This window comes from Pseudomonas putida, assembly GCF_028682175.1.
Taxonomy (GTDB): Bacteria; Pseudomonadota; Gammaproteobacteria; order Pseudomonadales; family Pseudomonadaceae; genus Aquipseudomonas; species Aquipseudomonas putida_AD.
The window spans coordinates 1-89,546 of the sequence record NZ_JANHKS010000023.1 but is presented as its reverse complement, the minus strand read 5'-3'; the positions used below and the strand labels follow the sequence as shown (position 1 = coordinate 89,546).

Annotated in this window: 99 protein-coding genes; 75 read left to right on the top strand and 24 right to left on the bottom strand. The window is 60.5% G+C overall.

The window, feature by feature from the left end:
- Positions 1 to 121: 121 nt before the first annotated feature.
- Positions 122 to 937 (top strand): tRNA cyclic N6-threonylcarbamoyladenosine(37) synthase TcdA, encoded by an 816-nt coding sequence (gene tcdA / locus NPS29_RS17015; RefSeq protein ID WP_274133901.1) that lies wholly within the window; start codon positions 122 to 124, stop codon positions 935 to 937.
- A gap of 145 nt (positions 938 to 1,082) precedes the next feature.
- Here tcdA and NPS29_RS17010 read toward each other — a convergent pair whose 3' ends face one another.
- The 4 genes from NPS29_RS17010 to NPS29_RS16995 all read right to left on the bottom strand — a co-directional run bounded on the left by NPS29_RS17010 (position 1,083) and on the right by NPS29_RS16995 (position 4,182).
- Positions 1,083 to 1,487 carry a SufE family protein gene (locus NPS29_RS17010; protein WP_274133900.1) on the bottom strand — a complete coding sequence of 135 codons (405 nt, stop codon included), beginning with the start codon at positions 1,485 to 1,487 and terminating at the stop codon, positions 1,083 to 1,085.
- Complete coding sequence (locus NPS29_RS17005) at positions 1,484 to 2,689, bottom strand: aminotransferase class V-fold PLP-dependent enzyme (protein WP_274133899.1); 1,206 nt, start codon at positions 2,687 to 2,689, stop codon at positions 1,484 to 1,486. The genes NPS29_RS17010 and NPS29_RS17005 overlap by 4 nt, the downstream gene beginning before the upstream one ends.
- 62 nt (positions 2,690 to 2,751) lie before the next feature.
- Positions 2,752 to 3,786 carry a 2,3,4,5-tetrahydropyridine-2,6-dicarboxylate N-succinyltransferase gene (dapD, locus tag NPS29_RS17000; RefSeq protein WP_274133898.1) on the bottom strand — a complete coding sequence of 345 codons (1,035 nt, stop codon included), beginning with the start codon at positions 3,784 to 3,786 and terminating at the stop codon, positions 2,752 to 2,754.
- Positions 3,787 to 3,822: 36 nt separating this feature from the next.
- Positions 3,823 to 4,182, bottom strand: coding sequence for an ArsC family reductase (locus tag NPS29_RS16995; RefSeq protein WP_274133897.1), 360 nt, complete (start codon positions 4,180 to 4,182; stop codon positions 3,823 to 3,825).
- 228 nt (positions 4,183 to 4,410) lie between these two features.
- On the opposite strand from NPS29_RS16995, the gene NPS29_RS16990 reads away from it, so the two are divergent.
- A complete protein-coding gene (locus tag NPS29_RS16990) occupies positions 4,411 to 6,069 on the top strand; it encodes a Na+/H+ antiporter (protein ID WP_274133896.1) in 1,659 nt (552 codons plus the stop codon).
- Here NPS29_RS16990 and NPS29_RS16985 read toward each other — a convergent pair.
- The 4 genes from NPS29_RS16985 to map form a co-directional block, all read right to left on the bottom strand.
- Positions 6,066 to 6,920 (bottom strand): M12 family metallopeptidase, encoded by an 855-nt coding sequence (locus NPS29_RS16985; RefSeq protein WP_274133895.1) that lies wholly within the window; start codon positions 6,918 to 6,920, stop codon positions 6,066 to 6,068. The genes NPS29_RS16990 and NPS29_RS16985 overlap by 4 nt on opposite strands.
- A 169-nt stretch (positions 6,921 to 7,089) precedes the next feature.
- The gene (dapC, locus tag NPS29_RS16980; RefSeq protein WP_274133894.1) at positions 7,090 to 8,286 is read right to left on the bottom strand and encodes a succinyldiaminopimelate transaminase; all 1,197 of its coding nucleotides are present in this window, start codon (positions 8,284 to 8,286) and stop codon (positions 7,090 to 7,092) included.
- A 72-nt stretch (positions 8,287 to 8,358) separates the two neighbouring features.
- Positions 8,359 to 11,058, bottom strand: a complete 2,700-nt coding sequence (locus tag NPS29_RS16975; protein ID WP_274133893.1) for a [protein-PII] uridylyltransferase — start codon at positions 11,056 to 11,058, stop codon at positions 8,359 to 8,361.
- A 45-nt stretch (positions 11,059 to 11,103) separates the two neighbouring features.
- Complete coding sequence (gene map, locus NPS29_RS16970; RefSeq protein WP_274133892.1) at positions 11,104 to 11,886, bottom strand: type I methionyl aminopeptidase; 783 nt, start codon at positions 11,884 to 11,886, stop codon at positions 11,104 to 11,106.
- A gap of 338 nt (positions 11,887 to 12,224) precedes the next feature.
- On the opposite strand from map, the gene rpsB reads away from it, so the two are divergent.
- The 23 genes from rpsB (at position 12,225) to ispD (ending at position 38,374) form a co-directional block, all read left to right on the top strand.
- Positions 12,225 to 12,962, top strand: coding sequence for a 30S ribosomal protein S2 (gene rpsB, locus NPS29_RS16965; protein ID WP_274133891.1), 738 nt, complete (start codon positions 12,225 to 12,227; stop codon positions 12,960 to 12,962).
- A 184-nt stretch (positions 12,963 to 13,146) separates the two neighbouring features.
- Positions 13,147 to 14,010: a translation elongation factor Ts gene (gene tsf, locus NPS29_RS16960; protein WP_274133890.1), complete on the top strand. Its 864-nt coding sequence runs from the start codon at positions 13,147 to 13,149 to the stop codon at positions 14,008 to 14,010.
- A gap of 193 nt (positions 14,011 to 14,203) precedes the next feature.
- On the top strand, positions 14,204 to 14,947 hold the full coding sequence (gene pyrH, locus NPS29_RS16955) for a UMP kinase (protein WP_274133889.1): 744 nt from the start codon (positions 14,204 to 14,206) through the stop codon (positions 14,945 to 14,947).
- Entirely contained in the window at positions 14,944 to 15,501 is a 558-nt protein-coding gene (gene frr / locus NPS29_RS16950; protein WP_274133888.1) for a ribosome recycling factor, read from the top strand. Before pyrH ends, frr begins: the two co-directional genes overlap by 4 nt.
- A 15-nt stretch (positions 15,502 to 15,516) precedes the next feature.
- Entirely contained in the window at positions 15,517 to 16,272 is a 756-nt protein-coding gene (gene uppS, locus NPS29_RS16945) for a polyprenyl diphosphate synthase (RefSeq protein ID WP_274133887.1), read from the top strand.
- Positions 16,272 to 17,090: a phosphatidate cytidylyltransferase gene (locus tag NPS29_RS16940; protein ID WP_274133886.1), complete on the top strand. Its 819-nt coding sequence runs from the start codon at positions 16,272 to 16,274 to the stop codon at positions 17,088 to 17,090. The genes uppS and NPS29_RS16940 overlap by 1 nt, the downstream gene beginning before the upstream one ends.
- Positions 17,087 to 18,277 (top strand): 1-deoxy-D-xylulose-5-phosphate reductoisomerase, encoded by a 1,191-nt coding sequence (ispC, locus tag NPS29_RS16935; protein WP_274133885.1) that lies wholly within the window; start codon positions 17,087 to 17,089, stop codon positions 18,275 to 18,277. Before NPS29_RS16940 ends, ispC begins: the two co-directional genes overlap by 4 nt.
- Before the next feature lie 93 nt (positions 18,278 to 18,370).
- Positions 18,371 to 19,723, top strand: a complete 1,353-nt coding sequence (gene rseP / locus NPS29_RS16930) for a sigma E protease regulator RseP (RefSeq protein WP_274133884.1) — start codon at positions 18,371 to 18,373, stop codon at positions 19,721 to 19,723.
- 75 nt (positions 19,724 to 19,798) lie between these two features.
- Positions 19,799 to 22,189, top strand: coding sequence for an outer membrane protein assembly factor BamA (bamA, locus tag NPS29_RS16925; protein WP_274133883.1), 2,391 nt, complete (start codon positions 19,799 to 19,801; stop codon positions 22,187 to 22,189).
- Between the two features lie 46 nt (positions 22,190 to 22,235).
- Complete coding sequence (locus tag NPS29_RS16920; protein ID WP_166593536.1) at positions 22,236 to 22,739, top strand: OmpH family outer membrane protein; 504 nt, start codon at positions 22,236 to 22,238, stop codon at positions 22,737 to 22,739.
- 4 nt (positions 22,740 to 22,743) lie between these two features.
- The gene (lpxD, locus tag NPS29_RS16915) at positions 22,744 to 23,799 is read left to right on the top strand and encodes a UDP-3-O-(3-hydroxymyristoyl)glucosamine N-acyltransferase (protein WP_274133882.1); all 1,056 of its coding nucleotides are present in this window, start codon (positions 22,744 to 22,746) and stop codon (positions 23,797 to 23,799) included.
- 112 nt (positions 23,800 to 23,911) lie between these two features.
- Positions 23,912 to 24,352 (top strand): 3-hydroxyacyl-ACP dehydratase FabZ, encoded by a 441-nt coding sequence (gene fabZ, locus NPS29_RS16910; protein WP_274133881.1) that lies wholly within the window; start codon positions 23,912 to 23,914, stop codon positions 24,350 to 24,352.
- The gene (gene lpxA / locus NPS29_RS16905) at positions 24,349 to 25,125 is read left to right on the top strand and encodes an acyl-ACP--UDP-N-acetylglucosamine O-acyltransferase (RefSeq protein ID WP_274133880.1); all 777 of its coding nucleotides are present in this window, start codon (positions 24,349 to 24,351) and stop codon (positions 25,123 to 25,125) included. Before fabZ ends, lpxA begins: the two co-directional genes overlap by 4 nt.
- A 2-nt stretch (positions 25,126 to 25,127) precedes the next feature.
- Positions 25,128 to 26,264, top strand: coding sequence for a lipid-A-disaccharide synthase (gene lpxB, locus NPS29_RS16900; protein ID WP_274133879.1), 1,137 nt, complete (start codon positions 25,128 to 25,130; stop codon positions 26,262 to 26,264).
- Positions 26,265 to 26,275: 11 nt separating this feature from the next.
- On the top strand, positions 26,276 to 26,917 hold the full coding sequence (gene rnhB / locus NPS29_RS16895; protein WP_274133878.1) for a ribonuclease HII: 642 nt from the start codon (positions 26,276 to 26,278) through the stop codon (positions 26,915 to 26,917).
- Between the two features lie 77 nt (positions 26,918 to 26,994).
- Positions 26,995 to 30,516: a DNA polymerase III subunit alpha gene (dnaE, locus tag NPS29_RS16890; protein ID WP_274133877.1), complete on the top strand. Its 3,522-nt coding sequence runs from the start codon at positions 26,995 to 26,997 to the stop codon at positions 30,514 to 30,516.
- Positions 30,517 to 30,659: 143 nt separating this feature from the next.
- Positions 30,660 to 31,607, top strand: a complete 948-nt coding sequence (locus NPS29_RS16885) for an acetyl-CoA carboxylase carboxyltransferase subunit alpha (RefSeq protein WP_274133876.1) — start codon at positions 30,660 to 30,662, stop codon at positions 31,605 to 31,607.
- 42 nt (positions 31,608 to 31,649) lie between these two features.
- Entirely contained in the window at positions 31,650 to 32,987 is a 1,338-nt protein-coding gene (gene tilS, locus NPS29_RS16880; protein WP_274133875.1) for a tRNA lysidine(34) synthetase TilS, read from the top strand.
- A 268-nt stretch (positions 32,988 to 33,255) separates the two neighbouring features.
- Positions 33,256 to 34,887 carry a CTP synthase gene (locus NPS29_RS16875; protein ID WP_274133874.1) on the top strand — a complete coding sequence of 544 codons (1,632 nt, stop codon included), beginning with the start codon at positions 33,256 to 33,258 and terminating at the stop codon, positions 34,885 to 34,887.
- Between the two features lie 16 nt (positions 34,888 to 34,903).
- Positions 34,904 to 35,761: a 3-deoxy-8-phosphooctulonate synthase gene (gene kdsA / locus NPS29_RS16870; RefSeq protein WP_274133873.1), complete on the top strand. Its 858-nt coding sequence runs from the start codon at positions 34,904 to 34,906 to the stop codon at positions 35,759 to 35,761.
- 169 nt (positions 35,762 to 35,930) lie between these two features.
- Positions 35,931 to 37,217: a phosphopyruvate hydratase gene (gene eno, locus NPS29_RS16865; protein ID WP_274133872.1), complete on the top strand. Its 1,287-nt coding sequence runs from the start codon at positions 35,931 to 35,933 to the stop codon at positions 37,215 to 37,217.
- A gap of 157 nt (positions 37,218 to 37,374) precedes the next feature.
- The gene (gene ftsB / locus NPS29_RS16860; protein ID WP_274133871.1) at positions 37,375 to 37,653 is read left to right on the top strand and encodes a cell division protein FtsB; all 279 of its coding nucleotides are present in this window, start codon (positions 37,375 to 37,377) and stop codon (positions 37,651 to 37,653) included.
- 10 nt (positions 37,654 to 37,663) lie between these two features.
- Entirely contained in the window at positions 37,664 to 38,374 is a 711-nt protein-coding gene (gene ispD, locus NPS29_RS16855) for a 2-C-methyl-D-erythritol 4-phosphate cytidylyltransferase (protein ID WP_274133870.1), read from the top strand.
- An 852-nt stretch (positions 38,375 to 39,226) separates the two neighbouring features.
- Here ispD and NPS29_RS16850 read toward each other — a convergent pair.
- The gene (locus NPS29_RS16850) at positions 39,227 to 40,120 is read right to left on the bottom strand and encodes a LysR substrate-binding domain-containing protein (protein WP_274133869.1); all 894 of its coding nucleotides are present in this window, start codon (positions 40,118 to 40,120) and stop codon (positions 39,227 to 39,229) included.
- A 113-nt stretch (positions 40,121 to 40,233) separates the two neighbouring features.
- Here NPS29_RS16850 and NPS29_RS16845 point away from each other — a divergent pair, with 113 nt between their 5' ends.
- The 8 genes from NPS29_RS16845 (at position 40,234) to rpoS (ending at position 47,636) form a co-directional block, all read left to right on the top strand.
- Positions 40,234 to 41,346, top strand: coding sequence for an S-(hydroxymethyl)glutathione dehydrogenase/class III alcohol dehydrogenase (locus NPS29_RS16845; RefSeq protein ID WP_274133868.1), 1,113 nt, complete (start codon positions 40,234 to 40,236; stop codon positions 41,344 to 41,346).
- A 96-nt stretch (positions 41,347 to 41,442) separates the two neighbouring features.
- Positions 41,443 to 42,288: an S-formylglutathione hydrolase gene (gene fghA, locus NPS29_RS16840; protein ID WP_274133867.1), complete on the top strand. Its 846-nt coding sequence runs from the start codon at positions 41,443 to 41,445 to the stop codon at positions 42,286 to 42,288.
- 208 nt (positions 42,289 to 42,496) lie between these two features.
- Complete coding sequence (gene ispF, locus NPS29_RS16835; RefSeq protein WP_274133866.1) at positions 42,497 to 42,970, top strand: 2-C-methyl-D-erythritol 2,4-cyclodiphosphate synthase; 474 nt, start codon at positions 42,497 to 42,499, stop codon at positions 42,968 to 42,970.
- Entirely contained in the window at positions 42,967 to 44,025 is a 1,059-nt protein-coding gene (gene truD / locus NPS29_RS16830; RefSeq protein WP_274133865.1) for a tRNA pseudouridine(13) synthase TruD, read from the top strand. The genes ispF and truD overlap by 4 nt, the downstream gene beginning before the upstream one ends.
- Entirely contained in the window at positions 44,013 to 44,762 is a 750-nt protein-coding gene (gene surE, locus NPS29_RS16825; RefSeq protein WP_274133864.1) for a 5'/3'-nucleotidase SurE, read from the top strand. Before truD ends, surE begins: the two co-directional genes overlap by 13 nt.
- Positions 44,762 to 45,439 carry a protein-L-isoaspartate(D-aspartate) O-methyltransferase gene (locus NPS29_RS16820; RefSeq protein ID WP_274133863.1) on the top strand — a complete coding sequence of 226 codons (678 nt, stop codon included), beginning with the start codon at positions 44,762 to 44,764 and terminating at the stop codon, positions 45,437 to 45,439. Before surE ends, NPS29_RS16820 begins: the two co-directional genes overlap by 1 nt.
- Positions 45,440 to 45,630: 191 nt before the next feature.
- On the top strand, positions 45,631 to 46,527 hold the full coding sequence (locus NPS29_RS16815) for a peptidoglycan DD-metalloendopeptidase family protein (RefSeq protein WP_274133862.1): 897 nt from the start codon (positions 45,631 to 45,633) through the stop codon (positions 46,525 to 46,527).
- 104 nt (positions 46,528 to 46,631) lie between these two features.
- The gene (gene rpoS, locus NPS29_RS16810; RefSeq protein ID WP_081565880.1) at positions 46,632 to 47,636 is read left to right on the top strand and encodes an RNA polymerase sigma factor RpoS; all 1,005 of its coding nucleotides are present in this window, start codon (positions 46,632 to 46,634) and stop codon (positions 47,634 to 47,636) included.
- 596 nt (positions 47,637 to 48,232) lie between these two features.
- Here rpoS and fdxA read toward each other — a convergent pair.
- From fdxA to NPS29_RS16785, 5 genes are all read right to left on the bottom strand, one after another.
- Positions 48,233 to 48,556 (bottom strand): ferredoxin FdxA, encoded by a 324-nt coding sequence (fdxA, locus tag NPS29_RS16805; protein ID WP_274133861.1) that lies wholly within the window; start codon positions 48,554 to 48,556, stop codon positions 48,233 to 48,235.
- Between the two features lie 232 nt (positions 48,557 to 48,788).
- Positions 48,789 to 51,329, bottom strand: coding sequence for a DNA mismatch repair protein MutS (gene mutS / locus NPS29_RS16800; protein WP_274133906.1), 2,541 nt, complete (start codon positions 51,327 to 51,329; stop codon positions 48,789 to 48,791).
- 77 nt (positions 51,330 to 51,406) lie between these two features.
- Positions 51,407 to 52,384, bottom strand: coding sequence for a tyrosine-type recombinase/integrase (locus NPS29_RS16795; protein ID WP_274133905.1), 978 nt, complete (start codon positions 52,382 to 52,384; stop codon positions 51,407 to 51,409).
- Positions 52,385 to 52,394: 10 nt separating this feature from the next.
- On the bottom strand, positions 52,395 to 52,589 hold the full coding sequence (locus tag NPS29_RS16790; RefSeq protein ID WP_274133860.1) for a DUF4224 domain-containing protein: 195 nt from the start codon (positions 52,587 to 52,589) through the stop codon (positions 52,395 to 52,397).
- Positions 52,590 to 52,603: 14 nt separating this feature from the next.
- Positions 52,604 to 53,104, bottom strand: a complete 501-nt coding sequence (locus tag NPS29_RS16785) for a hypothetical protein (RefSeq protein ID WP_274133859.1) — start codon at positions 53,102 to 53,104, stop codon at positions 52,604 to 52,606.
- Between the two features lie 483 nt (positions 53,105 to 53,587).
- On the opposite strand from NPS29_RS16785, the gene NPS29_RS16780 reads away from it, so the two are divergent.
- Positions 53,588 to 53,905 carry a hypothetical protein gene (locus NPS29_RS16780; protein ID WP_274133858.1) on the top strand — a complete coding sequence of 106 codons (318 nt, stop codon included), beginning with the start codon at positions 53,588 to 53,590 and terminating at the stop codon, positions 53,903 to 53,905.
- On the top strand, positions 53,902 to 54,036 hold the full coding sequence (locus NPS29_RS16775) for a hypothetical protein (RefSeq protein ID WP_274133857.1): 135 nt from the start codon (positions 53,902 to 53,904) through the stop codon (positions 54,034 to 54,036). The genes NPS29_RS16780 and NPS29_RS16775 overlap by 4 nt, the downstream gene beginning before the upstream one ends.
- 114 nt (positions 54,037 to 54,150) lie before the next feature.
- Here the strand turns inward: NPS29_RS16775 and NPS29_RS16770 are convergent, their stop codons facing one another.
- A complete protein-coding gene (locus NPS29_RS16770; RefSeq protein ID WP_274133856.1) occupies positions 54,151 to 55,116 on the bottom strand; it encodes a hypothetical protein in 966 nt (321 codons plus the stop codon).
- Positions 55,113 to 55,658 carry a DUF4406 domain-containing protein gene (locus NPS29_RS16765; protein WP_274133855.1) on the bottom strand — a complete coding sequence of 182 codons (546 nt, stop codon included), beginning with the start codon at positions 55,656 to 55,658 and terminating at the stop codon, positions 55,113 to 55,115. Before NPS29_RS16765 ends, NPS29_RS16770 begins: the two co-directional genes overlap by 4 nt.
- 212 nt (positions 55,659 to 55,870) lie before the next feature.
- On the opposite strand from NPS29_RS16765, the gene NPS29_RS16760 reads away from it, so the two are divergent.
- Positions 55,871 to 56,542, top strand: a complete 672-nt coding sequence (locus tag NPS29_RS16760) for a hypothetical protein (RefSeq protein WP_274133854.1) — start codon at positions 55,871 to 55,873, stop codon at positions 56,540 to 56,542.
- Positions 56,543 to 56,823: 281 nt separating this feature from the next.
- Positions 56,824 to 57,024 (top strand): hypothetical protein, encoded by a 201-nt coding sequence (locus NPS29_RS16755; RefSeq protein WP_274133853.1) that lies wholly within the window; start codon positions 56,824 to 56,826, stop codon positions 57,022 to 57,024.
- A gap of 376 nt (positions 57,025 to 57,400) precedes the next feature.
- Here the strand turns inward: NPS29_RS16755 and NPS29_RS16750 are convergent, their stop codons facing one another.
- Entirely contained in the window at positions 57,401 to 58,162 is a 762-nt protein-coding gene (locus tag NPS29_RS16750; RefSeq protein ID WP_274133852.1) for a hypothetical protein, read from the bottom strand.
- Here NPS29_RS16750 and NPS29_RS16745 point away from each other — a divergent pair.
- The gene (locus NPS29_RS16745) at positions 58,161 to 58,532 is read left to right on the top strand and encodes a hypothetical protein (RefSeq protein ID WP_274133851.1); all 372 of its coding nucleotides are present in this window, start codon (positions 58,161 to 58,163) and stop codon (positions 58,530 to 58,532) included. The two genes, NPS29_RS16750 and NPS29_RS16745, sit on opposite strands and share 2 nt — an antisense overlap.
- A gap of 26 nt (positions 58,533 to 58,558) precedes the next feature.
- On the opposite strand, the gene NPS29_RS16740 is transcribed toward NPS29_RS16745, so the two are convergent.
- The 4 genes from NPS29_RS16740 to NPS29_RS16725 all read right to left on the bottom strand — a co-directional run bounded on the left by NPS29_RS16740 (position 58,559) and on the right by NPS29_RS16725 (position 60,421).
- Positions 58,559 to 58,885 carry a hypothetical protein gene (locus NPS29_RS16740; protein ID WP_274133850.1) on the bottom strand — a complete coding sequence of 109 codons (327 nt, stop codon included), beginning with the start codon at positions 58,883 to 58,885 and terminating at the stop codon, positions 58,559 to 58,561.
- A 68-nt stretch (positions 58,886 to 58,953) separates the two neighbouring features.
- Positions 58,954 to 59,148 (bottom strand): hypothetical protein, encoded by a 195-nt coding sequence (locus NPS29_RS16735; protein WP_274133849.1) that lies wholly within the window; start codon positions 59,146 to 59,148, stop codon positions 58,954 to 58,956.
- Positions 59,145 to 59,480 carry a hypothetical protein gene (locus tag NPS29_RS16730; RefSeq protein WP_274133848.1) on the bottom strand — a complete coding sequence of 112 codons (336 nt, stop codon included), beginning with the start codon at positions 59,478 to 59,480 and terminating at the stop codon, positions 59,145 to 59,147. The genes NPS29_RS16735 and NPS29_RS16730 overlap by 4 nt, the downstream gene beginning before the upstream one ends.
- Positions 59,481 to 60,148: 668 nt before the next feature.
- The gene (locus NPS29_RS16725; protein ID WP_274133847.1) at positions 60,149 to 60,421 is read right to left on the bottom strand and encodes a hypothetical protein; all 273 of its coding nucleotides are present in this window, start codon (positions 60,419 to 60,421) and stop codon (positions 60,149 to 60,151) included.
- Between the two features lie 700 nt (positions 60,422 to 61,121).
- On the opposite strand from NPS29_RS16725, the gene NPS29_RS16720 reads away from it, so the two are divergent.
- Positions 61,122 to 61,439 carry a DUF1654 domain-containing protein gene (locus NPS29_RS16720; RefSeq protein WP_274133846.1) on the top strand — a complete coding sequence of 106 codons (318 nt, stop codon included), beginning with the start codon at positions 61,122 to 61,124 and terminating at the stop codon, positions 61,437 to 61,439.
- 51 nt (positions 61,440 to 61,490) lie between these two features.
- On the opposite strand, the gene NPS29_RS16715 is transcribed toward NPS29_RS16720, so the two are convergent.
- Positions 61,491 to 62,357 carry a LexA family transcriptional regulator gene (locus NPS29_RS16715; RefSeq protein WP_274133904.1) on the bottom strand — a complete coding sequence of 289 codons (867 nt, stop codon included), beginning with the start codon at positions 62,355 to 62,357 and terminating at the stop codon, positions 61,491 to 61,493.
- Between the two features lie 107 nt (positions 62,358 to 62,464).
- Between NPS29_RS16715 and NPS29_RS16710 the strand changes: the two genes are divergently transcribed.
- The 11 genes from NPS29_RS16710 (at position 62,465) to gvpU (ending at position 68,775) form a co-directional block, all read left to right on the top strand.
- Positions 62,465 to 62,905 carry a hypothetical protein gene (locus tag NPS29_RS16710; protein WP_274133845.1) on the top strand — a complete coding sequence of 147 codons (441 nt, stop codon included), beginning with the start codon at positions 62,465 to 62,467 and terminating at the stop codon, positions 62,903 to 62,905.
- Positions 62,906 to 62,975: 70 nt separating this feature from the next.
- Positions 62,976 to 63,173: a hypothetical protein gene (locus NPS29_RS16705; RefSeq protein WP_274133844.1), complete on the top strand. Its 198-nt coding sequence runs from the start codon at positions 62,976 to 62,978 to the stop codon at positions 63,171 to 63,173.
- A 153-nt stretch (positions 63,174 to 63,326) separates the two neighbouring features.
- Positions 63,327 to 63,986: a phage regulatory protein/antirepressor Ant gene (locus tag NPS29_RS16700; protein WP_274133843.1), complete on the top strand. Its 660-nt coding sequence runs from the start codon at positions 63,327 to 63,329 to the stop codon at positions 63,984 to 63,986.
- Positions 63,987 to 63,997: 11 nt separating this feature from the next.
- The gene (locus tag NPS29_RS16695; RefSeq protein WP_274133842.1) at positions 63,998 to 64,768 is read left to right on the top strand and encodes a helix-turn-helix domain-containing protein; all 771 of its coding nucleotides are present in this window, start codon (positions 63,998 to 64,000) and stop codon (positions 64,766 to 64,768) included.
- A complete protein-coding gene (locus tag NPS29_RS16690) occupies positions 64,768 to 65,427 on the top strand; it encodes a replication protein P (protein ID WP_274133841.1) in 660 nt (219 codons plus the stop codon). Before NPS29_RS16695 ends, NPS29_RS16690 begins: the two co-directional genes overlap by 1 nt.
- Positions 65,420 to 65,620 carry a hypothetical protein gene (locus NPS29_RS16685; RefSeq protein ID WP_274133840.1) on the top strand — a complete coding sequence of 67 codons (201 nt, stop codon included), beginning with the start codon at positions 65,420 to 65,422 and terminating at the stop codon, positions 65,618 to 65,620. The genes NPS29_RS16690 and NPS29_RS16685 overlap by 8 nt, the downstream gene beginning before the upstream one ends.
- 106 nt (positions 65,621 to 65,726) lie before the next feature.
- On the top strand, positions 65,727 to 66,158 hold the full coding sequence (locus NPS29_RS16680) for a VRR-NUC domain-containing protein (protein ID WP_274133839.1): 432 nt from the start codon (positions 65,727 to 65,729) through the stop codon (positions 66,156 to 66,158).
- Complete coding sequence (locus NPS29_RS16675; protein WP_274133838.1) at positions 66,155 to 67,456, top strand: tyrosine-type recombinase/integrase; 1,302 nt, start codon at positions 66,155 to 66,157, stop codon at positions 67,454 to 67,456. The genes NPS29_RS16680 and NPS29_RS16675 overlap by 4 nt, the downstream gene beginning before the upstream one ends.
- Complete coding sequence (locus NPS29_RS16670; protein ID WP_274133837.1) at positions 67,453 to 67,767, top strand: hypothetical protein; 315 nt, start codon at positions 67,453 to 67,455, stop codon at positions 67,765 to 67,767. The genes NPS29_RS16675 and NPS29_RS16670 overlap by 4 nt, the downstream gene beginning before the upstream one ends.
- Positions 67,768 to 67,769: 2 nt before the next feature.
- On the top strand, positions 67,770 to 68,153 hold the full coding sequence (locus tag NPS29_RS16665; RefSeq protein ID WP_274133836.1) for an antiterminator Q family protein: 384 nt from the start codon (positions 67,770 to 67,772) through the stop codon (positions 68,151 to 68,153).
- Between the two features lie 154 nt (positions 68,154 to 68,307).
- The gene (gvpU, locus tag NPS29_RS16660; protein ID WP_274133835.1) at positions 68,308 to 68,775 is read left to right on the top strand and encodes a gas vesicle accessory protein GvpU; all 468 of its coding nucleotides are present in this window, start codon (positions 68,308 to 68,310) and stop codon (positions 68,773 to 68,775) included.
- Between the two features lie 140 nt (positions 68,776 to 68,915).
- Here gvpU and NPS29_RS16655 read toward each other — a convergent pair whose 3' ends face one another.
- Both NPS29_RS16655 and NPS29_RS16650 read right to left on the bottom strand, forming a co-directional pair.
- Positions 68,916 to 69,341, bottom strand: a complete 426-nt coding sequence (locus NPS29_RS16655) for a type II toxin-antitoxin system HicB family antitoxin (protein WP_274133834.1) — start codon at positions 69,339 to 69,341, stop codon at positions 68,916 to 68,918.
- 54 nt (positions 69,342 to 69,395) lie between these two features.
- Complete coding sequence (locus NPS29_RS16650; protein ID WP_274133833.1) at positions 69,396 to 69,587, bottom strand: type II toxin-antitoxin system HicA family toxin; 192 nt, start codon at positions 69,585 to 69,587, stop codon at positions 69,396 to 69,398.
- A gap of 300 nt (positions 69,588 to 69,887) precedes the next feature.
- On the opposite strand from NPS29_RS16650, the gene NPS29_RS16645 reads away from it, so the two are divergent.
- From NPS29_RS16645 to NPS29_RS16525, 25 genes are all read left to right on the top strand, one after another.
- On the top strand, positions 69,888 to 70,214 hold the full coding sequence (locus NPS29_RS16645; RefSeq protein WP_274133832.1) for a phage holin, lambda family: 327 nt from the start codon (positions 69,888 to 69,890) through the stop codon (positions 70,212 to 70,214).
- Between the two features lie 41 nt (positions 70,215 to 70,255).
- Entirely contained in the window at positions 70,256 to 70,639 is a 384-nt protein-coding gene (locus tag NPS29_RS16640) for a hypothetical protein (protein WP_274133903.1), read from the top strand.
- Positions 70,545 to 70,787, top strand: coding sequence for an Rz1-like lysis system protein LysC (gene lysC / locus NPS29_RS16635; RefSeq protein WP_274133902.1), 243 nt, complete (start codon positions 70,545 to 70,547; stop codon positions 70,785 to 70,787). Before NPS29_RS16640 ends, lysC begins: the two co-directional genes overlap by 95 nt.
- Positions 70,788 to 70,898: 111 nt before the next feature.
- The gene (locus NPS29_RS16630) at positions 70,899 to 71,237 is read left to right on the top strand and encodes an HNH endonuclease (RefSeq protein WP_274133831.1); all 339 of its coding nucleotides are present in this window, start codon (positions 70,899 to 70,901) and stop codon (positions 71,235 to 71,237) included.
- Between the two features lie 160 nt (positions 71,238 to 71,397).
- Entirely contained in the window at positions 71,398 to 71,892 is a 495-nt protein-coding gene (locus NPS29_RS16625; protein ID WP_274133830.1) for a terminase small subunit, read from the top strand.
- On the top strand, positions 71,892 to 73,574 hold the full coding sequence (locus NPS29_RS16620; RefSeq protein ID WP_274133829.1) for a terminase large subunit: 1,683 nt from the start codon (positions 71,892 to 71,894) through the stop codon (positions 73,572 to 73,574). The genes NPS29_RS16625 and NPS29_RS16620 overlap by 1 nt, the downstream gene beginning before the upstream one ends.
- 2 nt (positions 73,575 to 73,576) lie before the next feature.
- Positions 73,577 to 74,794: a phage portal protein gene (locus NPS29_RS16615; RefSeq protein WP_274133828.1), complete on the top strand. Its 1,218-nt coding sequence runs from the start codon at positions 73,577 to 73,579 to the stop codon at positions 74,792 to 74,794.
- Complete coding sequence (locus NPS29_RS16610; RefSeq protein WP_274133827.1) at positions 74,778 to 75,422, top strand: HK97 family phage prohead protease; 645 nt, start codon at positions 74,778 to 74,780, stop codon at positions 75,420 to 75,422. Before NPS29_RS16615 ends, NPS29_RS16610 begins: the two co-directional genes overlap by 17 nt.
- Entirely contained in the window at positions 75,419 to 76,615 is a 1,197-nt protein-coding gene (locus tag NPS29_RS16605) for a phage major capsid protein (protein ID WP_274133826.1), read from the top strand. The genes NPS29_RS16610 and NPS29_RS16605 overlap by 4 nt, the downstream gene beginning before the upstream one ends.
- A gap of 63 nt (positions 76,616 to 76,678) precedes the next feature.
- Entirely contained in the window at positions 76,679 to 76,897 is a 219-nt protein-coding gene (locus tag NPS29_RS16600; protein WP_274133825.1) for a hypothetical protein, read from the top strand.
- Positions 76,897 to 77,187 (top strand): head-tail connector protein, encoded by a 291-nt coding sequence (locus NPS29_RS16595; RefSeq protein ID WP_274133824.1) that lies wholly within the window; start codon positions 76,897 to 76,899, stop codon positions 77,185 to 77,187. Before NPS29_RS16600 ends, NPS29_RS16595 begins: the two co-directional genes overlap by 1 nt.
- A complete protein-coding gene (locus NPS29_RS16590) occupies positions 77,187 to 77,519 on the top strand; it encodes a phage head closure protein (RefSeq protein WP_274133823.1) in 333 nt (110 codons plus the stop codon). The genes NPS29_RS16595 and NPS29_RS16590 overlap by 1 nt, the downstream gene beginning before the upstream one ends.
- Positions 77,512 to 77,955 (top strand): HK97-gp10 family putative phage morphogenesis protein, encoded by a 444-nt coding sequence (locus NPS29_RS16585; protein WP_274133822.1) that lies wholly within the window; start codon positions 77,512 to 77,514, stop codon positions 77,953 to 77,955. Before NPS29_RS16590 ends, NPS29_RS16585 begins: the two co-directional genes overlap by 8 nt.
- A complete protein-coding gene (locus tag NPS29_RS16580; protein WP_274133821.1) occupies positions 77,955 to 78,320 on the top strand; it encodes a DUF3168 domain-containing protein in 366 nt (121 codons plus the stop codon). Before NPS29_RS16585 ends, NPS29_RS16580 begins: the two co-directional genes overlap by 1 nt.
- Before the next feature lie 87 nt (positions 78,321 to 78,407).
- Positions 78,408 to 79,136, top strand: coding sequence for a phage tail tube protein (locus tag NPS29_RS16575; RefSeq protein ID WP_274133820.1), 729 nt, complete (start codon positions 78,408 to 78,410; stop codon positions 79,134 to 79,136).
- A gap of 9 nt (positions 79,137 to 79,145) precedes the next feature.
- Complete coding sequence (locus NPS29_RS16570; protein ID WP_274133819.1) at positions 79,146 to 79,586, top strand: phage tail assembly chaperone family protein, TAC; 441 nt, start codon at positions 79,146 to 79,148, stop codon at positions 79,584 to 79,586.
- Positions 79,502 to 79,813 (top strand): phage tail assembly protein T, encoded by a 312-nt coding sequence (locus tag NPS29_RS28920; RefSeq protein ID WP_425312522.1) that lies wholly within the window; start codon positions 79,502 to 79,504, stop codon positions 79,811 to 79,813. The genes NPS29_RS16570 and NPS29_RS28920 overlap by 85 nt, the downstream gene beginning before the upstream one ends.
- Positions 79,814 to 79,816: 3 nt before the next feature.
- Positions 79,817 to 82,708, top strand: coding sequence for a phage tail tape measure protein (locus NPS29_RS16560; RefSeq protein ID WP_274133817.1), 2,892 nt, complete (start codon positions 79,817 to 79,819; stop codon positions 82,706 to 82,708).
- The gene (locus NPS29_RS16555) at positions 82,698 to 83,036 is read left to right on the top strand and encodes a phage tail protein (RefSeq protein ID WP_274133816.1); all 339 of its coding nucleotides are present in this window, start codon (positions 82,698 to 82,700) and stop codon (positions 83,034 to 83,036) included. Before NPS29_RS16560 ends, NPS29_RS16555 begins: the two co-directional genes overlap by 11 nt.
- Positions 83,037 to 83,044: 8 nt before the next feature.
- Positions 83,045 to 83,794, top strand: a complete 750-nt coding sequence (locus tag NPS29_RS16550; RefSeq protein WP_274133815.1) for a phage minor tail protein L — start codon at positions 83,045 to 83,047, stop codon at positions 83,792 to 83,794.
- A 2-nt stretch (positions 83,795 to 83,796) separates the two neighbouring features.
- Positions 83,797 to 84,552 carry a C40 family peptidase gene (locus NPS29_RS16545; protein ID WP_274133814.1) on the top strand — a complete coding sequence of 252 codons (756 nt, stop codon included), beginning with the start codon at positions 83,797 to 83,799 and terminating at the stop codon, positions 84,550 to 84,552.
- 32 nt (positions 84,553 to 84,584) lie between these two features.
- Positions 84,585 to 84,932, top strand: coding sequence for a hypothetical protein (locus NPS29_RS16540; RefSeq protein WP_274133813.1), 348 nt, complete (start codon positions 84,585 to 84,587; stop codon positions 84,930 to 84,932).
- 58 nt (positions 84,933 to 84,990) lie between these two features.
- On the top strand, positions 84,991 to 85,608 hold the full coding sequence (locus NPS29_RS16535) for a tail assembly protein (RefSeq protein ID WP_274133812.1): 618 nt from the start codon (positions 84,991 to 84,993) through the stop codon (positions 85,606 to 85,608).
- Between the two features lie 56 nt (positions 85,609 to 85,664).
- Positions 85,665 to 89,231: a host specificity protein J gene (locus NPS29_RS16530; protein WP_274133811.1), complete on the top strand. Its 3,567-nt coding sequence runs from the start codon at positions 85,665 to 85,667 to the stop codon at positions 89,229 to 89,231.
- Positions 89,232 to 89,234: 3 nt separating this feature from the next.
- Positions 89,235 to 89,546, top strand: a 312-nt coding sequence (locus tag NPS29_RS16525; RefSeq protein WP_274133810.1) for a hypothetical protein, incomplete at its 3' end; no start/stop codon positions are given.

Here is an 89,546-nt window from a genome sequence, read left to right as displayed (position 1 = left end):
GCCGTGCTGCTACGTCATGAGTTTCATATGCTGGTTTTTCAGACCAAACACCCGCAATCAACTGCTGTCCCAATCCCGAGCAGGGCCTATAATGCGCGCCGGTTTTTTGGGGGTATTGGTCATGAGCACAGAAGATCCACGTTTCGCCGGCGTCGCCCGCCTGTACGGCATCGAAGGCCTCGAGCGCCTGCGCGCGGCCCATGTCGCGGTGGTGGGCATCGGTGGCGTGGGTTCCTGGGCGGCGGAAGCCATGGCGCGTTGCGGCGTGGGCGAGATTTCGCTGTTCGATCTGGACGACGTCTGCGTCAGCAACAGCAACCGCCAGTTGCACGCCCTGACCAGCACCGTCGGCAAACCCAAGGTCGAAGTGATGGCCGAGCGCCTGCGTGAGATCAATCCGGACTGCGTGGTGCACGCCGTGGCGGATTTCGTCACCCGCGACACCATGGCCGAGTACATCACCCCCGAGATCGACTGCGTGCTCGACTGCATCGACAGCGTCAACGCCAAGGCCGCGCTGATCGCCTGGTGCAAGCGCCGCAAGATCCAGATCATCACCACCGGCGGCGCGGGCGGGCAGATCGACCCGACGCTGATTCAGGTGTGCGACCTGAACCGCACCTTCAACGACCCGCTGGCGTCGAAAGTGCGCTCGACCCTGCGCCGCGATTACGGTTTTTCCCGCACCCTCACCCGCCACTACAGCGTGCCCTGTGTGTTTTCCACCGAGCAACTGCGCTATCCCAAGCCGGACGGCAGCATCTGTTTGCAGAAAAGCTTTGTCGGCGATGGCGTGAAGCTCGACTGCGCGGGCGGGTTCGGCGCGGTGATGATGGTCACGGCCACCTTCGGCATGGTGGCGGCGACCAAGGCGGTGGAGAAGATCGTGGCCGGCGCGCGGCGCCCGTCGGAGCGGGTCAAGGCCAAGACTGACTGACACAACCCGTTCCCGACACACTACGATTCCTGTGGGAGCGAGCTTGCTCGCGAAAGCGTCCTCCCTGACACCACCCTGTTGGAGCAACCACCGAATTCGCGGGCAAGCCCGCTCCCACAGTGATTTAGTAATAGTTACCGGCGAGTCAACCTGCCATTTGCCGCATCTTCTGCAGCACTGCGTTCAAGCCATTGCTACGCGAAGGGGAGAGCTGGCGGCTCAGGCCCAGTTGCTGGAACCAGTCATTCAGATCCACCTGCTGTAGCTCAGGCGCCGACAGCCCGTTGACCCGCGCCAGCAGCAACGCCACCAGACCACGAATCAGCCGTGCATCGCTCGCCGCACGAAACTGCCAGTGATCATCGATCACGCTACCCAACAGCCAGACCTTGCTTTCGCAGCCATCCACCAGGTTCGCGTCGGTCGTTTCGTCGTCGGCCAGCACCGGCAAGCGTTCACCCCATTGCATCAACAGCCGCGCCCGTTGCTCCCAGCCCAGGGAAGCATTGAAGGTGTCCAGTGCGTCCTGCGCGTCCTTCGGCAAATTCATCGCAACAGCTCCAGTGCCTGATCCAGCGCGTTGAAGAATCGCTCCAGATCTTCGGAGTCGTTGTACAGCCCCAGGGACACCCGGATCGCACCGGTCAACCCGAGGCTGCCGATCAGCGGAATTGCACAGTGATGGCCCGCGCGCACGGCAATGCCTTGCTCGGTCAGCAGGTGCGCCAGATCAGCGTTGTGCACGCCTTCAACGACAAAGCTGGCCAGCGCCGTCTGCGGATTGCCCACCAGCCGCACCCCCTTGTGCAGCAACAAGCCTGCGCACAGCAACTCGTGCAGTCGCGCCTCGTGCTCGGCGGCGGCAACCGGGTTCACGTCGTTGAGGTAGTCCAGCGTCGCGCCCAGGCCGATCACCCCGGACACCGGTGGTGTACCGGCCTCGAAACCCAGCGGCGCAGGGCGGAAGGTGGCGTCGTGGTAGCTGGCCTGCAGTACCATCTCGCCGCCGAACTGCCAGTGCTTCAGTTGTGCCAGCGCCTGATGCCGGCCGAACAGCACGCCGACGCCGTCCGGGCCGTACAGCTTGTGGCTGGAGAACACATAAAAGTCGCAGCCCAGCGCCTGCACGTCGTGACGACCGTGGACCACGCCCTGGGCGCCGTCGATCACCGCCAGCGCGCCTTGGGCCCTGGCCAGTTCCACCAGACGCGCAACCGGCTGCCAGGTCCCGAGCACATTGGACAACTGGCTCACCGACAGTAACCGGGTGCGTGAGGTGATAAGGCTGGCAGCGGCGTCGATGTCGATCACACCATCGACGGTCAGCGGCAGCACGACCAGCTTCAGACCGCGACGGGTTGCCAGTTGCTGCCAGGGCAACAGGTTGGCGTGGTGTTCGAGGGCGCTGACGACGATCTCGTCGCCCGGCGCGAACAGGTGCTCCAGGCCGTACGCCAGCAGATTGAACGCCGACGTCGCGCCATGGGTGAAGACGATCTGGCCCGAGGTGCCGGTGTTGAGCCATCCGGCGACCTTGTGGCGGGTGTCTTCGAATGCCTGAGTCGCCATCGCCCCAGGCAAATGCTGGGCGCGGTGCACGTTGGCTGCGCCGTTGGCGTAGTAGTGCGCCAGGGCGTCGATCAGGGCTTGGGGTTTTTGTGCGGTGGCGGCGCTGTCCAGATAGGTCTGGCCTTGCCGTTCGAGGGCATCGAGTGCAGGGAAATCAGCGCGCCAGGGCGAAATGAGGGACATGACATTCAGGCTCTGTAATGAGACAGGAGCCCCAAAGGGCTCCGGTCCTTGCAGCGCAGCGATCAGTTGTGAGCGTGCAGCGCTTCGTTCAGCTCGATGGCCGACTTGTGGGATTTGCATTCCACGGCGCCGGTCTGCGAGTTGCGACGGAACAGCAGGTCAGGCTGACCGGCCAGGTCGCGGGCCTTGAGGACCTTGACCAGTTCGTTCTTCTCATCGAGCAGTGCGACCTTGGTCCCTGCGGTGATGTAGAGGCCGGCTTCGACGGTGTTACGGTCACCCAGCGGAATACCGATACCGGCGTTCGCGCCGATCAGGCAGCCTTCGCCGACCTTGATCACGATGTTGCCGCCACCCGACAGGGTACCCATGGTCGAGCAGCCGCCGCCCAGGTCAGAACCCTTGCCGACGAACACGCCAGCCGAGACACGACCTTCGATCATGCCCGGGCCTTCGGTGCCGCCGTTGAAGTTGACGAAACCTTCGTGCATCACGGTGGTGCCTTCGCCGATGTAGGCGCCCAGGCGCACGCGCGCAGCGTCGGCGATACGCACGCCAGCCGGCACCACGTAGTCGGTCATTTTCGGGAATTTATCGACGGAGAACACTTCCAGCAGTTCGCCTTTGAGGCGCGCTTCGAGCTGGCGCTCGGCCAGTTCGGTCAGGTCGATGGCGCCGTGGCTGGTCCAGGCGACGTTCGGCAGCAGCGGGAACACGCCCGCCAGGCTCAGGCCGTGGGGCTTGACCAGGCGATGGGACAGCAGGTGCAGCTTGAGGTAGGCCTCAGGCGTGGAAGTCAGGGCGGCGTCTTCGGCCAGCACGGTGGCGACCAGCGGCTTGTGGCTTTCGGCCAGGCGGGTCAGCAGCGCGGCCTGGGTAGCGTCGACCGATTTCAGCGCATCAGCCAGTTTCGAGGCCAGGTCGGTATTGAACGCGATGGCCTGGTTGCCACCGGTGTAGCCCAGGATCGGTGCGACTGCGGCGACGATTTCAGCCGACGGATTGAGCAGTGGCTGGGCGTAGAAGACTTCCAGCCAGGCGCCTTGACGGTTTTGTGTGCCAACGCCGAAGGCCAGGCTGAACAGGGAAGTGGACATGCGAATACCTCTTTAACTTTTTAATAGCTATCTCAATCAGGCGATAGCTGCTGCGTACAGTTCGGGTTTGAAGCCAATCAGGGTCTTGTCGCCGAGATCGAGCACAGGGCGCTTGATCATCGACGGCTGGGCGAGCATCAGTTCGATTGCCTTGTCCTGGTCGATATCGGCTTTCTGCGAATCGTCCAGTTTGCGAAAGGTCGTACCTGCGCGATTCAACACTGTCTGCCAGCCGTGCTCGTTGCACCACTGGGTCAGGTGTTCGCGGTCGATGCCCTGGGTTTTGTAATCGTGGAAATCGTAGCTCACCGGTTTTTCATCGAGCCAGGTGCGCGCCTTCTTCATCGTGTCGCACGCCTTGATGCCGAAAAGGTGCAACTTTTTGGATTCTGCCATGAGCTTGCCCCCTTTGAGACGGTTGAAAAACGGTGACGGATTATGCCACGTACGAGCCCCTTGGGTGCGCCCTGGCGTAGCTTTGTCTTTGACAGCGGGTATTTTTGTGCGAGTTAAGACTTATGTATGAACTCGGGCTGACAGACTAACCCGTTAATATGGCACTTCGACGCTGCGCCCACGGCTGCCGGGGCGCAGCGACACGTCGCTCGTTTGGGGATACACGCAATGCAGACTGCCTATACCGTCCTGATCCTGTTGACGCTGGTAGGTGTCTCGCGTTTGCTGGCCCGGGTCATCCCGCTGCCGGTGCCGCTGCTGCAGATTGCGGCGGGCGCATTGCTGGCCTGGCCGACCCTGGGCCTGCATGTGGCGCTGGACCCTGAATTGTTTCTCTTCCTGTTTCTGCCGCCGCTGTTGTTCTCCGATGGCTGGCGGATGCCCAAGCGGGATTTCTGGCGCTTTCGCGGGCCAATCCTGACCATGGCCGTGGGCCTGGTGATTTTCACGGTGGTGGGCGCCGGTTACTTCATTCACTGGTTGCTGCCTTCCGTACCGCTTGCGGTGGCATTCGCACTGGCCGCGGTGCTCTCTCCTACCGACGCCGTTGCCGTTTCTGCCATCGCCCAAGACCGTTTGCCTGCACCGATCATGCGTCTGTTGCAGGGTGAGGCCCTGATGAACGACGCCACGGGCCTGGTGACCTTCAAGTTCGCCCTGGCCGCGGCCATCACCGGGGTGTTTTCCCTGACCGATGCCAGCCTGACCTTTGTGCTGGTGGCCTGTGGCGGGCTGGCGGTAGGTGTCGGGCTGAGCTGGCTGGTGGGGCGCTTTCGCAGCTGGATGATCGCCCGGGGCTGGGATGATCCGGCGACTCACGTGGTGTTCATGTTGCTGCTGCCGTTTGCCGCCTATGTCCTGGCCGAGCGGCTTGAGGTGTCGGGCATCTTGTCGGCGGTGGCGGCGGGGATGATGCAGAGCTGGGTTGACCTGTTGCCGCGCCAGACCAGCACCCGGCTGCTCAATCGAAGCGTGTGGACGCTGCTGGAATTCGCGTTCAACGGGCTGATCTTTTTGCTGCTCGGCCTGCAGTTGCCGGAGATCGTCAGCGCCGTCACTCACCACGAGGTCACGGTCTGGCCGCCGCTGCTCTGGCGTTGCCTGGATGTGCTGGCGATCTTCGTCGTGCTGGCGCTGCTGCGCTACGTGTGGGTGCGAAGCGTGTGGCGCCTGATGGTGCTGGTTCGCCGCTGGCGTGGGCGCGGGGACGGTTCGCTGGAGTTGTCGATGCGCTCCTCGTTGTTGCTGACAGTGGGCGGAGTGCGAGGTGCGGTGACGCTGGCGGGTACCTTGTCGGTGCCGATGCTGATCGCCGCCGGTGTCGATTTCCCCGAACGGGACCTGCTGATCTTCATCGCTGCCGGGGTGATTCTGCTGTCCCTGATCGTGGCCTGTGTCTGCCTGCCACTGCTGTTGCGCGGGCTGGTCAGCGAGCCGGACTTGCGCCTCAAACGCGAGGTGCGCGATGCCTGGAAGCGCACCACCCCGGCGGCGATCAAGGCGCTGGAGAGCGAAGAATTGCCGGACGCGACCCACTCCACCGACGCTGCAATGGCGGTGATGGCGACCGAAGTGAAGTCGCGGATCATGTCCGAGTATCGCCACCGCCTGGAAATCTTCGACGACACGGCCGAAGCCCAGGCGCTGGCGTTCCAGATGGATCAACTGGAGAAACGCATGCGCCTGAACGCCCTGCGCGCCCAGCGCCTTGAGCTCTACAGCCTGCATCGCCACCGGCAGATCGGCGACGATGTGCTGCGCGTGATACTGGCCGAACTGGACCTCAACGAGGCCAACCTCGGCGTGTTCAAGCAGGAGCGTGGTTAGGCCAGAGGGCCGCGATCATTCTGGCGGTCGCCGTAGATGAAGTTCATGAACTCCTTGTCCTTGGTGCTCAGCCCCTTGCCGGTATTGTCGATCTGGAAGTCTCCGCGCGTGTGCTTCTGAAGCACGTTGTAGTGCATGACTGACTCAGGGTCATAGCCGGAATAGGAAAAGTCTGCGGCTTCATATTTGTTCAGGACGTTCTGGCGAATGAACGCTTCGTTCACGCCCTTGGTGATGAAGTCCTGGATGACTTTTTCTTCGTCCCAGGGAATGTTCGCGTCGGGGTGCTGGTGTTCGTGTTCGGCGCCCAGCGCATGGCCGAATTCGTGCAGCACGGTGCGTTCGAAGTCTGCGCTCAGGTAGTTGCGGATATCGAATGCGTCCATCGACTTGCCCTGCATACCCATGAGCTTGCTGGTGTCGATCAGGCGGGTCAGGTCGAAGTGCATGGTCGGCACGTCCTGCCTGTGAAAGCCCAGCAAAGCGTCGGTGCCGACGGCGCTCAGGTGCAGGTCACTGTCGAGGATGATGCGGATCTCGGCATCGCCCGAGTCAACCAGCTTGAACTTGAGGTTGACGTGGGGCAGCCATTTGCACGCCGTTTCGAAAAATACCTGCTGCAGAGCGGGAGGGATGGTGCCGAGGAAGCGGATTCGCAACGTGCGCCCGCGCGCCCAGTACTTGGTGAATGACGTCACGATGCGTGAGTCACGATCCGTGGCCTGTTCGCCGTCGGTCAGGTAACTGGGGGTAATGGCAGCGTTGAAAGGGTTTTCCCGAAGCGCCGCTTCAGAAGCAGCCTGCAGGTCCGGGTGATGATGGGTGTGGCAGTGGTAAAGCGGTGTATTCACCGTGGCTATCCTTTCCAGTGATGGCGTCATCGAGAATCGATGCGGCCTGAACATCACGGAAGGTTAAGCGGCTACGGCGGGGGCCGGGTCATACATATATATAGCGCACAGGCACCGCGGCCGGCGCGCCTGAAAACCCTTCAGTCAGGGCCTCAGGCGCACCCGACGATCAGCGGGACTTCAAGAACTCGCGAATCCGCTGCGCCGCTTCGACGCACTCGGCCAGTGGCGCGACCAGTGCCATGCGCACTCGGCCAGCACCGGGGTTGAAGCCTTCGACGTCCCGCGACAGGTACGAGCCCGGCACCACGGTGACGTGCTCGGCTTCGAACAGGTCGCGGCAGAAGGCTGCGTCATCGCTGCCCACGTTCGGCCACAGGTAGAAGCTGCCGTCGGGGCGTTGCACGTCCATCACCGGCGAGAGGATTTCCAGCACGGCGTCGAATTTCTCACGGTACAGGTCGCGGTTGGCCAGCACGTGGGCTTCGTCGTTCCATGCGGCGATGCTTGCCAGTTGTGTCTGAACCGGCATCGCGCAACCGTGGTAGGTGCGGTACAGCAGGAACGCCTTGAGGATGTCGGCATCTCCCGCGACGAAGCCCGAGCGCAGGCCCGGCAGGTTGGAGCGCTTGGACAGGCTGTGGAACACCACGCAGCGCTTGAAATCCTGGCGGCCCAGTTCTGCGCAGGCGGTCAGCAGGCCTGGCGGCGGGGTGGCTTCGTCGAAGTACAGCTCGCTGTAGCATTCGTCGGCGGCGATCACGAAGTCGTGTTCATCGGCCAGGGCGATGAGCTTTTTCAGGGTCTCGACCGGGATCAGCGCGCCTGTCGGGTTGCCAGGCGAGCACAGAAACAGGATCTGGCAGCGCTTCCAGACATCGACCGAAACCGCATCGAAATCCGGGTTGAAGCCGTGCTCGGGCAGGCACGGCAGGTAGTGCGGCCTGGCGCCGGCCAGGAACGCCGCGCCTTCGTAGATCTGGTAGAACGGGTTGGGGCTGACCACCAGGCCGTCATCGCTGCGATTGACCACGGTCTGGGTGAAGGCGAACAGCGCCTCGCGGGTGCCGTTGACCGGCAGCACGTGTTTTGCCGGATCCAGCCAGCCCGCTGGCACGCTGAAACGACGCTCGCACCATTTGGCGATGGCTTCGCGCAAGGCGGGGATGCCGGCGGTGGTCGGGTACACGGCCATCTGGTCGAGGCTGTCGGCCAGGGCCTTGGCGACGAATTCCGGCGACTTGTGCTTGGGCTCGCCGATGGACAGCGCGATCGGGCGCTTGTCCGGGTTGGGCGTAACGCTGCCGAGCAGGGCGCGAAGCTTTTCGAACGGGTAGGGCTGAAGCTGTTGCAGAGCGTTGTTCATGGGCAATCGTTCTCAAGGAGCTGGGCGCCTGGTCTTGGGGGCAGGCGCCGTTGAATCGAATCTACAGGGCGTTCAAATGCTGATCCGCAGTTCCGTCCCGGGCTCTGCATTGACGCTGAGCTGCTCGACGATGGCGTCTTGCAGGCGGCGGCACAGTTGCGGGTCGGACAGCGGCTGGTTGTTTTCATCGGTGAGGAAGAATACGTCCTCCACGCGCTCGCCGAGGGTGGCGATCTTGGCGTTCTGCAGCGACAGGTCGAACTCCAGGAATATCTTGCCCACCCGGGCCAGCAGCCCAGGGCGATCCGGGGCGCTCAGTTCGAGCACGGTGACCGGGCGCTGGGCGTCGTTGGAGATGGTCACCACCGGGGCGAAGGCAAAGTGCTTGAGCTGACGGGGCACCCGGCGCTTGATGATGGTCGGGTAATCGTCAGGGTTGCGCAGCGCTTCGGTCAGGCCCTGGCGGATGGCCTTGATGCGTTCCGGGTTGTCGCCGATCGAGCCGCCGTCGTTGTCGAGCACGATGTAGGTGTCGAGGGTGAACTGGCTGGTGGACGTGATGACCCGGGCGTCATGAATGTTCAGGTTCAACTGGTCCATGGCGGCCACGGTCACGGCGAAGAAATCGTGCTGGTCCGGTGCGTAGATGAAGATCTGCGTGCCGCCCTCGAATTCGCGCTGGGTGGTTTCCTTGATCAGCACCAGCGGCCCGCCATCTGCAGGTTGCTGCAGGATTGCATCGCTGTGCCAGGCGACGTCGCCGGCCGTATGGCGCAGGAAGTAATCATCCCCCAGTTGCGACCACAGCTGCTCGACGTCGTCGGGGTCGGTGCCACTGCGCACCAGGATATCCAGTGCAGCGCTCTGGGTGCGCCGGATCTGCTCTTCGCGGTCCACCGGGTTCTCCAGGCCGCGCTTGAGGGCGCGCTTGGTCTCGGTGTACAGCTGGCGCAACAGGCTGGCGCGCCAGGAGTTCCACAGCGTCGGGTTGGTGGCGTTGATGTCGGCGATGGTCAGCACGTAGAGGTAATCCAGGTGCACCTCGTCGCCAACGAATTGCGCGAAATCGTGGATCACCTGCGGATCGGACAGGTCCTTGCGCTGGGCAGTGGTGGACATCACCAGGTGGTTCTGCACCAGCCAGACGATCAGTCGGGTGTCCCAGTCGGGCAGATGATGGCGGATGCCGAAGGCTTCGGCGTCCACCGCGCCGAGTTCCGAGTGGTCGCCGCCACGGCCCTTGCCGATGTCATGGTACAGGCCGGCCAGGTAGATCAGCTCGGGCTTGGGCAGCTTGGCCATGAGCTTGCTGGCCAGCGGGAATTTCTCCGACACCTGGGTGTACTGCAGTTTGCGCAGGTGCTTGATGAGGTTCAGCGTGTGGGCATCGACGGTGTAGATGTGGAACAGGTCGTGCTGCATCTGCCCCACGATGTGGCCGAACTCGGGCAGGTACAGGCCCAGGATGCCGTAGCGGTTCATCCGGCGCAGGTTGCGGTGGATGCCGATCTCGCACTTGAACAGCTCGATGAACAGGCTGGTGTTGCGAATGTCGTTACGGAAATCGTCGTTGATCAGGTGCCGGTGTTCGCGCAGCAAACGGATGGTATCGGCACGCACGCCCTTGATTTCCGGGCGTTGGGCCATCAGCACGAAAATCTCCAGCATCGCGAAGGGCGTACGCTTGAAGACGTTAGGGTTGCTGGCTTCGATGTAGCCGTCATGCAGTTGGAAGCGCGAGTTGATGGCCTCGGTCGCGGTGTTCTGGTCGTCCGAGAGAATGACTTCCTCGAAGTGCTGGATGATCAGGTCGCTCAACTGGGCGATGCTCATGACCACTCGGTAGTACTTCTGCATGAAGCGTTCGATGGCCAGCTTCGCGTCGCTGTCCTGGTAGCCCAGCAGGCGCGCGATGTTGGTCTGGTAGTCGAACAGCAGACGGTCTTCGGAGCGCCCGGCCAGCATGTGCAGCGCATAGCGGACTTTCCACAGGAACTCCTGGGAAGAGGCGAGCAGGGCGTTTTCGCTTTCCAGCAGAAAGCCCTCGTCGGCCAGTGCGTGCAGGTTCAGCGTGCCGTACTGGCGCCGTGCGACCCAGAGGATGGTCTGGATGTCCCGCAGCCCGCCGGGCGAGCCCTTGACGTTGGGTTCCAGGTTGTACTCGGTGTCGAAGTACTTGTGGTGCCGGGCTTTCTGTTCGGCACGCTTGGCCAGGAAGAATTCCTTGCTCGGCCACATGTGCTGCGTGCTGGTGACGTCCAGCATGCGTTGGCGCAAGTGCTCGGGGCCGGCAATGGTGCGGCTTTCCATGAGGTTGGTGACCACCGTGAGGTCTGCCTGGGCCTCGATGGCGCACTCCTCGACCGAGCGAACGCTCTGACCGACTTCCAGGCCGATGTCCCACAGCAGGGTCAGAAAGCGCTCGATGGAATCGCGAAACAGCTCGTGATCGGCACTGTCCAGCAGGATCAGCAGGTCGATGTCCGAATAGGGGTGCAACTCGCCACGGCCGTAGCCGCCGACCGCCAGCAAGGCGATATCGGCGTCATCGCTCCAGTCGAACTGCTCCCAGGCCTGTTGCAGGATGTTATCGACGAACCAGGCGCGGTCCTCGATCAGGCGCCGAATCTCGCGGCCGGACTTGAAACGCTCGTCCAGAACCTCGCGGGCCTGACGGATGGCTTTCTTGAAGGCAGCGATGGGGCTGGCCTTCAACGCCAGTTCGGCCTTGAACTGGCCGCGATCGAACAAATCTGGGTCCACCTGCGGCATCGAACTGCTTTCCTTCTATCTATGCATGCTGTCTGGACGTGAGTGTCAGGCGGAGGTGCGGGCGATGGTGTCGTCGCTGCGCAGGGTGAAGATCTCGTAGCCTGTGGCGGTGACCAGAATGGTGTGTTCCCACTGTGCCGACAGCTTGCGGTCCTTGGTGATGGCTGTCCAGCCGTCGCCCAGCAGACGGGTGTCGGCCTTGCCCTGGTTGATCATCGGCTCGATGGTGAAGGTCATGCCTTCCTTGAGCTCCATGCCTTCGCCAGCCTTGCCGTAGTGCAGCACTTGCGGTTCTTCGTGGAAGACCTTGCCGATGCCGTGGCCGCAGTATTCACGCACCACCGAGAAACCATTCTTTTCGGCGTGTTTCTGGATCACTTCGCCGATGTCGCCCAGGTGAGCGCCGGGCTTGACCAGCTCGATGCCCTTGTACATGCATTCCTGGGTGATTTTCGACAGGCGCTCGGCCCACTCTGGCACTTTGCCAACATGGAACATCTTGCTGGTGTCGCCGTGGTAGCCGTCCTTGATGACGGTCACGTCGATGTTCAGCACGTCGCCTTCCTTGAGCGGCTTCTCGTTCGGGATGCCGTGGCAGACCACGTGGTTGATCGAGGTGCAGATGGACTTGGGAAAACCCTTGTAGTTGAGCGGCGCCGGAATGGCCTTCTGCTCATTGACGATGTAGTCGTGGCAGATGCGGTCCAGTTCGTCGGTGGTCACGCCAGGCTTGACGTAGGCCCCGATCATTTCCAGGACTTCGGCGGCCAGACGGCCGGCAATGCGCATCTTTTCGATGTCTTCAGGGGTTTTGAGGGTAACGGACATACAAGGCTCTCTCGGCGCGGCCAGGCCGCAGCTAAACACGGAAAACCGCGATTCTACCAGACCGTCGCCAAGCGGGTTATCATCGCTTCCTTATATAGAGGCGGCGAGGGTGTGCGGCATGGCATCCCCGGGCCGGCAAAAGCCTCGGCAAAACAGGATCTTATTTCAGGTTCCGTTATCCAGACTTTTGTGATATAAAATGCGCCGCTTTACGGGGTATGCCCCGAAAGCACAAACCCACACACGTGTCGACACGATGACCTGGGTGCCCTCGGCTCGAGCCGCTGGTTGGTCATTGGGATACGTGGAGGCCTAACCCGACTTATCAAGGAACTATCATGTCCCAAGTCAATATGCGCGATATGCTGAAGGCCGGTGTGCACTTCGGCCACCAGACCCGTTACTGGAACCCGAAAATGGGCAAGTTCATTTTCGGCGCGCGCAACAAGATTCACATCATCAACCTTGAAAAAACCCTGCCAATGTTCAACGACGCTCTGACGTTCGTAGAGCGCCTGGCCCAGGGCAAGAACAAGATCCTGTTCGTCGGCACCAAGCGTTCCGCTGGCAAGATCGTTGCTGAAGAAGCAGCACGTTGCGGTTCGCCGTACGTCGACCACCGCTGGTTGGGCGGCATGCTGACCAACTTCAAAACCATCCGTGCCTCCATCAAGCGTCTGCGCGAGCTGGAAGTTCAGGCTGAAGACGGTACTTTCGCCAAGCTGACCAAGAAAGAGGCGCTGATGCGCACTCGCGATCTGGAAAAGCTGGATCGTAGCCTGGGTGGTATCAAGGACATGGGCGGTCTGCCAGACGCACTGTTCGTCATCGACGTTGACCACGAGCGCATCGCGATCACCGAAGCCAACAAGCTGGGCATCCCGGTCATCGGCGTAGTCGATACCAACAGCAGCCCTGAAGGTGTTGACTACATCATCCCAGGTAACGATGACGCCATCCGCGCCATTCAGCTGTACATGGGTTCGATGGCTGACGCCGTTATCCGTGGTCGCAACAACGTTGCTGGCGGCACCGAAGTTTACGCTGAAGAAGCGGCTGTACCTGCTGCCGAGTAAGTGACGCTTTAGCGCCGCTTGGCACGCAAAAAGGGGGCTTGGCCCCCTTTTTGCCACCTCGAAAACCATCTGGCGTTGCCATCGATCTGATGTCATGTGCAGCGGTCATCATGGATTTTCAAGCGAATTTGAACGCCCGCCCGGCGGGTGGAATGGTTGAAGACCTATCCAAGAGGATTTTGAAATGGCAGAGATTACTGCAGCGTTGGTCAAAGAACTGCGCGAGCGTACTGGCGAAGGCATGATGGACTGCAAGAAGGCCCTGACCAAGGCCGGCGGCGACATCGAGAAAGCCATCGACGATATGCGTGCTTCGGGCGCCATCAAGGCCGCCAAGAAAGCAGGCAACGTTGCTGCTGAAGGCGCAATCGCCATCAAGGCAGACGGCAAAGTCGCTGTCCTGCTCGAAGTCAACTCCCAGACCGACTTCCTGGCTCTGCAGGACGACTTCAAGAACTTCGTCGCTGCAAGCGTCGACAAGGCATTCGCCGAGAAACTGACCGACGCAGCTCCGCTGATCGCCGCTCAGGAAGAAGCACGTACTGCCCTGGTTGCCAAAGTAGGCGAGAACGTCAACATCCGTCGTCTGGTACGCGTTGAAGGCGACGTTGTCGGCTCCTACCTGCACGGCAACAAGATCGGCGTAGCCGTTGTCCTGAAAGGCGGTGACGTCGAGCTGGCCAAAGACATCGCGATGCACGTTGCTGCAAGCAACCCTGAGTTCCTGCTGCCGTCGGACGTTTCTGCCGAAGCGATCGAGCGCGAGAAGAACGTCTTCCTGCAGCTGAACGAAGACAAGATCAAAGGCAAGCCTGCCGAGATCGCTGACAAGATGGTTCAGGGCCGCATCACCAAGTTCCTGGCTGAAGCCAGCCTGGTCGAGCAGGCGTTCGTCAAGAACCCTGAAATCAAGGTCGGTGAACTGGCCAAGAAAGCCGGCGCTGAAATCGTTTCCTTCACCTACTTCAAAGTAGGCGACGGCATCGAGAAGCCAGTCGACAACTTCGCTGAAGAAGTCGCTGCTCAAGTAGCTGCCAGCAAGCAATAAGACGGTTCTCCGACTGTCGACCCAAGAGGCTGCCCGCTCACGCGCGCAGCCTCTTTGTCAAAACGGCAGCAGGATTTTGTTTTTCCGGTACATGGCTCACAAGGCCACAACCGGCGCAGTAGCCTAGAGTTAGCGCAGGCGCAACGGCCGGCAACTCTGACATTTTTTTTATACGCCGCAGGAGAGATTCGCAATGGCTCAGCAGGGCAGTGGATATCAAGCTCGCTATAAACGCATTCTACTCAAGCTTAGCGGCGAGGCCCTGATGGGGTCCGAAGAGTTTGGCATCGATCCGAAAGTGCTGGATCGCATGGCGCTTGAAGTGGGTCAACTGGTAGGAATCGGTGTTCAGGTCGGCCTGGTCATCGGTGGTGGCAACCTGTTCCGTGGCGCGGCATTGAGCGCTGCCGGCATGGACCGCGTCACTGGCGACCACATGGGCATGCTGGCCACCGTGATGAACGGTCTGGCCATGCGCGACGCCCTTGAGCGTGCCAATATTTCCGCCATCGTGATGTCCGCCATCTCCATGGTGGGTGTGACCGATCACTACGATCGTCGCAAGGCGATGCGCCACCTGAATTCCAAGGAAGTGGTGATTTTCGCTGCCGGTACCGGCAACCCGTTCTTCACCACCGATTCGGCAGCCTGCCTGCGGGCCATCGAAATCGATGCCGACGTCGTGTTGAAGGCAACCAAGGTCGATGGTGTGTACACTGCCGATCCATTCAAGGACCCGCATGCCGAGAAGTTCGATCATCTGACTTACGATGAAGTACTGGATCGCAAGCTGGGCGTAATGGATCTGACGGCCATCTGCCTGTGCCGTGACCACAAGATGCCGCTGCGTGTCTTTAATATGAACAAACCCGGCGCCCTGCTGAACATCGTGCATGGCGGCGCGGAAGGAACCTTGATCGAGGAAGGCGTACAATGATCAACGAAATCAAGAAAGACGCTCAAGAGCGCATGAAGAAGTCCCTGGAGTCCCTGCACCACGCGTTCGGCCAGATCCGTACCGGCAAGGCTCACCCAAGCGTGCTGGGTTCGGTGATGGTTCCTTACTACGGCGTGGACACTCCGCTGACCGGCGTCGCCAACGTTACCGTGAAAGACTCCCGTACCCTGCAGGTCGTGCCGTTCGAGCGCAACATGCTGGGCGCCGTCGACAAGGCCATCGGCAGTGCAGGTCTTAACCTGAACCCGACCAACCTGGGCGAACTGCTGCTGATCTCCATGCCGCCGCTGACCGAAGAAACCCGCAAGGGCTTCACCAAGCAGGCCCGCAGCGCTGCCGAAGACGCTCGGGTTGCCGTGCGCAACATCCGTCGCGATGCCATGGGCGACCTGAAGAAACTGGTCAAGGACAAGGAAATCAGCGAAGACGAAGAGCGTCGTGCCAGCGCTGATATCGACAAACTGATCAAGGACTTCGAAGGCCAGATCACCAAGGCCACGGATGACAAAGAAGCGGACCTGATGGCCGTATAAGGTCGGGAAGCTTTCATGGAAAAGACAAAGCTGGCTGTGCCGTCGTCGGTACCGCGTCATGTCGCGATCATCATGGATGGGAACAATCGCTGGGCCAAGAAGCGCCTGTTGCCAGGCGTGGCGGGTCACAAGGCGGGCGTTGACGCCGTTCGGGCGGTCATCGAGGTGTGTGCCGAGGCCAAGGTCGAGGTGCTGACCCTGTTCGCGTTCTCCAGCGAGAACTGGCAGCGCCCGGCCGAAGAGGTCGGCGCGCTGATGGAGCTGTTCTTCACGGCCTTGCGTCGCGAGACCAAGCGCCTGAACGAGAACGGCATCAGCCTGCGCATCATCGGCGATCGCTCGCGTTTTCACCCTGAGCTGCAGGCCGCCATTCGCGAAGCCGAAGCCAGCACTGCCGGTAACAGCCGCTTTGTCTTGCAGATCGCCGCCAACTACGGCGGTCAGTGGGACATCGCCCAGGCTGCGCAGCGCCTGGCGCGTGAGGTTCAGGCCGGCCATCTGCGCCCCGAAGACATCACCCCGCAGTTGCTGCAGACCTGCCTGGCCACGGGCGACCTTCCGCTGCCCGACCTGTGCATCCGCACCGGGGGCGAGCATCGCATCAGCAACTTCCTGCTGTGGCAGCTGGCCTACGCCGAACTGTACTTCTCCGACCTGTTCTGGCCGGACTTCAAACACGATGCCATGCGCCATGCGCTGGCCGATTTCGCTTCGCGCCAACGCCGCTTCGGGAAAACCAGCGAGCAGGTAGAAGCTGGAGCCCGCGCTTAATGCTCAAACAACGAATCATCACAGCGTTGATCCTCGCGCCGCTGGCCCTGTGCGGCTTTTTTCTGCTCGAGGGTGGCAGCTTTGCGCTGTTCATCGCTGCAGTGGTGGTGCTGGGTGCCTGGGAATGGGCGCGTCTTGCCGGTTTCGAGGCGCAGTCGGCCCGCGTGCTGTTCGCAGCGGTGGTCGGCGTGCTGCTGTTCCTTCTGTATCTGCTGCCCGGCCTTGCGCCGTGGATCCTGGTCGCTGCGCTGTTGTGGTGGCTGGCGGCAACCTGGCTGGTGCTGACGTACCCGGAGTCCAGCGAACACTGGTCCAGCGTGATCTACAAGCTGGCCATCGGCCTTTTGATTCTGCTGCCGGCCTGGCAAGGGCTGGTGCTGATCAAGCTCGAACCGATGGGCAACTGGCTGATTCTCGCTGTCATGATCCTGGTGTGGGGTGCCGACATTGGTGCCTACTTCTCCGGCAAGGCCTTCGGCAAGCGCAAGCTGGCGCCGAAAGTCAGCCCCGGCAAGAGCTGGGAAGGCCTCTACGGCGGCCTGGCGACCTGCCTGGTGATTACTGCCGTGGTGGGCGTTGTTCGCGGCTGGGGCGTTGGGGAAATCCTGTTCGCCCTGGTATGCGCCGCCATCGTGGTGCTGATTTCCGTGGTCGGCGACCTGACCGAGAGCATGTTCAAGCGCAAGTCGGGGATCAAGGACAGCAGTAACCTGTTGCCTGGCCACGGCGGCGTGCTGGATCGCATCGACAGCCTGACCGCGGCGATCCCGGTGTTTGCCCTGCTGCTCTGGGCCGCCAAAGACTGGGGCCTGATGTGAGCAAGCCGCAACTGATCACGGTCCTGGGGGCTACCGGCTCCGTCGGGCTGAGCACGCTGGACGTCATCGCCCGCCATCCTTCGCGCTATCAGGTGTTTGCCCTCACGGGCTTCACCCGTATTGCCGAGTTGCTGGCGCTGTGCGTTCGCCACACTCCGCAGTTCGCCGTGGTGCCGACTACGGCCGCCGCCCGGCAGTTGCAGGATGACTTGCGCGCCGCCGGCCTGGACACCCGGGTGCTGGTGGGGGAGGGCGGCCTGTGCGAGGTGTCTGCCCATCCTCAGGTGGATACCGTGCTGGCGGCCATCGTCGGCGCGGCAGGGTTGCGTCCTACGCTGGCCGCTGTCGAGGCAGGCAAAAAGGTCTTGCTGGCGAACAAGGAGGCCCTGGTCACCTCGGGCGCCCTGTTCATGCAGGCCGTGCGCCGCAGTGGCACCATCCTGTTGCCGCTGGACAGCGAGCACAACGCCATTTTCCAGTGCCTGCCGGGCAACTACTCCAACGGCCTGGATCAGGTGGGCGTTCGCCGCATTCTGCTGACCGCCTCGGGCGGACCGTTTCGCGAAACGCCTCTGGCCGACATCGAGCATGTCACGCCGGATCAGGCCTGTGCGCACCCGAACTGGTCCATGGGGCGCAAGATCTCCGTGGATTCGGCCAGCATGATGAACAAGGGCCTTGAGCTGATCGAGGCCTGCTGGCTGTTCGACACGGCCCCTGCGAATATCGAAGTGGTGATTCACCCGCAAAGCGTGATTCATTCGATGGTCGATTACGTGGATGGCTCGGTGCTGGCGCAGTTGGGCAACCCCGACATGCGCACGCCGATCGCCCACGCACTGGCTTGGCCCGAGCGGATCGATTCGGGTGTGTCGCCGCTGGATCTGTTCAGCATTGCCCGGCTTGATTTCCAGGCTCCGGACGAATTGCGCTTCCCTTGCCTGCGTCTGGCGCGGCAAGCTGCGCAGACCGGCGACAGCGCCCCGGCAGTATTGAATGCCGCCAACGAGGTCGCCGTGGCGGCGTTTCTGGATCGGCGCATTCGCTTCCCTGAAATCGCGAGTATGATCGACGAAGTCCTGAACATAGAGCCTGTGGTGGCCCTGAACGAGCTGGAGACGGTCTTCGAGGTCGACGCCAGGGCGCGAACGCTGGCTGAGCAGTGGCTCAGCCGGAACGGGCGGTAAGCGACAAATGCCCACAGGCACAGGCCTGGCAAGGCGCGCGAGCAGCTTGACGCTGTCCGTAGCCCTCGCCATGCCGGTACCCGGAGAACAGCGATGAGCGCGCTTTACATGATTGTCGGCACCCTGATTGCGTTGGGTGTACTGGTGACGTTTCACGAGTTCGGCCACTTCTGGGTGGCGCGGCGCTGTGGCGTCAAGGTTTTGCGGTTCTCCGTTGGCTTCGGCATGCCGCTGTTGCGCTGGCACGACCGTCGCGGCACCGAGTTCGTGGTGGCCGCCATTCCCCTGGGCGGCTACGTCAAGATGCTCGACGAGCGCGAAGGCGAAGTACCTGCCGAGCTGGTGGACCAGTCCTTCAATCGCAAGTCCGTGTATCAGCGCATCGCCATCGTCATCGCCGGCCCGGTTGCCAACTTCCTGCTGGCCATCGTGTTTTTCTGGGTGCTGGCCATGCTGGGCAGCCAGCAGGTGCGCCCGGTCATCGGTGGCGTCGAGGCAGGCAGCATTGCCGAGAAGGCGGGTCTGGTTTCGGGCCAGGAAATTGTTTCCGTTGATGGCGAAGCCACCAGCGGCTGGGCGGCTGTGAACCTGCAACTGGTACGTCGCCTGGGCGAGAGCGGCAGCATTGCGCTGAAAGTCCGCGAGAAGGGCTCGGATGTCGATACCCCGCGCACCCTGGCACTGGATAACTGGCTCAAGGGCGTGGATGAGCCCGATCCGATCCGCTCGCTGGGCATTCGTCCGTGGCGTCCGGCGCTGCCTCCGGTGCTGGCCGAGCTCGATCCCAAGGGCCCGGCCCAGGCTGCAGGCCTGAAGACCGGTGACCGCCTGCTGGCCCTCGACGGCCAGCCGCTGGGTGAGTGGCAAGAGGTCGTGGATCGGGTTCGTGTCCGTCCTGATACCCGAATTTCACTGAGTGTCGAGCGCGATGGTGCGACAATCGACGTGCCTGTCACCCTGGCCGCGCGCGGTGAAGGCAAGGCGGCAACCGGGTATCTGGGTGCCGGGGTCAAAGGTGTCGACTGGCCACCGGAAATGCTCCGAGAGGTCAGTTATGGCCCTGTAGCTGCCGTGGCAGAGGGCGCGCGCCGTACCTGGACGATGAGCGTACTGACCTTCGATTCACTGAAGAAAATGTTGTTCGGCGAGCTCTCGGTAAAAAACTTGAGCGGACCGATAACCATTGCTAAAGTGGCGGGCGCTTCGGCCCAGTCAGGTGTAGGTGACTTCTTGAATTTCCTTGCTTATCTGAGCATAAGCCTGGGGGTTCTCAATTTGCTGCCCATTCCAGTGTTGGACGGGGGGCACTTGCTTTTTTATCTGATCGAGTGGGCGCGTGGTCGTCCGCTGTCGGAAAAGGTTCAGGGCTGGGGGGTCCAGATCGGTATAAGCCTGGTGGTCGGAGTCATGTTGCTCGCACTGGTCAACGATCTGGGACGACTGTAAAAGCTACGCCGAATTGTGAATCTGCCGCATTTTGCGGCAGTTTGTTTATTGCCAGTTGGAATAAGAAAGGACTTCATGAAACGTCTGCTGCTAACTGCGGTTCTTTCCGCACTGATGATCGCCGAAGTTCACGCCGAGTCCTTCACTATCTCCGATATCCGTGTCAACGGCCTGCAGCGGGTATCCGCCGGCAGCGTCTTTGGCGCGCTGCCGTTGAACGTGGGTGAGACCGCCGATGATGCGCATCTGGTCGATGCCACCCGCGCTCTGTTCAAAACCGGATTCTTCCAGGACATCCAGCTGGGCCGTGACGGCAACGTGCTGGTCATCACCGTGGTCGAGCGTCCGTCCGTTTCGAGCATCGAGATCGAAGGCAACAAGGCGATCACCACCGAAGACCTGATGAAAGGTCTGAAGCAGTCGGGTCTGGCCGAAGGCGAGATCTTCCAGCGGGCAACCCTGGAAGGCGTGCGTAACGAACTGCAGCGCCAGTACGTGGCCCAGGGTCGTTACTCGGCAGAAGTCGCCACCGAAGTCGTTCCTCAGCCGCGCAACCGCGTGGGCCTGAAAATCAACATCAACGAAGGCGCGGTCGCAGCCATCCAGCACATCAACGTGGTGGGCAACTCGGTATTCAAGGAAGAAGACCTGACCGACCTGTTCGAACTGAAGACCACCAACTGGCTGTCCTTCTTCAAGAACGACGACAAGTACGCCCGTGAAAAGCTGTCCGGCGACCTGGAACGCCTGCGTTCGTACTACCTGGACCGCGGCTATATCAACATGGATATCGCTTCGACCCAGGTGTCCATCACGCCTGACAAGAAGAGCGTGTACATCACCGTCAACATCCATGAAGGCGAGAAGTACAGCGTCAAGTCGGTCAAGCTCAGCGGTGACCTCAAGGTCCCTGAGGATCAGGTCAAGTCGCTGTTGCTGGTCAAGCCTGGCCAGGTGTTCTCGCGCAAGGTCATGACCACCACGTCCGAGCTGATCACCCGCCGCCTGGGTAACGAAGGCTACACCTTCGCCAACGTCAACGGCGTGCCGACCCCGAACGATGAAGACCACACCGTCGACATCCTGTTCGCCGTCGATCCGGGCAAGCGTGCCTACGTGAACCGCATCAACTTCCGTGGCAACACCAAGACCGCGGACGAAGTGCTGCGTCGTGAGATGCGTCAGATGGAAGGCGGTTGGGCTTCCACCTACCTGATCGACCAGTCCAAGACCCGTCTGGACCGCTTGGGCTTCTTCAAGGAAGTGAACGTCGAAACACCGGCAGTGCCGGGCACCGACGACCAGGTCGACGTGAACTACGCCGTGGAAGAGCAGGCCTCCGGTTCGATCACCGCCAGTGTGGGCTTCGCGCAGAGCGCGGGTCTGATCCTGGGTGGTTCGATCAGCCAGAACAACTTCCTGGGTACCGGTAACAAGGTCAGCATCGGCCTGACCAAGAGTGAATACCAGACCCGCTACAACTTCAGCTACGTCGACCCGTACTTCACGCCGGACGGTGTGAGCCTGGGTTACAGCGCGTTCTACCGCAAGACCAACTACGACGACCTCGATGTCGATATCGCAAGCTACTCGGTCGACAGCCTGGGTGCCGGTATCAACATGGGCTACCCGATCAGCGAAACCGCGCGCCTGAACTTCGGCCTGTCGGTTCAGCAGGACCAGATCAACACCGGTACCTACACCGTTGACGAAATCTTCGACTTCCTGGAGAAGGAAGGCGACAGCTTCACCAACTTCAAGGCATCCGTGGGCTGGTCCGAATCGACCCTGAACAAAGGCACGCTGCCGACCCGTGGTCACTCCCAGAGCCTGACGCTGGAAACCACCATTCCGGGTAGCGACCTGTCGTTCTACAAACTCGACTACCGCGGCCAGTTGTTCCACCCGATCACCACCAACACCACCCTGCGCCTGCACTCGGAACTGGGCTACGGTGACGGTTACGGTTCGACCTCGGGCCTGCCGTTCTACGAGAACTACTACGCCGGTGGCTTCAACTCGGTACGTGGCTTCAAGGACAGCACCCTCGGTCCGCGCAGTACGCCTAGCCGCGGCGAAGGCAACCCGGGCGGTCGTCCTGGCACCCTCGCTGACCCGGATCAGGATCCGCTGCCGTTCGGTGGTAACGTGTTGATCACAGGTGGTGCCGAAATCCTGTTCCCGCTGCCGTTCATCAAGGACCAGCGTTCGCTGCGTACGTCGCTGTTCTGGGACGTGGGTAACGTGTTCAACACCAACTGCGGTGGGGAGAAGACCACACTCAGCGGCGAGAAGATCGAGTGTAACGGTCCTGAGCTCTCGGGCCTTGCAAGCTCGGTGGGTGTTGGCGTGACCTGGATCACCGCATTGGGTCCATTGAGCTTCGCTCTGGCCATGCCGGTCAAGAAACCGGACAACAACACCGAAACCCAGGTCTTCCAATTCTCTCTCGGTCAGACCTTCTAAGGGTCTGGTCACTGATAACGACAACGAATTCTGTAGGAGTTACATCGTGCGTAAGTTGACTCAATTGGCTCTGCTGGCAACGGTCCTGGTCGCAGGCCCGGCCTTTGCCGACATGAAAATCGCGGTACTGAACTACCAGATGGCGCTGCTCGAATCCGACGCGGCCAAGAAGTACGCCGTCGACGCCGAGAAGAAATTCGGCCCGCAACTGACCAAGCTCAAGGCTCTGGAAAGCAGCGCCAAGGGCATCCAGGATCGTCTGGTCGCCGGTGGCGACAAGATGGCCCAGCCTGAGCGCGAAAAACTGGAGCTGGATTTCAAGCAGAAAGCCCGTGACTTCCAGTTCCAGTCCAAGGAGCTGAACGAAGCCAAGGCCGTCGCTGACCGTGACATGCTCAAGCAACTGAAGCCAAAACTGGACTCGGCTGTTGAAGAAGTGATCAAGAAGGGCGGTTACGACCTGGTGTTCGAGCGCGGTGCCGTGATTGACGTCAAGCCACAATATGACGTCACTCGCCAGGTCATCGAGCGCATGAACCAGCTGAAGTAAGTTCATGACCGCGACTATCACGCTCGGCCAACTGGCCGAGTTCCTCGGAGCCACCCTGCGTGGCCCCGCGGACAAGCAGATTACCGGACTTGCCACCTTGCAGGAGGCCGGTCCAGGTCAGGTCAGTTTCCTGGCCAATCCCCAGTACCGTAAATTCCTCGCCACGTCCCACGCCGCTGCCGTGCTGCTCAAGCCTGCGGATGCCGAAGGCTATGCGGGTGATGCGCTGCTGATCGCCGATCCGTACCTGGCCTACGCGCGCATCTCGCACCTGTTCGATCCCAAGCCCAAGGCTGCGGCGGGCATTCACCCCACAGCTGTCGTGGCTGACGATGCTGTCGTCGATCCGGCTGCAAGCGTGGGGCCGTATGTCGTGATCGAAAGCGGTGCGCGCATTGCGGCCGGCGTGACCCTGGGCGCCCACTGCTTCATCGGCGCGCGCAGCGTGATCGGCGAAGGCGGCTGGCTGGCGCCGCGCGTCACGCTGTACCACGACGTGCGCATCGGCCAGCGTGTGGTCATCCAGTCGGGTGCCGTGCTGGGTGGCGAAGGCTTCGGTTTCGCCAACGAGAAGGGCGTCTGGCAAAAGATTGCCCAGATCGGCGGCGTCACCATTGGCGACGACGTGGAAATCGGTGTGAACACGGCCATCGACCGTGGCGCCATGGACGATACCCGCATCGGCAACGGTGTGAAGCTCGATAACCAGATCCAGATCGCCCACAACGTTCAGGTGGGTGACCACACCGCGATGGCGGCCTGCGTCGGTATCTCCGGCAGCGCCAAGATCGGCAAGCACTGCATGCTGGCAGGCGGGGTAGGGCTGGTAGGGCACATCGAAATCTGTGATGGCGTTTTCATCACCGGGATGACCATGGTTACCCGTTCCATCACCGAGCCAGGCTCGTATTCTTCGGGGACGGCGATGCAGCCGGCCGCCGAGTGGCGCAAGAGCGCCGCACGCATTCGCCAGCTCGACGACATGTCGCGCCGGCTGCAGCAGTTGGAAAAGCTTGTCGAGGCAGTGACCTCAGGCGGTAAAGCGTCATCTGATGGCTGATACTTTTTTCTTATCAAGTGTGCATAGCCGATAAACTGCCTCCTTGATTTGCCAGAGGAGTGCCGCGCACTCGTCGCGCACTCCCTATATTGACTACAGGCTTCCTCTCGAAATGATGGACATCAACGAAATCCGCGAATATCTGCCCCACCGTTACCCGTTCCTGCTCGTGGACCGTGTGGTGGCGCTCGATGTCGAGAACAAGAGCATTCGTGCCTACAAGAATGTCAGCATCAATGAGCCCTTCTTCAATGGGCACTTCCCGGCGCACCCGATCATGCCGGGCGTGCTGATCATCGAAGCCATGGCTCAGGCTGCCGGCATCCTGGGCTTCAAGATGCTTGACGTGAAGCCTGCCGATGGCACGCTGTACTACTTCGTGGGCTCCGACAAGCTGCGTTTCCGCCAGCCGGTACTGCCGGGCGACCAACTGATCCTTGAAGCCAAGTTCCTGAGCTGCAAGCGTCAGATCTGGAAGTTCGAGTGCCAGGCTTCGGTAGACGGCAAGCCGGTATGCTCCGCAGAAATCATCTGTGCGGAACGCAAACTATGAGTTTGATTGACCCTCGCGCCATCATCGATCCGACGGCCATCCTGGCTGACAATGTGGAGGTCGGCCCGTGGTCGATCGTCGGACCCGGTGTGGAAATTGGTGAGGGTACGGTCATTGGTCCGCATGTCATCCTGCGCGGGCCGACCAAAATCGGCAAACACAACCACATCTACCAGTTTTCCTCGGTAGGTGAGGACACGCCGGACCTGAAATACAAGGGTGAGGCGACTCGCCTGGTTATCGGCGATCACAACGTGATCCGCGAAGGCGTGACCATTCACCGTGGCACCATTCAGGATCGCGCCGAGACCACCATCGGCGATCACAACCTGATCATGGCCTACGCGCACATCGGTCACGACAGCGTCATCGGCAACCACTGCATCCTGGTCAACAACACCGCGCTGGCTGGCCACGTGCATGTGGCCGACTGGGCGATCCTGTCCGGTTTCACGCTGGTGCATCAGTACTGCCACATTGGCGCCCACAGCTTTTCCGGCATGGGCACGGCCATCGGCAAGGACGTCCCGGCGTTCGTCACGGTGTTCGGCAACCCGGCAGAAGCGCGCAGCATGAACTTCGAAGGCATGCGCCGTCGCGGTTTCTCCGACGATGCCATCCATGCCCTGCGTCGCGCCTACAAGACGGTCTATCGTCAGGGCCTGACCGTAGAACAGGCGGTGGTGGAACTGGCCGAACCCGCTACACAGTTTCCGGAAGTCGCGCTGTTCCTTGAGTCCATCCAGAACTCGACCCGCGGCATCACCCGTTAACCATGAGTGCCCTGCGTATTGCGCTGGTCGCCGGAGAAGCCTCTGGCGACATCCTGGGTTCGGGCCTAATGCGCGCCATCAAGGTTCATCATCCTGACGCACAGTTCATCGGCGTGGGCGGTCCGCTCATGGAAGCCGAAGGCATGACGTCCTACTTTCCCATGGAGCGCCTGTCGGTCATGGGGCTGGTGGAAGTGCTGGGGCGTCTCAAGGAGTTGCTGGCGCGGCGCAAGCTGCTGATCCAGACCCTGATCGATGAAAAGCCCGATGTGTTCATCGGCATCGATGCGCCGGATTTCACCCTCAATATCGAACTCAAACTGCGTCAGGCCGGAATCAAGACCGTGCACTACGTCAGCCCGTCCGTGTGGGCGTGGCGGCAGAAGCGCGTGCTGAAGATTCGCGAAGGCTGCGACCTGATGCTGACCCTTCTGCCCTTCGAGGCGCGTTTCTACGAAGAGAAAGGCGTGCCGGTGCGGTTCGTCGGGCACCCGCTGGCCGACACCATCCCCCTTGAGGCCGATCGCGCTGCGGCACGCGCTGAACTGGGGCTGGGCGAAGGGCCAGTGGTTGCACTGATGCCGGGCAGCCGTGGCGGGGAAGTGGGGCGCCTGGGGGCGCTGTTCTTCGAGGCCGCCGAGCGAATGCTGGCCCAGCGCCCGAACCTGCGGTTCGTCCTGCCGTGTGCAAGCCCGCAACGCCGCGCGCAGATCGAAGAGCTGCTGCAAGGGCGCGACCTGCCACTGACCCTGCTCGATGGCCGCTCCCACGTGGCGCTGGCTGCCTGCGATGCGGTCTTGATCGCATCGGGCACCGCGACCCTGGAAGCGCTGCTGTACAAACGACCGATGGTGGTTGCCTATCGTCTGGCGCCACTGACCTACTGGATACTCAAGCGGATGGTGAAGAGTCCGTACGTGTCGCTGCCGAACCTGTTGGCCCAGCGCTTGCTGGTGCCTGAGCTTCTGCAGGATGCGGCGACGGCCGATGCCCTGGCGCAAACCCTGCTGCCGCTGCTGGACAACGGCGCGGAGCAGACCGCAGGCTTCGATGCGCTTCACCGTACCTTGCGTCGCGATGCGTCCAATCAGGCCGCCGATGCGGTGCTGAGCCTGATTGGCCGGTCGCCTTCACCATGAGTGTGCGATCAATGCAAATGGGTTTGGATTTCAATCTGGTCGAGGACCTGGTCGCCGGCGTCGATGAAGTGGGTCGTGGCCCGCTGTGTGGCGCCGTGGTGACCGCTGCGGTGATCCTTGACCCCAATCGCCCGATCCTGGGGCTGAACGACTCGAAAAAACTCACCGAAGCCAAGCGCGAGAAGCTCTTCGACGAGATCCGTGAGAAAGCCCTGTGCTGGCACATCGCACGGGCCGAGGTCGATGAAATCGACGAACTGAACATCCTGCACGCCACGATGCTGGCGATGAAGCGGGCTGTGGAAGGTTTGCTGATCACCCCCAAGCTGGCACTGATCGACGGCAACCGCTGCCCGCAATTGTCGGTGCCCAGCGCGCCGGTGATTCAGGGTGACGCCCAGGTGCCGGCGATTGCCGCGGCGTCGATCCTGGCCAAGGTCACCCGTGACCGCGAAATGGCGGCCATGGAGTTGCTGTATCCGGGCTACGGCATCGGCGGGCACAAGGGTTATCCGACGCCGGTGCATCTGGAAGCGCTGGCCCGTCTGGGCCCGACGCCGATTCACCGACGTTCGTTCGCACCGGTCCGCGCGGCCTATGAAGCACGGGAGATGTTGACGGCCACCGGGTTCGCCTCGCTACCGCTCAACTGATCGCGGGCTGATGTTTTCTTGCGAGGCCGGTACAATCCGGCCTTCGTTTTCTGTGCGCCATAGGAATCACCTCCACTATGCCGGCTTCTTTCGTTCATCTACGCCTGCACACCGAATACTCGCTGGTCGACGGTCTGGTCCGGGTCAAACCGCTGGCCAAGGCGCTGACGGCCATGAACATGCCTGCGGTGGCGGTGACCGACCAGAACAACCTGTGCTCGCTGGTCAAGTTCTACAAGAGCGCCATGGGCGCCGGGATCAAGCCGATCTGCGGCGCCGACATCTGGCTGGCCGGGCGTGATCGCGATGCGCCGTTGAGCCGCATGAGCCTGTTGGTGATGAACCCCAAGGGCTACCTGAACCTCACCGAATTGATTTCGCGAGGTTTCATGACCGGCCAGCGCAATGGCATGGTGGTCATCGAGCGCGAGTGGGTGGCCGAAGCCAGCGAAGGACTGATCGCCCTGTCGGCCGCCAAAGAAGGCGAGATCGGCATGGCGCTGCTGGGGGGCAATCCAGCCGAGGCCGACGTGCTGCTCAAGGAATGGATGGCGGTTTTCCCCGACCGTTTCTATGTCGAGATCCAGCGCACCAACCGCATCAACGACGAAGAACACCTGCACGCGGCGGTTGCCCTGGCCGAGCGTCATGGCGCGCCGCTGGTGGCGACCAACGATGTGCGCTTCCTCAAGCAGGAAGATTTCGAAGCCCACGAAACCCGTGTGTGCATCGGTGAAGGCCGCGCCCTGGACGACCCGCGCCGCTCGCACAACTACAGCGATCAGCAGTACCTTAAAAGCGCCGAGGAAATGGCCGAGCTGTTCAGCGACCTGCCCGATGCGTTGCAGAACACCGTCGAGATTGCCAAGCGCTGCAACATTGAGGTCAAGCTGGGCACTCACTTCCTGCCCAACTTCCCGATTCCCGATGGCCTGACCATCGACGAATATTTCCGCAAGGTCTCGTTCGAGGGCCTTGAAGAGCGCCTGGCCGTACTGTGGCCGAAAGACACCACGCCCAACTACGAAGCCAAGCGCCAGGAATACGTTGACCGGCTGAATTTCGAGCTGGATATCATCATCCAGATGGGCTTCCCCGGTTACTTCCTGATCGTTATGGACTTCATCCAGTGGGCCAAGAACAACGGCGTGCCGGTCGGCCCTGGCCGTGGATCGGGTGCCGGGTCCCTGGTGGCCTATGTGCAGAAGATCACCGACCTCGACCCGCTGGAATATGACCTGCTGTTCGAACGCTTCCTGAACCCCGAGCGGGTTTCCATGCCCGACTTCGACGTCGACTTCTGCATGGACGGCCGCGACCGGGTGATCGAATACGTGGCCGACAAGTACGGGCGTAATGCGGTCAGCCAGATCATCACCTTCGGTTCCATGGCCGCCAAGGCCGTGGTGCGTGACGTGGCGCGGGCCCAGGGCAAGTCCTTCGGCCTGGCCGATCGCCTGTCGAAGATGATTCCGTTCGAAGTCGGCATGACCCTTGAAAAGGCCTACGAGCAGGAAGAAATCCTGCGCGACTTCCTCAAGACCGACGAAGAAGGCGCTGAAATCTGGGAGATGGCCCGCAAGCTCGAAGGCGTTGTGCGTAACGTCGGTAAACACGCCGGTGGTGTGGTGATCGCGCCGACCAAGCTGACCGACTTCGCCGCCATCTATTGCGACGAGGAAGGCAGCGGCCTGGTGACCCAGTACGACAAGGACGACGTCGAGGCGGCCGGGCTTGTGAAGTTCGACTTCCTGGGCCTGCGGACCCTCACCATCATCGACTGGGCGATGAAGACCATCAACCGCGACCGCGCCAAGGTGGGCGAGGAGCCGCTGGACATCGCCTTCATCCCCCTCGATGACGCGCCGACCTACGACCTGCTGCAGAAAGCCGAAACCACGGCGGTGTTCCAGCTTGAATCCCGCGGCATGAAGGAACTGATCAAGAAGCTCAAGCCCGACTGCCTGGAAGACCTCATCGCACTGGTGGCGCTGTTCCGCCCGGGCCCGCTGCAATCGGGCATGGTGGACGACTTCATCAACCGCAAGCACGGTCGCGCGGAGCTCTCGTACCCGCACGTCGATTACCAGTACGAAGGCCTCAAGCCCGTACTGCTGCCGACCTACGGCATCATCCTGTATCAGGAACAGGTGATGCAGATTGCCCAGGTCATGGCCGGCTACACCCTCGGCGAGGCAGACATGCTGCGCCGCGCGATGGGCAAGAAAAAGCCCGAGGAGATGGCCAAGCAGCGCGGCGGTTTCATCGAAGGCTGCAAGACCAACAATATCGACCCGGACCTTGCCGGTAACATTTTCGACCTGGTGGAGAAATTCGCCGGTTACGGTTTCAACAAATCCCACTCTGCGGCCTATGGCCTGGTGTCCTACCAGACTGCCTGGCTCAAGCGGCACTACCCGGCGCCGTTCATGGCCGCAGTGCTCTCGGCGGACATGCACAACACCGACAAGGTCGTGACCTTGATCGAGGAAGTGCGCACCATGAAGCTGCGCCTGGACGCGCCGGACGTGAACAACTCCGAGTTCAAGTTCACGGTGAACGACGACGGCCGCATCGTGTATGGCCTGGGCGCGATCAAGGGCGTGGGCGAAGGCCCGGTGGAAGCCATCACCGAGGCGCGTCAGGCGGGCCCGTTCAAGGACCTGTTCGATTTCTGTGCGCGCATCGACCTCAAGCGGGTCAACAAGCGCACCCTGGGCGGTCTGATCAGCAGTGGCGCGCTGGACCGTCTTGGTCCGTTTTTCTATGACGAGCCCAAGCAGTATCACGCCAACATCGACCGCAACCGTGGCGTGCTGCTGGCCGCTCTGGAAGAGGCGATCCAGGCCGCCGAGCAGACCGCGCGCAGCCATGACAGTGGCCACAGCGACCTGTTTGGCGGGCTGTTCGACGAACCCGATGCCGATGTTTATGCGAACCATCGCGGTGCCAAGGAGGTCACTCTCAAAGAGCGCCTGCGTGGCGAGAAGGAAACCCTGGGGCTGTACCTGACCGGGCACCCGATCGATGAGTACGAAGGCGAGATCCGTCGGTTCGCTCGCCAGCGCATCGTCGATCTCAAGCCTGCACGCGATACCCAGACCGTTGCCGGGCTGATCATCGCGCTGCGGGTAATGAAGAACAAAAAGGGCGACAAGATGGGCTTCATCACCCTGGACGACCGTTCCGGGCGTATCGAAGCCTCGCTGTTCGCCGATTCGTTCCAGGCCGCGCAGTCGCTGTTGCAGACCGACGCGATGGTGGTGGTCGAGGGCGAGGTCAGTTCCGATGACTTCTCAGGTGGCCTGCGCTTGCGTGCCAAGCGCGTCATGAGCCTTGAGGAAGCGCGCACCGGCCTTGCCGAAAGTTTGCGCCTGACCGTGCGCAGCGAGGCACTCAAGGGTGATCGCCTGCGCTGGCTGGGTGACCTGTGCAAGAAGCACCGGGGAGCGTGTCCGATCACGCTCGATTACACAGGGCAGGAGGCCCGCGCCTTGTTGCAGTTTGGCGAAGCGTGGCGAATCGATCCCGCAGACAGCCTGATTCAGGCCCTGCGTGACCAGTTCGGACGTGAGAACGTCTTCCTGCAGTATCGCTAGAAGCTGATCATGAGATTTTTTTGACTCGACGCTTTCAAGCCCGACATTTTTTAAACTCGACCGGACAGCGCCAGTTCCATTAAGGTATGGCGCTTACGGATCAACCGGCCGGCCTCTTGGCCGTCGACCCAAGACGGATGCCTATGAACCCGAATTTTCTGGATTTCGAACAGCCGATTGCTGACCTGCAAGCCAAGATTGAAGAGCTGCGTCTGGTAGGCAATGACAACTCGCTGAACATCGGCGATGAAATCTCTCGACTGCAAGATAAGAGCAAGACGCTCACCGAAAGCATTTTCGGCAATCTGACCAGCTGGCAGATCGCGCGCATGGCGCGTCATCCACGCCGTCCGTACACCCTGGACTACATCGAACACATCTTTACCGAGTTCGACGAGCTGCACGGCGACCGTCACTTCTCCGACGACGCGGCCATCGTGGGCGGTATCGCTCGCCTGGACGACAAGCCGGTGATGGTGATCGGTCATCAGAAGGGCCGCGATGTGCGCGAGAAGGTTCGCCGCAACTTCGGCATGCCGCGCCCTGAAGGCTACCGCAAGGCGTGCCGCCTGATGGAAATGGCCGAGCGCTTCAAGATGCCGATCCTGACCTTTATCGACACCCCGGGTGCATACCCGGGCATCGACGCCGAAGAGCGCAACCAGAGCGAGGCGATTGCCTGGAACCTGCGTGTCATGGCGCGCCTGAAGACCCCGATCATCGCGACCGTGATCGGTGAAGGCGGTTCGGGCGGTGCATTGGCCATTGGTGTGTGCGATCAGCTGAACATGCTGCAATACTCCACTTACGCGGTGATCTCGCCGGAAGGCTGCGCATCGATTCTGTGGAAAACCGCCGAGAAGGCGCCCGACGCTGCCGAAGCGATGGGCATCACCGCCGAGCGCCTCAAGGGCCTGGGCATTGTCGACAAAGTGATTGGCGAACCTCTGGGCGGCGCGCACCGCGACCCGGCCGGCGCGTCCGCTTCGATCCGCGAAGCCTTGAGCAGCCAGCTGGCGATGCTCAAGAAGTTCAACAACGATGAACTGCTGGCTCGTCGTTACGAGCGTCTGATGAGCTACGGCGTATAACCGACGCGGCTCCCACAGTCCGGCCAGCTTGAAGGTTCAACCATGAGCAAGCCGGACTGCATCAGAAAACAACTCGCCAAACGATTGCTACCGCGCCTGGAACCCTGGCGTGGCGCGGTCGCTTGGCGGATTGCCTTCTCGGGTGGGCTCGATTCCACCGTCCTGTTGCACCTGCTGGCCGATCTCGCCCGCCAGCATGCCTTGCCTCCCTTGACCGCTGTCCATGTCCATCACGGCTTGCAGGCCGTTGCTGCGTCGTGGCCGGGACATTGCCGTCAGATGTGTCAGATTCTGGGAGTGCCTTTTCAGGTGCTCGATGTTCAGGTCCGGCCCGGCGCCAGCCTCGAACAGGCCGCCCGCGAGGCCCGCTACGCCGCGCTGGAAGGGGTGATGCAGGACGGCGAGGTGCTGCTGACCGCGCAACACCGCGATGACCAGGCCGAAACCCTGATGTTCAGGCTGCTGCGTGGCGCCGGGGTTCGAGGGCTGGCGGCGATGCCTGGCCATCGTCCACTGGGCAGAGGGACATTGTTTCGCCCGCTGCTGGATGAGCCGCGCGCCGTGCTCGAAGCCTATGCGCAGGAGGAAGGCCTGAGCTGGATCGAGGATCCGAGCAACCAGGACAGCCGTTTCTCGCGCAATTACCTGCGCAGCCACGTCATGCCGATGCTGGTTACGCGCTGGCCCCAGGCGGTTGTCAGCATGACCCGCAGCGCCGCGCATCTGGCCGATGCCCAGGGCTTGCTCGACGAATTGGCAGTCCAGGATCTGGCGACAGCGCAAACGCCGTGCACCTGGCCCTGGCTGGACTTGCCGTCGCTGGAGCTGGCGCCACTGGAAGGCCTGTCCGAGGCCCGTCAGCGCAATGCCCTGCGGCACTGGCTGACACCGCTGACGCGCCTGCCGGACACCGATCACTGGGCGGGCTGGAATTCCCTGCGTGACGCCGGCCCCGACGGGCGGCCGATCTGGCGCCTGGCTGACGGCCAGTTGCACCGCGCCGAAGGCAGGATCTGGTGGCTATCGGGTATCTGGCTCAAGGATGTGGCCGGCTCCCAACACTGGTCCATGGCCTCGCAGCCCCTGACACTGCCCGGCAACGGCATGTTGCACCTGCTGGGGGAAATTCCCCGTGGCGGCCTGCATGTGCATTACCGGCGCGGCGGCGAAGTGCTCGATGTGCCCGAGCGCGGCAGGCGCGATCTCAAGCGTCTGCTCAACGAGAAACGCGTGCCGGTGTTCCTGCGCGGCCGATTGCCGCTGTTGTACCGGGGCGAGCAGTTACTGGCGGTCGCCAACCTTCCGGGACTGGACGCCGACCCCCGTGGCGACTGGCGTTTGCACTGGCAGCCACCGACGAACGACCACCGTTTGAGATGAGAGCTGGTTTCCGGTAGACTACGCTCCCTTCTTGATACAGCTTATGTCGATCCTTCCGGGACGACACAAGTTGCCGATTACCAGCCAGTCTTTACTGGGCGATTCTCAAAATGTGGCGAGCAATGGACAGGTCCGTATCCGGCCAGTCGCTATCAGCGCGGCAATTTCAGAAATGCACTGTGAAACACGCAGGTCATCGGGGGCTTCGGCCTTCCTTCGCTTTCCCCGGCGGCTCTGACCGCTTTAACGCAGACTTCTAGGGTTTTTCATGACGCGCTACATCTTCGTCACGGGCGGTGTTGTTTCTTCATTGGGGAAAGGCATTGCCTCGGCTTCATTGGCGGCCATCCTGGAGGCGAGGGGACTTAAGGTCACCATGCTCAAGCTGGACCCCTACATCAACGTCGACCCGGGCACCATGAGCCCGTTCCAGCACGGTGAAGTGTTCGTCACCCATGACGGCGCCGAGACCGACCTGGACCTGGGTCACTACGAGCGTTTCATTCGCACCACCATGACCCAGAACAACAACTTCACCACGGGCCGTGTGTACGAACACGTCCTGCGCAAAGAGCGCCGTGGTGATTATCTGGGCGCGACCATTCAGGTGATCCCGCACATCACCGACGAAATCAAGCGTCGCATCATCAAGGGCGCCGGCGATGCCGACGTGGCCCTGGTGGAAATCGGTGGCACCGTGGGTGACATCGAATCGCAACCGTTCCTGGAGGCCATTCGCCAGCTGCGTTTCGAAGTCGGCTCCAAGCGCGCGATGCTGATGCACCTGACGCTGGTTCCGTACATCGCCACCGCAGGCGAAACCAAGACCAAGCCTACCCAGCACTCGGTCAAGGAACTGCGCTCCATCGGCCTGCAGCCAGACGTCCTGGTCTGCCGTTCCGACCACCCGATCGACGTGTCGTCGCGCCGCAAGATCGCCCAGTTCACCAACGTTGAAGAACGTGCGGTGATCGGTCTGGAAGACGCCGATACCATCTACAAGATCCCGGGCATCCTGCACTCGCAAGGCCTGGACGATTTCGTGGTCGAGCGTTTCGGCCTGCAATGCGGCGGCGCCGACCTGTCCGAGTGGGACAAGGTCGTCGATGCCAAGCTCAACCCCGAGCACGAAGTCACCATCGCCATGGTCGGCAAGTACATGGAGCTGCTGGATGCGTACAAGTCGCTGATCGAAGCGATGAGCCACGCCGGCATCACCAACCGCACCAAGGTCAACCTGCGCTACATCGATTCCGAAGACATCGAGAATCAGGGCACAGGCCTGCTGGAAGGCGTGGACGCGATCCTGGTACCGGGCGGCTTCGGTCTGCGCGGCGTGGAAGGCAAGATCACCGCCGTTCAGTTCGCTCGCGAAAACAAGGTGCCTTACCTGGGTATCTGCCTGGGCATGCAGGTGGCGGTCATCGAGTTCGCACGTAACGTGCTGGGCTGGAAAGACGCCAACTCCACCGAATTCGACCGTACCAGCGCGCACCCTGTGGTCGGCCTGATCACCGAGTGGGAAGACTCCACCGGCGCCGTCGAAACCCGTACCGAAGCGTCCGACCTGGGCGGCACCATGCGCCTGGGCGCCCAGGAATGCCTGCTGGAACCGGGTTCTCTGGTGCACGACTGCTATGGCAACGACACCATCGTCGAGCGCCATCGTCATCGCTACGAAGTGAACAACAAGCTGCTGCCGCAACTGATCGATGCGGGCCTTAAGATTTCCGGTCGTTCCGGTGACGGCGCGCTGGTCGAAGTGGTCGAGTCCAAGGATCACCCGTGGTTCGTGGCCTGCCAGTTCCACCCGGAGTTCACCTCCACGCCTCGTGACGGTCACCCGCTGTTCAGTGGCTTCGTCAAGGCAGCGCTCGCTCAACACCAGAAGAACGCCTGATAGGGAATTCATTTACATGGGGCAGAAAATCATCCGCGTCGGTTCCCTGCACAAGGGCATTGACATCGCCAACGACAAGCCGATGGTCTTGTTCGGTGGCATGAATGTCCTGGAGTCGCGGGACATGGCCATGCAAGTCTGCGAAGAGTACGTGCGGGTTACCGAGAAACTCGGTATCCCCTACGTGTTCAAGGCCAGCTTCGACAAGGCCAACCGTTCTTCCGTGACCTCCTATCGCGGTCCGGGCCTGGAAGCGGGCATGCGCATTTTCGAAGAGATCAAGAGCACCTTCGGCGTGCCCGTGATCACTGACGTGCATGAACCGCATCAGGCTGCTGCCGTGGCTGAAGTCTGCGACATCATCCAGTTGCCGGCCTTCCTGTCGCGCCAGACCGACCTGGTCGTGGCGATGGCGAAAACCGGCGCCGTGATCAACATCAAGAAGGCCCAGTTCCTAGCGCCTCAGGAAATGAAACACATCCTGAACAAGTGCGAAGAAGCCGGTAACGATCAGCTGATCCTGTGCGAACGTGGTTCGAGCTTCGGCTACAACAACCTCGTGGTGGACATGCTCGGCTTCGGCATCATGAAGGCTTTCGAATACCCGGTATTCTTCGACGTGACCCACGCCTTGCAGATGCCGGGCGGCCGTTCGGATTCTGCCGGTGGTCGTCGTGCCCAGGTGACCGACCTGGCCAAGGCCGGCATCAGCCAGGGCCTGGCGGGCCTGTTCCTGGAGGCGCATCCGGATCCGGACAACGCCAAGTGCGACGGCCCGTGTGCCCTGCGTCTTGAGAAGCTTGAGCCGTTCCTGACCCAGCTCAAGGCCCTCGATGACCTGGTCAAGGCGTTCCCGACCATCGAAACGGCTTAAAATCCGCTTCTGCGGCACCGTCACCTCCGGTACAGTGCCGCTCGTTTCATTCCCGACCAACGGGTCGGGAATTTCTGTCGTCTCGGGCCTGCCCGCTGTCTAGTGCTCCGAGACGCCAGTCGCTTTTCCCAGCTGCGTCGTTTTCGTCAATCTTGGAGTGTTAACAACAATGGCAAAAATCGTCGACATCAAAGGTCGTGAAGTTCTCGACTCCCGTGGCAATCCCACCGTGGAAGCAGATGTGCTCCTCGACAACGGCATCATCGGCAGTGCCTGCGCGCCGTCCGGTGCTTCCACCGGCTCGCGTGAAGCACTTGAGCTGCGTGATGGCGACAAGAGCCGTTACATGGGCAAGGGCGTTCTGAAGGCTGTGGCCAATATCAATGGCCCGATCCGCGACCTGCTGCTGGGCAAGGATCCGGTTGACCAGAAAGCGCTGGATCACGCGATGATCAAGCTCGACGGTACCGAGAACAAGGCAAGCCTTGGCGCCAACGCCATCCTCGCCGTGTCCTTGGCTGCCGCCAAGGCCGCTGCACAGGATCAGGATCTGCCGCTGTACGCGCACATCGCCAACCTGAACGGCACGCCGGGCGAGTACACCATGCCGGTCCCGATGATGAACATCATCAACGGTGGCGAGCACGCCGACAACAACATCGACATCCAGGAATTCATGGTTCAGCCAGTCGGCGCCAAGAGCTTTTCCGAAGGCCTGCGCTGGGGCACCGAGATTTTCCACCACCTCAAGGCTGTCCTGAAGGCCCGTGGCCTGAACACTGCCGTGGGTGATGAAGGCGGTTTCGCACCTAACCTGAACTCCAACGCCGAAGCGCTGGACGCCATCGCCGAAGCGGTGAAAAACGCCGGCTACAAGCTGGGCACCGACGTGACCCTGGCCCTGGACTGCGCAGCCAGCGAGTTCTACAAGAACGGCAAGTACGTGCTGAGCGAAGAAGGTGAGTACGACTCCGCCGGTTTCGCCGACTACCTGGCCGATCTGGTCAGCAAGCACCCGATCATCTCCATCGAAGACGGTCTGGACGAGTCCGACTGGGATGGCTGGAAAGTCCTGACCGACAAGATCGGCGACAAGATCCAGCTGGTGGGCGACGACCTGTTCGTGACCAACACCAAGATCCTGAAAGAAGGTATCGAGAAGAAAATCGGTAACTCGATCCTGATCAAGTTCAACCAGATCGGCACCCTGACCGAAACCCTGGAAGCCATCCAGATGGCCAAGGCCGCCGGTTACACCGCCGTGATCTCGCACCGCTCCGGCGAAACCGAAGATTCGACCATCGCCGACTTGGCTGTGGGCACCTCGGCTGGCCAGATCAAGACCGGCTCCCTGAGCCGTTCCGATCGCATCTCCAAGTACAACCAACTGCTGCGTATCGAAGAGCAATTGGGCGCCAAAGCTGTATACCGTGGTCGCGGCGAGTTTCGCGGCTGATAGTTAGATGGTAAAAAGGCAGCAGGCGCTGTAGGGCAAATCGTCAAAAGCGATTTATCCTGACGTCCTGATCCACGAGCCCGGTGACCACCGGGCTCTTGGGCATTTGAAATGGTCGGTTTTGCTGTCTTTCTCCACCGGGTAACAGATATTCACAATGCGCAGTTCTAACTGGTTGTTCCTCGTTCTGCTCTTGCTGCTCGCTGGCCTGCAGTATCGCCTGTGGGTGGGTAATGGCAGCCTTGCGCAGGTGGCCAGTCTGACCCAGCAAATCGCCGATCAGCATGCCGAAAACGATGTGTTGCTCGAGCGCAACCGGGTTCTGGACGCCGAAGTGCTTGAGTTGAAAAAAGGCCTGGAAACCGTTGAAGAACGTGCCCGTCATGAACTGGGCATGGTCAAGGACGGCGAGACCCTTTATCAGTTGGCACAGTGACCTCCTGTAAATGACTCAATCCCTTCCTGCCTTCTGGGCAGTGATTCCCGCAGCGGGCGTTGGTGCACGCATGGCGGCAGACCGTCCCAAGCAGTACTTGCAACTGGGCGGCCTCACAATTCTTGAACACAGCCTGCTTTGCTTTCTCGATCATCCCCAGCTCAAAGGGATGGTGGTGAGCCTTGCTGTGGATGATCCTTACTGGCCCACCTTGCCCTGTGCACTGGACTCACGCATTCAGCGGGTCGCCGGCGGCAAGGAGCGTGCGGACTCGGTGCTCAATGCACTGTTGCACCTGCACGCCAATGGCGCCGATGACAATGACTGGGTGTTGGTGCATGACGCCGCGCGCCCGAACCTGGCGCGGTCCGACCTGGACAACCTGCTGGGTGAGTTGGCGCACGATCCTGTGGGCGGCTTGCTCGCGGTACCGGCCAAGGACACCCTCAAACGCGCCGATGCCAATGGCCGGGTTACTGAAACGGTTGATCGCAGCCTGATCTGGCAGGCGTATACGCCGCAGATGTTCAGGTTGGGCGCGTTGCACCGGGCACTGGCGGACAGCCTGGTGTCGAACGTCTCGATCACCGATGAAGCCTCGGCCATCGAATGGGCCGGCCAATCCCCCCGCCTGATCGAAGGCCGCGCCGACAACATCAAAGTCACCCGCCCCGAAGACCTCGAATGGCTGCGCCAGCGCCGCGGTGAATTCAACCGCTGATGCAGTCCCGCAGAAGCGCGCTTGCCCGCGACTGCGATTCGCCTGTGACAAATGTTGCGCCTGACCCGCCGCCATCGCGGGCAAGCGCGCTCCTACAGGGCCGGGGGCGAGTTCGCGGTATTTGCGTGCACCCCAAACCCCGCGGGCAGGCCCGGCTGCTACGGTAACGGTAGTTTTCTGCACTGCGGTAAATTCAACCGTTGGTTGGACGGGTGCACGCGATCCTGTAGGAGTGAGCTTGCTCGCGATTGCGGTGAGTCATTCGCCATCACGGTGCCTGACACGCCGCCATCGCGAGCAAGCTCACTCCTACAAGAGTCGGGGCCAGTTCTCGGTATCTATGTGCACCCCAACCTGTAGGAGCGCGCTTGCCCGCGACTGCGATTCGCCTGTGACAAATGTTGCGCCTGACCCGCCGCCATCGCGGGCAAGCGCGCTCCTACGGGACCGGGGGCGAGTTCGCGGCATCTGGGTTCACCCCAAACCCCGCGGGCAAGCCCGGCTGGTACGGTAACGGCAGTTATCTGCACTGCGGTAAATTCAACCGTTGGTTGGACGAGTGCAGGCGATCCTGTAGGAGTGAGCTTGCTCGCGATTGCGGTGAGTCATTCGCCATCACGGTGCCTGACACGCCGCCATCGCGAGCAAGCTCACTCCTACAAGAGTCGGGGCCAGTTCTCGGTATCTACCTGCCCCCCAACCTGTAGGAGCGCGCTTGCCCGCGACTGCGATTCGCCTGTGACAAATGTTGCGTCTGACACCCCGCCGTCGCGGGCAAGCGCGCTCCTACAGGACCGGGGGCGAGTTCGCGGCATCTGGGTTCACCCCAAACCCCGCGGGCAAGCCCGGCTGCTACCGGTACTCATCCCGCAACGCCAACCCTGTCTTCAGATAATCCACCAGCTTCCTGACCTTGGGCGACAAATGCCGTTGCTGCGGATACAGCGCCCACACTGCGGTATTGGGAGGCTGGTGGGCGTCGAGCAATGAAATCAATGCGCCGCTTTTCAAATGTTCAAGCACGTAATAATCCGGCAACTGACACAACCCCACCCCCTGTAGCGCCGCATCCAGTACCGCTTGCCCACTGTTGCAGCGCCAGTTTCCGTGGACGCGCTGGGAGAATTCCTTGCCGTTCTGCTGCAGCAGCCAACTGTCCGAACTGCCGATCAGGCAGTTATGCCGGTTCAATTCCGACAAGCTGTGAGGCCGGCCATAGCGCTCCAGATACGAGGGCGACGCGCACAGGTACATGCGCCGGGGAGCCAGGCGGGTGGCGACCATTCGCGATTCCTGCAACCGGCCAAGTCGAATCGCCAGGTCCATCCCCTCATGCACCAGGTCCAGGGTGTTATTGGTCAACTCGATGTCCACGCGCAGTTGCGGGTACTCATCCATGAATCGGGTCACCAACGGCGCGATGAAGCGCTCGCCGTATGCCACCGCGCACGTCATGCGCAGCAGGCCCTTGGGTTCGCTGGTCAGATCGCCCACCGCGCGCAGTGCTTCCTCGCGTCCATCCTGCAGACGCTGGCAATGATGCAGGAAGGTCTGGCCGGCTTCGGTCAGCGCCACCTTGCGCGTGCTTCGGTACAGCAAGCGGGTCTGCAGCCGTTCCTCCAGGCGCGCGATCTGCCGGCTGATGTGGGACGACGACACCCCCATGCGCTCAGCGGCTGCGGTGAATTGCCCGCATTCGGCCACCGCGACGAATTCATCCAGTCCATCCCAGCGATTGGTGTACATCGATTATCCCTGTACAGCATTAATGTTTTGCTTTTGTCCGGATTATTCATCAAACGGCACTGCTTTACACTCCTGGTCTGTTTAACCTTTTTTAAACCCGCTGGAGAAGATTGATGATCAAGTCACGTGCAGCCGTAGCCTTCGCGCCAAACGAGCCTCTGCAAATTGTCGAAGTGGACGTCGAGGCGCCGAAAGCCGGTGAGGTCTTGATTCGTACCGTCGCATCCGGCGTTTGCCACACTGACGCCTACACCCTGTCCGGTGCGGACTCCGAAGGCGTGTTCCCGTGCATCCTCGGTCACGAAGGTGGCGGTATCGTCGAGGCGGTGGGCGAGGGCGTCACCTCCCTGGCCGTGGGCGACCACGTGATCCCGCTGTACACCGCCGAATGCCGCGAGTGCAAATTCTGCAAGTCCGGCAAGACCAACCTGTGCCAGAAAGTCCGCGCCACGCAAGGCAAGGGCCTGATGCCCGATGGCACCACCCGTTTCAGCTACAACGGCCAGCCGGTCTACCACTACATGGGTTGCTCGACGTTCTCGGAGTACACCGTGGTGCCGGAAATTTCCCTGGCGAAAATCCCCAAGGAAGCGCCGCTGGAGAAGGTCTGCCTGCTGGGCTGCGGCGTGACCACCGGCATCGGCGCGGTACTGAACACCGCCAAGGTGGAAGAGGGTGCCACCGTGGCGATCTTCGGTCTGGGCGGCATTGGTCTTGCGGCGATCATCGGCGCGAAAATGGCCAAGGCCTCGCGCATCATCGCCATCGACATCAACCCGGCCAAGTTCGACGTGGCCCGTGAGTTGGGCGCCACCGACTTCATCAACCCGAAAGAGCACAGCAAGCCGATTCAGGACGTGATCGTCGAAATGACCGACGGCGGCGTGGACTACAGCTTCGAGTGCATCGGCAACGTACAACTGATGCGCGCCGCGCTGGAATGCTGCCATAAAGGCTGGGGCGAGTCGGTCATCATCGGCGTCGCGCCGTCTGGCCAGGAAATCGCCACCCGTCCATTCCAGCTGGTGACCGGTCGCGTCTGGCGCGGTTCGGCGTTCGGCGGCGTGAAGGGCCGTACCGAGCTGCCAAGCTACGTTGAAAAATCCCAGACCGGCGAAATCCCGCTGGACACCTTCATCACCCACACCATGGGCCTGGACAAGATCAACGAAGCATTCGACCTGATGCACGAAGGCAAAAGCATTCGTTCGGTCATCCACTTCTAAAAGCAGCGACAAGCTACAGGCCGCAAGCTGCAAGAAGGCGCGCCGCTGCCGACTTGTAGCTGACGGCTTGAAGCTTGCGGCTGGGAGGAACGACCTATGAGTCTGGAAAACATCTCGTGCCAGAAAAGCTTCGGCGGCTGGCATAAACGTTACAAACACCATTCCGACGTGCTGGGCTGCGACATGGTGTTCGCGGTCTATCTGCCGCCTCAGGCAGAGCAGGGCGGCAAGCTGCCGGTGGTGTACTGGCTGTCGGGCCTGACCTGCACCGACGAGAATTTCATGCAGAAGGCCGGTGCCCTGCGCATCGCCGCCGAGCTTGGGATCATCATCGTTGCACCGGACACCAGTCCTCGCGGCGCCGACGTGCCGGACGACCCGGACAGCGCCTATGACTTCGGCCTGGGCGCCGGTTTCTACCTGAACGCCACCCAACAACCCTGGGCGCGCCACTACCGCATGTACGACTATGTGGTCAGCGAGCTGCCGAACCTGATCGAGGCGCATTTTCCGGCTTCCGACAAACGCAGCATCAGCGGCCATTCGATGGGCGGGCACGGTGCGCTGGTGTGTGCGTTGCGCAATCCGGGGCGCTACAAATCGGTGTCGGCATTCTCGCCGATCACCAACCCGATGGATTGCCCCTGGGGTCAGAAGGCCTTTTCCCGCTATTTGGGCGAAGACCGCTCGCGCTGGCGCGAATGGGATGCCAGCGTGCTGATCGCCGATGCAGCCGAGCGCCTGCCGTTGCTGGTGGATCAGGGCGATCGTGACGACTTCCTTGCCAACCAGCTCAAGCCCGAGGCACTGGTGCAGGCGGCAAAGGCGGCGGGCCATCCGCTGGAACTGCGCATGCAGCCCGGCTACGACCACAGCTACTACTTCATCGCCAGCTTCATCGAGGATCACCTGCGTCACCACGCGCAAGCACTGGCGGGTTGACGAGGTAATGCAACACCTTGGCCTGATGGCGTGCTCTACGTAGCAGTCCGGCTTGCCGGCGGTGGCGCAATCAAGTCTGTCCCCGCCGGCAAGCCGGACTGCTACGGGATATTGCTGCGCCGCAGCACGCGGTGTTCAGTCAGTCAGACGCCCTAATGTCCGACAAAATAGGTAGAATCACGCCCTGACTTTTTCAGGGCGTTTTTTTATGCGTATTGGCCACGGCTACGATGTGCACCGTTTCGCTGAGGGCGATTTCATTACCTTGGGTGGGGTGCGTATTGCGCACAAGTTCGGGCTGCTCGCTCATTCCGATGGCGATGTCCTGCTGCATGCTTTGAGCGATGCCCTGCTGGGCGCCGCCGCCCTGGGTGATATCGGCAAGCATTTCCCGGACACCGATCCGCAATTCAAGGGCGCCGACAGCCGCGTGCTGCTGCGTCACGTCTTGAAGCAGGTGCAGGCCAAGGGCTGGAAAGTCGGCAACGTCGACGCCACCATCGTCGCCCAGGCGCCCAAGATGGCACCGCACATCGACACCATGCGCGCTTTGATCGCTGAAGACCTGCAGGTCGAACTCGACCAGGTCAACGTCAAGGCCACCACCACCGAGAAGCTGGGTTTTACCGGCCGTGAAGAAGGCATCGCGGTTCACGCCGTGGCGTTGTTGATCGCCCAATGACCGAATTCGAACTGCTGGGCCCGCGGGCCTATGGCGATGCGCTGGGCACTGCGGTACTCAAGGCCACCGCCGAAGATTTTCAAGTGGACGAAGTGCTGGACATTCCACTGTCCGGCGACGGCGAGCACCTGTGGCTGTGGGTTGAGAAACGCGGCCTGAACACCGAGGAAGCAGCCCGTCGGCTGGCCAAGGCCGCAGGCGTGCCGCTGCGCACCGTCGCCTACGCCGGCCTTAAAGATCGCCAGGCCCTGACGCGCCAGTGGTTCAGCATTCAGCTGCCCGGCAAGGCCGATCCGGACATGTCGGCGGCCGAGAACGACACCCTGAAGATCCTCGACAGCAAGCGCCACAAGCGCAAGCTGCAGCGGGGCGCCCATGCGGCCAACGGTTTCACCCTGCGCCTGACGCAGTTGCAGGCCGACAAGGCCGCGCTGGATCAACGCCTGGAAGCGATCAAGGCTGCCGGTATTCCCAATTATTTCGGTGCCCAGCGCTTCGGCTACGAGGGCGGCAACGTCGGCGAAGCCCGCCACTACGCTGAACGCCAGGCATTGCCTGAACAACGCAATGTACGTTCGCGGCTGCTGTCCACGGCGCGCAGCTACCTGTTCAATCAGGTGCTGGCGGCTCGGGTCGCCGATGGCAGTTGGCAGCGCGCGCAGGTCGGGGATCTGCTGGCATTCACCGACAGCCACAGTTTCTTCCCGGCGGGCGAAGCCGAATGCAGCGATCCGCGCCTGGCCATCCTGGACCTGCACCCCACAGGTCCCCAGTGGGGCGAAGGCGCTTCTCCGGCAGCCGGGGCCACCGCCGAGCTTGAAAACAGCATCGCCCAGCGCGAGTCATCGCTGTGTAACTGGTTGATAAAAGCCGGAATGGAGCACGAACGTCGCATCCTGCGACTGCCCATCGGGCGGTTGACGTGGCATTATCCCGAGCCTGACATTCTGCAACTGGAATTCGTCCTGCCGGCCGGATGCTTCGCCACCGCATTGGTGCGTGAACTCGTCGATCTGGCGCCCGCAGGACAGACGGACAGCTCATGCGTATTCTGATTTCAAATGATGACGGGGTCACGGCACCCGGACTGGCTGCGCTCTACGGTGCGCTGGCGGGCTATGCCGAGTGCGCGGTCATCGCTCCCGATCAAGACAAGAGCGGTGCCAGCAGTTCGCTGACCCTCGACAGGCCGCTGCACCCCATCGTTCTGGACAACGGCTTCATCAGCCTGAACGGCACGCCGACCGATTGCGTTCACCTGGGGATTCACGGCCTGCTGGAGCAGGAGCCCGACATGGTGGTCTCCGGCATCAACCTGGGGGCCAACCTGGGCGATGACGTGCTGTATTCCGGCACTGTCGCTGCAGCGCTGGAGGGGCGTTTTCTGCAGCGGCCCTCGTTTGCCTTTTCATTTTTGTCCCGCCAGGTCGATAACCTGGCAACCGCCGCGCATTACGCCCGGCTTCTGGTCGAAGCTCACGACAAGCTCGATCTTCCACCGCGTACCGTATTGAACGTGAATATTCCGAACCTGCCGCTGGACCATGTGCGCGGCATCCAGTTGACCCGCCTGGGGCATCGCACGCGCGCTGCCGCCCCCGTGCAGGTGGTCGATCCCCGTGGCAAGGCCGGTTACTGGATTGCCGCTGCCGGGGATGTCGAGGATGGCGGGCCAGGCACGGACTTTCATGCCGTGATGCAAGGTTATGTATCGATTACGCCGTTGCAGCTGGATCGGACCTATCAGGACGGTTTCAACAGCCTGAACACTTGGCTGGAGGGCATGGCCTGATGTCGCGTGAGCAAGATGATCTGTTACGCCGGGGTGTGGGATTCACCTCGCAGCGAACCCGCGAGCGCCTGATCCAGCGTCTGTACGAAGAAGGCATCGCCAACACCCAGGTGCTGGAGGTGATTCGCAAGACGCCCCGGCATCTGTTCGTCGATGAAGCCCTGGCCCACCGTGCCTATGAAGACACGGCGCTGCCGATCGGCAACAACCAGACCATTTCCCAGCCGTACATGGTGGCCCGCATGAGCGAGCTGCTGCTGGCGGCGGGGCCGCTGGACAAGGTGCTGGAGATCGGCACGGGGTCCGGCTACCAGACCGCCGTGCTGGCGCAACTGGTGGAGCGGGTGTTCTCGGTCGAGCGGATCAAGGTGCTGCAGGATCGCGCCAAGGAGCGCCTGCAGGAGCTGAACCTGCGCAACATGGTGTTTCGCTGGGGCGACGGCTGGGAAGGCTGGCCGGCGCTGGCGCCGTACAACGGCATCATCGTCACGGCGGTGGCCACCGATGTACCGCAAGCGCTGCTGGACCAGTTGGCACCCGGCGGACGCCTGGTGATTCCGGTCGGGGCGGGCGAGGTGCAGCAACTGATGCTGATCATCCGCGAAGAGCACGGATTCTCCCGCCATGTGCTGGGGGCCGTGCGTTTCGTGCCGCTGCTAAACGGGCCGCTGGCGTAAAGACTGTTTTGCAGCTGCAATGAATTCCGCAAGGCGCCGCCTGTCTACAGGCTGGCTGTTTGCGAGGAGGGTCTGCCCGAACGCTGCTGGCCGTTGTGCACAAATGTCGTAACCAGTTTTTCCATGGCTGCCAGTCATCACCAAGACACAATAGGCAGCTTTAATTCAGTCACCGGTAAAGGGAGTGGCGGGTGAGTCTCACAGTCATTCGGCAGCGTATGTCTTCAACATGTTTTCAACGTCTGGTGACTGGCATTGCCCTGAGTTTCCTTCTGGCTGGCTGCTCCAGCTCGCCATCGGGCGGCGTGCGCGTCGTCGATCGCAACGACGGCAAGCCTTCTGCGCCCACCCGTCAGCCGGTCACCACGGGCCAGTACGTCGTCAAGCGTGGTGACACGCTGTTCTCCATCGCCTTCCGCTACGGCTGGGACTGGAAAGCCTTGGCAGCGCGCAACAACATTCCGGAGCCCTACACCATTCACGTCGGCCAGGCGATCCGCTTCGACGGCCGTTCGAGTTCAAACTCCACGGCCGTTGCAACTGCGCCTGTGGTGATTGCACCGAGTACATCGAACACCACAAATTCGCCATCGGGTTCAATCAAGACCACGGTCATTACACGCCCTGTAGGTGCAACTTCAGGTAGCACTTCCACTACCACGCCGCCAGCGGTGACCGCACCGGTCAATACACCCGTAGTTGCTGGCGCGCGTTCGCCGAGCGGCTGGGCCTGGCCAACTAGTGGTGTTTTGATCGCCAAATTTTCTTCAAACGGTAGTTTGAATAAAGGAATTGATATCGCGGGTGATTTGGGACAGCCTGTTTTAGCCGCGTCTGATGGTTCAGTGGTGTACGCCGGAAGTGGATTACGGGGCTACGGCGAGTTAGTAATCATCAAACACAGCGATACCTACGTCAGTGCTTACGGTCACAACCGTAGGCTGTTGGTTCGGGAGGGGCAACAGGTCAAGGCAGGGCAGACAATTGCCGAGATGGGGTCAACGGGGACTGATCGGGTGAAGCTCCATTTCGAGATTCGCCGTCAGGGCAAGCCAGTCGATCCACTTGGATTTTTGCCGCGTCGTTGATCGGTTACCAGCCTGTTCCTGCCGTAGAGGGGACAGGCTCACGTGATGCCAGGGAAAAAGGCGCCACTGGAGCTTGAGGTCGAACTCATCAAAGGACTATAACAATGGCTCTCAACAAAGAAGTGCCGGAGTTTGACATAGACGACGAGGTTCTCCTGATGGAGCACGGGATCGTCCTGGATTCTGCAACGGATGAGAAGCCAGCTACACCTTCTGTTCGTGCGAAGACCAAAAACTCCGCAGCACTCAAGCAGCACAAGTACATCGACTACACGCGGGCACTGGATGCTACGCAGCTGTACCTCAATGAAATCGGCTTTTCACCCTTGCTTTCCCCGGAGGAGGAGGTCCACTTTGCGCGTCTGTCGCAAAGCGGCGATCCGGCCGGGCGCAAGCGCATGATTGAAAGCAATCTGCGCCTGGTGGTCAAGATCGCCAGACGCTACGTCAATCGTGGCCTGTCATTGCTGGACCTCATCGAAGAGGGCAACCTTGGCCTGATTCGGGCGGTCGAAAAATTCGATCCGGAGCGCGGTTTCCGGTTCTCTACCTACGCGACCTGGTGGATCCGTCAGACCATCGAACGCGCGATCATGAATCAGACGCGGACCATCCGCCTGCCGATTCATGTGGTCAAGGAGCTCAACGTCTACCTGCGCGCTGCGCGGGAACTGACCCAGAAGCTCGATCACGAACCTTCACCCGAAGAGATCGCCAACCTGCTCGAGAAGCCGGTCGGTGAGGTCAAGCGCATGCTCGGCCTGAATGAGCGGGTATCCTCCGTTGACGTGTCCCTGGGGCCGGATTCGGACAAGACCCTGCTCGACACCTTGACCGACGACCGCCCTACAGACCCCTGCGAGCTGCTTCAGGACGACGATCTGTCCCAGAGCATCGACCAGTGGCTGTCGGAGCTGACCGACAAGCAGCGCGAGGTGGTGGTGCGCCGCTTCGGCTTGCGCGGCCACGAAAGCAGCACGCTGGAGGATGTGGGCCTGGAGATCGGCCTGACCCGCGAAAGGGTTCGCCAGATTCAGGTCGAGGGCCTCAAGCGCCTGCGTGAAATCCTCGAGAAGAACGGCTTGTCGAGTGAGTCATTGTTTCAGTGAAACAAGCAGTTCGCGCAAGTTGATGGCGAACTAGCATCAAATAAAAGCCCCGAACAGTCGGGGCTTTTTTTATGTGATGAAATGATGTGACAACGATGAATAATTGGTTAATCCGGACTACAGGAATGTTTATCCGGTGTGAAGAGAATCTGTAGGGATCTATTACTTTAGTTGTAAGCGATTTCTTACGTGACTTGTCAGATATTGCACTATTTCAAGTGCGCACACGCCTTTTAATTATGAGTGAAATTATACAGGTCGCTGATTTCCCTGCTGTTTATTTTTGTTGAACATGTGTTCATGAATACTTTTGAAAAATCAGGGTGGTTGCTCTGGATCGTTAAATCACTAATATCAGACCTGTGCCGACGGATTGGCACAGGCGGTTAAGGAAGACTGCTCAGGGACATCGCAGGATGCGATTCATCAGGATGATGACAAAGGATTAAATGGAATTACGGAAAAAATGTGGGCGGGTCAAACCGCCCCTTTTTTTCGCCTGCAGGAAAGTGCCCTCGCAAAAGGACGTCCAGGTTTTCTCTGGCCCCTGAACGCAAAAAAGACCCCGCAGGGTCTTTTCTGGTGTCGCACCGGGCTTAGCGCTCCAGATGCTCGATCTTGCCTGGCTTGCCATCCCACTCCGCAGCATCCGGCAGCGGATCCTTGCGCTCGGTGACGTTAGGCCAGACATCCGCCAGCTCGGCGTTCAGCTCGATGAAGTTTTCCATGCCGGCCGGAATCTCGTCTTCCGAGAAGATCGCTACGGCAGGGCATTCAGGCTCGCACAGAGCGCAGTCGATGCACTCATCCGGGTGAATCACCAGGAAGTTCGGGCCTTCGTAGAAGCAGTCCACCGGACAGACTTCTACGCAGTCGGTGTATTTGCACTTGATGCAGTTGTCGGTGACGACGAAGGTCATTTCTAATTCTCTCCTCAGGCGGCGGCAGCAGAGCCCCTCACGTCAGGGTTGCTCGGTCGGGAACGGTCCCGGGCCATTCTGAACACCGCCAGCGCAGCCCCATGCCGACAGGGCATGCAGGCTTGGCTTTGGTTCGGCGGTGTTCGAACGCGGCTCGGATGTCTTACGGCACGGCTGCTGGCCGTACCGTTCCCAAACCGCGCGGGATTCTAACAGCTTGTAACGAACACCGTTAGATCCGGTTTTGCAGTCCATATAACCATTCGATAGCTTGGCGCGGCGTCATGTCGTCGATTTTCAGCTTCGACAGCTCCTCGAGCACCGGGTGCGGCAGGCTGGCGAACATGTCCGCCTGCTGCGGCGCCGGCGCTTTTCCAGGCTTGGGCTTGGGCTGCTCGTGGGGCAGGCTGGTGGTTTCCAGACGCTGCAGATGCTCCTTGGCTCGGCTGATGACCTTGCCTGGAACCCCCGCCAACTGGGCCACGGCCAGGCCGTAGCTCTGGCTGGCCGGCCCCGGCAGCACGCGGTGCAGGAAGACGATCCGCTCGTTGTGCTCGGTGGCATTGAGGTGCACGTTGGCCACCAGCGGCTCGCTTTCCGGGAGCACGGTCAGCTCGAAATAATGCGTTGCAAAGAGGGTGTAGGCGCGCAACTGGGCGAGACATTCTGCCGCAGCCCAGGCCAGCGACAGACCATCGAAGGTACTTGTCCCGCGGCCCACTTCGTCCATCAGCACCAGGCTCTTGTCGGTGGCGTTGTGCAGGATGTTCGCCGTCTCACTCATTTCCACCATGAAGGTCGAGCGCCCGCCCGCCAGGTCATCGCTTGAGCCGATGCGGGTGAAGATGCGGTCAACCAGCGACAGCTCGCAGCTGGCCGCCGGTACGAAGCTGCCGATGTGGGCCAGCAGCACGATCAGCGCCGTCTGGCGCATGTAGGTGGATTTACCGCCCATGTTCGGGCCGGTAATCACCAGCATCCGGGTGTTGTCGTGCAGGTCCAGATCGTTGGCCACGAAAGGCGTCGACAGCACCTGCTCGACCACCGGATGGCGGCCCTGCTCGATGCGCATGCACGGCTCGTCGGTGAAGCGTGGGCAATTAAGGTCCAGGTTCAGGGCACGCTCGGCCAGGTTGCTCAGTACGTCCAGTTCGGCCAGCGCGGCAGCGGTGTCCTGCAGCGGCGCCAAGTGCCCGATCAGGTCTTCGAGCAATGCTTCGTAAAGCATTTTTTCCCGAGCCAGGGCGCGACTCTTGGCGGACAGGGCCTTGTCTTCGAACTCTTTCAGCTCAGGGGTGATGAAGCGTTCGGCACCCTTGAGCGTCTGGCGACGAATGTAGTCGGCCGGCGCCTGTTCGGCCTGCTTGCTCGGCAATTCGATGAAGTAGCCGTGAACCCGGTTGTAGCCGACCTTGAGGTTGGCAAGGCCGGTGCGGGCTTTCTCGCGGGCTTCCAGGTCGATCAGGAACTGGCCGGCGTTTTCACTCAGTGACAGGAGTTCGTCCAGCTCGGCGTCGTAACCGGTCTTCAGTACACCGCCGTCACGGATCACCGCCGGCGGGTTGTCGATGATCGCCCGCTGCAGCAGGTCCGCCAGTTCCGGGTAGGTGCTGGTGGTCACTGCCAGTTGCTGGATGTGCGGGGCTTCCAGTTCGGCCAGCGCCAGTTGCAGCTCGGGCAGCGCCGCCAGGGCGTCGCGCAGGCGGGCAAGGTCGCGCGGACGCGCATTGCGCAGGCCGATACGCGCCAGGATGCGCTCCAGGTCGCCGATTTCCTTGAGCTGCGGTTGCAGCTGTTCGAACCGGTAGCGCTCCAGGAAGCAGCCGATCGATTCCTGACGTGCCTGCAACACTTTGAGGTCGCGCAGCGGGCGGTTCAGCCAGCGGGTCAGCAGGCGGGTGGCCATGGCGGTCTGGCAACGGTCCATCACCGACTGCAAGGTGTTGTCGCGCCCGCCTGCCAGGTTGGTATCCAGCTCCAGGTTGCGGCGGCTGGCGCCGTCGAGGATGACCGTGTCGTCCATGCGCTCGTGGCGCAGGCTGCGCAAATGGGGCAGGGCGGTGCGCTGGGTTTCTTTGGCGTAGCTCAGCAGGCAGCCGGCGGCGCCGATTGCAAGCGTCAGGGTCTCGCACCCGAAGCCTTTGAGGTCCTGGGTGGAGAACTGTTGGCACAGGCTCTTGTGTGCCGAATCCCGCTCGAAATCCCATGGTGCGCGACGGCGCGAGCCACGGCGTTTCTCGGCAGGCAGCCCTTGTGGCCAGTCGTCCGGGATCAACAGTTCGACCGGGTTGATGCGCTCAAGCTCGGCCAGCAGGTTTTCCCAGCCCTTGATTTCCTGAACGGTGAAATTGCCACTGGTGATGTCCAGCACGGCCAGGCCGAACAGGCGCTCGTCACCCAGCACGGCGGCGATCAGGTTGTCGCGGCGCTCGTCCATCAGCGCTTCGTCACTCACGGTACCTGGGGTGATGATGCGCACCACCTGACGTTCGACCGGGCCCTTGCTGGTGGCCGGGTCGCCAATCTGCTCGCAGATCACCACGGATTCGCCCAGCTTGACCAGCTTGGCCAGGTAGCCTTCGGCGGCGTGGTAGGGAATTCCGCACATCGGGATGCTTTGCCCGGCAGACTGCCCGCGGGCGGTCAGGGTGATGTCCAGCAGCTTGGCGGCTTTCTTGGCGTCCTCGTAGAAAATCTCGTAGAAGTCACCCATGCGATAGAACATCAACTGGTCTGGATGCTGGTTCTTCAGCTTCCAGTATTGCTGCATCATTGGGGTATGGCTGGAGAGGTCCGTATTCAAAGGGCTGAACTCAATCTGTCTTTTTGACAAGGGAAATTCGTCTAATACTACAGGGATTTTTTCGGCAATGTCGGCGGCTCAGCGATGTCGATTTCGCGCAGCCGCAGGTAACGGGCGGTCATTTTTGCGTCCGTGTGGCCGCCAAGTTTCTGTGCGTTATTGCCCTGCTTGTCGGTGTCCGTCAGGGACTTGGCGCGCAGGTCGTGGAGCGTTGCGCCCTTGACCTTGGCCTTGCGGCAGTCCACCCGAAACGCCTGCTTTGCCGTGTCGTAGCTGACCGGCTTGCCCGCGCTGCGAGCGGTGAACAGGGTCAGGCCGCGAACCTTCCGAGGTAGAGCCTTGATCCTGGCAATCAGCGCCTCAAGGTCTGGCGTCATCCTGACAATCAGTCGGGCTTTGGTCTTCTGCTGCGCAAAGTAGATGCCCTCGTCACTGATGTCAGCCAGGCGGATGTTCAGCACGTCACTGATGCGCTGACCGGTTAGGTAGCACATTTCGTAGATTGACCGCATGTTGTCGCTGGCAACTCCGCATATTGCGTGAAACTCGGCGTCGCTGAGGTATCGGTCACGCTTCTTCTCGGCGTGCCGTTTGATGCCGATGCACGGATTCGAGTCGACCAGTCCTTTCTCAAGCGCGTAGGCGAAAACCATGCGCAGGAACGAGATGACCCGGTTGTTCATGTTCGGCGTGGCCGCGCCGTGCATTTTGATGGCGGCCACATGGCGCGGCAGCACGTCACGCGGCTCGAACTCGGCCAACTGGTCTTTGAGCTTTTCGGCGGCCGCCTCGTACTGCGAGATCGTGTTGGCTGCCAGCTTCGGCTTCATGTAGGCCAGAGCGTCGTCAATTAGCTCTGCCATGCCTCCTTTCCCAACTCGCCCTTTCTCCCGGGCGTACAGCATCAGGGAAGCCTGGTAGTCCGTGTCCAGGCGTTTCCATTTCCCCTTGCGCACCAGGTAGTAAGCCCCGTGCTTGAAGTACATGCACGCCGGCAGATGCCGGTCTTTTTTGCGAGGGCGCATATTCCCTTCCTCATGCAAGCCGCAGTTGCGGTCCTTTCTTCGATTGAATCCCACCCAGGCGCGCTACGACCACTTCGCGCAGCACCTTCGGGTGCCCATCACCACCGACCGCGAATCCGTATCGTTCTGCGTCCAGCCATTTGATCTGCGCGCTCGGTTTAAGATAGCCCGTCAGGTCGGCCACCTCTTTTGCTGTCAGGAACATGGCTATCTCCGGGGCTATGCGGGGTTGATCAGGCTGGGGCGCAGCGATTCGCGGACCTTGTGGGCTTCATCCAGTCCTTGCTCAATCGCCACAATCTCTTTGTCGAAGTGAGTCTGCGCGTCAGTTGCATCTTCGGGGGGCAGCTCGCCCGGTCCGCGCAACGTGTTGTAGATCCACGACATCCCGTCCTTGGCGCCTTTACCGTGCTCCCACTCAATGACGGCGCAGCGCATCGCGAGCAGATTGCGGCCGAACAGCAAGTCCATTTCCTTGATCATGTTCTTCGCTTTCTTCAGGTCGAGCTCAAGCTTGGCGTTCTGTTCGCGCAATCCATTCACTTCCGCCTGTGCGTCATCGACCACCACTTGCGCCGGGTGACGCTCAATCCAGTCGCCGACACCCTCGGCCCGGACTACTCCGTTACCTTGATCGTTCAGCAGGAAACCGTACTTTGGAATCGCGTTGAGGCGATCCCAGAATTCATAACCCTCGCGGGTTTGGATATTTCGAGACATAGCGATACCTCGCCCGCCGTACACCGGCAGGCATGTGGATGATAGGGAAGGGGTTAGGCTGATTAGGGCTGAAATTTTCTTCTGTTGCTAAATAACTGATTTTTATAGATTTATAGTATTTTTATGCTTGCGCTGCTTGTAATCTGCCAATCTCACACCAACTGAATATCTATGTGTACCGTATTGAAGGTTTCCGCTCATCCGCCGATAGACATATCAGTAGCGCGCGGAACACTCCTTGATTGGTCGCAAATAGGCATTGCGGAACTGCACAAAAGGGCTAATGTCGTAACTATGTCGATTGGGTGGGGCGTCCAGGAAGGAGGTGGATGTATTGACTGGGTCAATGAATGAATTCACCAAAATGTAATTGACTCGGTAGCGCTCCTGATTGATTGTGTGTGTCCTTGGTTGACAAGGTAGGTTCCTGCTGTAGAATCCCGCGACATTTTTATGATTTGCCGGGGATTACGGATGAGTCCGATGCAGAAAGTGGAAGCTGTACGTCATTTGTATGACGCTCTCCTTCACGCAGCAAACCGTGTGTTGCACCAGGCAAAAAATTTCCACATTAGCGTTTTGCAGCTCGAGAACCCTACCTACGCTGAGGTTGCAGCCCAGTTTAGGGAGGTGGCATCACTGATTAGCTTCTTGGCTAGTGAGATCGATGACTCGCTAACCGGTGCAAAAGCTGATGAGTACGTATCTTGCATGGAAGGGATTGCCAAGGCGATTGACGCCGATGATGCGAATGCCCTTAACGAATTTGTGAAACAACTAGACGCGAGGCCTTTCCAGTGAAAAAGCTATCTGACTTCGAATTTGCCGCTATTGCCCGTAAAGCAGCCGCTATTCTTGAGTCCATCGAAGCCAAGCTAGATGCCGTTGATGCGGCTCTTGAAGCTCATGTGGGCGCCAAGAAAGCTGCTTGATAGCATCTTCCAGAGAAAGAACCCGCTTCGGCGGGTTTTTTTATGTCAAAAATTTGAATGCTGTCGTCATCACCGCGCTCAGGCGCAGCAGGCAATGGATAGGGTTGGGAGGGGTTACTTGGCGGCAGGGTGGGAGGCGTTCCACTGCTCGAAGGCTTCTTGCGTGCTGGTGGCCGTGATCTTCTCGTCGCAGGTGTGACAGAAGGCCTTGCCCTGGCATGCGCCTACATCGCGGTGACCCTGCTTGCACGGGTTCATATGCCAGTCCTCTTCGGCGAGTGTCGCATCGAGTTCTGGATATTCCGGCCGGGCTGGCGGGTAGGCGTCTGCTGTCATCGCCTGGTCAATGGCCGCGCGCAGGTTCTCGTTGTAGTTCTCGCCGATCACCCGCGCATGCGGCCTATCCATCCAGTGCCCGATGATCTCGACGCTGGTGCTGTGGTCGCCGGTGTCTGCAATCGGGGTGCTGTGATGGCGCACGTCCCAATAGTTCGCCTCGAGGGAATCGAGCCGCGCCTTGTCCTGCTCCAAATCGTCTATGCGCTGATCCGCAACGTTCAGGCGCTGCTGGAGGGCAGCGTTCTCGGCCTGGAGCTTGTGAAACCGTGACCTTAAAACGTCCGCACGATGCCGTCCAAGCTCGCCGGCTTCAAAACCCTGCAGAAGGGACTCGGTCTTTTCATGCCAGTCCATGTAGGAGGTTCTGTACTGCTGAAGCTGCGCATTCTCGATCTGCACGCGGGAGATGAGAGCTAAAAGCAATGCACCCTGTTCGTACATGGCTTGCTGATAACCGAACCCGTAGCTTTCAAACTCGTGGTTTTGGCCGAAATCGTCGTACGATTTGCAAGACATCGCTTCAACTGTCTCTGAACCGCTCTCGTTCGAGAACTCGCCAAGGCTGTGAGCGCGCAGCAAGTCAGAAACGCTTTCGACCTCCACAGCATCAGGCGTCACAGGCGCGTCAACTATAGCCCGCAGCTCAGTCTCCACGGCAAACCTGCCCGGCGCGAGAACGGCCAATGTTTTCAAGGCGGATTCCAGCAGTACTGCTGGGACCACTCGATATTCCTGACTCATAACCCCTCCTGCGGATACGTGCCCACATCGCCCTGGTCGGCGGCGTTGGCGAAATAAATGGTCATTCCCAAAGCGCACGCCAGATTCTTTTCAATCGTCGCGCCCTTCGAATTTTCCCACCCCGGCAGCAGGTAAACGGCTCCGCAAAGACCGAGGCGTGTCAGGTCGTAGGCCATGTAATCCGCCCATTCCAGGCCATCAGCAAGCGAGTGCTCGGCGGGGTTCTCGACGATCCAGCCCTTTGCCCTCAGCATTGCCGCCGCCGCGTTGAAGGCCGGGAAGTTGTAGTCAGCGATACCCGTCATCGGTCCCGCGACGTAAATTCGGCCTGAGCGCGCTGCTGAGGTCGGAACGGGGCAGCCGAAATCCGCCTGGCTGGAATCGTTCACTGCGGGCTGGGCAAATACTGGGCGCTCGAAACGGCCAGTCGGTTTCCGCATGATCAGCATGCAGTCGGCAACACCGGCCTCAAGGTTGCGGGCATCCTCGCGATTTACGTAGCCCATTGGTTGCGGCTGGCGTTTCACTTTTTCATTTGGCATGGCGATATCCCTGTAACCGATTCAGGTTACTTTTCGAGATGTAACCTAAATAGGTTACTTAGGGTTGATCAGGCGGCGGGCGGTTGGCTTTGGGCGGCGCGCCATAGATCTGTGGCGCGGGCGAGGGCCGCGCTTGAGATGGGGGGTCATGATGGTTGACTCTCCTGTGGAATAATCGCGATCAGCCGTGTTGGCATGAAGGAGCTATGGGTATGGGGAAGAAGTTAGAGTTATGGGGAATTGCAGGGACGTTTACTTACCTGCTAGTAATCGCTGTCACGGTTGCGCTGAGGCTTACCGAATTCAAAGAGTTGAAACTCAATGAGCTGGGAGATTTCTTGGCAGGCGTCTTTGGCCCAGTCGCTTTTTTTTGGCTTGTTTTGGGATTCATTCAGCAAGGCCAGGAGCTTCGTCTTAGCTCAGATGCGCTGCGAATGCAGGCGGAGGAATTGAAGGCCTCGGTTGAGCAGCAAACTGCATTGGTTGATGCGCAGAAGTCTGCACTAGAGAACCACGAACGCTCGTTGGAGCCTCTACTGCAGGTTCACCATACTGGAAGCATTAATCTGAATGGTGAGCTCCACGACACATTCAACATTCTTAACCATGGTCCATTTTGTCGGAACGTCGTTGCCGACTTCATTGGCAGAGACATGGCATTGCCCGGTATGCAAGTTTCGGCGTTGGCAACAGGTGGTTCGCAGCGATTTAGGTCTTCAGGCGCCCTGCCTTACGACCAGCCATGGAAACTTCAGCTCACATACGAGAAAGCAAATGGGCAGATAAGCTCTCAATCTTTCGGAATGATTAAGCGTGTAGTTGAGGGCGTAGATTTCTACATGGTCTTTGAGGACAAGGCGTTCATCGAAGCCATTGCTCTATAGCTGCGACCATCAAGCCACCTGCGCATGCAGATTCAGCGCGAAGTACACGCGGGGGCAGGCCCTTAGCGTCCGGACGTACGCAGTGGCCACCTGTTAGGTCTTCATCGGTGAAGTGTTTGAGCGTTTCCGTTACGGTCGGCCGTCTTGAACTGACGGCGCCGGCTATCGCGCACCATCTCGATGCAGTCGCCGACCAGAATCTGTTGCTGCTGGCTCATGTGTCGACTCCATGCGAGTGGGTAATGGCCTACGCTTACCTCTCCACAGGAAGGGAGAAGGTCATGAGCGAATACAGAGAGAAAGCGCTTGAGATAGCGCTGCGATACGTCCTGGTGGAAGCGCGCAGCCAGGGAGTTGATATCGATGCTCTGACCGAGGCGGTGTCGGCGAGGCTGGCTGCTGACCAGGTTCGTGCTGAGCATGCAGCCGCAGCCGTTATCGCGATTGAAGTGGCTGCGGATGGGCTGCATTACCCTGCTTGAAATCTCAACCACTCTCGCTAGAGTGGTTGCGTACCTGACAGGCTGGTATGGGGGGCATCAATTGAAATGCTACGTGTGTGACCAACCAGCTCAGCTTTGTGAAGTGAGCCACGAATTAAAAGGGGTCAACTGTGACCGCTGCGGCTCATACTTGGTGGCCATTGCGCTTCTCGCGGAAAGGGCCATAAACAAGCTTTCATTCGACGTAGACAGAACGCGAAAGTGGCTTGCTGACTGTAGGGCCGCGGGCGATCGACTGCCCACGATATTGAGCACCAATGCTTATTGGCGCGATAGTCCGTGGAGGCCGATAGAGCTAGCTGAAACTCCTGCGGCTGTCATTGCTATTGAGGTGGCGGCTGATGCGGTGGTGTGATCAGCCGGCCTTGGTTTCAGCCTGCTGGGCAACAATCGCCTTGGCAGCGTGATTGATCAGGTACAGCCGATTGATCAGACTTTCGCGCGGCTTGTCGACTCTGATCTCCCAATAATCGCAGCCCAGCCCAAGCTCGTCGTAATTGCTGCTCATGAAAGAGAATGCTTCCTCGGTGCTGCCGATACAGGTGGCCTCTTCCAGGCGATCATTCAAGCCGTCCCAGAAGTCATGCCCGTCCTCTCCGTAGCTGATCGAGTCATGCTTTGCCTCGACGAACTCGCAAAGCTCATCCCAGCGACCAGCTTCCCCCGGTCCGACGTCGTTACGCATCCATTCGGGCAGCGCTTCGTACTCTTCGTCGCTACGGGTGCTTTCGCAGATCTGACTGCACAAGCCATGCACCAGCGCCGCACGGAAGGCGTCTTCATCAAACTCACGCTCGCGACAGTGTCCTTCGAGTTTTGAGTGGATGTAGTAGCCGATATCTTTACCGGCCAGGAACTCAATTCCGTAGGAGAGGCCGACGCTGAATGTCAGTCCGTCAATGTCGCCGACACTCGCGATGCCAAAGCGAGTTATAAGAATGTCGAATGCATAGGCGGTGCTGCCTGGTGCCTTGCAGCGCCACGCTTTCAACTGATCTGTGTCAGCCAGCACCGTGTATTCGTGGTCCTTCAAGCATTCCGCCGCGCGCTCACGACGCTTGGCTTCTTCGGCGTTTCGCTGTGCGATCCATTCTTGGTGACGTTGTTCTGCGTTCATGGCAAAGCTCTATGCATGTGGGATGGTGGCAATTTGTATAGGGATGGGGTATCAAGTTGAGTTGGAAAGGTCGTCGATCAACGAGGATTTTGCGATGCCCGATGAACGTAATACTCAAAGGCCTACAGCGATAAGAATTAGCGGCGCCGTAGATGGCGTCAGAATCAGGGATAACGCATTCACCGGAAACATGGATGCCCTTCATCTGGAGCAGGTAGACGGTAAGGGGCCCTCCAATATCGACTTTGAGTCGAACCTGGTCAGCTTGAGCCCGCATCCATTAGTGCCCAGCGAAAAGTCTAAAATCAGCTGGATCAAGGACCTGGCCCTTCCTGTTACCGCTGGATTGATAGTCACTGCCGTGGGATAAATTTTTGACTGGTTTGGTCTGGCAAGCTAAGCGTCGTAGTCTGGATCGGCTTCTGCCATTCCTTTTTTGCGTAACTGACGCGCTAGTTTTGGCGTGATAACAAAAGCTTTTGCGTCAGGCTTTCGCAGGCGCCGTACCTGCTCTTCGTGCGGCATTGCCAGGAACGACAGCGCCAGGTCCTGCCACAGTTCCTGCACTTGGCTGTAGCCGTGCTCCTTCATCGAGGTTTCCATGCCCGACCGCGTGCCGGCCGGCGCTTCGATCTTCAGGGTCTCGATTCCCATCTTCGCCTTGATCTCGTTCTGCCGCGCTCGGTAATCCGCCGAGTGCCTGGCAGCTGCTGACTTTTCCATCTGGTGCCTCTTTGATCTGGTGCGCCGGCAGTTCCAGCCAGGGTTGCCGGCGGCGCTGGTGCACGCGCTTATTGATTCGACGCATCGCTGGCGCTGGCCTTCTTCTTGCGGGTGCGGCTGGTGGTGCCGAACATAGGGACGTCGGCGCCGACACCGGCCGGGATCTGCTGGATACGCTGCCCGGTGGCCAGGTAATGGTCGATCTGGGCGCTGAGTTCGGCGATGGCCTGCTTGTGCGGGTCTGGCTGCGGGACGAAGTTCACGACTGATGCCCCATGAAAACGAAGCCCAGGGTGATCAGGCAGAAGACCACGGTCCAGCGCAGGGTGAATCGGGCAACGGTGCCGACGGTGACCTGCGCGGCCTGGGTGAACTCGGAGACGTCTTCGAAGCTCTGGGCTGCCCGGCAGGCGCTGTTGTGACCAGCGACCTCGGCGCGCTCGACGCCGGTCTGGCGATCAAGCACGCCGAACAGGTTGTTCTGATGGGGCACCACCACGAAGCGCGGCTTCGCGTTGAATTCAGCGGTGGCTGCCTGGGTGCGCTGACGCAGCACATCGAGGATGGCGCGCTGCTGTTGAATGGTCTGATTCATGTCCTTTCCTCTGTGGGTTGCGTGTATTCGTCAGCACTCTGGCCGCCGGCTGTTTGCCGTTGGGCGCCGGGAAGAGTGCTGGCGGGTAAACGCCAGGTGAAAAAAAGCCCAGTCGAAACCGGGCTTTGTTCTGTTGCTGGCTCAACGACGCCTCCGTACGTTGGCCGTTACCCCGGAGCCGTGTGGGGCGGTAGTCCGGGCTCGCTGGTGTGCTACATGGCTGCAAATCCTCCGTGTGAGAGTGAACCATCCGGGAAAACGGGATGGTTGGAGACAGGGGGCCAGCCGGGGCTGGTGTGTGCTCATCCGCGCGGTTCTGCGAGTTGTAAGGTTCTGCCTTGCATCTGAGCGCATTGGAGAGTGATCGAAGCACCAGGTCGCTACGCCTGCTTGTTTCCCGCCGGGTTTTTGGTATTGGCCGTCTTGCTTCACCGGCTCAGGACATTCACGGGGCTTTGCGATCCTACCGGTGCAGCCCGCTCGGGCACGCTTCGCTCACTCTCCGATGCGCCCTGGTCTGCGTTTAAGCGTTCCAAGGAGGTCGGGAAGGTCTCCAACCTTCAGACGGGGTCTCTGATTATTTAGATTGCCGTAGGCCCGTGAAGCGGCAATTTCGTTGAGGCTTTCGCCATCCCACTGCGCACTCTGTGAATGCGCAGGAGGATGGTTCAGTCTTCGTCTTCAGCGTCGAGCATCTTCTCGATGTCGGCCGCGGCGGGCTTTTTCCAGTTTTTGATCTGGCCCGTTTCCAGGTCGATATCCAGTTCCACGTAGTCGCCGTAGTGATCGCCGGGAAAGAAGCCGGGCACATAGCCCTCGTAACTTCCGACCTCGTCGCCTTGGGCGTCGACCAGGCCAGCTGTGAAGCGATCACTGACCTTGAGGTGCAACTTGAGCAGGGTGACGTCGACCTGCACTGTTTTTTTCTGGTTGATTTGCATGCTGCTGACTCCGGTTGATTTCCCGTCAGCCCCTCGTGAGAAGGGCTGCCAGTGAAATCTGTTCGCGCTCTGCCGCCGATGGCTTTGCGCGCTTGGCTGTTCGGCCTTGAGCTTCCCTGTTCACGTCGCCTATCTCGACTTCGGCGGCATGGTCTTGGGGATCTGTGTTCGCTACACGACAGTCAACTGCAGCTCGGCGGCCCGGTGGGGTGGGCAGTCCGTCGTGGGTTGCCGGTCCGTGTGCCGGCTGGTCTGGCTACTTCATTGCCTGGTTCCTCCTATGGTGTTTGGTCCTCTCCACGCGCATCGCCGGATTCATATCTCTGCCCAGGTCACACATTTCGTGAACGGTGTTCTTCCCAGGTGGCTTGCATGGTTTGGCGTTCTCGCGATGTGGCGAGTCCGGCAGCTATCCAGAGGCTGCGTGGGCGACGATTTAGCTTGTTCCGACCCAATGGGTACGTCGCGGTGGTCACGTCAGGTTTTGAAAGAGCGGCGGGGCGCCGCCCCTTCGCCGTGTTGTCATTGGCGATGGAGTAAATATGAACTATCGGTTCAAATTGAGTCAAGTACCAAAAGTACATATTTTGTTCTGATCGTTTGAGTCGCGGTCAAATTTGGGATTTACGAGGAACCAAAGGTTCGTTATTCTCGGCACCGCTTGCTGGATGTATATACAGTGTTTTGGAAGGAGGCGTGTATGGCTGTCCACGGAAAAGTAAAACCCCCACAGCCCAGCGGAATGAGCGGAATGGAGCGGTTATCGCTCCGCGTGTCGTCGATGATTAACCACCCGATTGCGCAGGAAAGGCGCGAGGTCAGAATTCACCGTCTGGATACAGACGGGGAGAGGGAGTGGAACGAAATTGTGAGTGCGATTTCGGAAGCGGACGGGATCGAGCTGACGCACAATCATGACGATGCGTCGATAACTCTGCGGTGGGAGCCTTCAGAGGATGATGAACCGCCAGCCCAGGCTACTGACCCCTTCGACGCCGAAGAGGCAGCACCTTTCTGACGGGCACAAAAAAGCCCGCTGAGGTGGCGGGCTTTTCAGGCGTGGTCAGAATCAGACCAGGTTTCCATTCCATACGAACAGCACACGTGCTTGGATGTAGGTTTCTTCGATTCGGATATCCTCGGTCTTGTGTTTACGGTTGTCCGAGATCATCTTGAATTTATCTTTACCCTTCATCTGCAGGCGCTTTATGTATTGGAATCCTCCATACGAGAAGTAGTAGATTCCATCACCAATGAATTCCTTGATGCTGATATCCACCAGGCAAGGGTCTCCATGCTTGATGGTCGGAGTCATCGACTGCCCCCACCCGGTTATCACCTTCAAGTGATAGTGCTCTTTGAACTCGACCCCCATTGAGCGAAGCTGCGAAGGGCTGACGCGAACGTCCTGAAGCATCTCGGGAAAGTCATGTGCTACCTCGCCTCCGCCAAGCGCTCCGCGCACATCGTAGTGGGCAATCCACACCTCATCGCCGACCTTTCCCGGCCTGTAGGCATCGTTCACCAGCACTTCGACAGCGCCTTCAGGCTCTTCACCCTCAGCGACTGCCAGCAGTCTTTGCAGGCGGTCTTCACCCAAAGACTTTCCGGCCAACATCTCCCGGATCTTATCGGCAGCTGAGGTTGACTTCGATTGCAGTACGTTCTGGTCGCCTGCATCTGTAAAAGGGCCTGGCCCATCCCCAGATGCGTGTTGAAGCCACTCGATTTTTACACCCAAGAACGACGCAATCGCCTGCATCTTTGCGGGCCCAGGCAACGACTCGCCATTAAGCCATTTGCTGGCTGCTTTCGGCGTGACCTTGGCAATTTCTGCAAGGCGCGCGCCCGCGCCCCATTGATCAATCCCCTTTGCGGTGAGTGATTGCTTGAGGCGGGTGGAGAATGCGGTGCGTATCTCTTCGATCTGAACCATAGGTTCAATATCGCACGCCCTTGCATGTACTTTCAGTTCCGACATAATATGTACTGTAAGTTCATATTTGACTGGAGGCCACATGAGCCCGCTCAGGAAATCGATCGATGACGCCGGCGGCGTTCTGGTGGTTGCCCAAGCATGCGAGAAAACGCCGCGCGCCGTTTACAAATGGCTTACCGCTGATTGCCTTCCACGCACGGAATACACAGGTGAAACACGGTACGCAGAGAGAATCGCCGCCCTTGCGTCCGCCAATGGAAAGCCCTTCGAACCTTCTTGGCTTCTCTCTGAGGCTCATCCGAAAAAATCTGCTGCTTAAACATTTCATCACCCGCAAGGAGCAAGACCAAATGCCAGAAGATCCACGCCCCAACCGTAAGCACATCAATCAGATAAAGGTCCGACTCGATGACGAGTTCGAGGATCTCCTGACCTGCGCCGCGAAGATTCACGGCACCAGCAAATCAGCCCTCGCCCGCGAAGTTCTCAAATCCTGGCTGGGTGATGTTGTTGCCGATTCTAAGTCTGGCAGCCGGGTTGCCTAAAGCATTTCAGTAGGGCCCGCGTAGGTACCCGAGAGGTACCCGAGAGCGACCCGCAGAAAGAGGAGGGCCTATGCCTGAGCAAGAGCAGGGCATGGATCTCGGAGATTTGATCGACGATGAAGATTTGCTGGTGCTGGAGGAGGAGGCGAAGCGAAGGGGCTTGACCCTAGCCGAGACCGCCAAATTTGGGATGCAGCGGAAGCTCAGAGAGCGAACCAGACCGAAATCCATGACGGGAACCATTCAAGCGTTCCGAAGAAAAGACTGAAAGCCGAATTGCAGGCAATAAAAAAGCCGGTGGCTAGACCGGCTTCTTCAACAACACTTGTGAGGTCCGATTATGCACACCACGGCCACCCAGAGCAATAGCCCCACTGATTCATCAGTTTTCCCTGCGCCTCAAAACATGGCGCGTCAGGTCATGTCTTCCCGCGAGATCGCCGACCTGACCAGCAAGCGCCACGACAACGTGAAGCGCACCATCGACACCCTGGTCAGCGACCGGGTTATCAGTTCCCCTCAAATTGAGGAATACCCCGCCAGCGTTGGCCGCCCGGGGAAACACTACCTGATCGGCAAGCGTGACAGCTTCGTGGTGGTTGCCCAGCTCAGTCCTGAGTTCACGGCCCGCTTGGTTGACCGGTGGCAGGAACTTGAAGAGCAGGCCGCGCCGCGCATCCCGGCGAATTACGCCGAGGCTCTGCAACTCGCTGCCGACCAAGCCCGCGAGAACAGCCGTCTGCTCGGAGTGATCGAGTTGCAGGCCCCCAAGGTCGCGGCCATCCGTCGCTTGGCCGCCGCCGAGGGCGCGATCTGCATCACCGACGCCGCCAAACAGCTCGGCGTCCCGCCGCACAAGCTCTTCGACTGGATGCAGGCCAACCGCTGGATTTACCGCCGTGGTGGCTCTACCCGCTGGATCGCCATGGAGCCTCGCATCAGGTCCGGCGTCCTCAAACACAAAGTGACCTCGCTCAAGCCTGACATCGAAACCGGTATCGAGCGTGTCGCGTTTCAACCCCTCGTAACCCCGAAAGGTCTGGCCGTGCTGGCCGAGAAAAACATTGGAGCCGCGCTGTGAGCGTTCAAGCAATGACCTGGGCGCTGGCGCTCCGCAAGACTGATCTCGAAAATCCGGCCGCTCGCCATGTGCTGCTGTGCCTGGCGAACTACGCCGGTAGCGACGGCCGTGGGGCGTTTCCTTCTGCGAACACATTGTCGGAAGACACGGGCCTGTCCGAGCGCACCGTACGCCTGAAATTGGATGAGCTGGAGAAAGCCGGCTTCATCGCCGAAGGTAACCAGGCAATCGCCGCAGCCTACATCGACCGTCGCGACCGCCGCCCTGTGGTGTATGACCTTCAGATGAAGCGGGGTGCAAATGCTGCACCTCGTAAGGACCGGGGTGCAGATAACGGCACGGGGTGCAGCTCAAAGCAGAACGGGGTGCAGGAAAACGCAGAACGGGGTGCAGCAGCTGCACCCAATCCGTCACTGAACCATCAAGGAACCGAAGAGCAGCTGCAGCGCGAGTTTGCTGACGAGGTTGCCGAGCAAGAGCGACAAGCCGCCGAATGCCGAGTTGATCAGCGCTTCGCCATGTTCGCCGCCTGGGTGCCACCTGCCAAATCCCTGGCCGACCAGATCGCGATTGCCGGCTTGGTCGGTGAGGGCGTTCCAGATGCGGCGGTTCGCAAGTTCAAGGGTTTTCATGTGGCCAAGCCCAACACCGTCGATACCGCCGCTGGCTGGTGCTACCGGCTGGTGCAGTGGGTGAAGCGCGAGCGTGCAGTGGCTGCGGGGCAGGGCAAGGCACCTGATTTCGATGACACCAGTTGGGGCGATGACCTGGGAGGTCTGTGATGAAATCCGTTTCGAGCATGCTGCAGCAACTGCCAAACGTGGCGCCCGCGCAGGTGGTACCCCTCAAGGCCGACGCCGGTACCGTCCAAGTCATCAACGCTCTGTTCCGTGAACTGATGGCGATCTTTCCAGCGTGGAAGCAGGCTTGGCCCGATGACGAATCGCTCAAGGCCGCCAAGGCTTCATGGACCAAGGCGTTCATGGCCGAGAAGATCCAGCGGATCGAGCAGGTCCGTTTCGGAATCGAGCAATGCCGGAAGCTCGCCACGCCGTTTGCCCCAAGCGCTGGCGAGTTCGTTGAAATGTGCCAGCCCACACCTGAAATGCTGGGCATCCCTCCGCTTGAAGTCGCCTTTCGAGAGGCCTGCAGAAATGTTCATCCAGCCATGGCAGGGCAGGCTAACTGGTCGCACGATGCGGTTTGGCACACGGCGAAAGAATGCGGTTTCGAATCGCTCAATCGCCTTGAGACCTCGCTTGCACGCAAGCTTTTCGAGCGCAACTACGTGATCACCGTGCGCCACATGGTCGCCGGTCTTCCGCTCCAAAAAATGCCCCTGGCACTCCCGGCCAAGCCCGAAGCACGCCGAACTCCAGAGATCGGCAATGGTGCGCTGGCCCAGATTCGCGCCATGCGTGCCGGCGGTCGCCATGCGTAACCCGATGCTCGCGCCGCCGGTGACTAGCAATTACCAGTTCGCCGTGTACAGCGGCGCCTACAAGATCGACCTCACCGACGAGCCTGAGCAGCCTCAGGCGCTGTTTGCTGACCGCGAAATAGCATCCAGCTATGCCCGGGCGAAGTGGCCGGCCACCCACGAAATCGTTGACCTCTGGGAGACTTACCCATGAAAACCATGATCGCGCTGGTTGCGCTGGCCCGCCGCGCCGTCACCGTGCTGGAGTGCACGTATTCCCAACAGGTGGCGCCGGTTGAATTCCAGTTCGAGGGTGCCCTGTGAGGCAGGCCAATCTGCAAGTTCTCAAGCCCAGGGCAGCCCGCGCCAAGCCCATCGACCGTGAAGGCCTGGAACAGGCGGCGCTGATGCGGGAGATCGCGCTCGCCCTGCCTGAGGTGGCAGAACTGATCTACCACGTTCCCAATGGCGGCCATCGCCACAAGGCTACGGCCGGCAGGCTGAAGGAGCAGGGCGTAAAAGCAGGGATACCGGACCTGGTCCTGCCGATGGCCCGCGGCGGGTATTTCGGCTTGTACATCGAGTTCAAGGCCACGCCCCCCAACGATGCCGCCGTCTCGACCAGCCAGCACGACTGCATCCGCCGGCTGAACGAGCAGGGTTATCTCGCCATTGTGTGCCGGGGGCACTTCGACGCCATGGAACACCTGCGGGCATACCTCCGACTTCCGAAAACCGTGGTGGCCGCATGAGCAAGACCCGCGCTGTGAAACTCTCCGATGCCGAGATTCGCCGGCAGGCCGCCGATCTGGCCGTGCACGACCTGCGTGACCCGCGGCACCCCGGCCTGTACCTGCGCTTCGGCCAGGACCGGCAGCGCGGCTCGTGGTACCTGGTGAAGGGCAAGGCGTGGAATCACATCGCTCGCTGGCCGGAGCTGGGCGCCGCTGCGGTAGTGGCCGAGCTGCCAGCACTGCGCCAGCGCCTGCTGCATGATCCTGACGCCGCAGTCGCCGTCGGCGGGCTGTCCACGTGCGGCCAGCTGTTGGACTGGTACGGCGACCGCATGAGTCGGGATCGATCCCTGTCGGCCAAGCGCAAGACGGGCGCGCTATCGGCAATCAAGTGCCACCTCAAGCCTCGTCTTGAGCCTGTGCCAATCCGCAGCCTGACCGCCGCCGTGCTCGACAAGGAACTGATGTGGCCGGCGCAGCAGGTGTTGTCGCTGTCCTACGTCCGGCAGCTGTTCGGCCTGCTGGTAGTCGCGTTCCGCCAGGCGCAGAAGCTGGGCCTGATCGAAGCGAATCCGATGGCGGGGATCAAGTTCGTCGATTTCACCAAGGCCCGAATCGTCCCCAAGGCCGCCCGGCTGCGCGGCGTGCATCTGGGTGAAGTGGTGCCGATGCTGGCCGACCACTTTGAGCAGCACCCAGGCGAGGCAATGCTGGCGCTGATGATGCTCTGCCATGGCACGAGGGTAGGGGAGACGCGGCAGGCGCGCTGGGCTGATATCTCGATTCCGGACGCCGAGTGGTTCATCCCCGCCGAGAACACGAAGACCCGCACCGAGCATCGGCTGCCGCTGACCGACCAGACAAAGGCCATGCTGAGCCGCTACCGGGCCGCGCAGATCGCCCAGGGCTACGATGGCATTTACCTGTTCCCGTCGCGCCGTGGCCGGGCACTGAGTGAGGGCCAGGCCAGCGCCGTGTTCACCCGCATAGGTCAGGGCGAGTGGACCAGCCATGACCTGCGCAAGGTGGCCCGCACCGCATGGACTGACCTGGGCATCGACGGCCATATCGGCGAGATGCTGCTGAACCACTCGCTGGGCAAGATCGCCAGCACCTACATCAATACCCAGGCCCGCGAGCAGCGTCTGGCCGCCCTGGTGAAGTGGCACAACTGGTTAGATGAGCGCGGCTTCAAGGCGATTCACAACCTGACAGACACCCAATATGAAGATTCGCAAAACCCTGCGCAGGCCATGTACGGCGCGGGCTGCGAGGCAGATTCAAACATTGTGAATGGCGAGGTTTTGAAACCATGAAAAAGAGTCACGGCCCCGCCTTTCGGAAGGAGTTGAAGCCGCTGATGGCTTGCGGCACCTGTCGCGGTAGCGGCGTCGTCAGCGGCGTTTTCCACCAGTTGGATTGCACCGCTTGCCACGCATCCGGCTGGGTGTGCCAGGCGACTGGTGAGGCGCTGCCACTGGAAGACCTAGTGCCGCAACTGAACATGAAGCTGCGCAACATGGCCGCCGAGTTGAACCGGGCCCGCCACCCAATCGGCGGCGCCCATGAGCAGTACGAACAGAACAACCGCCGGGGCGCTGGCGGCACGAATCACACAGGGGACTGACCATGAACACACGTAAACCGCTGCACCGGCCGCTGGGTGACACCGAACATATGCTCGAGCAATGGGGCTTCTGGCGCATGAATGGCATGGGAGTGCCCAGCTACGCCTCTCCGATGTGGGCTCTCATGCGTGATGTAATGCCCTCGGAGTCGAAGGGGTACACAATTACTGACGACCTCGCCTGCGCTGTTGACGCGGCGGTCGCCCGGCTGTGCAAGCGCGAGCAGCAAATGGGGGACATGATCTGGCTCTACTACGGCGCCAAGTGGCCAGCCGCTCGTGTGGGTCGCCATTACCAAGTCAGCGAGATGAAGGCGCGCGAGCTCATCAAGGCCGGCGTGGCCTGGATTGACTGTGTGCTGGAAACTGTTCGGGAAGCTGCATAAAACAGTTGTCCATATGGAATAACCCTGCTTTCATGCAACGGTGTTCAGCTTTTCAAGCGCGACACCCATTCGAAAGCCCGGCCAATGTGTCGGGCTTTTTTGTTTCTAGATTTCGAGTTATACCTGATGCTCATTCAATGGCAAGGAGCCATCCATGAGCGACAAAGTCGAAGAAAATCTCTCAGACGCTGAATATTTTGCCGATGTGAAAAACTTAAAGTACGAGTGGGACGGCAGACAAACCGACTGGCTGCTGCAGTGGCTCGTCGGGTTCTTGAACGACACGAATTTGAGGATCGGGATCACGCTTACGATCGGAGGAAGCGTCATCACCGGAACTCTCATACCTCACAAAGCCTACTTCGAACGATTAGCTGACGACTTTTCAGCGCCTTTCACCAGTCAGAATGCTGAGACTGCGGAGGCCCTGCGAACCAGAATTTTGGCTTTTGAGGCGCCGGATGAGGCCGATACGCCTAGTTCCCCAGCCCAATATCTTCACCTCCAAAACGCCAGGGTTCACCATGGTGGCAACCAGCTGTTTCCTGACACAGGAACCTACTGGAGAGGAAAGATTGCCGCAGTTGAAGGCTTTGTTCTTGGCGAGCTGAGCATGTCTTAGGGGATGTTGCCCAAACATGCACTAGATGTAGTTCAGTGTCAGCTCATCCAGAGCTGGCCTTTCTCGTTATGGCACTGCCGCTAGATCTAGATTGGTAAGGTCCGGGGACGATCGATCCCCGGACAAAACCAGGCAAAAAATTAGGCGGCTTCGACCGAGACGGTCAGACGCTTCCCAAGCTTTGCCAGAGCTGACTCAACCTGTTCGATCTTCGAGTTGTGCTCGAAATCAACCAGCCGAGTGGCGACCGGGTGAGAGATGCCAAGCTTGCGAGCCAGGTCGGCTACGCGCATACCTCGGTCACACATCTCGTTCCACAGTGCGATCTTGGCCACTGCCTGAACTGGCAGTGGAATAGCGTGTTCCTGGTCATTCTCCGGTTGAGTCGCTTGTGGAATTTTCCGGCCTTGGTCGACGTAGATCGTCAGGGCCAGGGTGATGCCATCAATGACATTAGCCAGCAGCTCCTCAAGGGAGTCGCCGGCGCTGTGTGCTTCTGGAATATCCAGGCATTCAGACCAGAAGGTTCCTGCTTCTTCGTGAGCGCGAACACGAAAGTTGTACATGTGTTTACCTCAATTGTTGGAGCTGATCTCTACGGCTTCGCCAAGGGTAGAGCCTCAATCCTTGAGGCCCAGTTGCTTGATGATTGCCCTTCTTAACCCTTCGCTGATTTCCTTAGCTCCATGGTTAGGGAGGATTGTTTGGTTACCGTTCGGGGATCTGACCTTGAAGTGGCTGCCGCCATTCCCTTTCTTCAGAACTACAACCCCTTGGGTTAACAACCACTTGCGAAACTCGTTGTAGGACATCAACTCTCCTTGTGTCGTGTTGATGGGTTCATTATACATCACATGTGATACATGTAAAGCACATGTGATTAATTTATTTTCTAGGACGCCATAGACAGAGTGGTTCCTTCGGGAGTGGTCTGGACGCGGTATCGCCGGTCGTCACGCGTACGGAAAGAACACCGGCAGTCAGGGAGCCTCAATCCTCTTGTGTGCACAGGCGGCTTTGACGGGCAGCGTGGGAAGACACGCAAACCATTTCGAGCCTCGGCATTTGCCGGGGCTTTTTCATTTTCCGATCCCGAAAGGGTGGACTGTCGGATGCATCCAATGCCTGAGAAAAATCCTGACTTCTGGGCGCAGGTCTGGCTGATCATCACGACGCCGCTCTGGCAAGGAGCGATCATGGCCGCAACCATTTCAATGCTTCGTGTGTTGTACGAGGGCAAGGAGGCGAACAAGGGGCGCGTCGTGCTTGAGGCGCTGATGTGCGGTGGTCTCAGCCTGTCGGCCAGCAGCGTGATTGAGTGGATGGCCTGGCCGTCCAGTCTTTCAGTTGGTGCTGGCGGCGCGATCGGCTTCATCGGTGTGACGGCGATCCGGGAGCTGATCATCAAGTTCCTGGGCCGCAAGGCGGAAACGCCATGAGCCTCGACCCCGTTGGAGCCGTTTCGAAGACGGCAGCCACGATGCGAATCATCGCCGTCGCCGTGGTCATCACCATTGTCATGTCGCTGCTGATTGCTCTGCAGCAGATCAGAGTGGTGTCGCTGACCGCAGCAGTGGGAGTCGAGGCCAAGGCCAAACAGGACGCTATCGCAGCCAACGTCGAGAGCCAGGCCACCATCACCACGCTTCGCGCCGAGGCTGCCAGGAACGCTGCCTATCAGGCCGACCTGAGCAACCGGCTCAAAGCCAGCGAACAGAAAGCCCTGAAGGCGAGGAAAGACTTTGAAGACCTCAAGCGTAAGAGCCCGGCTGTTCGCAAGTGGGCTGATCAGCCTTTGCCTGACGGCCTGCGCGGCAAGCCCGCAACCGGTAAAGACAACAGCGGTAAGGCTCGAACCCCCTGAGCTGGTTCCGTGCGAGCGCATCAGCGAGAGCGATGAAGACCTCGCCCTGAACGGCGACCTTTGGGCATTGAAGGATCGGGCAGTGAACCTACTCGACACCTGCGCCGACCAGGTCGACGCCCAGATCCTGCGCAGCAAGAGCAAGTAGCCATGGCGTGCACTGGATGCGCCGCGCGGCGTGCACGAGCAGCTAAGTGGTTCGCCATCGCAGCTGACCGAGCCCGATCGCTCATCACCCCATCACGTAAGGTCGAACCAGATGCCAAGGCTCAAGACGCTGGGAAGCCGGGTCAAGACCCAGGGTGAGCGCGTAACGGTCGTCAACACCAACTCATGGCGCGCGATCAAGACGACGGCACACCAGCGTGGCTACGGCTACAAGTGGCAGAAGGCGCGCGAGGGTTGGCTCAACGCACACCCGCTCTGCGTGTACTGCGAACGTCAGGGACGCGTGACCTCAGGCACGGTCGTCGACCACATCGTTCAGCACCGTGGCGACATGGCTCTGTTCTGGGACAGGTCGAACTGGCAGACCCTCTGCAAGCCCTGCCATGACTCGGTCAAACAGGCCGAAGAGGCGGGCAACCGTGGAATGTGACCGTTCGTCGGGAATGATATGAATTCTCATTCATGAATGCACCGAAATGGTGCATTAGGCTGGCTCTATGAGGGGGGGCATCGAAATATAGGGGGTCAATGCACTCCAGACCGCGCCCGACCCCATTCGCAGATTTTTTTCCTCGCACAGGTTTTTGTTAATGGCTTTAACACCCAAGAAACGCGCGTTCATCGACGCGGTGAGGGGAGGTGCGTCCAATAAAGACGCAGCCATTGCCGCCGGATGCCCCGAGAAATCGGCCTCTGCGGCGGGTTCGCGTTTTGCGAAAGACCCGGATGTAGTCGCTGAGCTGTTCAAACTGGACGCCCTGCATCCCGTTAACAAGGTTGTTAAAGATGTTAACGCCCAGGGCTCGGAAGAACCCGCTGAACCTGATGCGGACGAGGCCGAGCCTGCCGGGTTCGATCTGGGGGCAGCGCTCTCTCATCGTGACCCGAAGGATTTTCTCCTTGCGGTCATGAATGACCTGACTACAGAGCCGAAGCTGCGTGTTGATGCAGCCAAGGCGCTGATGCCCTTCGTTCACCAGCGCAAAGGCGAGGGCGGCAAGAAGGAGCAGGCGAAGCAAAAAGCCGCTGAGGTGGCGAACGGCAAGTTCGGTACTCGCCGCGGCCCTCTGCGATCGGTGAAATGATGGAATGGACAACGGCCTGCCCCGACTGGGAGAAGCGCATCGTCGCCCGCCAGACCCTGATCCCATTCGATCCACTTTTTCCGGACCAGGCGGAAGAGGCGCTGGAGGTGTTTGGCGCTCTGCGGATGGTGGATGCCACTGGCAGCCCATTGATGTGTGAGACGGTGCGCGACTGGGTCAACCAGTTCGTTGCTGCGATCTTCGGCGCTTACGACCCGGACAGCGGACGGCGAATGATCAGCGAGTTTCTGCTGCTGATCAGCAAGAAAAACGGCAAGTCCACCATCGCTGCCGGGATCATGCTTACGGCCATGGTGCTCAACTGGCGCCAGTCAGGCGAGTTCATCATCCTGGCCCCAACCAAAGAGATCGCTGACAACTCCTATATCCCGATCCGGGACATGATCAAGGCAGACGATGAGCTGTCCGCTCTGTTCAAGGTGCAGGACCACCTGCGACTGGTTACGCACCATGAAACCAGCGCGACGCTTAAAGTTGTTGCCGCCGACAGCGAAACGGTGTCCGGCAAGAAGGCCATCGGGGTGTTTGTCGACGAGCTCTGGGTGTTTGGCAAGCGCGCCAATGCTGAGGCCATGCTTCGCGAAGCTACTGGTGGCCTGGCATCTCGCCCGGAGGGTTTCATCATCTGGGCTACCACCCAATCAGATGAACCACCTGCCGGCGTATTTCGGCAAAAGCTGCTGTACGCCCGACAGGTGCGCGACGGCAAGATCGAAGACAAATCGTTTCTGCCGGTGCTCTACGAATTCCCGAAACACCTGCTCGACGCCGGTGCGCATCGGGAGGCTTCGAACGCTTACATCACCAACCCGAATCTGGGCCTCTCTGTTGATGAGGCGTTCATTGAGCGCGGCTACGCCCAGTCGCAACTGGACGGTGAGGAATCATTCCGGGGATTCCTGGCGAAGCACCTCAATGTCGAGATTGGGCTTGCACTCATGTCTGACCACTGGGTGGGTGCGTCGTTCTGGGAAGCCCAGGCGCTGCCTGGCCTCACGCTGGACAGCCTACTCGACCAGTGTGAGGTGGTCGTGGCAGGCGTTGACGGTGGCGGCCTTGATGACCTGCTCGGGCTATCAGTCATTGGCCGGGTTCGCGAGTCGCGCACCTGGCTGCACTGGGCACATGCATGGGCGCATCCATCTGTGCTGGAGCGGCGCAAGTCAGAGGCGCCCCGGCTGTTGGATCTGCAGAAAACCGGCGATTTAACCATTGTGAACAGAATCGGTGACGACGTTGAGCAGTTGGCTGCGGTCGTTGCGCGGGTCAATGGTGTGGGCTTGCTGGACAAGGTCGGGCTAGACCCGGCAGGTATCGGCGCGCTGCTCGACGCACTGGCCGACGTCGGCATCGAGGAGGAGCAGATCATCGGTATTTCGCAGGGCTGGAAGCTCACCGGAGCCATCAAGACCACTGAGCGTAGGCTCGCCGAGGGGACGCTTCAGCATTGTGGCCAGCCCCTCATGGCCTGGAGTTGCGGCAACGCCAAGGGCGTCCCGTCCGCAAACGCATTTCTCATCACGAAACAGGCTTCGGGCACCGCGAAAATCGACCCACTCATGGCCACGTTCAACGCCGTATCGCTGCTTTCTCTGAACCCAGAGGCGAAGGGCGGCATGGACGACTACCTCAACAACGGATTTTTCGGACTAGTAGGCTGACCATGGCATTTCGTTGGTACAACCCCAGCACCTGGCGATTCTTCGGCTACACCGATCCGAAGACCGGTGATTACGTCGAAGTTGACCTTGAGGTCGGCGGAAAAAACACAAAATCCGGGGTAAAGATCACCACCAAGAGCGCACTCACGATCAGCATGGTCTGGTCATGCGTGAAAATCCTCTCGGAATCGCTGAGCGGCCTCCCGCTGAAGCTGTACGAGGACACTGATACTGGTCGCAAGCTGGTCACTGGAAATGACCGGTTCCTACGGCTGCTCAGAAAGCCTAACCCCTACATGACGCTGCTGAACTTCTTGAAGTTCGTGGTCGTGAATATGGCCCTTCGCGGGAACGCTTTCGCGCTCATTGAGCGCAACCGCAACGGTGATCCTATTGGCCTGGTGCCTTTGGGCTGCGACAGGGTTGAGATCGATACCGAAGACGACCTTATTTATTGGGTAAATCCTCCGGAGGGTGAGCGGTTCCCGGTTTCGCCAGAGAACATGCTGCATTTCAAGTTGTTCAGTCTCGACGGCATCACGGGCCTATCCCCGATTGAGTATCAGGCCGAGACAATGGGGTTAGCCAAGGCAGGTCAGCAGTGGTCTTCGCGCTTCATGCGAAAGGGCGGTTTCACTGGCGGATACGTCATCTACGAGCAGTTCCTGACCAAGGTCCAGCAGGCCCAGGTGATGGAAAAATTCCCAGATGTGCGCCAAGGCGACGTGGACGACATCGGCAAGATGGCGATATTGCAGGGCAACCCGAAGATCGTGCCCGCCGGGCTGAGCCAGAAAGACGCCCAGTTCATCGAGTCTCAGCAGTTTCAGGAAGAAGCGCTGGCTGGCGTCTACGGCGTGCCGCTATGGCTGGCTAACCGCGCCGGCAAGACCTCGATCATGGGTTCGAACCTTGAGCAGCAGCTCATCGGTTACGTCACGTTCGGACTGAAACCCTATGCCGACGCGGTCGAGGACGAGCTCAACAGCAAGTTGCTGACGGACAGGAAGCGCTTTCTGGAGTTCGTGCTCGAGGGATTGCAGCGCGCAGACAGCGCCGGGCGCGCCACGCTGTATGCCGCCGCCCTTGGCGGATCTGGTGGTTCAGGCTGGATGACCACAAACGAGGTCCGTCGCAAAGAAAACCTGCCACCGCTTGATGGCCCTGAATACGACCGGGTCACCCGGTGGGAGATACAGAACAATGCTGACAAAACTTGACTGCCCGTTTGAGGTGAAAGCCGCAGACGACAGCGGCAGCTTTGAAGGCTATGCCGCCGTTTTCGATAATGTCGACCTGGGCGATGACGTCATCGTCAAAGGGGCGTTTACCAGCGTGAAGACGGCACGCAACGGCAAGTTGAAGCTGGCGCTCTATCACGACCTCACCCGATTGGTCGGTACCGCTGACTTCAATCAGGACGACCACGGCCTGTATGTAAAAGGTCAGGTGAACCTGAAGGTCAGTTACGCCCGTGACGCCTATGAGCTGATGAAAGACGGCTCTCTGGACAGCATGTCCATCGGCTTCAACACGCTGGAGGCTGATTTCCAGCAGCGCGCCGGCCGCCAGGTCCGCGTCATCAAGTCCGCCGAACTGTGGGAGGCCTCGTTCGTGCCCTTTGGCATGAATCCAGATGCCGAAGTCCTCAGCGTCAAGTCGGACATCAGGCTTTTCGAGAACGCCCTGCGTGAGCGCATGGGGCTGTCTCAGAAGGAAGCGGCAGCAGTCGCTTCGCTCGGCTACCCCGCACTACGCCGTGATGGCGGCAGTGAGGCCACGGCGATCGTGGAAGAGCTGAAAGACATTTCCACCCTGTTTGCCAACCATTTCGGAGTATCGCCATGAGCGAAGTGAAAGAACTGAAGGAATCCCTGGACCAGCAGCTGAAAAGCGGCTTCGAGGGGCTGCAAAAGAAATACGATGCGGCCATGGATGAGGTCCAGAAAGGTAATAAAGTTGCCGGCGACCTCAAGAAGCAGATCGAAGACCAGAAGGGCGAGCTGCAGAAAGTCATCGATCAGGTGCAGGATCTGGAGCAGAAGGGCGTCAAGCTGCGCGGGGGGCCGGGCGAAGGCAAATCCTTCATTGACATGATCAAGAACGACGATGCTTACAAGTCGTTGAGCCAAAAGTCGTCCATGGCCGCCGAGATCGAGGTCACCAAGTCCGACCTGGCCGCCATGAAAGAAGTGAAGGTCACCAGTGCCGGCATCGTGGCGCCGATCTACGACCCGGTCATTCAGCCGGGCATCCGCCAAGAGCTGCGCATCCGTGACCTGCTGACCGCCATCCCGGTAACCGGCCAGAACTACACCTACTTCCGTGAGCTCCTGCACACTCGTGGCGCTGCGCCTGTGGCAGAAGGCGGCACCAAGCCGACCAGCAACGTCACGTTCGAGCCTGCTACCGATCGCGTGAAAAAGATCGCGGTGTGGATGCCGGTCACCGAAGAGGCGCTGGCCGACGTGCCTCAGATGCAGGGGTATATCCAGGAGCTGCTGCGCTACGACCTGAAGCTCGAAGAAGAAAACCAGATCCTCAAAGGTGATGGTACTGGTGAGAATCTGAATGGCCTCATGACCCAGGCCACTGTCTACGACGCCAACCTGACCAAGGCTGGCGATACCTCGATCGACATCGTGCGCCGCGGTATCTACCAGGTTCGCAAGCAGTCGAAGCTGTCTGCCGACGGCATCGTGCTGAGCGAACTTGACTGGATGAACATTGAGCTGCAGAAGGACGGTGAAAACCGCTACCTGTTCGCCAACCTGCAAGGCCTGGTTACCCCAATCCTCTGGGGTCGCCCGGTTATCACCTCGGACAGCATGGACGAGGGTGATGCGGACGCTGGTGGCGAATTCCTCATCGCGAACTTCGCCCGTGCTGCAATCCTCTTCGACCGCATGACCTACCTGTTCAAGATGGGCCTGATCAACGACATGTTCATCAAGAACATGATCGCGCTGCTGGCTGAAGAGCGTCTGGGCCTCGGCGTGCGCCGTCGGGAAGCTTTGGTCAAAGGCACCTTCGCCAAGTAAGTCAACCGCACGTAACCATCACAAAGCCGGCATAGCGTCGGCTTTTTTGTTTTTGGAGGCAGCATGAAAATCAGAGCTTTGTGGGGCTTTACGGGGAACGCGGACCTGCTGAAAGCCGAATCGCCCAAGGTGAAGCGTGGCCAGGTATTCGATGAGGCCGACGATGAGTACGCCTACACCCTGGTTGGCAAGGGGCTGGTCGAGGAGTTGGGCGCCGACGGCAAGGCGAAGGTCACCAAGCCGAAAGAGTCGAAGCCTGCCGCGCCGAAAGAGACCAAGTGATGATCGAGCTATCTCTGGTCAAAACGCACCTGCGCGTCGACCACGGCGACGAAGATGCCTTGATTCAGGGGTACCTCGACGCCGCCCTGGCTCATGTCGAGCAGCACTGCGACCGCACATTGGTGGAAACGCCAGTGTTGCCGGAAGAAATGGGCCTGACCAAGGACGTGCAGCAGGCCGTATTGCTGCTGGTCGGGCACTGGTACGCAAACCGTGAGGCGGTCGCCAGCGGGCTCGTTGAGGTCCCGTTGGCGGTCGGTCGGCTGCTCTGGTACAGGAAGCGATTCTGATGAAAGCAGGCGATCTTCGGCACCGAGTGACGTTCGAGCAGAAGGTCACCACCTACGATCCGGATTCCAACGAGCCGTTGGTGGCCTGGGTTGAATTCGTCACTGTCTGGGCCGCAATCAAAGACCTGAGCGTTCGCGAGTTCATCGCCGCGCAGTCAGAACAGTCTGAAGTCACTTGCAGGATCGTGACGCGCTACCGCGACGGGTTCGACGCCTCGATGCGCGCTCGCCATGACGGGAGGATCTACAACCTGCACGGGGTGCTGCGCGACCCTGTATCGGGTAGGGAATACCTGACCTTTCCGGCCAGCGAGGGTGTGAACGATGGCTGATTGGGTTGAGTACAAGCTCACCGGCGCTGATGCACTCTCGGCCAAGTTTCGCAGCCTGGGCGAGGAGATGCGCCGCAAGGTTGTGACGCCGGCGGCGAAGGATGCGATGGAAATCGTCTTGGATGACGCGAAAAGCCGGGCGGCTCGCATCGACGACCCGGAAACGTCCAACTTCATCCCCAAAAACCTGGCGATCGTTGAGCGCAAAGCCATCGGAGTCGAAGTGGGCGCGGTGGTGATGTCTGTCGGGGTGCGCAAGCGCAGCCTGGGGCAGGGCGGCGGTAACACCTTCTATTGGTGGTGGGTAGAGTTGGGCACCGAGAAAAACCGGGCCAAGCCATTCTTACGGCCGGCGCTGCAAAACAACCGCGAGGCAGTGTTCAAGGAGTTCTTGAGCTCGGCCAAGTACCAATTGATCAAGCTCGGGGTGAACTGATGCTGGCTCCAATCGTGGCCGTCTGCAAAGCCAGCCCAGCCGTCACAGCGCTGCTCGGTGACAGCCCTCTGCGCCTTTACCCCCATGGTGACGCAGAGCAAGGGGTAGCCCTGCCGTACGCGGTTTGGCAGGTCGTCAGTGGGTCGCCAATCAACTACATCAACGGCCAGCCTGACACTGATCGATACGGCTTGCAGATCGATGTCTACGCGGCCTCCGCCGTGTCTGCTGACGCTGTGGTGACGGCGATGCGCAAGGCCATCGGCAAACAAGCCTACGTTACCGGGTTTGGCGTCGATACGCGCGATCACGACACGAAGAATTATCGCAAAGGTTTCGATGTTGCCTGGCTGGTGCGTCCGTAGCCGGAATACCTGAAAGAACGACCCGCTTCGGCGGGTTTTTTTATGCCCGCTCATAAGTGATTTCGCAGGAAATCGGGGAGTACCAAATTGACTATCGACACTCAAGGCACTGAGCTGTTTGCGCTTGATCCAACCGACAACAGTGTCATCGATGTGGGCTGCTTCACATCGCTGGACGGCATCGACACCTCTATCGCCCAGGTCGACGTGACGTGCACCAAATCCAAGGCCCGCAAGTACAAGGCTGGGTTGGCGGAGCCAGGCTCCGCCTCTTTCGGCCTGAACATCGACCCGGCCAACCCGGCGCACCTGCGATTGCATCAGTTGAAAAAGGCGGGTCTCACCCTGAAATGGGTCGTGGGCTGGTCTGACGGCTTCGATTTCGACGAAGAGAAGGGCATTCCTCCTCTGGTGGGTGCCGCCGGTGCCTTGGCTGCGGTGGTTCTCAATTCTGCTGGTACCGGCTACACCACTGCTCCGACCGTCGCTATTGCCGGTGGCGGTGGCAGCGGTGCGACTGCAACAGCGCAGATTGCTGATGGCAAGGTAACCGGCTTCACCATTACCAATGCAGGCGCCGGTTACACCAGCACGCCAACGGTCACGCTTACTGGTGGTTCGGGCACGGGCGCCTCTGCTCGGGCCATCGTCAATGACAGCGTCGACTTTGACCTGCCAAACACTCGCACCTGGCTCACGTTCGAGGGCTACATGAACGCATTCCCGTTCACCTTTGGCCTGGGCGATGTCGTGAAATCGAGCGTCGGTATTCAGGTCTCCGGTGAAATCGAACTGATCGCGAAAACTGCCGCGTAAGGAAAACCCATGGAACTGAGTATTGCAGCGCTGGCAGCCGCCGGTGCATTTGCCGCGCCTCCGGTGAAGAAGGAAATCACCTGGCACTCGGACGGCAAGCCCCAGACGGCCACCGTCTATGTGGCCCATGAGTCGTTTATCTCGATCACCCAACGCTGGGATGCGCAGCACCAGGGCGCGGACATTACCGCGCAGCGCATCGCCTCCTGCATCGTCGACAAAGACGGCAAGCCGGTGTTCTCGCAGGCTGACGTTGTTGGCGGTGCGGAAACCGGCCACGGGCCTCTGTGCGCGGAGCTGGCCATCGTCCTGCTCGCGGCCATCGGCGAGGTCAACAAGGTCCCGGAGGGCGCTCTCGAAAAAAAATCGACCCCGAGGAAGAGTTCTGGCACGAGCTCGTCCTCGCGGGCATCGGCGGGCGGACGATCGCGGAAGCCAAGCGAAGGCTGACCTACGTCGAGGCGATGGGGTGGATGCGGTACCGGCGACAGACCGGGCCGCTGAACATGGGCCTTCGCCTTGAACACGGCTTCGCGATGCTGGCGACCCTGCTCAACAACGTGCACGGCGGAAAAGCGACGTTCGACGACTTTCTGCCTGACCGCAGTTTCAAGACCGAGACAAAAGCCGCAACGCCGCAGGATCTGCTGGCGCTTCTGCAGCGTGTGAAGGGGTGAAGTATGGCTGGTGACAATCTCGGCACGCTGACTGTCGATCTGGTCGCGAACACTGGTGGTTTTGAGCGGGGCATGGACAAAGCGGAGCGCAAGCTCAAGTCCACGACCCGCGAAGCCAAGTACCAGGCCGATCAGTTGGGAAAGCTGGTCGGGCAGATCGATCCGGTGGTTGGGGCCTATGGGCGCCTCGACAAGATGGAAGAGCAGCTGCGCAAGCACCACGACGCCGGGCGGTTGGACAAGAGCGACTTCGACGATTACCTGAAGAAGCTCAACGAGCAGCGGGATGCCATTGGCAAAACCGATGCTGCCATGACAAAGGGCGGGATGTCCGCCAAGGCCTACAACGCTGCCCTGCGCGGTGTTCCAGCTCAATTCACCGACATCGCGGTATCGCTGCAGGGCGGCCAGGCACCGCTGACGGTATTCCTCCAGCAGGGCGGCCAGCTCAAGGACATGTTCGGCGGCATCGGTCCCGCGGCGAAAGCCCTTGGCGGCTATATCCTGGGCCTGGTCAACCCTTTCACCGTAGCGGCAGCCGCTGCTGCGGTGCTGGCGCTGGCCTACAAACAGGGCAGCGATGAGACCACGGCCTACAACACGGCCTTGGCGATGACCGGAAACACCGCTGGCACGAGCTCAGCCGCGCTGACTGATCTTGCGCGCCAGGTTGCCCAATCGGGCGGCACCGTGGGCAAGGCCGCGGCAGTGCTGGCGCAACTCGCGACCTCCACGCGCATTCCGGTCACTGCCTTCGAGGCCATTGCAGAAGCTGCGATCAAGTTCGAGTCGGCCACCGGAGTCGCTGCCGAGGAAACGGTCAAAAACTTCGAGCGGATCGCAAAGGACCCGGTCGCGGAAATCCTGAAGCTCAACGAGTCGATGAATTTCCTGACCGCCACGACATACGAGAACATCAGGTCGTTGCAGGAGCAGGGTAAGACGCAGGATGCGGCCGCGCTGGCAACAGCCGCTTATGAGGACGGGTTGAACCGCACCTCCACGGCGATCAAGGCCAACCTTGGCACCCTTGAAACGGCATGGGCCGGGGTCAAAAATGCCGCGAAGCAGGCATGGGATGCGGCGCTCAACGTCGGTCGTGAGCAAACCCTCGATCAGCAGATCGACGCGCTGGACAACAGGCTGAAGGAGATTGCTCAGCGCTCATCAACCCCGATCGTGTTCGATGACAACCCGAATCTGGGTGAATTGGGCGGCGGCGCTGCGGCGCTTGAGCGTGAAAAAACTGACAAACTCGTTCTGAAGGCAGAGCAGGATCGTCGTGCGGCTGCGAAGGGATTCGCCCAGCAGCAACAGCAGCAGGCCTTGGACGATCAGCTCAAGCTGGACAAGCTCCGCAAGGAAACGGAAAGCAACGCTGACAAGCGTGCACGGGAAATCGCCGATTACCGGTTGTTGGTCGAGCGGAACATTGCCAGGGCGAAGAAGACCGGTGACAGCTCGCTGCTGATCTCCGCAGATCAGCAGGCCAAGGACATCGCCGCGATCAACGAGAAATACAAGGACCCGGCGGTCAAGAAGACGCCGCAATACCGCGAGGATGCGGGCACCAAGGCGCTCGACGCCGCGCGACAGCAGTACGCGGCCCTCCAGCAGCAGGGTGCACTGATCGGCGACCAGAATGCCGCCAGCCAAACCCTTGGCGCGAACGCGAAAAAGTTGGTCGAGTGGGAGCAGCAGCTCGCTGATATCAAAGGCAAGAAGACGCTCACCGCCGACCAGAAATCGCTGCTGGCCAGCCAGGACCTGATCACCGCGCAGCTCAAGCGCAACGCAGCGCTCGAAACAGAGAACACGCTGCGGGAAAAGGCGCTCGACACGCAGCGCAAGCTCGCCGCCTTTGACGAAAACCTGAAAAGCCAGCTCGCCAGCGCCCAGCAGGGCCTCGACAACAACCTGGCGGGGGTTGGCCTGGGTGATGTCCAGCGGCAGCGCCTGCAAGAGCAACGCGCTATCCAGCAGTCCTATCAGTCGCAGCTCGACAAGCTGACGTCGGACTACAACAAGAGCAACAAGGACCAGTTCACCACGGAGCTCTACGGCAAGGAAACCGCCTCGCTGAAAAGTGCACTGGACCAGCGCCTGGCGATGCAGCGTCAGTACTACGTGGACGTTGATGCCGCCCAGGCAGATTGGACCAACGGCGCATCGGCTGCCTACGACGATTATCTGCGCAGCGCGAAGGACGTGGCCGGGCAGACCAAAAACCTTTTCTCGAATGCGTTCAGCGGCATGGAAGACGCGCTGACCACCTTCGTGACAACCGGCAAATTGTCTTTCGGCGACCTGGCCAAGTCGATTCTGGCTGACCTGGCGCGCATCGAAATCCGCCAGGCTTCTTCGTCGGCGCTCAGCGCGCTGTTCGGGTTTGCGAAGACGGCAGTTGGTGCGTACTTCGGTGGTTCATCAGCGGGGACGGGCGCGGCGGCATCGGACTATTCCGGCGCAGCTTATCAGAGCTGGCTGTCCGCGCAGCACTGGGACGGCGGCTACACCGGCGACGGTGGCAAGTACGAGCCGATGGGCGTGGTGCACGGTGGCGAGGTCGTCATCCGTAAGGAAGTGGTTCAGCAACCTGGTATGCGTCAATACCTGGAGCGCCTGAACAAATCCGGAAAACCAGGATATGCCGATGGCGGCTACGTGGGACTGTCCGCCGGCGGCAGGTCTTCTTCGTCACCGGCAGCTGCTGGCGGCGGGATCGTCATTCAGCAGAGCTTCACGGTCGATGGTGGCGGAAGCGATACATCTGACCAGAACCTGAAGGCGGTAGGTCAGGCATACGCCGACACCGCGAAACGCGGCGCTCAACAGGCGATCGCGGACGAGCTTCGCCCGGGCGGCGCTATTTGGAGGGCGGTAAATGGCCGTTGAGACGTTCACCTGGTGCCCGAGGCTGGGCGCGTCCAGCACCCCGGAGTATCGGACACGCTCGAGCAAATTCGGCAACGGCTATGAGCAGGTCGTAGGCGACGGACCAAACAACAAGGTTGAGGTCTGGTCAGTGTCATTCGTTGGGGACGAAGAAACGGCGCGGGAGATCAGGGCATTCCTCGATCGTCACGCGGGGTTCAAGTCGTTCTTCTGGACCCCGCCGCTGGGCGAGATGGGCTTCTACCGCGCTTCCGCGCCGTCTGTCTCGCCCAACGGCGCTGGTTTCTACACGCTGACCAGCACCTTCACCCAGTCATTCCTTCCATAAGGTCCCACATGCCGCTGATTAAAGACATCCAGGTGCTTGAGCCTGGGAGTGAAGTGCTGCTGTTCGAATTGGACGGCAGCGACTACGGCGCAGATGTGCTGCGATTTCATGGCCACGCTATTCCGTACACCGCGGCGGAGTTGATCGCTGCTGGCGCTGATGCCGACAAACTCCCGGCCAAGTCGATTTGGTGGCAGGGCGAGGAGTACAGCGCCTGGCCAATGCAGATCGATGGCATCGAGGCCAACGGCGATGGCACGGCAGTGCGCCCGAATCTCTCTGTTGGCAACGTCAACGGGAGGATCACAGCCTTGTGCCTGGCTTTCGAGGATCTGCTCGAGTTCAAGCTGACGATGCGGCAGACGCTGGGCACCTATCTCGACGGCGCGAACTTTCCTGCAGGTAACCCGGACGCTGACCCGACTCAGGAATCGATTGAGGTCTGGTACCTGGACCAGAAAAGCAACGAGGACGGCGAAACCATTTCGTGGGAGCTGGCCAGCCCTGGCGATGTCGGTGGCGAGTCGATTGGCCGCGAGATGACCACGCTTTGCCACTGGTGCTTGACCGGGGGGTATCGGGGGCCTAACTGCGGGTATGTGGGCCCATACCGTGACAAGGATGGGAACCTGACTGACGACCCAGAAAAAGACGAGTGCGACGCAACGCTGGGTCGCGGTTGCGTTCCCCGTTTCGGAGAAGGCAATGCGCTGCCGTTTGGGGGCTTCCCCGCCGTTTCCCTGATTGCCAGGAGCTGACCATGCTGAAATACATCCTCAAGGCTGTGCAGGCGCATGCGGCCGCTGAGTACCCTCGCGAATGCTGCGGGGTGCTGATCACCATCGGGCGCAAACAGCAGTACATTGCGTGCGCGAATACCGCGACCGACCCCAGAGAGGAGTTTCGCATCGCGCCGGAGGATTACGCGGCGGCGGAAGACCTGGGCGAGGTGATCGGCATCGTCCATTCGCACCCAGACGCGACCAGCAGGCCATCGCCGCGCGACTTGGCCATGTGCGAAGCGACCGAACTGCCCTGGCACATCTTGAGCTGGCCGGAGGGAGATCTGCGCACCATCGTGCCAACCGGCAACACGCCGCTGCTCGGGCGGCCGTTCGTGCACGGCGCTTGGGACTGCTGGCAGGTCTGTGCCGACTGGTACCGGCGCGAATGGGGACTGGAGTTCGAAGCCTTCAAGCGCGAGAACGGATGGTGGGAGCAGGCCGACGGTCCGAGCCTGTACGAGCAAGCCTACGAGGCCGCTGGGTTCGAGCGAGTCGGCAGTCCGCAGCGGGGCGACATGATCGTGATGGACGTGGGGCGCACCAAACACCCTAACCATGCGGGAATCTACCTCGGCGCCGATCCTGCTCTGCCCGGCGAGTCAACGGCAGTGCACGGCGCAGGTCCGTTCCTTCTGCACCACCTTTACGGCAAGCCGTCAGAGATCATCGTCTACGGCGGCTCTTGGCACGACAGGGCACGGCTGATACTTCGCCATCGTGATGCGCGGTGATACCCTCAGGCTTTTCAATGTGAGGGATCATCATGCGAATTTTGATTGGAGCGCTTGCAGTTGCTCTGCTGGCGGGTTGCACGACCCCATCTGACCTGAGAAATAGCAGTCCAGTTTTTGCGTCCGCCACAACCAAATCCCCGAAGCAATTTGCTCTTTGCGTGCTGCCTAAGTGGCAGGACCTCAACGCCGGGGCAACGATGAGCGAAACAGAAACCGGCTACCGCCTGATTATGGCTAATCCCGGCGTAGGGCAGACCGACGAGCTTCTGGATATCACCAGAACACAATCAGGTTCCTCGGTGAAGCACTTCCAAAGAATTGCTTGGCAACAACTTGGACGGGGCGGGGTGTCTGAGGCCGTCAAGTCCTGCATCTAATCGATGTAATAACCACTAAGACCGCCTTCTGGCGGTTTTTTTACGCCTGGAGTTTTTCATGCAAGCCACAGCAGTTCATTACGACCCCCTGACCACTATTGAGTTATGGGGCGCTTTGGGAAGGAAGCTGGGGAAGATCCATTCGAGGCTGCTGGACACCGGAAAGTCGTGGGAGGTATTCAAAGCGCTTGAGGTGTCACTTCCTGGATTCAAGCACGAGGTGGATCGTCTGCACAGACTGGGAATGCGGTTTGCAATTTTCCGAAACCACCGGAACGTAGGAGAGAGGGAGTTTGACCTGGGCGGAACACGGCATCTGAGGATTGTGCCGGTAGTTTCTGGGAGCAAACGAGCTGGCGTGTTACAGACCGTCGTCGGAATCGTGATGATTGTGGCGTCCTTCTTTGTGCCGGGCAGTACACCTGGCGCCCTCGCGGCATCCTCAGCTTTGCTGAGCGGTGGTATCGCGGTGACCGCCGGCGGGGTAATCCAGCTGCTCAGCCCGCAAGCCAAAGGCCTCAGCCAAAGCGCATCCCCTGAAAACCTTCCTTCGTACGCCTTTGGCTCAGCTCGGAACACCACGGCCAGCGGCAACCCCGTGCCGATCTGCATCGGCGAGCGCCGGTGGGGCGGCGCGATTATCTCCGCCTCGATTCTCGCCGAAGACAAGACCTGATCCGAACCTGAAGAACAGACCGCCGAGTGGCGGTTTTTTTATGCCTGGAGAAAAGCATGGGCGCAGCTGAACGAATCGACATCCACGGCGCCAAGGGCGGCAGCAGCAACCCGAAGACACCGGTTGAGGCGACCGACAGCCTGCGCTCCACCAACCTGGCCAAGCTCCTGATTGCTGTGGGCGAGGGTGAGTTCGACGGTGTTCCAACTGCGTCCGACATTTACCTGGACAACACGCCAATCAACGATGCCAGCGGCAACGTAAACTTTCCCAATGTGAAATGGGATTGGCGGTCTGGCTCAGTCGAGCAGGAATACATCCCTGGCATTCCCTCGGTGGAAAACGAGACGACCATCAACGTCGAGCTCCGCAGCGATACGGCCTGGGTTCGATCGATTACCAACACCCAGTTGTCCGCCGCGCGTATCCGCCTGGCTTGGCCAGCCTTGCAGCAGCAGGATGACAACGGCAACGTGGGCGGCTACCGGATTGAGTACGCCGTTGACCTGGCCACCGATGGCGGGGCTTATCAGCAGGTGCTGAGCGAGGCCGTGGACGGCAAGACCACCACGCGCTATGAGCGCTCTCGCCGTATCGACCTGCCAGCGGCGACCACCGGCTGGCTGCTGCGTATTCGCCGCCTGACGCCAAACCAGAACACCAACAAGATCGCCGACACGATGATCGTGGCCGGGCTCACCGAGGTCATCGACCAGAAGATTCGCTACCCGAACACTGCGCTGCTCTACATCGAGTTCGATGCCGAGCAGTTCAGCAACATCCCTGAGGTCACCATCAAGTGCAAGGCCCGCAAATGGCAGGTCCCGAGCAACTATGACCCAGTGGCGCGCACCTATACCGGCGTCTGGGATGGCACCTTCAAGCTGGCGTGGACCAACAACCCGGCATGGGTGACCTACGGCATCTGCACGGTGGACCGGTTCGGCCTGGGCAAGCGCATCAAGCCATTCATGGTCGATAAATGGGAGTTGTTTCGCATCGCGCAGTACTGCGACCAGTTGGTGCCCAACGGCATGGGCGGCCAGGAGCCGCGTTTTCTCTGCGACATGAATCTGCAAGGCAAGGCCGATGCCTGGACCCTGTTGCGCGACATTTCCGCCATCTACCGGGGCATGACCTACTGGGCCCAGGGCCAACTAGTGGCCCAGGCCGACATGCCGCGCGCGCAGGACTTCGACTACGTCTTCACCCGGGCGAACGTGATCGACGGCAAGTTCGCGTATGGCAGTGCTTCGGCGAAGACTCGCTACACCCGCGCGATCGTCAGCTACGACAATCCGGCCAACAACTACGACACCGATGTGACGGCGTTTTCGGATCTGGCACTGCAGCGTCGGTTCGGCGACAAGCCGGTCGAGATCAGCGCCATCGGCTGCACCCGCGCTTCTGAGGCCCAGCGCCGAGGCAAATGGGTGGTGATGAGCAACAACCAGGACCGGACTGTCACGTTCAAGACTGGCATGGAGGGCGCTATTCCGCTGCCGGGCTACATCATCCCGGTGGCCGACTCGCTGCTGGCCGGGCGGGAAGTGGGAGGGCGGATTTCGGCGGGCGCCGGGCGCGTCGTGACGCTGGACCGTGACACTCAGGCCAAGGCCGGCGACCGGCTGATCATCAACCTGCCCAGCGGCAAGGCCGAAGGCCGGACCGTGCAGTCGGTTGCTGGGCGCGCAATCACTGTGACCACGGCCTACAGCGAGACTCCGACGGCAGAATTGCAGTGGGCGCTCGATGCTGACGACTTGGCGATCCCGCTATATCGTGTGCTCAGCACCAAGCGCACCACCGAAGGCGACCACGAGATCGCGGCGGTTCAGTTCGAGCCGAGCAAGTTTCCCTTCATCGATACCGGCGCGCGCCTGGAAGAACGCCCAATCAGCGTGATCCCGATTACGGTCGCTCCAGCGCCGGCCAGCGTCACGCTGACCTCGAACACTGCTATCGCCCAGGGCTTGGCCGTCACCACCATGACGATTACTTGGCCAGCCGTCACCGGCGCGGTCGGCTACGACGTGGAGTGGCGCAAGGACAATGGCAACTGGATCAAGGTGCAGCGCACCGGCGCGACCAGCGTAGACATCACCGGCATCTATCGGGGCGCTTACTTGGCCCGGGTGCGTGCGGTGAGCGCCTACGACATCTCTTCGATCTGGCGCACCTCGATCCTGACCCAGCTCAACGGCAAGGAAGGCCTGCCGCCGGCGGTGACGTCGCTGACCGCGGCCCCGCTGATCTTCGGCATCCGCCTCAAATGGACCTTCCCACCAGGTGCAGAAGACACCCAGCGCACGGAGATTTGGTACGGCCCGACGCCGGCGCGGGAAGCCGCGACCAAGCTCACCGACCTGGCCTACCCCCAGTCCGAATACAGCATGCAAGGCCTGCTGGCGGGCGTGACGTTCTTCTTCTGGGCGCGGCTGGTTGACCGGACCGGCAACATCGGTCCGTGGTACCCGGTCGGCCAGGGCGTGATGGGGCAGAGCAGCTCGGAAGCGGCTCCGATCCTGGACATGATCGCCGGCCAGATTGGCGAAACGGAACTCGGCCAGGGCCTGAAGGACAAGATCGACAAGATCGACGACCTGCAGGAGCAGATCGACGCGCTGGATGGGCTGGCGGGCTACAAGCCGGATCAGGTCTACGCCAAGGGCCAGCAGGTTGTTGTGGATGATCGCATCTACCAGGTGAAAAGCACTGTGCCGATCAACACACCGCCGCCGAACACCACCTACTGGCTGGACGTCGGTCAGAGCGTCGAGACGGCCAACGGCCTGGCCCAGCAGGTGGCGACCAACACCACTGACATCACCGATATTGGCGGAAAGGTAACGGCTCAGGCTTCTAGCCTGGAGGCGCTGCGCTCGTCTGCGCGGGATGACAACGGGGAGGGCGAGCTGGCTGACGCGATGAAGGGCTGGAGCAGCACGGCCAGCATCGTGCAGGAGGCGAAGACCGCGGCGAGCGCGAACGAGGCAAACGCGAAGCTAGTTGTCCAGTTGACTGCCACGGTGGGCGATAACGCTGCTCAAGTCACCGACCTGCGGCAGGTTGTGGCGGATAACAAACAGGCTGCCGCCACCGCGATCCAGCAGCTCGGCGTGAAGGTCGACGGGAACACGCTCGATATCCAGACCCAGTCTCAGGCCCTGGTCGACGTGAACGGGAAGGTCTCAGGATCCTGGTCCGTGAAGATGCAATACAACTCGGCGACCGGGCAGTACATCGCCGCCGGCATCGGGCTTGGCATTGAGAACACCGCAGCCGGACTACAGAGCCAGTTCCTGGTCTCTGCCGATCGGTTCGCCATCGTCAACACCATTGCCGGCGGTGCCGTCTCGGTTCCGTTCGCGGTGCAGGGCGGGCAGGTGTTCCTCAACCAGGCGTACATCCAGGACGGGACCATCACCAACGCCAAGATCGGCAGCTTCATCAGCTCCACGAACTACGTGGCGGGCCAGACCGGCTGGATCTTCAACAAGGACGGCACGCTGGAAATCAACGGCGGCGCGCCGGGGCAGGGGCGAATCGTCGTGAACAACCTGTATGTCGCGGTCTATGACGGCAATGGCGTGCTTCGCGTGAAACTGGGTAATTTGGGGTGATTCATGGCCTATGGCATGCGGGTGTGGGACGCCTCGGGAAACCTGCGCATGGACGAAAACTCGTTCACTGTGCGGATTGTCCTGTCGGTGGTCGTCAACAATAGCGGCTGGACAATCGTCAACTCGCAGGGCGCGGGGTATCAGGATTTCAGTTGTCCAGGCGTCACGCCGTCCAATGCCTCGGCCACTTGCCTTCCTGTGGCTAATTACACAAGCAATGACACTCAGTTCGAAACCGAGGTGCGGACAGACGTGGTGCGGGTCTATAACTACAATCGGGGATATGCCGGATTTACCAACCCGGCAACCACGGCG

Coding starts and splice junctions, on each gene's coding strand:
- NPS29_RS16755 (WP_274133853.1), top strand. CDS start 56,824: ATGAGCGAATACAGAGAGAAAGCGCTTGAGATAGCGCTGCGATACGTC.
- NPS29_RS16760 (WP_274133854.1), top strand. CDS start 55,871: ATGGGGAAGAAGTTAGAGTTATGGGGAATTGCAGGGACGTTTACTTAC.
- NPS29_RS16620 (WP_274133829.1), top strand. CDS start 71,892: ATGGAATGGACAACGGCCTGCCCCGACTGGGAGAAGCGCATCGTCGCC.
- NPS29_RS16685 (WP_274133840.1), top strand. CDS start 65,420: ATGCGTAACCCGATGCTCGCGCCGCCGGTGACTAGCAATTACCAGTTC.
- NPS29_RS16710 (WP_274133845.1), top strand. CDS start 62,465: ATGACGCCGGCGGCGTTCTGGTGGTTGCCCAAGCATGCGAGAAAACGC.
- tcdA (WP_274133901.1), top strand. CDS start 122: ATGAGCACAGAAGATCCACGTTTCGCCGGCGTCGCCCGCCTGTACGGC.
- NPS29_RS16650 (WP_274133833.1), bottom strand. CDS start 69,587: ATGTCCTACAACGAGTTTCGCAAGTGGTTGTTAACCCAAGGGGTTGTA.
- NPS29_RS16720 (WP_274133846.1), top strand. CDS start 61,122: ATGGCTGTCCACGGAAAAGTAAAACCCCCACAGCCCAGCGGAATGAGC.
- bamA (WP_274133883.1), top strand. CDS start 19,799: ATGAAACGTCTGCTGCTAACTGCGGTTCTTTCCGCACTGATGATCGCC.
- NPS29_RS16705 (WP_274133844.1), top strand. CDS start 62,976: ATGCCTGAGCAAGAGCAGGGCATGGATCTCGGAGATTTGATCGACGAT.
- NPS29_RS16725 (WP_274133847.1), bottom strand. CDS start 60,421: ATGCAAATCAACCAGAAAAAAACAGTGCAGGTCGACGTCACCCTGCTC.
- NPS29_RS16745 (WP_274133851.1), top strand. CDS start 58,161: ATGGCAAAGCTCTATGCATGTGGGATGGTGGCAATTTGTATAGGGATG.
- NPS29_RS16560 (WP_274133817.1), top strand. CDS start 79,817: ATGGCTGGTGACAATCTCGGCACGCTGACTGTCGATCTGGTCGCGAAC.
- NPS29_RS16535 (WP_274133812.1), top strand. CDS start 84,991: ATGCAAGCCACAGCAGTTCATTACGACCCCCTGACCACTATTGAGTTA.
- NPS29_RS16545 (WP_274133814.1), top strand. CDS start 83,797: ATGCTGAAATACATCCTCAAGGCTGTGCAGGCGCATGCGGCCGCTGAG.
- dapD (WP_274133898.1), bottom strand. CDS start 3,786: ATGTCCACTTCCCTGTTCAGCCTGGCCTTCGGCGTTGGCACACAAAAC.
- NPS29_RS16600 (WP_274133825.1), top strand. CDS start 76,679: ATGAAAATCAGAGCTTTGTGGGGCTTTACGGGGAACGCGGACCTGCTG.
- NPS29_RS16770 (WP_274133856.1), bottom strand. CDS start 55,116: ATGAGTCAGGAATATCGAGTGGTCCCAGCAGTACTGCTGGAATCCGCC.
- NPS29_RS16605 (WP_274133826.1), top strand. CDS start 75,419: ATGAGCGAAGTGAAAGAACTGAAGGAATCCCTGGACCAGCAGCTGAAA.
- NPS29_RS16585 (WP_274133822.1), top strand. CDS start 77,512: ATGGCTGATTGGGTTGAGTACAAGCTCACCGGCGCTGATGCACTCTCG.
- surE (WP_274133864.1), top strand. CDS start 44,013: ATGCGTATTCTGATTTCAAATGATGACGGGGTCACGGCACCCGGACTG.
- truD (WP_274133865.1), top strand. CDS start 42,967: ATGACCGAATTCGAACTGCTGGGCCCGCGGGCCTATGGCGATGCGCTG.
- NPS29_RS16995 (WP_274133897.1), bottom strand. CDS start 4,182: ATGGCAGAATCCAAAAAGTTGCACCTTTTCGGCATCAAGGCGTGCGAC.
- NPS29_RS16975 (WP_274133893.1), bottom strand. CDS start 11,058: ATGCCGCAGGTGGACCCAGATTTGTTCGATCGCGGCCAGTTCAAGGCC.
- pyrH (WP_274133889.1), top strand. CDS start 14,204: ATGGCTCAGCAGGGCAGTGGATATCAAGCTCGCTATAAACGCATTCTA.
- NPS29_RS16640 (WP_274133903.1), top strand. CDS start 70,256: ATGCGAATCATCGCCGTCGCCGTGGTCATCACCATTGTCATGTCGCTG.
- gvpU (WP_274133835.1), top strand. CDS start 68,308: ATGAGCGACAAAGTCGAAGAAAATCTCTCAGACGCTGAATATTTTGCC.
- NPS29_RS16540 (WP_274133813.1), top strand. CDS start 84,585: ATGCGAATTTTGATTGGAGCGCTTGCAGTTGCTCTGCTGGCGGGTTGC.
- NPS29_RS16670 (WP_274133837.1), top strand. CDS start 67,453: ATGAAAAAGAGTCACGGCCCCGCCTTTCGGAAGGAGTTGAAGCCGCTG.
- NPS29_RS17005 (WP_274133899.1), bottom strand. CDS start 2,689: ATGTCCCTCATTTCGCCCTGGCGCGCTGATTTCCCTGCACTCGATGCC.
- NPS29_RS16665 (WP_274133836.1), top strand. CDS start 67,770: ATGAACACACGTAAACCGCTGCACCGGCCGCTGGGTGACACCGAACAT.
- NPS29_RS16750 (WP_274133852.1), bottom strand. CDS start 58,162: ATGAACGCAGAACAACGTCACCAAGAATGGATCGCACAGCGAAACGCC.
- NPS29_RS16730 (WP_274133848.1), bottom strand. CDS start 59,480: ATGAATCAGACCATTCAACAGCAGCGCGCCATCCTCGATGTGCTGCGT.
- NPS29_RS16700 (WP_274133843.1), top strand. CDS start 63,327: ATGTCTTCCCGCGAGATCGCCGACCTGACCAGCAAGCGCCACGACAAC.
- dnaE (WP_274133877.1), top strand. CDS start 26,995: ATGCCGGCTTCTTTCGTTCATCTACGCCTGCACACCGAATACTCGCTG.
- fghA (WP_274133867.1), top strand. CDS start 41,443: ATGAGTCTGGAAAACATCTCGTGCCAGAAAAGCTTCGGCGGCTGGCAT.
- NPS29_RS16610 (WP_274133827.1), top strand. CDS start 74,778: ATGCTGACAAAACTTGACTGCCCGTTTGAGGTGAAAGCCGCAGACGAC.
- lpxD (WP_274133882.1), top strand. CDS start 22,744: ATGACCGCGACTATCACGCTCGGCCAACTGGCCGAGTTCCTCGGAGCC.
- fabZ (WP_274133881.1), top strand. CDS start 23,912: ATGATGGACATCAACGAAATCCGCGAATATCTGCCCCACCGTTACCCG.
- NPS29_RS16615 (WP_274133828.1), top strand. CDS start 73,577: ATGGCATTTCGTTGGTACAACCCCAGCACCTGGCGATTCTTCGGCTAC.
- NPS29_RS16790 (WP_274133860.1), bottom strand. CDS start 52,589: ATGTTCCTGACAGCAAAAGAGGTGGCCGACCTGACGGGCTATCTTAAA.
- NPS29_RS16555 (WP_274133816.1), top strand. CDS start 82,698: ATGGCCGTTGAGACGTTCACCTGGTGCCCGAGGCTGGGCGCGTCCAGC.
- NPS29_RS16645 (WP_274133832.1), top strand. CDS start 69,888: ATGCATCCAATGCCTGAGAAAAATCCTGACTTCTGGGCGCAGGTCTGG.
- ispF (WP_274133866.1), top strand. CDS start 42,497: ATGCGTATTGGCCACGGCTACGATGTGCACCGTTTCGCTGAGGGCGAT.
- NPS29_RS16595 (WP_274133824.1), top strand. CDS start 76,897: ATGATCGAGCTATCTCTGGTCAAAACGCACCTGCGCGTCGACCACGGC.
- NPS29_RS16940 (WP_274133886.1), top strand. CDS start 16,272: ATGCTCAAACAACGAATCATCACAGCGTTGATCCTCGCGCCGCTGGCC.
- rpoS (WP_081565880.1), top strand. CDS start 46,632: ATGGCTCTCAACAAAGAAGTGCCGGAGTTTGACATAGACGACGAGGTT.
- NPS29_RS16675 (WP_274133838.1), top strand. CDS start 66,155: ATGAGCAAGACCCGCGCTGTGAAACTCTCCGATGCCGAGATTCGCCGG.
- NPS29_RS16850 (WP_274133869.1), bottom strand. CDS start 40,120: ATGTACACCAATCGCTGGGATGGACTGGATGAATTCGTCGCGGTGGCC.
- tilS (WP_274133875.1), top strand. CDS start 31,650: ATGAGCAAGCCGGACTGCATCAGAAAACAACTCGCCAAACGATTGCTA.
- NPS29_RS16990 (WP_274133896.1), top strand. CDS start 4,411: ATGCAGACTGCCTATACCGTCCTGATCCTGTTGACGCTGGTAGGTGTC.
- ispD (WP_274133870.1), top strand. CDS start 37,664: ATGACTCAATCCCTTCCTGCCTTCTGGGCAGTGATTCCCGCAGCGGGC.
- NPS29_RS16625 (WP_274133830.1), top strand. CDS start 71,398: ATGGCTTTAACACCCAAGAAACGCGCGTTCATCGACGCGGTGAGGGGA.
- mutS (WP_274133906.1), bottom strand. CDS start 51,329: ATGATGCAGCAATACTGGAAGCTGAAGAACCAGCATCCAGACCAGTTG.
- NPS29_RS16590 (WP_274133823.1), top strand. CDS start 77,187: ATGAAAGCAGGCGATCTTCGGCACCGAGTGACGTTCGAGCAGAAGGTC.
- NPS29_RS16885 (WP_274133876.1), top strand. CDS start 30,660: ATGAACCCGAATTTTCTGGATTTCGAACAGCCGATTGCTGACCTGCAA.
- frr (WP_274133888.1), top strand. CDS start 14,944: ATGATCAACGAAATCAAGAAAGACGCTCAAGAGCGCATGAAGAAGTCC.
- NPS29_RS16690 (WP_274133841.1), top strand. CDS start 64,768: ATGAAATCCGTTTCGAGCATGCTGCAGCAACTGCCAAACGTGGCGCCC.
- tsf (WP_274133890.1), top strand. CDS start 13,147: ATGGCAGAGATTACTGCAGCGTTGGTCAAAGAACTGCGCGAGCGTACT.
- NPS29_RS16740 (WP_274133850.1), bottom strand. CDS start 58,885: ATGGAAAAGTCAGCAGCTGCCAGGCACTCGGCGGATTACCGAGCGCGG.
- NPS29_RS16530 (WP_274133811.1), top strand. CDS start 85,665: ATGGGCGCAGCTGAACGAATCGACATCCACGGCGCCAAGGGCGGCAGC.
- rnhB (WP_274133878.1), top strand. CDS start 26,276: ATGCAAATGGGTTTGGATTTCAATCTGGTCGAGGACCTGGTCGCCGGC.
- fdxA (WP_274133861.1), bottom strand. CDS start 48,556: ATGACCTTCGTCGTCACCGACAACTGCATCAAGTGCAAATACACCGAC.
- map (WP_274133892.1), bottom strand. CDS start 11,886: ATGTCCGTTACCCTCAAAACCCCTGAAGACATCGAAAAGATGCGCATT.
- rpsB (WP_274133891.1), top strand. CDS start 12,225: ATGTCCCAAGTCAATATGCGCGATATGCTGAAGGCCGGTGTGCACTTC.
- uppS (WP_274133887.1), top strand. CDS start 15,517: ATGGAAAAGACAAAGCTGGCTGTGCCGTCGTCGGTACCGCGTCATGTC.
- NPS29_RS16570 (WP_274133819.1), top strand. CDS start 79,146: ATGGAACTGAGTATTGCAGCGCTGGCAGCCGCCGGTGCATTTGCCGCG.
- NPS29_RS16765 (WP_274133855.1), bottom strand. CDS start 55,658: ATGCCAAATGAAAAAGTGAAACGCCAGCCGCAACCAATGGGCTACGTA.
- NPS29_RS16550 (WP_274133815.1), top strand. CDS start 83,045: ATGCCGCTGATTAAAGACATCCAGGTGCTTGAGCCTGGGAGTGAAGTG.
- lpxB (WP_274133879.1), top strand. CDS start 25,128: ATGAGTGCCCTGCGTATTGCGCTGGTCGCCGGAGAAGCCTCTGGCGAC.
- NPS29_RS16695 (WP_274133842.1), top strand. CDS start 63,998: ATGACCTGGGCGCTGGCGCTCCGCAAGACTGATCTCGAAAATCCGGCC.
- NPS29_RS16715 (WP_274133904.1), bottom strand. CDS start 62,357: ATGGTTCAGATCGAAGAGATACGCACCGCATTCTCCACCCGCCTCAAG.
- NPS29_RS16845 (WP_274133868.1), top strand. CDS start 40,234: ATGATCAAGTCACGTGCAGCCGTAGCCTTCGCGCCAAACGAGCCTCTG.
- NPS29_RS16580 (WP_274133821.1), top strand. CDS start 77,955: ATGCTGGCTCCAATCGTGGCCGTCTGCAAAGCCAGCCCAGCCGTCACA.
- NPS29_RS17010 (WP_274133900.1), bottom strand. CDS start 1,487: ATGAATTTGCCGAAGGACGCGCAGGACGCACTGGACACCTTCAATGCT.
- NPS29_RS16780 (WP_274133858.1), top strand. CDS start 53,588: ATGCAGAAAGTGGAAGCTGTACGTCATTTGTATGACGCTCTCCTTCAC.
- eno (WP_274133872.1), top strand. CDS start 35,931: ATGGCAAAAATCGTCGACATCAAAGGTCGTGAAGTTCTCGACTCCCGT.
- NPS29_RS16630 (WP_274133831.1), top strand. CDS start 70,899: ATGCCAAGGCTCAAGACGCTGGGAAGCCGGGTCAAGACCCAGGGTGAG.
- lpxA (WP_274133880.1), top strand. CDS start 24,349: ATGAGTTTGATTGACCCTCGCGCCATCATCGATCCGACGGCCATCCTG.
- kdsA (WP_274133873.1), top strand. CDS start 34,904: ATGGGGCAGAAAATCATCCGCGTCGGTTCCCTGCACAAGGGCATTGAC.
- ftsB (WP_274133871.1), top strand. CDS start 37,375: ATGCGCAGTTCTAACTGGTTGTTCCTCGTTCTGCTCTTGCTGCTCGCT.
- NPS29_RS16820 (WP_274133863.1), top strand. CDS start 44,762: ATGTCGCGTGAGCAAGATGATCTGTTACGCCGGGGTGTGGGATTCACC.
- NPS29_RS16785 (WP_274133859.1), bottom strand. CDS start 53,104: ATGTCTCGAAATATCCAAACCCGCGAGGGTTATGAATTCTGGGATCGC.
- dapC (WP_274133894.1), bottom strand. CDS start 8,286: ATGAACAACGCTCTGCAACAGCTTCAGCCCTACCCGTTCGAAAAGCTT.
- NPS29_RS16875 (WP_274133874.1), top strand. CDS start 33,256: ATGACGCGCTACATCTTCGTCACGGGCGGTGTTGTTTCTTCATTGGGG.
- NPS29_RS16795 (WP_274133905.1), bottom strand. CDS start 52,384: ATGCGCCCTCGCAAAAAAGACCGGCATCTGCCGGCGTGCATGTACTTC.
- NPS29_RS16655 (WP_274133834.1), bottom strand. CDS start 69,341: ATGTACAACTTTCGTGTTCGCGCTCACGAAGAAGCAGGAACCTTCTGG.
- rseP (WP_274133884.1), top strand. CDS start 18,371: ATGAGCGCGCTTTACATGATTGTCGGCACCCTGATTGCGTTGGGTGTA.